Here is a 110,862-nt window from a genome sequence, read left to right as displayed (position 1 = left end):
GTCATGTGCCTCGGCGTCGCGCTGTTCGCGTACGCGTACCCGTACCACTGGGTCGGGGGCCCGCGCCCCGAACTGACGGACCTCACGCTGCCGACGGCCGGCCTGTACTTCCTCGGCGCGGCGACGACGATGTGGAGCGTGTTCGTCGGCGTCGCCAACTTCAAGACCCGGAACGACCCCGGCGGGACCGTCACGATGGAGGTGACACACAAGGGCGAAACGAAGGTGATCGAGGTCGGACGCGAGCAGATAGACGGCATGGGCGGCGTCGGTCTCCTCGGTGGAACCCCCGACGGAAACGTCGAGACGCAGACCAACCGACCGGACGAGACGGGCGACTCCGGCGGCAACCGGGCGTCTGGGGGCCAACAGAGGAGATCCGGCGGTCAACCGAGCGGCGCTCCCGGCGGCGTCTCCGGAACCGGCACGAATCCCGGCTCTGCGGGAGTCAGCGACGGAGGGAGCAGTCCGACCGAGATCAGATCGCCGCTCGACGACGCGGCGACGACGAGACCTGGCGCGCCCGACTCCGCGTCGCGGCCGAGCGCGTCTGGCGAGGCCTCCCCTCGCGACGGCCCCGGCGACACCTACTGCGGGAACTGCGCGCAGTTCGACTACGTCCGCACGGATCAGGGTATGCAGCCGTACTGTGGCCACCACGACGAGCTGATGGACGACATGGACGCGTGCGACGAGTGGACCCCTCGGTAGCGGGCCGGAGCGGTCACACGGAGCGATCGGCGGTCGAATCGGATCCGCTTCTCAGGTCGGCTCGGCCGAGGGCAGCTGCGACTCGGCGACCGCGAACGCGAGCGTGCTCAACACCGCCGTGAGCGTGCCAGCCGCGAGCGCCATCGCGAGGTCGGACAGCGTGAGCGCGGTCACGCCCGGCGCGGCCGGGAGGAAGAACCCGGAGACGGCGTACAACACGACCGCGATAGACAGCACGTAGAAGGGCGCGTTGAGGTAGCGCCACCGGAAGCGACCGGCGAGGTACTCGTCCGTGATCTGGCCGAGACTGGAGGTGACGCCGGCGACCGCGAGCCACTGCACGAAGCCGTGGACGAACGCGGCCAGATCGATACCGGCGGTCGTCTCGCCGCCGCGAGCGGCCGCGACCGTGTCGATCGTCTCGAACCCCTGAACGCCGCCGACGACGATCAACGCGAGCGCGACGACGTAGGTAACGAGCGTCACCCGACCGGTGTAGAGGACGTTTCGAACGGTCGAGGCGGTCCGGTCGACGGTGTCTTCGAGGCCGAGCCCGCGGAACAGCGAGTAGAGGCCGACGACGCCCGAGAGTATTCCGAGCACCGCCGCCCCGGCGATGTCGAACAGGTTCGCGACGACGACGAGCGGGTAGATGAGGAGGAGGACGCCGAGCGGGACCAAGATCGTGCCTCGGGTCTCGGGGTCGGCGAGGACCTGTTTTATGGTGTAGTAGAGCGACTCGAGGTCCTGGGCCTGCCGGACGACCACGCGGCGCATCCCGTCGATCGGCATCCGCGAGCGGATCACGGGGAGCACGGACTCGTCCTGTGCGCCGTCCGTGATGACCACCGCGGACACCTCCTCGCCGGTCGATAGCTCCGCGAGCACGCGGTCGACCTCTTTCCCCACCGCGCGGTTGGCTTTCACGTCGGAGCCGTCGACGCCGGTCACGGCGGCGACCTCGACGGTTTCGCCCTCGCTGGCGAGTTCGTCGTAGACGTTAACGCCCTGAAACAGCACGTTCACGTCGGAGTCCTCCGGGTCGGCGGTCGCGAGCGCGACCGCGCCCTCCGTGACCTCGTCGACGCCGACGACCGGGGTGGGGATCCCGGTCTTGCGGCCGAGGTCGTCGTCGAGGTCGACACAGAGGACGAGCAGCATCGATCGGGGCTACGCGAGGGCCCGCCATATGCTTTCGGCTCTCGCCGGTGCCGTCACCCCGCGGTTTCGTCGGCGGTCGGTGCCCCCGGACGCGGGTTCGTTCCGCTATGCCGACTCGTGTTCGATCCCGTTCATCATCCGGCGGACGTTCTCGCCGTCGCCGAACGAGGCCGGGTAGCTGGCGAGTGGGAGGACGAAGTCGTCGCCGGCTTCGACCGGATCCCCTACGTGGATCTCCAGTTCGGTGCTTACCCCCGTCCCCTCGACCTCACCGTCGGCCGTGTACACGCCGACGCTCGTCTCGGTGTCGAGCACCGTCGTCGCGTACTCCGAGCCGCGTTCGAGGTCGCCGACGCCCTCGTATCGGCTCAAGATCAGCTCGGCGCGCTCTCGCGAATCGAGGTCGTCGATCGGGTTGAACGCCTGTCCGAGCACCCGGACCTGCGGCGTCGCCACCGCGGCGAAGACGGCGGCCTGGTAGCGCTCGCCGAGCACCTCGACGGCCTTGTCGTACTCGGCGATGGTGTTCGTCACCCGGACTTCACGGGTCGTTCCGGCCGCCTCGACCTCCCGGGTGATCGTCTCCTCTGACACCTCGTTGAGATCGTACCCGCTTTCGTCGAGCGTCGCGTCGGCGACCGTCGCGGTCCCCGCCGCGAACTCGGCCGGTCCGCCGGTGGCGACATCGAGCGCGGTGCAGCCGGCGAGGCTCGCGAGCCCCACAGCGCCGCCGGCCGCGAGCGCCCGCCGCCGGGTGAACGCGCTGGTCGCGTCTCGCTCGGCGTCCGGCTCGTCGAGCGTTTCCTCGTCGCCGGCTGCGTCGTCGACAGTCAGTTTTCGGGCCATGCGCACCCGTCTCGCCGTCGGGGGTACATACTTTGTGTTCGAATGGAGTGCGACCGCGACACGCCGCAAGCCACTGACCCGCCCGCGGAGACGCCTCCGTGACAACCGCTCTCGCCCGAACGCGGAGTTCGGACGCTTTTTGAGGCCGCGGCCGGTACGGTAAGACAGATGATCTCCAAGGGCTGTGAACAGTGCGCCAAAGGCGGCAAGATGGTGCTGTTCGTCTACGGCTACTGCGACCAGCGGGACTGTTTTTACTGCCCCCTCGGAGAGAACCGGAAGAACGTCACCGACGTGTACGCCAACGAGCGGAAAGTCGAGTCCGACGAAGACGTGATCGAGGAGGCCAAGCGCATGAGCGCGCTCGGCACTTCCATCACCGGCGGCGAACCCCAGGAGGCGATGGCGAAGACCACGCGGTACCTCGAACTGCTCAAAGACGAGTTCGGCGAGGACCACCACACGCACCTGTACACGGGAATCACGGGCGGCCGCGAGAACATGCGCCGGCTGAGCGAGGCCGGCCTCGACGAGATCCGCTTCCACCCGCCCGTCGAGCTGTGGGGCGACATGCACGGCACCGAGTGGGAGGAAATCCTGTACATCGCCCGCGAGGAGGGTCTCACGCCCGCCTTCGAGATCCCGGGTATCCGCGCGGAGCCGGAGTTCCTAGAGTTCTTGGACGAGGGTGCCGCCGAGTTCTGTAACATCAACGAGTTCGAGATGAGCGACGGGAACTACCGGCGGATGCAAGAGGAGGGCTTCGAACTGCAGGAGGGCCACATGTCCGCCGTCGAGGGATCGAAAGACGACGCCATCCTCGAAGAGATGGCGAGCCACGAGAAGGTGTACTTCTGTACGTCCGTGTTCAAGGATGCGGCCCAACACCGTAACCGCCTGAAGCGGATGGCAAAGAACATTCGCCGTGAGTTCGACGAGGTGACCGACGACGGCACGCTCGTCTACGGGAAGGCGTTCGCCGACGCCGACCGCTTCGAGGCGCTCGGCGTTCCCGAGGAGTTCTACACCGTCAAATCCGACCACGTCGAGGTCGCGTGGTGGCTCTTAGAAGAGATGGTCGAGGACGGCGACTTGGCGGAGGGCGAAATCGTCGAGCAGTACCCGACCGTCGACGGCACCGTCGTCGAGCGCACGCCGGTCGCCTGAGTCGGGACGGTTCCGCCGGTTCCGCGTCGATGTGAGTCCCCACGGCTTCCATGCGTCGAGTTCACGTACCACACTTATCAGGGAGCGGTGCGTATCTCCCGCACATGGCCTCCGAAGAACCCGTATTCGCCGACGTGAGTATCGGACAGTCCGTCTACGACGAGGATGGCGACCAGCTCGGGACGGTCCGCGGGGTCGACGACGACGGCTTCTACGTCTCGTCGCCGTCGGGGTCGGAGCCGCTGACGCTCACTGACGCCCGCGACGTGTTCGGCACCGCCTACGTGATGTGGCGCTGCTGGGAGTGCGGCGAGATGGGCGAGATCGGGAACGAACTCCCCTCGAACTGCCCGAACTGCGACGCGCCCCGGGAGGATCTGTACTACTGGGCCGAGGACTGAGTGGGAAACGGCTCGTGAACCGTTGCGGCGGATATGACCGCTGCGGTGGATGTGTACGGGCGATCAGCGGCGCGGTGACCGCCGCCGAAGCACCGGCCGCGTCACACCTCACGAACTCACACATCCTCGTCGCGGTCGCGCTCGTCCGGCTCGCCCTCCACCTTCTCGCGGAGCCGTTCGACCTCCGCCTCCAGCTCCGCGATCCGATCGGCGTCAGACTCGTCGGCCGCGTCGGCGTCGTCGGCCGATCGGAGCTTGAGTACGAGCAGAACGATCACGGCGACCGCGATCGCCGGAACGACGAATATGACGAGGATCAGCAGGATGATCAACAGCTCTGGACCGGCCGGAATGCCGCCAAACGCGGGGACCGTTGGGACCATGTTCGTCGCGACTCGTCGCCGGAAAAAAAGCGTGGCGGGAGTCCAGTCGACGATCTGGCGTAGCTTCCGTCACTCCGCGCCGACGAAGTCGCCGAGATTCGCTTGGAGCCCGGCAGCCATCGTCGACTTCCGCCGGAGGCGACCGATCGACACCGGGAGGTGCTCGGCCACGCCGCGGACCGCCTCGCCGAACGTCTCTGCGGTCCCGAACTCACCGTCGAAGGCGTTTCGCACGGCCTCGCGCACCTGCCAGACGCCGACGGGGCCCCAGTAGTCGTCGGAGACGTGTCGCAACACGAGCGCCTTCGCCTGTCGCCCGCGCTCGTTGAGGTGCTCTGTGACGCCCAACCGGGCCGCGTAGTAGGCTCCGGACGTCTCCTCGACGTACCCCGTGCGGCCATCTCGCCCCTCGCTCGCGGCCGCGAGGTAAACGCCCGCCTCGGGGTCGGGGTTCCAGATCGACCCGGGCGATTTCATCTCGACGAGTTCGTACTCCCACCGCCCGGGGACCAGTATCACCCAGAAGGCGTTGCCGAGGTACTCGTTACGGTGGACTTCGATCCGGTCGACGGTCGGATTGTCACGAATCGATCCCCGGAGGTACTGCCCAATAGTGTCGTCGACGGCGGTGATCGACCACCGCGTCGGCACCAGCCGCCGGTCCTCGCCGCGGCCGAGCGCGCCCGCAGAGAGGATCGTGTTGATATCGTACACGTCGAACCCGCGGCGGTAGAGGTACGTCATCGCCCCCTCGGCGCGCCAGTCATCGTCTTCGAGTGTCTTTTTCACCGGACGGGGGACGTGCGGGTTCTCGCCGAGTTCGGCTTCGCGGGCGGCCGCACGCGGTCCCGTCGGGGTCTTGATGTCCGCTGGCCCGACGTCGAAATCGAGGTCCGGCGTGCCGTCTAACCCGATTTCGACGTCGACGGGACGGTCGGCGATCGCGACCTCGCGTTGAACGCCGAGCCACCCGTCCCACGCGTCGTGGACGCTCTCGGCCGGGTCGTCTCCGGTGACCGTCGCGACGCCGCCGGTCGCGCCCGCGCTCGCGACGTCGACGCCGCGCGCCGAGTTGAGCAGGCTCGTCCGCCGGTCGAACACGTCCGAGATAGAGACGCCCTCGTCGTACCACGACGCGGAGGTCTCGAACGCCTCCGCGCGCTCCTCGCGGCCGACGGGCGAGAGCAGTCCGGTCGAGACGTTCGGGTAGTCGGCGCGGCCGACGAAGATGGAGGGAGAGACGCTGCCGACCACCGCGTCGTCGGAGACGTGCTCCTCGAAGCGCCGCTCGAAGGAGTCGAGGTGGTCGAGGACCGCGTAGTCCTTCTCGCTTGCGAGGCGGCGTCGCTCGGCGCGCTCGTTCGCCTCGAACTCGATGAACTCGTCGAGCCGCATTCGGATCGGCGTTGGGGCCGCGGCCGCTTGAACGTTGCTCGCGGCCGCGTGGGGAACACTGCGACCGGTGCCGACGCGGCCCTCCTCTTCGCTAGTTGTGGATCCCCATCGCTTCGATCTGCTCTTGGTACCGGTTGCGGATGGTGACCTCGGTCACCTGCGCGACGTCGGCGACCTCGCGCTGGGTCTTCTTCTCGTTACAGAGCAGCGACGCGGCGTAGATGGCGGCGGCGGCGAAGCCCGTGGGCGACTTCCCCGAGAGCAGCCCCTGTTCGGCGGTGGTCTCGATGATCTCGTTGGCCTTCGACTGGACCTCCTCGCTCAGTTCCAGCTCCGAGGAGAACCGGGGGACGTATTTCTTCGGATCGACCGGGCGCATCTCCAAGCCGAGTTCTTGGGAGATGTACCGGTAGGTCCGCCCGATCTCCTTGCGGTCGACTCGGGAGACGTCGGAGATCTCTTCGAGCGACCGGGGAATTCCCTCCTTGCGACAGGCGGCGTAGAGTGCGGCGGTGGAGACGCCTTCGATGGAGCGGCCGCGGATGAGGTCCTCGTTGAGCGCGCGGCGATAGATGACCGAGGCGACCTCGCGGACCGAGCGCGGGACGCCGAGCGCGCTCGCCATCCGGTCGATCTCAGAGAGCGCAAACTGGAGGTTCCGCTCGCCAGCGTCCTTCGTCCGGATCCGCTCTTGCCACTTCCGGAGCCGATGCATCTGCGACCGCTTTTTCGAGGAGATAGAGCGGCCGTACGCGTCCTTGTCCTTCCAGTCGATCGTCGTCGTCAGCCCCTTGTCGTGCATCGTCTTCGTCGTGGGGGCACCGACGCGAGATTTCTCCTGCCGTTCCGAGTGGTTGAACGCCCGCCACTCCGGCCCGGGGTCTATCTGTTCTTCCTCGACGATGAGTCCGGTCTCTTCGTGTATCAGTTCGCCGTCCGCCGTCCGAGTGAGGTCCTCGGGGTCGAAGTCTTCGGGGTCTAGATCTTCGGGGTCCACCTCCTCTGGATCGGTCTCGCTCTCGTCGACGTCCTCGTCCCGCACGCGCTGCCGGTCGTGATCCCGTTGCCGGGTGGGCCGTGTCATCGCATTTATATAGTATCCCGGCGGATTAACTTAAACATTCGTGACGATCGGGGAGTTTGACACGTGCCATTGGCGGCCGCGTCCGGACGTTCACGTCCGGCCGCGATCCGCGACCGCCGAGACCGTCGCGTGCGCGTCACCGATGTACCGCCGCCACCGGGACCGGTCACCCGCCCCCGGCGACGAGGCGTTTCCCCCGCCGGCGACGGTTCACACCTGATCCAGACGGACAGCCATATGTCCCGCAGCCACAGACCGGGAGTACATGCCGACGATCGACTGCGATCCGGCGACCGCTCGCGATCGACTCACGGACGCGGGCGTCCGGATCGACGAGGGTAACACCCCCCACGAGCGGTGGCGCGCCGAGCGTGACGGAGCGGTCGCCGTCGCGTACGACGACAAGGTCGTGGTCCAGGGGAGCGACCCGACCCGACTGACGGCCCTGTTGCAGGAGGGCGGCGGCCGCGCGCACGTCTACTTCGACGGTGCCTCGCGCGGGAACCCCGGACCGGGCGCGGTCGGGTGGTGTCTCGTCACGTCGGACGGTATCGTCGCCGAGGGCGGCGAGCGAATCGGCCGCGTCACGAACAACCAGGCGGAGTACGCGGCGCTGATCCGGGCGCTGGAGGCGGCCGACGAGTACGGGTTCGATGAGATCGACGTGCGAGGTGACTCCGAACTGATCGTCAAGCAGGTCCGCGGCGAGTGGAACGCCAACGACCCCGAACTACGTGAGAGGCGGGTACGGGCCCGGGAGCTGTTGGACCGGTTCGATCGGTGGTCTATCGGGCACGTTCCGCGAGAGATAAACGCGCGCGCCGACGATCTGGCCAACGAGGCACTCGATGACCGACACTGACGACGAGCCCCCAGAGTGGGCGCGAGAACGGGCCCGAGAGCTGATGGAGACCGCCGACGGCGAGGGCGACGCCGCGACTGACGCCGCGACTGACGCCGATCGCGACGCGGCCGCCGATCGCGTCCCCGACGTCCCGGTTGACGTCGTCGATGAGGCGGAGCGGCTCACCCGGCTCGCGCGGCAAACGGACGACGACGCGGCGGCCGCGTTCTACCGCGATAGACGCGACGAACTCGTCGCGGACTACGACTACGTTCCGCGGCTTCGGGAGGACGACGACACCCTCGTGTTGTATCCCGACGAGTGGATGGCCGACGGGACCGTCCAGCTCGACCGGATCGAGACCACCGATCGCGCGGTCGAGGTGTCGCTGTCGGGATCGGGCGATGCCGACCGCTTCCAAGAGATCGCGGCGTACAACGACGCCGTCGCGGCCGCGGTCGCCGAGCGCGAGGCCGACGTGCACGCCGACACCGCCCGGACGTTCGCGGCGTTCATGAGCAACCACTACGTCCGCCCGGTCGACGACGCCACGCCCGACGTGAGAGCGGAGTTCCGAGAGGAGTACCTCGTCCGCAACGGCTGGCCGACCGACGAGCAGCTGGCCGTCGTCGAGGAGTCCCTGTCGGTGATCGACGCGGTCGCGGCCGATGTCGACGACCCCGCCGACCGATAGCCGTCGGGGCCGCGTCCGGACGGAGAGTTCGACGACGCCGCCGCTTCCGGTGTGATAACGCGGCTTTCACCGCGCTCGTGTGCCAAAACGAGGATTCGATGGTCGTCGCCCGGTTCCGAACTCGGAGACGCCGGTTGTGCGCCGCGCGTCAGCGCGCGGTGAACCCGACAGTCACTCTCCGAGGAGCGCGCGAACCTCGTCGCCGCGCGTCTCGTCGGTGACGAAGCGGTCGAGCACCCACTCCAACTGACCGAGGACGACATCGTGTCCCGCCTCGGTCAGCTCGTACTGGTTCGTCCGCTTGTCGAGTTCGCTCTTCTCGACGAGCCCGTCGTCGACGAGATCGTCCAGATTCGGATAGAGCCGTCCGTGATTGACCTCCGAGCCGTAGTACGATTCGAGTTCGCGTTTGATCGCGAGCCCGTACATGGGCTCTTCTGCGAGGATCGTGAGGATGTTCTGTTGGAAAGCGGTAAGATCCGACGCCGATCGCTGTACATCTCCATCAGCGACTGATTGTGCCTCTGACATGGGTATGTGAAGGGTAGCCGAACTTATAACCTTTCTCAAGCTTCATCAGTGTGTGAATACATTACCCGTGATGTGAGTAAAAAATGGCGTGAAACGCGGTCTGTAGGCTGGTGATCGCCGTTTCGCGCGACCGGATGTCGTCGACTGATCGACCACCGATCGAGACGATTCGCGAGAATCCCTCGGGAAGATCCGGACGTTCGGTCCAGATGCGTCACCCGAACTCGCAGCCAGCGTTGCCGATATCGGGGACGCGGCGGGCGTGACGACAGCGTCGCCGGCGGAACCCGAAAGGACTTTGCGGGCCTTGGACTCACTACCGCCCACATGGTCAACCTCTGGGAAGATCTCGAGACGGGACCGAACGCGCCGGACGAGATCTACGCCGTCGTTGAGTGTCTCAAGGGCGAGCGGAACAAATACGAGTACGACAAGGACATCCCCGGCGTCGTCTTAGACCGCGTGCTCCACTCGAACGTCCACTACCCGTACGACTACGGCTTCATCCCGCAGTCGTACTACGACGACGAGGACCCCTTTGACGTGATGGTCCTCGTGGAAGATCAGACGTTCCCCGGCTGCGTCGTCGAGGCTCGTCCGGTCGCGCTGATGAAGATGGACGACGATGGTGAACAGGACGACAAGGTCATCGCGGTGCCGACCGAGGACCCCCGTTTCGACCACATCGAGAACCTCGAAGACATCCCCCAGCAGACCCGCGACGAGATTGACGAGTTCTTCTCGACGTACAAGAACCTCGAAGCCGGAAAGGAAGTCGAGACGCTCGGCTGGGAGGACAAGGCGGCCGCCAAAGACGCGATCGAACACGCACAGGACCTCTACGCCGAAGAATTCCAGTGACGGTCTAGCCGCTCGGGAACCGGAGCGATAACCGCAACGCATCGCTTGCACCTCCCCGATGCGTTATGCCCATGGGTAATTTTTAGACGTGCGAGGGTGTACACACGCGTAGAGCCATGAGCGCGACATCCCCATCCGTCGGTATCGACCACCCCACGGTCGTCCCCGCGAACTTCGACCCCGAGGACCGGTCGGACGACGTCGACGCGGACCGGCGCGGCTGATGACGGCCGCGACCGGCACCGACTGTGACCGACGGGGTACGCGGACGAAGCTAGGCGCCTTCGAGGACGACGGATAGCGGCCGGGCGTCGTCCAGAAGCGAATCGAACCGGTCGTCTGCCCATTCTGCGATCGCCCTGTCCCGCGATTCAAGCACGCACCGGGGGTTGTTCCGTCGGTCGTACGCGGTCACGCAGGTGAGGTCGTCGTATCGAAACAGCCCGTACTCGATCCGGTTCGACGAGACGTACACCGTGGCGTCGTCGTTGTCGAGCGCCCGATCCGTCGCGGATTCGAACGAGTCGACCGACGTTTCGACCACGTCTCGGTCGATAACAAGCGTTATCTCGGCACCGGCGTCGAGCGCCTCCGTGGCCGCCTCGTTGAACTGTTGGATGACGACCGGTGAGACCGCGCGGATCTCGGCACCGCCGCCCTCGCGGAGCAGTTCTGTGATCCGGTCGACCGCCGCCAACGGATTCCGATCCGGTGCGACCGTCAGGTCGCCGGCGTCGAGCGCCGCCGCCGGGACGTCCGCGCCGACGCGTTCGAGGTCGGCCGCGAACTGCCCGAACCGCTCCGCGCGTTCGACCTCGTCGAGCAACTCCTCGTACGCGTCGTGGACGCGCGTTCCGGTCGGAGTCACGTGATACGCGGCCTCGCGCTTGACGACCCAGTCGCGTTCTCGGAAGCCGGCGAGGATCCGCTGGACCGTCGTGCGCGTCGCGTCGACCGCCGCCGTCAGGTCCGCGGGCCGCCGCGGCTCACGGCGCAGTGCCCGGAGGATCTCGATCCGAACCGGAGACCCGGCGAGGTACGCCGCGCCGTCGTGTCCGTCGTCGTCCGTCATCGTGAGATCCGTGGGTACGACCACCGGTGGGTTAACGGTATCGCGCCGCAGCGATCGGCCGACGCGAGGCTCCCGGGAACGATCACGGCCGGTGGCGGAACGAGACGACGGTTCCGATGGTGTCCTCGCCGTCGATCGCCTCCGTGGTCACCGTCACGGCGGCCACCGCGTCGGCACCGAGCGCCTCTTCGATCACGGCCCGAAGCGCGTCGGGGTCCGCACCCTTCTGAAGGACCGGTACCCGCACTTGCCGTCGGTTGACGGCCACGTCGCCGAGGTCGTACTCGGTGTGTTCGAACGCGTCGCGGATCGCGTCGTGAACATCAGTCATGTGATCACGTGGGCCGGGTGAGGTGAAAAAACGGCGGGATGCCCGGTACGAGGCCTCGCGTCGAGCGGGCGGTGGCCGTGCGGCGGTTGGACGGTCTACAGACGGTATCCGGACGGTGGTCGGGCGCGGCAGGGGACGACCTGACGGCGGTCGAAGGACACAGCGATGGCGGCGGATCGCCGCGGACCGAACGGATAAAGGGGCCGCCGACCCACGGTCTGGTAATGATCTCACTCGGAACGGCCCGCGCTCCGCCGGGCGAGACGGACACGGGCCGTCTCGAGGTGGGCGAGACCCGCGACGGGAGTCCGGTCCGTCTGCCGGTCGCGGTGATCAACGGTTCCGCGGACGGGCAGACGCTGTACCTGCAGGCGGTCAGCGACGGCGACGAGCTCAACGGGCTCGGCGTCGTCAACCGCGTCGTTCCCCGGATCGATCCGACGGAGCTGTCAGGGTGCGTGCTCGTCGTCGGCGTCGTCAACTACTTCGCGTTCCAGGTGGCCGAACACCGGAACCCGATAGACGATCGGAAGATGAACCGCGGGTACCCGGGCGACGAGAGCGGGACAACGAGCGAGCGAATCGCCCACGCGACGTTTCAGGCCGCAACGCGCGCCGACCTCATCTTGGACCTCCATCAAGGGTCGACGAGTCGGATGATAAACGAGACGCGGGTTCGCTGCGGGATCCGTCACCACCTCCACGGAGACTGTTTAGAACTCGCGAAGGTGTTCGGCTGCGGACACGTCCTCGACATCAAGGGTCCCGACGGCCAACTCGCCCGTGCCGGCCCCGAACACGGCATCCCCACGATCGACCCCGAACTCGGCGGCTGCGTCGGCTGGGACGAGGAGTCGATTCAGTACGGCGTCGAGGGCGTGTTCAACGTGCTCCGCCACTACGGATTTCTCGACGGCGACGTCGACCTCGACCGACAGGTCCGAGCACGCGGGTTCGACCAGTACGGGTCGCCCGCCGGCGGACTCGTCCGGTTCGAGCGCGACCTCGGCGAGCGCGTCTCGGCCGGGGACGTCCTCTTCGAAGTTACAGACGTGTTCGGCGGGCTGGAAGCCCGCGTGACCGCCGACGACGACGGGATTTTCTGGCGCACGCGGCGGCTCCCGCAGGTGGCCGCGGGCGAGTACGTCTGTTCCGTCGGTACCAACGTCGACCGGTACTGATGTCGCTGCGACGACTCGCGTGTCCCGACTGCGGCGCGACGTACCGCGATCGATGGCGCTGTACGTGCGGCGCGCCGCTGTCGTTCGCCGAACCACCGGTGCCGTCCGGGACCGCGCCGGAGCCGCCGGGGATCGACGCCCGCGGCGGACTGTGGGCGTTCGAGGACCTCATGGCGGTCGGCGACGACCCCGCGGACCGCGTGACGCTCGGCGAGGGGATGACGCCGCTCGTCGACGCCGACGGCGCAGAAGCGTCCCCCACTGACTCGGAGGCGTCCGCCACCGACGCGGAGCCGTGGAACGCCGCGTTCAAGCTGGAGTACGTCTTCCCGACGGGGTCGTTCAAAGACCGGGGCGCGACCGCGACGCTCACCCGCGCCGGGGAGCTCGGCGTCGACCGCGTCGTCGAGGACTCCTCCGGGAACGCCGGCGCGGCGGTCGCGACGTACGCCGCGCGGGCCGGCATCGACGCCGCGATCTACGTCCCCGCGGACGTCAAGGACGCCAAGCTCCGCGCGATCCGGCGGGCGGGGGCCGAGCCGATTCGCGTCGCGGGCGGTCGCGCCGACGTGACCGAGGCGTGTCTCGCCGCGCTCGGTGACGCCGGCGGCGACCGGAACGCGTGGTACGCCAGCCACGCGTGGAACCCGGCCTTCTTCGAGGGGACCGCGACGATCGCCTACGAGATCGCCGCACAGCGCGACTGGGACGCGCCGGACGCGGTCGTGACCCCGCTCGGCCACGGCACCCTGTTTCTGGGCGCGTATCGGGGGTTCCGTCGACTCGAACGCGCGGGGTGGATCGACGAGTCCCCGCGGCTCTACGGGGTGCAGGCGGCCGGCGTCGCGCCGATCGTCCGCGAGCGTCACGGGCCGGACGCCGCGGACCCCGACGGTCGCGTCAACGCGGCGGCCGACGGGATCCAGATCGCGGAGCCGGTTCGGAGAGCGGAGATCCACGCCGCGATCGACGAGACGGGCGGTGACGCGCTCGCCGTCACCGAGTCCGACGCGACGCGCGAACTCGACCGGCTCCACGCCGCCGGATTCTACACGGAGCCGACCTGTGCGGTCGCGCCCGCGGCGCTTCGCTCGCTCCGAGCGAGCGGCGAGATCGCGACCGACGACGACGTGGTCGTCCCGCTCACGGGTAGCGGCCTGAAAGGCTAAGTCCGGTTCGCCCCGCCGATCACCGCCCGCGGTTCCACCGCCACCCATTTTTCACCTCGGGGCGTGGGGTCGCGTATGGAGATCCTCGTCTACGGCGCGGGCGCGCTCGGCAGCCTCGCGGGCGGGCTGTTGGCGCGCGCACACGACGTCACCCTCGTCGGACGGGACCCGCACATGCGCCGGATCCGCGAGGACGGCCTCCGGATCGACGGCGCGGTCGACGCCCGCGTGCGCCCTCGTGCACTCACCGACGGCACCCACCGCTCGGCGGACCTCGCGCTGGTCACGACGAAGGCGTACGACACGGACGCGGCCGCGCGGGCGCTCGCGACCGGCGAGTACGACGCGGTGTGCTCGCTCCAGAACGGACTCACGGAGGAACGACTCGTCGCCGCGCTCGACGCGACCGTCCTGTCGGGAACCGCGAGCTACGGCGCGCGCTTCGTCGAGCCGGGGAGGGTGACGTGCACCGGCCTCGGTGAGGTCGTCGTCGGGGCGCTCTCGGGCGGTCCCGACCCACTCGCGGACCGCGTCGGTGTCGCGTTCGACGCGGCGGGGATCGAGGCGACCGTCGCGGCGGACATGCCGCGCCGTCGGTACGAGAAGCTCGCGGTCAACGCGGGGATCAACGGCCCGTCGGCGCTCGCCCGGATCCCGAACGGTGCGACGCTCGACGGCCCGGCCGCGGAGGTCGCTCGCGAGGCGGCTCGCGAGACGGCCCGCGTCGCCCGCGCCGACGGCGTCGACCTCGCGGACGACGAGGCGATCGACGCCCTCGAACGGGTCGCCGGCGACACCGCCGCGAACCGCTCGTCGATGTGCGAAGACGTCGCGGCCGGCCGGCGAACCGAGGTCGACGCCATCTACGGCGCGGTGACCGACCGCGCCGCGCAGTTCGACGCGGCCGCGCCGACCTGTCGGACGCTCTCGTCGCTACTCCGGGCGTGGGAACGAGAGGAAGGGCTGCGCGGTGAACACGCCTGACCGAGATCGAGTCTCGCGACCGGTCACCACACCGTTCGACGTCTCAACACCACTCTTCGAGGATCGTCGCGTCCGTCTCGTCGACAGCGACCCACGCGTTCTCCCGCGAGACGTCCGCGATCACGAACTCCGGTCGCGACGCCGACGAATCGACAGAGGCCATGATATCCGGCGAGTCTCCGGCGTCGAGGGCCGGATCCGTCGGCAGCGCCGTCGGACGGTGATCGGGGTCCGGGTCGTCCCATGGAGTGGAACTCCGTGACATGATTGTGAATAGTTCACAGTACGTATAAGGGTTCCGGACTGGATCGGATTGCTGTCGGTGGATCTGCGATACCGGTCGTGGATCCACGCCTCTCGGCGGTACTCTCCGTGAAACGGACGGTGAACGCGGCCGCGCGGCGTCGATCCGTCGAACGGGAGCACTCGACGGCCGTCACTGCGAACGTGTCACCGTTCTCGTTCCGACCACCTTCGCAGTATACAAGAGGTGCGACGCTGAACAACGGTGCATGAACGTATCTGACGCCATGACGCCGCGAGCGGATCTCGTTGTCGTCGAGATCCCCGGAAGCCGGAACGACGTTCTGGAGTACATCCAGGAGCACGGCTTCTCGTCGGTCCCCGTCGTCAAGGATGTCGACGGCGACGAGGTGTACCGCGGTCTCGTCTCTCGCGACGACCTCATCGACCAGCCGGACGAGGACCAGCTCGCACTGCTGATGCGCGAGGTGCCCACGGTCGCGGCCGACGACGATATCATCAACGCCGCAGAGACGATGGTCGCCGAGGAGTCCCGCCGACTCCCGGTCGTCGACGACGACGCGCTCGTCGGTATTCTCACCGTCACCGACGTGGTGCGAGCGATCGCGCGCGGCGAGATCGACGGCGACACCGCGGTCGACGGGCTCGCGACTCGCGCGGTCAACGCGACCCACACCGAGACGCCGCTGCCGGTCGCCGAACGCGAGATCGGGCTCGCGAACGTCCCCTACGCCGTGGTGCTCGACGACGACGCCGAAATCGCCGGTATCCTCACCGAGGTCGACATCTTGGCGGTCGCCCGCGTCGTGGAGGGCGAAGCGAGCACGGGCGACTCGATCGCAGAGCAGGACTCCGAGTGGTCTTGGGAGGGGATCAAAGCGACCGGCGCGCGCTACCTGCCGACTCGGAACGTCGAACTGCCCGTCGGCGCGACGCGCCACTTCATGAGTGCGGACCTCGTCACGGTCAGCGGCACGCGGACGGCCAAGGAGGTCGCACAGGAACTCATCAGCAACGACATCGAGCAGGTTCCCCTTCTCAACGGCACCGACCTCGACGGGATCGTGCGCGATGTCGACCTGCTGGAGGGGCTGTAGATGGCCGCGGGCGACCTCGTCGAGCTGGCGAAGCGCCGCGGCTTCTTCTTCGGCTCCAACGGCGCGTACGGCGGAACCGCCGGGTTCTACACCTTCGGACCGCAGGGCGCGGCGCTGAAGCGGAACGTCGAGGACGCGTGGCGCGACCGGTTCACCATCCGCGAGGGGAACCGCGAGATCGAAGCCCCGACGATCATGCCTGAAGCCGTCTTCGAGGCCTCCGGCCACCTGGAGGGGTTCGACGACATGCTCGTCGAGTGCCCCGAGTGCGGCGAGTCCCACCGGGCCGACCACCTCGTCGAGGACGCGACCGCGATCGAGGACGCGGAGGCGCTCCCCGGCGCGGAGGTCGAGGAACTGATCGCCGACAGCGACATCGCGTGCCCGTCGTGTGGCACCCCCCTCGCCGGCGAGCCGGTCGAGGCGTTCAACCTCATGTTCGCGACGGACATCGGTCCGGGCGACGCCCAGCCCGGCTACCTCCGACCGGAGACGGCCCAGGGGATCTTCGTCGAGTTCCCGCGACTGAAGGAGTACGCCCGCGGGAACCTCCCGTTCGGGATCACCCAGATCGGTCCCGCCTACCGCAACGAGATCTCCCCGCGCGGCGGACTCCTCCGGCTCCGTGAGTTCACGCAGGCCGAACTGGAGCAGTTCATCGACCCCGAGGCTGACGACCCGCCACTCGACCGCGTCCGCGACGTCGAGGTCCGGCTGTACCCCGCCACGGCGCAGAAGGCCGACGACGGCGAGTACCTCGACACGACGATCGGCGAGGCCGTCGACGACGGCGTCATCGGCTCCCCGTGGGTCGGCTACTACCTCGGCGTCGCCCAGGAGTGGTACGAGCGCGTCGGCGTGGATACGGACAGATTCCGCTTCCGCCAGCACCTCGCGGGCGAGCGCGCCCACTACGCCGCCGACTGCTGGGACGCGGAGAGCGAGGTCGACGGCGACTGGATCGAGATCGCTGGCTTCGCGTACCGCGGCGACTACGACCTCTCGAAACACGACGAGCACGGCGACGACGCGTTCACGGTGTTCAAGCGATACGACGAGCCGAAGACCGTCGAGCGCGCCACGGTGGACCCCGACATGTCCGTCCTCGGTCCCGAGTTCGGCGGCGACGCCGCCGCGGTCGCGGAGGCGCTCGAAACCCTCGCCGAGCGCGACCCCGACGCCTTCGACGCCGAGACGGTCTCGGTGACCGTGGGCGACGGCGACGACGCCGAGACTCGCGAGGTCGACGCCGCGGTTGCGAACTTCGCCGTCGAGGAGGTGACGGAGAGCGGAGAGCACATCACGCCGCACGTCGTCGAGCCCTCGTTCGGCGTCGGCCGGACGGTCCAGACGCTGCTCGCGCACGCTTACGAGGTGGACGCGGTCGACGGCGAAGAGCGGACGTACCTCTCTTTAGAGCCCGAAATCGCGCCGCAGGATGCCGCGGTGTTCCCGCTCGTCACCAACGACGACCGACTGACGGCGCTCGCCGACGAGATCGCGGCCGACCTGCGCGCCGCCGGGCTCGCGGTGGCGTACGACGACTCCGGCTCGATCGGCCGGCGCTACCGTCGACAGGACGAGGTCGGAACGCCGTTCTGCGTCACCGTCGACCGCGACGGGGTCGAAGGCGACGGCCTCGATACCGTCACGGTCCGCGAGCGCGACTCCGCCGCGCAGGTCCGGGTACCGTCAGACGAACTGGCCGCGGAACTGGCCGCGCTCCGGGCGGGCGGCGAGTTCGACGCGCTGGTTGACCGGTACGAATCCGTCGAGACTGACGTCGAGACGTCAGAGACGTAAGCCAGTGTCTCTCCCGTCGACGGCGTGGCGCGAGCGCGTGGAGTTCGAGCGGCGGCTGGTCCACGCGGGCGGAACGCTGTACCCTGTCCCGTACCTGTTGGGCTGGCTCACGTGGGGAGAGACGCGAGTCTTCCTCGGGGTCGCGCTCGCGGTCGTCTTCGCGTTGGAGTTCCTCCGGCTCGTCGTCGGGCTCGACCACGCCGTCTACCGGATGTTGACCCGCGAGTACGAGGAGGACGCGCTGGCGGGCTACGCGCTGTATCAGGTGAGCATGACCGGGGCCGTCCTCCTCCTCGACCCCACGCTCGCGATCCCCGCGATGTGGATGCTGTCGGTCGGTGACCCGGTCAGCGGGGCGCTCGCGGACAACGACGCCACGGAGGCGAAGCGACCGGCCGCGTGGATCGCGATGTTCCTCGTCTGCTTCGGGCTCGCGGTCCCCTTCACGATCCCCGCGTTCGGCCCCGACGCCGGAATCGTCGTCGCGATGGCCGGCGCGGCCCCCGCCGCGGTGGCCGACGGTATCCCACCGATGATACGGGGGGTCCCCGTCGACGATAACCTCACGATTCCACCGGCTGCCGCCGGCGGGATGCTCCTCGCGCTCGCGGTGGTCGGGTAGCGCGGAGGCGATCGGCGACGCGTGCGGTGTCAGTCCCAGAACGACTGCGTCCGTGCGTACTCTCGCTCCTGTCGGAGCACGTCGCGGTAGAACTCGTCTTCGTCCTCGCGAAGCTTGTTGATGATCCGCGCCGCGTTGTGCGGGCCGACGCCGCGCGCTGCAAGCGCGATCACCGCGCGTTTCCCGTGGGTCTGCACGAGGCTCGCGGCGCGGTGGGCGCGCTCGGTCCGACGTTCCTGCTCGTCGTCTTTCTCGGTCGCCCGCACCGCGGCGACCGTCTCCTCGTCCCACGGGTTCAGCGCCGCGACCCGAGTCGACCCGCACTCGGGACACTTGGGCTGGTCGCGGACGCGGCGCACCTTCGTCGTCTGCGTCCAGTCGGTGCAGTGGAGGCAAAACTGGATCACCCGGTCGTTCCGAATCCGCTCGCGCACCGTCTCGATCACGTCGGCGTCGGCGTTCTCGGGCACGAGGAACTCGGTTCCCGACGACCGCCCGGCGGTTCCGAGCGGCGTGCGCTCGCGAGCGGTGTCGAGGTCGACCGACCCCGACTGCACCGCCGCGAGCAACTCGGCGGTCTCGTCGACCGCGAGGTCGGCGTGGAACACCTCACGTAGCGCCTCCTCGTAGACGGGCGTCCCCTCCAACGCGGCGAGCAGGCGGTCGCCGCCGAACTTCCCCCTGCCCTCCTTGTAGCGTTTCACTGCGCCGAACTTCGCGGCGACCTGTGCGAGCGTGAACTTCAGCGCGTCGGAGTTCTTCAAGGCGAGTTCGAGATACGCCGTCAGCGTCTCCGGATCGATCGTCTCCAGCACCTCGCGGAAGTCGCCGGCGTCGACGCCGCCGGGGACCTCGAACTCGATCCGATAGGGATCCACGTCCATCCCGACGGACGACCCGGCGCGCTGGCCGACGAGCGCCGCGAGCAGCCGCGCGAGCGTCTCGTTGACCTCGTGGCCGAACGCGGCGTTGACCGCGATCGTCCGGCCGTACCCCTCGATCACGATCCGCTCGTCCGTCGGTACCGGGTGACCCGCCTCGACGTGATCGACGACCGGTCGGAGGGCAGTCGCGATCGTCTCCGCGTCCGCGGGGTACCGCTCGGCGAGGTCGTCCGCGACGGCCGCGGGCGTCGCTCCCGCCTCCAGTGCCGCCGCGACCTCCCTCCTCATCTGCCCGACCTCGGCCGCGACGGGCTTCGGTACCGGGATCTCTTGGCCGACCCACGAGGGCACCTCGCCGGCGGGGTCGGGGATCGGCGTGACGTTCACGCATTCTTCGTCCTCGTCGACCTCCGTGATCCGCCACATCTCGCCGCGCTGGACGAACGTCTCGCCCGGCCCGGCGAAGTTGACGACGAACCGCTCGTCTAAGGTGCCGATCTGCCGCCGCGAGGACATGTCGTACACCTCGTAGGTGGACTCGTCGGGGATCATAGAGAGGTTCGCGTAGAAGTACTGCCACGTCCCGCCCGACTTTTCGAGGGTGTCCGACTCCTCGTCGAGCCACAGCAGGCGGTTCCCGTCCAGTTCGCGGACGATCTCTTGGAACTGCGGCTCCGAGAGGTCCCTGAACGGGTACGCGTTCGTGACGGTCTCGTAGGCCTCTCTCGCGTGGATCTCCCCGTCGTCCATCACCAGCCCGACGATCTGGTTCGCGACCGTGTCTAAGCTTCCGTGGTGGATCGCCGCCGGTTCCACGAGCTCCGCGTCGGCGCGTCGGGCGATCGCCAGCGCTTCGAGGGTGTCGTCACCGCCCCGCGTCACCACGGTTCCCTCCGACACCAGTTCCCGACGGTGTCCCGCGCGTCCCACGCGCTGGAGCAGACGGGCGACTTCGCGGGGGCTCCCGTACTGGACCACGTGGTCGACGCGCCCCACGTCGATGCCGAGTTCCATCGAAGAGGTGCAGACCAGCCCGTCGATGTCTCCCGATTTGAACCGGTCTTCGACGTCGATCCGCACGTCTTTCGAGAGCGAGCCGTGGTGGACCTCGATATCGACGGACTCGGTAGCGGTACCCGCCGCCGCGTCGCTGTCCCCGTTCTCCCGTTCGCGCTCTGTGAGTGCCTTGAACCGCGATCCGAGCGCCTCCGCGGTCTGTCTCGTGTTGACGAAGATCAGCGTCGAGTCGTGCTCGTCGACGATCTCGCGGATCGTTCGGACGTGACTCGCGGTCGTCTCGTCGGTCGCCAGCTCGCCGGCGAGCGTCGCGTCGCGGTCGGTTATCTCTGGGTCGAGCACTCGCACGTCGGTGCGGGAGCCGACCGCGACCTCGACTGTCTCGAACGCGCGGTCGCCCTCCCGATCGGGGTCGCGGCTCCCCGACCCGACAAGGAACCGCCCGACCTCCTCGGGGTCGCCGACCGTCGCCGAGAGGCCGATCCGCTGGAACGCCCCCGACACCCGACGGAGCCGTTCGAGTCCGACGGTCAGCTGTGCGCCACGTTTCGCGGCCGCAAGCTCGTGGACCTCGTCGATCACGACGTGCGCGACGTCTTCGAGGGCCGCCCGCATCTTCGAGCCCGTCAGGATCGCCTGAAGGCTCTCGGGCGTCGTGATCAACACGTCTGGCGGGTCGTCGGCCTGTTTGCTGCGCTCGTACCGGGTGGTGTCGCCGTGGCGGACCGCGACCTCCACACCGAGCCGGTCGCCCCACCACTCCAGTCTGTCCATCATGTCGCGGTTGAGCGCGCGGAGCGGGGTGATGTAGAGCGCAGATATCCCCTCGCGGGGCTGCTCACCCGGCGCGTCGCGGGCCGCGACGATCGCGTCGAAGACGGGCAACATCGCAGTCTCCGTCTTGCCCGTCCCCGTCGGAGCGAGGACGAGCGCGTTCTTTCCGGCCGCGAGCGGCGGGATCGCCTCGCGTTGCGGCTCCGTCGGCGTCGAGAAACCCTGCTCTGAGAGCGCGTCGCGGAGTTCGCTCCCGAGGCGTGCGAACGCGTCCATCCCCGCCTGTTCCGACATCACTCCGAATTGGGCGCTCGGCGGATTAAGCCCGTCGCCGGGAGAGGTCGGACGGGACTCAGATTTGGAATTCGGTCTGGTAGTCGGTCGCGTCGAGGCGGTCCTCGCGGAGCGGCCAGAAGGCGAGCAGCGTGGCGGGCTCGTCTGCGACGGCGCGAGACGCGTGCGGCACGTCCGGCGGGATCTCGACGGCGTCGTACGTCGACAGCGAGATCCGCTCGTCGTCGACGATGAAGTCCACTTCGCCCTCTACGACGAGGTTCATCTGCTCCCACGGGTGCGAGTGCGGCGGTTTGTCCTCCCGCTCCGGTCCGATCGTGGTCATCCCGATCATCTGGTCGACGCCGCGGAAAACGACCTGCTCGAACCCTTTGCCCTCCTTGGCGAGAGGCGCGTCTTTGAGGTTGTACACGGACGGAATCTCGGACGGATCGTAGGAACGTACCATACGCCGTCGAGTACCGACGCCGTAGTAAAAATAGGCGGTGTGAACGCGCGGTGTCACCGAGCGCCGGACAGATGCGGGTGCCGCCGTCGGAACCACCGGCGCGGACCCGCTACTCTGGCGGCGGCGTCTCCGACAGGAGCTCGTCGAACAGGGCGACCACGCGGTCGTCGATCTCGTCGCGGATCTCGCGAACCGCCTCGATTGGCCGCCCGTCGGGGTCGTCGAGTCCCCAGTCACGGTTCTCCCCGTTCCACGTCGCCGGGCAGACGTCGGACGCCGAACAGCCCATCGTGACGACCATATCGACCGTCTGCAGCTCCTCCGGCGTCACTTCTCGCGGGGTTCGGCCACTCAGATCGATGTCCACCTCGGTCATCGCCTCGACGACGACCTCATGAACGCGGTCGGCGGGCCGCGTCCCGCCCGTCACGACCTCGATCCGATCGGCCGCGTCGCGACGGTCGCGCTCGCGCTCGGCGAACGCGGCCGCCATCTGGCTCCGTCCGGCGTTCTGGACGCAGACGAACGCGATCCGGTGAGTCGGTTGCTCGTTCTGTCGGGTCACGGTTCGACGTGCGGGCGGTGTCACCATAGTCGTTGCTTCGGACCTCTCCCGAGCCCTATAGAGCGCTATATCGACTCTCGCCTCGTGTAGCCGATCTCTGTGAGCGCTACGCCCACCACCCGCGATCGCCGATCGCCACGTGTACGTGGGAGATGAGCCCCAACAGGGGAAGCTCCAGCAGCGGGCCGATCACGAGCGCCAGCGGAATCAGCGGCTCGTTCGGGAACGCGACGACGGCGATCGCGAGCGCGGTCGGCGAGTTCCGCGACAAGATCGTGTTGTTGAAACACACGAGTTCCGCGTACGAGAAGTCGAGCGCGCGGCCGACGACGAACCCCACGCCGAGGTTGATCGCGTAGAAGGCGATCACGGGAACCGCCATCAGCCCGAGCAACCGCGGATTCCCGACGACGACCTCTCCCTGCGAGGCGAACATCGCGCCGATCGCGAGGCTCAACGAGACGACCTGAAGCGGACTCAGCGTCGGGAGAAACCGCCGGTCGAACCATCGCCGGCTCCGCCACCGGATCAGTCCCCACCGAGCCGCGCCCCCGAACGCGAGCGGGACGACCAACACGAGCAGGACGCTCTCCACCAGCAGCCTCACCGGCAACTCGACGAGCGTCCCCGCGAAGGTGTACAGGTACACGGGCAACAAGAGGAGCTGTAACACGAGGTTATACGGCAGAAGCGAGGTCGCGAGGGGCACGTCGCCGCCGGCGATATCGGTGAAGATCAGGTACCAGTCGGTACACGGCGTGACCATCAGCATGACGAGCCCGACCCACAGCGCGGGCTGTTGACGGAGGAAGACGGCACCCAGTCCGACGGCCAAAAGCGGGCTCCAGAGGAAGTTGACGAGGAGGCTCGATCCGAGGACGCGTCGGTTCCCGAACGCGTCGCGAAGCCGCGACAGCGGGACCCCCGTGAACGACGCGAACAGCATGACCATCAGAAACGGCAAGAGGAGCGCGTCCGCGACCGGCGGGACACCGGACACCTGACCGAGCGTCAGGCCGCCGAGGACAGCGGCGAACACGAGTGCGCTCTGGTACTTCTCGACGGCCCCCATTCGTCTGCGTCTGGATCCGACGCCGTGGTAAGTGTGCGGGGTCCGTCACCGGTGATCGGAGCCCGCTCCCCTCCCCGCGCCGACGCGCGGGACGGTCTCCACGTCTCCGACTACTCGACGATGTCGATCGCGGGGCGACCCGGCTCCGCTTTCCGGACGACGCTCTCGTCGGCGTCGTCTGCGCGCGCAACGCGCACCGGTGCGTCGAACTCGCGCTCGATCAGCCACGCGGCCGCCCGGAGCGCGTCGTACTCGTCCTCGCCTCCGAGCGTCTCCCGAAGCGCCTCCCGGTTCGCCTGCAAGTCCTGACCGTAGCCGGCCGCGGCGTCGCCCTGCTCGCGGATGTGCGACTCCTGCATGAGTTCGGAGATGAGGTTGTCGGCGTCGCTGTCGATGGCGATCTCCAGCGCGTCGTACTTCCAGTCGGGCGCGACGACGACGTCGATCCGCTCCGGGTCCTCGATCCCGGCGACGTCGACGATGTCGCGCACGTCCTCGCGGGTGTTCGCCACCAGCCGCCGGCGGCGCTCGACCGTCTCGCGGTCCGCGGTCGCGGTCGGCCAGTCGGCGTCGACGACGAGCCCCTCGCGGTCGAGCGTCTCCCACAACTCCTCAGCGAGGTGCGGGGCGACGGGCGCGAGCAGCCGGACGGCGGCGTCGAGCCCTCGCTCGTAGACCGCGGGATGCGGCTCGGCGTGCTCGCGGTAGCTCCGGAGCGTCCCCACTAGGTCCTGGGCCTCCCGCAGCGCGACGTTGAACGTCAGATCGTCGTACTCGGTGCCCGAGATGGCGACGGCGGCGTCGGTCTCGCTCGCGACGTAGTCGTCGACCGTCTCGCGGTCGGGTACCGAGCCGCTGGCGTCGGCGTCGTCGACCGTTTCGACGTCGCCCGCGGCGTACTCCTCGACGAGGTCGGACAGCCGAGCCAGGAATCGGTACGTCGATTTGACGCCCTCCTCGCTCCAGTCGAAATCGCGCTCGGGCTGGGCCGCCTGCATCATGAACAGCCGGGCCGTGTCCGCGCCGTACTCCTCGACGATGCGCTGGGGCGAGACCGTGTTCCCCTTCGATTTGGACATCTTCTCGCCGTCCAGCTGTACCATCCCCTGTGCGAGCAGGTTCGTGAACGGCTCGCGGTGGTCAAGTCCCTCCTCGTCGCCGAGCACCTTGGTGAAAAACCGCGAGTACAGCAGGTGCATCACGGCGTGTTCGATGCCGCCGACGTACTGGTCCACCGGCATCCAGTCGTTCGCGCGGTCGAGATCGAAGGGAGCGTCGTCTAGGTCCGGCGAGACGTATCGCAGGAAGTACCACGAGGAGTCGACGAACGTGTCCATCGTGTCCGTCTCTCGCGTCGCGGGCTCGCCGCAGTCGGGACAGGACGTCCGCTTCCACTCCTCGGCCGCGTCGAGGGGGTTCCCGGTCGTGTTGATGAACTCCGGCAGTTCGACCGGCAGGTCCTCGTCGGGCACCAACACGGGTCCGCAGTCGACGCAGTGAACGACCGGGATCGGCGTCCCCCAGTAGCGCTGGCGGGAGATCCCCCAGTCGCGGAGCTGGTACTGGGTGCTCTCCGCGGCGCTCTCGATCTCTGCGGTCAGCCGCTCGCGGGCCGTCCCGCTATCGAGGCCGCTGTACTCGCCGGAGTTGACGAGCACCCCGTCGTCGGTGAACGGCTCGTCGCTCACGTCGGGCGCGTCGGGGACCGTCTCGCCGTCCCAGTCGTCGGGCTCCGGCGCGATCACGGGCTCGATGTCGACGCCCATCTTCGTCGCGAAGGCGTGGTCGCGCTCGTCGTGGCCGGGAACGGCCATCAGCGCGCCCGTCCCGACGTCCGAGAGGACGAAGTCGGCGACGAAGACTGGGATCTCCTCGCCCGTGACGGGGTTCGTGGCGGTGAGCCCCGTCTCGACTCCGTTCGGCTCGTCCCCGTCGGGGTCGGCCTCCTCCTCGATGAAGCGACGGACCGCGTCGTCCTCGGCGGCCAGTTCCTCGCTGATCGGGTGGTCGGGCGCGAGCGCGAAGAACGTCGCGCCGAAGATCGTGTCCACGCGCGTCGTGAACGCCTCGACGGCGCCGTATTCTCGCGGCTCGCCCCCCTCGCCGCGTCCGTTCGAAGCGCTTCGCGCCTCGCTCACGTCGAACTCGAGCCTCGTCCCGTGCTGGCGACCGATCCAGTTGCGCTGCATCTGGCGCACGGAGTTCGGCCACCCCTCCAGGTCGTCGATGGACTCCAGCAGCTCGTCGGCGTACTCGGTTATCTTCAGGAACCACTGGTCCAGCTCGCGCGCCTCGACCGGCGTGTCGCACCGCCAGCACAGCTCGTCGTCGCCCTCGACCTGCTCGTCCGCGAGGACGGTCTCACAGGAGGGACACCAGTTCACCTCGGCGTCGCGGCGTTCGACGAGGTCGGCGTCGGAAAAGCGCGAGAACAGCCACTGGTTCCACTCGTAGTACTCGGGAACGCAGGTGGTTATCTCCCGGTCCCAGTCGTAGCCGAACCCCATCGACCGCATCTGATCGCGCATCGTGTCGATGCAGTCGAACGTCCAGTCGCGGGGGTTGGTGTCCCGCTCCTTGGCGGCGTTCTCGGCCGGGAGGCCGAACGCGTCCCACCCCATCGGGTGGAGCACGTCGTCGCCGCGCATCCGTCGGTACCGGGCGTACGCGTCCGTGATCGTGTAGTTGCGGACGTGGCCCATGTGGAGCTTCCCGGACGGGTACGGGTACATCCCCAACACGTAGGTCGGGTCGTCCACCTCGTCCGGCGTTCGGTACGCGTCGGCGTCCGCCCAGGCCGCCTGCCACCGTTCTTCGACCGCGGTGTGGTCGTAACCCTCGTGAGACATCTGCTTATATACCCGTGGTCGGGTCGGCGTCGTATAGCTTTCCATCCGGACGGACCTTCTCGAAAGCGCGAACCGTCACCAGACCGAGGAGTCGAATCTCCACTCGAAAACGAGGGGTCCGAATCTCCACTCGAAGTCAACACATCGAGTTCTCCACTCGAAATCGACACGCCGAGTTCTCCACTCGAAACAGACGAATTCGACGAAACGCCCGGCCGATCCCGTCCGGTCACGCGCGGTCGGCGGCGTATCGGGCGTCGGCGAGGCTCAGTCGTCCGCGGGTGCCGCGTCGGCCGACCCGGACTGTGCGGCTCCCGACGCGGGTCCGGTCACCGCCTCGGCGACCTTCTCGATCGGGTGCGGCGGGTTCTCGGCGTCGGCGTCGCGGTCGCCGAGCTGCGACCGACAGGACGCGCCCGGCGCGGTCACGGTCTCGCCCGAGCTCTCGTCGACCTGATCGAAGAGGATCCGACCGATCGCCTTCGAGATGTCGTAGTGTTCAGACTCGTAGCCGAAGGATCCGGCCATCCCGCAACACGAGGAGTCGAGCGGGTCGACGTCGTAGCCGGAGCGGCGGAGCACGCCGACCGCGTGGTGGTCCTTGTTCGTCGCCTTCTGGTTGCAGTGCCCGTGGTAGGTGAGCGACTCCGCGGGCGCGTCGAACGCCAACTGCTCGTCGACGCGGCCGACATCGAGGTACTCCAACACGCCGTAGGCGGCGGCCGAGACGGCCTCGACGTCCTCGCCGTCGAGCAGGTCGAGGTACTCGTCTTGGAACATCACCGCGTCCGAGGGCTCGACGAAGACGACGGACTGTCCCTCGCGGACCCGCGGCGCGAGCTTCTCGACGTTGGTCTCGGCCCGCTCGCGGGCGTCGTCGAGGAAGCCGGTCGAGAACGCCGCGCGGCCGGAGGGCGCGAGGTCGTCGGGAACCTCGACGCGAACGCCGGCCGACTCCAGTACCTCGACGGCCGCCTTCCCGGCCGCCGGATAGCTGTAGTTGGTGTACGTGTCCGGGAACAACGCGACGGTGTCCGTCGCCTCCGCGGGGTCGATCGTCGACCCGCCACGCGATTCGAACCACTCCTCGAAGCTCTCGGAGCGGAACGTCGGCAGTTCGCGGTCGGGCGCGATCCCGACGACGGCGTCCATCACCGCGCGAGCGCCCGGGATCTTCGCCGCCGCGTTCGAGATCGGCGCGAGCGTGCTCCCGAGCGCCGAGAACCGGTCGATGTCGCGGAAGATCCGCTCGCGGAGCCCCGACCCCTCCTCCTCGTGGTGTTCGTGTTTCACCTCGGCTTTCAGCTTCGCGAGGTCGACGCCGGTCGGACAGTCGCTCTTACAGCCCTTACAGCCGACACAGAGGCCGAGAACCTCCTCTTGGAACCGATCGGAGTGGATCTCGTCGTCGTCGAGTTCGCCGCTGATGGCGGCCCGGAGCATGTTGGCGCGCCCGCGAGTCGCCTGGATCTCTTCCTCGGAGGCGCGGTAGGTCGGACACATCACGTCGGAGTCCGTCTCCCGACAAGTGCCACACCCGTTACACAGCTCGACGAGGTGTGAGAATCCTCCCTCCTCGGAGAAGTCCAGGGTCGTCTGCGGCTCGATCGACTGGTACTCCGGTCCGTACCGGAGGTTCTCGCGCATGTCGGTGTCGGCGGCGGTGTCGGGATAGCCTCGCTCGGCGGCGGTGTCGCCGTCGACGTAGACGACCTTGCCCGGGTTCATCCGCCACTCGGGGTCGAACGTCGACTTGAGTTCCTGGAACGCACCCCACAGGTCCTCGCCGTACATCTTCGGGTTGAACTCGGTGCGTGCGAGGCCGTCGCCGTGCTCGCCGGAGAACGAGCCGTGGTGCTCCAACACGAGGTCGGTGACGTCCTCGGAGATGGAGTGCATCTTCTCGACGCCCTCTTCCTCCTTCAGCGAGAGGATCGGGCGGATGTGGAGCGTCCCGCTCCCGGCGTGCGCGAAGTAGGCCGCGGAGGTGTCGTGATCGTTCAGCACCTCCTCGAACTGGCCGACGTACTCGGCTAGCTCTTCCGGCGGTACCGTCGCGTCCTCGATGAACGGGTACGGTTTGGGGTCGCCTTTCATACCCATCAGAAGCGGGATCGCCGCCTTCCGGAGCTTCCAGATGTCCGCCTGGTCCTCCTCGGTGTATGCCTCGATCACGTCGAAGGCGTCACCCTCCTCGACGAAGTGGGCGTTCGTATCCGTGATCGCCGACTCGAAGTCGTCGACGAGTTCGGAGTCCCACTCCAGCATGAGCGCCGCGGCGGCCCGGTCGGGGATCGGCTCGGCGTACTGCGCGAACTCCTGTGAGCTGGCCGCGAGCGAGAACACCTCGTCGTCCATCAGTTCCACCGCGCTCACCGGGAACTCGAGCGCCTCCGGGACGGCCTTCATCGCGTCGACGAGCGAGTCGAAGGTGTACAGCGCGAGCGCCGTCTCCTCGGGGCGGGTGACGAGCGACACCTCGGCCTCGACGATGGTGCCGAGCGTGCCCTCCGCGCCGACGAACAGCTTCGAGAGGTTGATGACCTCCTCGCCGTCGTCGTTCTCGTAGATCACCTTGTGGAGGTTGTACCCCGACACAGAGCGCTTGAGGCTCGGGTACTTGTCGTCGATCTCCTCCCGGTTGTCCTCGACGAGCTGGCGAGTCGTCTCGTAGAGCGCGGCCTCCTGTCCGTCGCCGGAGACGATCTCCTCGTACTCCGGCGAGTCGAGTACGACCTCGCGGGTGTGGATGAGCGAGCCGTCCGCGAGCACGACCTTCAGCTCCTCGGTGTACGCGTCGGTGATCCCGTAGCGGACCGAGTGCGCGCCCGTGGAGTTGTTGCCGATGCCGCCGACGACCGTCGCGCGCGCCGACGAGGCCGGGTCGGGCGCGAACTTCAGTCCCTGTTCCGCGAGCCGGTCGTCGAGGTGGTCCTGGACCACACCGGGCTGGACCACCGCGCGGCGGTCGTCGGGCCGGACCTCGACTATCTCGTCCATGTTCGGGGTAAAATCGAGCACGACACAGCCCGGCCCGACGGTCTGTCCGCCGAGCGAGGAGCCCGCGCCTCGCGGGATGACGGGGACGCCGTGGTCGGCGGCGACCTGCATCGTCTCTTGGACGTCCTCGACCGACCGCGGCGTCACGACGCCGGCCGGCCGCGCCTGATAGATGCTGCCGTCAGTCGCGTACAGGATCTGCGCATACTCGTCGAATTGGACGTCGCCGTCGACGCGCGCCCGGAGGTCGGACGCCAGTTCTCGGAAGGCGGCTACGTCCGGCCGGTCGTGACCGAGCGCGGCAGACGACGTGTCGAGGTCCGTAATGTCACTCCCCCGCGTGGGCTCAGTTGCCATGTTACTACTGGACGGCGAGGAGCGAATAAATCCTTTGTTAAAAATGAATATGGTACCGAGTTCCCGTTCCCGTCGCAGTCGGTCGATGAACAGGCCGTCACCGCCGGGCCGTGCGACGCCGGTTGATCGCCGTGAGACGGCAGGGGGTCGGCCCTGATCCGGACCGGGGGCGCCTCTCGGTCTCCCGTCTGTGCGGCGCGGTTCGTCGGGATTTATTGTCTTCCCTGCGAGATGGCGACTCATGGAGATACTCCACACGTGTCTCAACGTCGAAGACGCGGACCGAACGGCTGACTGGTACGTCGAACAGCTCGGGTTCGAGCACTCGTGGGAGTTCACGACCGAGGACGGCGACACGCGCAACGTGTACGTCGCCGACGACGCGGGCGTGGAGTTCCAGCTGTCCGACACCGACGGCGAGACGCCGAGCGACGACGGCGACCGCTACGACCACGTCGCCGTCGGCGTCGACGACGTCGACGCGACCTTCGAGGAGATCGACCACCACGGCGTCGTGAAGGAGCCGGGCGACCAGCCGGCCGCCGGCGCGCGGACGGCGTTCGTGAAAGACCCCGACGGACACGCCGTCGAACTGATCGAGCCGCTGTAGTCGGACGCGTCTCCCGGCCGCTTTTTTCACCGCCCCGATACGAGCGCGGATTCGTCTCGCCGAGATCCGAAACACCGACGAGACGCGTCTCTCGCGACCGACGTCGGCGTCGACGGCGACACCCTGCTGGTCGTCTGGCTACAGCGACCCCGCCGCCTGCGCCTGATCGACTCGGCGCGTCGCCTGTGCCATCCGGTTCCCGGTCGCGGCCGCGAGCCCGGGCGGCAGCCCGTCGCGGGCCGCCGCCAGCCGCTCTTCGATCCGAGCGATCCGGTCGGCGACCGCCTCCAACTGTTGGCTCACGCCCGGCGCGTCTCCCTCGCGGGCCCGCGCCTCGGCGCGCTCGGCGGCGTCGACCGCGGCCGCGAGCGCGCGTTCGAGGCCGGTGATGGCGTTCGACGGCCCGCCGCTCGCGCTTCCGCCGTCACCGCCGTCCGTGTCGTCATCGTCGCCGTCGTCCGTGTCGCTGTCGTCGCCGTCCGTGTCGTCGTCGTCGCCGTCGTCTCCCCCCGCCGCGACCGCGGCCACCTCGGCGCGGGTCTCCTCGGCGATGTCGGCGACGAACCCGGCCAGGGAGGCCGCGCCCGTCTCGGGACTCTCGATCCGGATCGGCGGACCGGTCTCCGCCCCCGCGTCGTCGACCGACGGGGTGACCCGGTACGCGCCGATCTCTTCGGCCGCGTCGCGCACCTCGGCCGTGTACGCGCCGCCGGCGTGGACGTACACCGCGTCGGAGCCGTCGACCGCGGAGTCGTATATCCGGCCCGCGAAGTCGTCTTCGAGCCCGGCGCGCGCCAGTTCGGCCTCGCCCGCGGCCTCGCCGATCTCGACTCTGGTCGCGTCCTCGCGGGCGACGAGCGGGATATCGCCGTCGACGCCGGCGACCGTGACTTCGTCGGCAGCGACGCGCAGCCGCTCGCTGTGCGGCGTCCGTCCCGCACCGTTGACCGTGAGGCGGTGGTCGCCCTCTGAGACGCCGCTTGCGACGGCGACACCGCCGAACGTCGGGACCATTTCGGGGTCGCTTTCGATCAGCACGACCGACTCGACGGCCGCCTCGGTCACGGTCAGCCCCTCACCGTCCGGGGCCTCCTCGCTCTCGATCGCCTCCGTGACGCGGGCGACGACGCCGTCGAACGCGTCGGCGGCCGCGTCTCCGATCCCCGCGCCGTCGGCGACGGCCTCGTACCGGTCCGCGAGTTCCGCGCGGTGATTGCCGGCGCTGACGTCGACCGCCGGGTTCTCGTACCGGGGCTGTTCCCACGGCACGCCGGTCGTCGTGATGTGGCTCGCGACCGCGTCCTCGACGGCCTCCGGGACCGCGAACTCGAAGCTGAGCTGCGGCCCCGAAAACGACGTGATGTCCTCCAGGTCGCTCGTCTCGACGAGTTCGTACGCGACGACCGACTCGGCGACGTCGGCCGCCTCCGGATCGTCTCGGTCCCGGTGACGGAACGCCACTCCGGTCTCCCGAAGCGGGAGGTCAGTCGGCGGCGCAGTGAGGGCGTCGAGCGACCGGACCGTGAGCGCCTCGTCGACCAGCGAGTCGACGGTCACCGACGGGAGGTCGGGATGGTCGTACACCGGCTCGCCCTCGTACTCGGGGACGACGAACGGGAGTCGCATCCCCTCGTCGCGGGGGAGCCCGTACGCGATCGGGACGCCGAGGAGGTCCTCGACCGTGTCGATCGTCGCGTTCGTGATGTCCGCGAGCAGGCCGTCGCCGCCGACGCGCTGGAACCCGTCAGGGATCTCGTTGACCGACAGCGTGCTGGAGTGCGAGCCGAGCTCGGTGAGGATCCGCGGCACGCGATCGGGGTCGGGATCGAGGAACTCGTTGTTCGGGACGCTCCGAGAATGCGAACTGGCGACGTACAGCTGCGGGTCTCCCGTATCGAGGTCCACGAACACGTGGAGCACCTCCCAGTCGTGCCAGTGGAAGTTCGCGGTGAACTGGTCGAACGCGGAGTACATCCAGAACTGGACGACCGCGAGCGGCGAGTCCTCGTACCGGACCCCGTGATAAAAGACGGTCGGGTCCGGCGGCGCGCCGGCCTCGTCGTAGCGCTCGTGGTAGCCGTCGAACGCGTCGAACCCGTCGACCGCGGTCTCGCCGCCCTCCTCGACGGTGTACGGACGCGGATCGGTCGGGAACCACGGCTCCGCGGCGTCGAAATACAGCGTCGGAGCGAACCGCGCGGCGAGTTCGTCGAGGGTATCGGAGTCCAATCCGACCGTCTCCGACTCGGTCGGCTCACCCGCCGATCCGCTCGACTCGTCCCTCTCCGTTCCCTCGGTCGGGTCGCCAGCGCAGCCGGAGACGACGACGGTCCCCGCACCGGCGAGCGAGCCGAGGACGGACCGTCGCGCGACGCCGTCGGTGCGGTCGGTCATTGCATCGTCCACGACCGCAGCGGCGAATAAGTCTTCTGACGGACGCGTGCGAGACGATTGTACCCGTTAGCACACGAGCCAACCGCTCCGCGGCCGACAGCTAGAACCGGTCGCGAAGCTCGCCGCGGAGGTCCTCGAGATCGAGGTCCTTCATCGCGAGCAACACCAGCAAGTGGTAGACGAGGTCGGCGCTCTCGTAGGTGAGTTCGTCGAGATCGTCGTCTTTCGCCGCCAGAATGGTCTCCGTCGACTCCTCGCCGATCTTCTCTAACACCGCGTTCTCGCCCTTCTCGTGGGTGAACAGTGAGGCGGTGTACGACCCCTCGGGAAGCTCTGCCTTCCGCGACTCGATCGTGGCGAACAGCTCGTCGAGGACGGCCTCGTCGGGGAGGCGGTCGGCGTCGGGCGCGTCCGTACCGCCGTCAGTAGCGATCCCGGTGCCGTCGTCGGTCGGCCCGTCGCCACCGGCGGGATCGCTCACGCCACCACCTCCCGCTGCGGGAAGAAGGCGAGGTCGTGGATCCGCGGATCGTCGGTGAGTTCCGGGTGAAACGCGGTGGCGAGGACGGGGCCGTCCCGCACGGCGACCGGCCGGCCGTCGACGGCGGCGAGGGTCTCGACGCTCGGACCGACGTCGTCGATGAGCGGCGCGCGGATGAACACGGCGTGGAAGGGCTCTGAGAGCCCGCCTACCGACAGCCCCGCTTCGAACGAGTCCTTCTGCCTGCCGAACGCGTTCCGATCGACGGAGACGTCGACGAGCCCGAGCGGGTCGACGCGGTCGTCTTTCGCGTCGCGCGCGCAGACGATGAGTCCGGCGCAGGTCGCGAGGACGGGCTTGCCTGCCGCGACGTGGTCACGGATCTCGGCGGCGATACCCTCGCGGTGGAGCAGCCGCGAGATCGTCGTTGACTCGCCGCCCGGCACGAGGAGGACGTCGCAGTCGGGCACGAACCCCGCCTCGCTGATCTCGACGACCGTCACGGGCTCGTCGTGAGCGGCCGCGGCGTTCCGGACGGCCGCGGCGTGTTCGGCCACGTCGCCCTGCACGGCGATGACGCCTGCTTGCATAGCCGTCGATCCGTCGGGGACGGGCAAAAAGGACGCGCTACGCGGACGAACGTCTATCTATCGGCGTCCCTGGCGAACGACTTATGCGACCGTCAGGGAGAGGATCTGGACGAACACGCCGAAGAGGACGCAAAAGGCGAGGACGGTTTTCGGGTTCATCGTGATCGCGTCTCGGCCCTGGTTGTCGAAGTAGCGGACCAGTCCCGCACTCGACATCAGGCCGCCGGAGTTGGAGCCACTGCTCATACGCTCTCGTGCGTCTCTCCGCGTTCTAAACGTTTCGTTCGTGTTCGGGTGACTCGGCGCCGCGCCGGAACGGAGCCTCGCCTCCACGCGTCGGAGCGGCCGCGCCGTCGCCGGTCGCCACACGATCGCTGTCGAGTCGGCGTATCTCGGTCGCGGTGTCGGCGGTCCTGTGCTCGAATACGCACGAGTGGGAAACCCTTATGCGCGGTGCGACGGTAGGTTGCGGCGGATAATGACTGTTCGACTGCTGGATTTTCATGCAGACTGGTGTGGCCCGTGTAAGACGCAGGACCCGATCCTCGAGGAGATTCAGGAGGACCTCGGTGATGCCTTCGAACTGCAGAAGGTGAACGTCGACGAGGAACAGGACGTCGCCAACCAGTACCAAGTGCGTTCGCTCCCGACGCTGATCATCGAGAACGACGACGGCGTCGTCGACCGGTTCGTCGGCGTCACACAGCGCGAGGACATCGAAGCAGCGCTTTCCGAGGCGGGCGCGTAAGCCGGACAGTCGGACCGACGCCCACGAGCGGCGCGTCTCGCAAGCTTTTACAGCGTCGCCACGACAGTAGTCGTATGGCCAGTTTCGACGCCGCGGAACGCCGCAACCTCGACCGACACGTCTGCATGCGCTGTAACGCCCGCAACTCCCCCGACGCCGACCGCTGCCGCAAGTGCGGCTACACGAACCTCCGTCCGAAGGCGAAAGAACGCCGCGCCGCCTAGAGCAGCCGGTCTGTCCGGTCTGGTGGTTCCACTCCACCGTTCCCTATCCTATTCAATCGTCCGCGAGCGACGCGACATCGAGTTCGGCGGCGTCCTCTCTCCGCACCGTCGACCGGTTCGATCGGGGGTCCTTCTCGACGGTGACGAGTTCGTCTGCGGCCCCCACCAGTTCGTCGTCGTGGCTGACGATGAGGATCTGTCGCACGCCGAACCCGCGCATCTCCTCGACGAGGCGAACGAGTCGGGAGACGTGGCCGGAATCGAGAAAGACCGTCGGCTCGTCGAGGATGAGCGGTGGCGTCGGCGCGGCACCCTCGATCCCTTCTGAGAGCAGCCGGTAGATCGCACACCGCAGCGAGAGATTGAACAGCGCGCGCTCGCCGCCGGAGAGCTGTTCCGGGTCCAGCGTCTCGCCGTCCTTCTGATACACCGTGAGGACGTACTCGCCGTCGAGTTCGATGTGGGAGTAGGCGTCGTTGCCGTAGACGAGTTCGAACGTTTCGTTGAGGGTCCGCTCCAGCTCGGCGACGTTTCGCTGACGCAGCTCCGCACGCAGGTCACCGTACATCGCCTCCAGGTCGCTCGTCTCTTCGTAGAGTCCGTCGAGCGCCTCGACGGTGGCGGCCAGCTCGTCGCGCTCTTCGCGGAGCCGCTCCAACTGCGTGATCTCGCCTTCCACGCTGCCGATCGCGTTCTCCAGTTCACTCCGACGCTGCTCCAGCGTCTCCAGTTCGTCGGCGACCTCTTCGAGGTACTCCTCTGCCCGCCGCTTGGCCGTTTTCGCCTCCGCGACGGCGTCCGCGTCGACCGCATCCGCGAGTTCGTCGCGACGCTCCCGCTTGTCCGCGAGGCGGTCGCGACGCTCGTCGTTCACCTCCGCGAGGCTCTCGCGTTTCTCGCGGTGTCGCTCGATCTCATCTCTCGCGTCCGCGACCGCCTCCAGCCGCGATTCGATCTCGTCGAGCGCCTCCCGCGTGTCCGCGAGCGCGTCGAGTTCGGTCTCCAGTTCGCTCACTCGCTCTTCGGTCTCCGCGGCCTCCTCTCTCTTCTCCGATGCGACCCCGCGGGCCTCGTCGGCCCGCTCGCGGAGATCGCTCGCCTCCTCGCGCTTCTCGGCGGCGGCCTCTCGCTTCCGCTCTGCGGTCTCGCGCGTCTCCTCGACACGCTCGCCGAGCGTTTCGATCCGGTCGTCGATCGCGTCGAGCCGCTCGGCCGCCTCGACGAGCGAGCGGAGCGTGTCGACCCGCCCGTCGAGTTCGTCTTCGCGCTCACGGGCGGCCGAGAGCGTCGATTCGAGCTCTGTGACCCGCTCGCGGTCCTCCTCGATACCCGTCGCGTGCGGGGAGTCGTCGACGGGCTGACCGCACTCGGGACACTTGCCCGCCGCGAGCAGCTCTTCGGCCTCCGTGACGCGCTCGCGAGCGCTGTCCAGTTCGGCCGACAGCTCCGCGATCCGCTCGCGCGTCTCCGCGCGCTCCTCCCTGACCGCCTCCAGTCGATCGGCCGCGTCCTCCCGGTCGACGTCGGCGTCGGCGAACCGCTCGCGAAGGGTTTCGGCCTCCTCGCGGCGCTCAGCGATCGCGTCGGCGTGCTCGTCGGCGGTCGCCGCCGCGTCCTCGGCCTCCCCGTCGAGCGACTCGGCCTCCCGTTCCGCCTCTGCAGCGCGCTCGTCGAACTCGTCGGCCTTCGCCGCGAGGTTCGTCGCCTGGTTGCGGAACCCCTCGGCGTCCACCCGCCGCTCGTCGAGCGCGTCTCGGATCTCGGTCTCCCGCTCGTCGAGCGCCTCGCGTCGGTCCGCGATCGCCGCGTCCGTCGCGGCGTCGAGCCCGGTGGAATCGAGCCGCTCGCCAACTCTCGACTCTATCTCGTCGATCCGCTCGCGTGCCTCCGAGATCTCCTCACGGCGCTCGTCGCGCTTCCGCTCCGCCTCGCGGATCGCGGTCTCGATCTCGTCGATCTCCGCGTTCACCGACTCCAGCTCCGACCGCTTCTCCTCGTGGGTGGCGAGCGTCTCTTCGGCCTCCTCTCGGGTGTTCTTCGCCTGCTCTCGCTGGTTCTCGTAGCGCTCGATCTCGTCTGTCACCTCGGCGCGTTTCCCTTCGAGGGCGTTGAGCCGGTCGTGGAGGTCTTTCTCCGCTTTCTCGTCGATCTGCGCCTCCTTGTCTTCGAGCACCGCGCGCTTCGCGTTTCGAACGTCCTCGACGCCGAGGCGGGCGTCTCCGGCACGCTCGCGGTACTCCTCCAGCTTGCCGAGCTGGAGCAGGTCGTCGATCGTGTCTTGCCGCTCGCGCGGACTGGCGTTGATCAGTTCGTTCACCTCGCCCTGTCGGACGTACGCGCAGTTGACGAACGCCTCGGCGTCCATCCGGAGTAGTTCGGTGACGAACTCCCGTACCGACCGGGAGCCGTCACGGGTCACGTCGCTCCCGTCCGTCGCCTCGAGCGTGCACTGGTGGTCGATCCGCCCGTCGTACGCCCTGAGTCGCCGCTCGATGTGGTAGGACGCGCCGTCGTGGGTGAACCACAGTTCCACTTCCGTCTCTTCCTCGCCGTTCGTGATCACGTCGTCGAGCGTGCCGTCGAGCGCCGTCGAGCCGTACAGTGCGAAGAAGCACGCCTCCAGCAGCGACGACTTGCCGCTCCCGTTGAGCCCGTGGATGACGGTGACGCCCTCCGTCAGTCGGAGGTCGGCGTCGCCGTACGGCTTAAAATTCGAGAGGCGAACGCGGTCGAAGTTCACAGGTAGTCCTCCATGGACACTTGGCCGTCAGTGCCGACCTCGTCCGACGCGTCGGAATCGTCACCGTCAGCGGCCGGGGCCTCGCTCTCGGCGTCCCTCGCCGTCGGATCGAATCCGTCGAGGTCGTCGAGCCGCTCCTCGACCCGGCGTTTCACCGTCTCCCTGACGTTGCTATCGGGGACCGTATCCGATCGGACCGCCTCCTCGACGTCGAGCGCGGTCGACGAAAGCGACATCTCGTCGAGCCGCTCGCGGACCGCGTCCTCTGGATCGGCGAAGCTCACGTCGACGTCGGTGTCCGTCTCGATCTCCCGACGGTCGGTCACGCGGGCGATGAGCGCGCCCGCGTCGGTCGCGAACTCCTCGACCGCGGCCGGCGTGACCGGATCGCCCTCGCCGGTCACGTCGACGAGGACGACCGCGTCGTCGAGGTCGTGCTGGCGAACCTGTTCGCGCACGCGCGCCTCGCCCTCGCCTTCGCGGAGGTCGACCTCGACGAAGACGAACGGGCGGGTGTCGAGCGCGCGCCGCCGGATCTCCACGCGGTCGTCGCCCCCCGCCGCGTCGGCGTCGAAGGTCACGAGGTTGTAACCCCTCCCCTCCTTTTCGCTCGCGCTCGCGCGCTCGGTCGAGCCCGGATAGGTGACCCAGGTGTCTGCGACCTCGGCGACATCCGGCGTGTGGTTGTCTCCCAAGAGCATCGCGTCGAACGCGACCGCGCTCTCGGCGAGCACTTCCTCCGTGTCCCAGTCGGCGTAGCCGAACGGCTCGAAGAGGCCGTGTGCGACGAGGGCGGCGTACTCCGCGTCGTGGTCGGCGAACGCGTAGTCGAGGTCGTCGCGGCGGGAGACGGGAACGTGGTCGAGCCCGTAGAAGGCGGTGTCGCCGACGACGGTCGGTTCGTCCCCGAGCCGGGTCGCGAGCCCGAGCCGCTCGAACAGGTCGAGCCACTGGCCGCCACGCGTCGACTCGTGGTTTCCGACCACCGCGAGGAAGGGAATCCCGGCGTCGTCGAGCCGCCGGAGGACGGAGATAGTTCCCATCAGATCGGGGAGTTCCGGCCGTCGGTCGTGGAAGAGGTCGCCCGCGTGGACGACGGCGTCGACGTTGCCGTCGACCGCGTCGTCGATCACGGCCGCGAAGACGTCGAGGAAGTCCTGGCGTCGGACCGGCGAGTGGTACTGCGCGTACCCCACGTGGGTGTCGCCGGTGTGGATCACCCGTGTCATCTGTCCGCGTCTTGGCCGGTATCGGGTTTAGGGGTTCCGGGGGCGTTCGTCCCGGTCGACGCAGTCGGTGGCGGCGGCCGTCACCCGGCGGCGGCAGCCCGAAACCGGCGATACGCGTCGAGCGCCTCGCGGCCGCGCTCGGCCGCCGCGTCGTCGCCGTCGCGTTCGGCGGCCGCGATCGCGTCGCTCAGCCGGCCGAGCCCGCCGGCGTCGACGAACCCGGCGGCCCGCCGGAGGTCGGTGCGCGCGGCGTCCGCCTCGTCTATCACGGCGACGGCGGGACACGTCGCGGTGTCGGTGCGTGTCGCGAGCGCGGCGAGCGCGCGTTTGACTGCGGTAGTGGAGACCACGGGTCCCCTGCGTCGCCATCGGTGTTAACACCGGGGGAGAGTATACGGGTGTGACCGTACCTTACACTCCGAGCGTGTACAGCCGCTTTCGCGCGTCGGTGAACGAAAACCGGGCGTCCACGACGCCCTCGTCCTCTAGCCGCGAGAGTGCGTACCTGACCGTCCGCGGCGGGAGCAGCGTCTCCTCGGCGAGTTCGCTCTGCGTCAGGGTGTCGTTGTAATCGAGCACCTTCGCGACGAGTTTCGCGCTCGGCGGGAGGTCTCGGACGTCGCTCCAGCGGTCTGTTGCGCTCTCCTCGGTCACAACGGTATCGGTGGTACTCATGCGTATCGCTCTCTTTCTCATGCTGTATGATAATATTTACTATCCATTTTGATTATCCATAGTTATATCTCACTCGGCTCGACCGGAAGATCGTCCCCCACCCGAAACCTCTTACGCGCGAGACGCTTTATTATGCCCAATGACAGACACCGTCGACGACGTCGAGATGCCCTACGAGGGATCGGCGTCGAGACAGGAGAAGATCGAGTCGCTCCAAGAGGAGCTCGACGTGCTGGAGTCGCAAAACGAGGAGATGCGCGACAAGCTCCTCGACGCGAACGCCGAGAACAACAAGTACCAGCAGAAGCTCGAACGGCTCACCCACGAGAACAAGAAGCTGAAACAGTCCCCGCTGTTCGTGGCGACGGTGCAGGAGATCACACCGGACGGGGCGGTGATCAAACAGCACGGCAACAACCAGGAGGCGCTCACCGAGATCACAGACGAGATGCGCGAACGGCTCGATCCGGACGACCGCGTCGCCGTCAACAACTCGCTGTCGGTCGTGAAGAAGTTGGAGAAAGAGACCGACGTCAGAGCGCGCGTGATGCAAGTCGAACACTCGCCAGATGTCACCTACGCGGACATCGGCGGGCTCGACGACCAGATGCAGGAAGTCCGCGAGACCGTCGAGATGCCCCTAGAGCACCCCGACATGTTCGAAGACGTCGGGATCACGCCGCCGAGCGGCGTGCTACTGTACGGACCGCCCGGAACGGGGAAGACGATGCTGGCGAAGGCAGTCGCCAACGAGACGGACGCCACGTTCATCAAGATGGCCGGCTCCGAGCTCGTCCACAAGTTCATCGGCGAGGGCGCGAAGCTGGTCCGCGACCTCTTCGAGGTCGCGCGCGAGAACCAGCCCGCCGTCCTCTTCATCGACGAGATCGACGCGATCGCCTCGAAGCGGACGGACTCGAAGACCTCCGGTGACGCCGAGGTCCAGCGGACGATGATGCAGCTACTCAGTGAGATGGACGGCTTCGACGAGCGCGGGGAAGTGCGGATCATCGCCGCGACAAACCGGTTCGACATGCTCGATCCCGCCATCCTCCGTCCGGGCCGCTTCGACCGGCTCATCGAGGTCCCCAAACCGGAGACCGAGGGCCGCGAGATCATATTCCAGATCCACACCAGAAAGATGAACCTCGCGAGCGATATCGACTTCACGGAACTCGCCGAGATGACGCCCGACGCCTCCGGTGCCGACATCAAAGCGATCTGCACCGAGGCCGGGATGTTCGCGATCCGCGATGACCGCACGGAGGTCACGCTCGGCGACTTCCTCGACGCACACGAGAAGCTGCGGCAGGACGACGAGAACGGGGCGGACGACTCCCTGGCGTTCGCCTGACCGCGCCAGCCGCTCTCGGCTTCGAGTCGCGGTCGACCGCGATAGAGCTGTCTGTTCGTTCCGGAAGGACTCACGCTCCGGCGACGATCAGGTACGGACCCGCGAACACGAGCACGAATACCAGCCCGACCGCGACGGCGTACCCCAGTCCGACGCCCGCGAGCGCGCGCCACGCATCGCCGATCGGCCGATCGGTGTCCATGATCACATGTCCCCCGCCATCGCGCGGAACAGTGCGTCGGTCAACTCGTCGCGGTTCACCGTCGTTCCCTCCTCGTCGCCGGTCGGATCGACTGTCGGGGTGATCGTCCCGCCGCCCATCCGCGAGTGGCCGCCGCCGTCGCCGTTTTCGACGTCTGCGAGCACCGATTGGATCGCGTTGCCCATGTGGACACGGTCGTCCCGCGACCGCCCCGAGAGGTGGACGGTCCCGTCGCGCTCGCCGATGATGACGACGGCGCTCACGCCCTCCAGTTGGATCAGTTCGTCCGCGGCCTGCGGAATGGCGTCGACGTTGTTCACCCCACCGATGTCCGCGACCGCGAACGATCCCTCGATCCGCCGACCCGCGATCGCCCGCGCTTTCACCTCCAGCACCTCCGCGTCGACCGCCGGGTTGGCGATCCGGTCGAGCCGGTCCTGATCGACGCCCGGATACAGGTAGGCGGCGGCCGCGAAGTCCCGTTCGCTCGCACCGACCGTGAGATGTTTCGTGTCGGCCAGGATCCCGTACAACAACCCGGTCGCCGTGTCCGTGGACAGCGTCAGATCGCTTTCGGTCTCGCTCGCGTGCTTGTCTGGCGGGACCGGCGTCGCGCCGTTCTCCTCGAAGTACTCGGCGACGATCGACGCCGTCGCGCCGTAGTCGGTCCGCACGTCGGTGAACGCCTCGCCGGATCCGTCGCCCGGGTGGTGATCGACCACCGCCGTCGGAAGCACTCCGTCGGCCCCCGCGAACCCTCGCGGTTCGTTGTGATCGACCAAGACCACCGACTCGGCGGCGAGATCGCTCACGTGCTTGATGGGGTCCAGATCGAGATTGAGCACGGTTCGAAACGCCCGATTCTCTTGATGTCGGATCTGTCCGGGATACTGGACGGTCGCGTCGACACCGACCTGATTCGCGAGTGAGGCAACGCCGAGTGCGGCGGACATCGCGTCGGGGTCCGGGTTCGGGTGCATCAACACCGCGATCTCGTCCTGTTCGGCGAGCAGCCGACGGAATTTGACGCCGGCTGGACGACGGGCGCGGAACAACGCGTACGCGACGACGACACCGACACCGACGGCGAGGAGGACTGCCGCGGTCAGTTCCGGGTTCTCACGCGCGAGTTCGGTCGCTCGCGAGATCCGCTCGTCGGTCACGCTCCGTACCCACATGTCTGTCCGCGACTCGCTCCCGCCACATGAAGGTTGGTTACCGATCTGACTCACCGGGATCGGAGCGGTCGCTCCGTCACGAGTGCCGCTCGTTTCGAGTGCGAACCGTCCGTATCGCACTCCGGTATCCCTCGCGGAACGTCGGGTACGAGAACGCGTATCCGAGTTCGCGAAGCCGAGCGTTCGAGCAGCGCTTGCTCGTGCGGACCCGTCGTTCGGCAGTCGCCGAGAGGTCTCCATCGGCGATCCGCTCCGCCTTCGATCGCTTGACCGGACGGGGAACGCCGCACGCATCTGCGAGCCAGTCCGCGAACGCGTGTTTGTCCACCGGTTCGTCGTCGACGACGAGTACGGGCTCGCCGCGGGTCGCGTCGGCGTCGAGGACGAACCGGACCGCTCCGGCGGCGTCGTCTCGGTGAACCATGTTCAGATACCCCGCCGTAACCGGCCCGTCGAGGTAGCGGTCGATCCGGTACCGGTCCGGCCCGTACAGTCCCGCGAAGCGCGCGACCGTCCCGTCGATGCCGACCTCGTCGGAACCCTCGATCGCGACGCGTTCCGCCTCCGCGAGCACGCGGGTCTTCTCCGTCGTGGGATCGATCGGCGTCTCCTCGTCGACCCACGCGCCGCCGTGGTCGCCGTACACGCCGGTCGAGGAGGTGTACACGAGTCGGTCCGGCGTCGTCGCCCGCGAACCGTACTCGTCGATGACGTTCCGGAGCCCGTCGACGTACACCGATCGGGCGGCTTCGGCCCCGCGACCGCCGGAACTCGCGGCGAACACGACCGCGTCGGCGTCGGGGAGCGATTCGAGCGACGACGGAACCGTCGCGTCCGCACGGACCGCCGAGACCCTCCCGTCCGTTTCGCCGCCGCGGTCGTCGAGTTCCCGTATCGCGTCGAGCCCGTCGGCGGACCGCCGCACGCCGGAGACGTCGTGTCCGCCCTCGGCGAGCTGTCGGGCGAGTTCCATGCCGACGTATCCGCACCCGACGACGACGACCCTCATCGCTTCCGCCGCTCGATGAGCGCGGCTATCTCCGCAAGTTCGCCGACCGTCATCGCGGCGCGCCCCTCCAGCGCCTGCTGGACCTCCTGTCCGGTCAGGTCCGCGTCGATTCCGGCGGCGATCGTGTCGACGTCGAGGACCGCCGTCGTCATGCCCATCAGGAGGTGATCCCTGAGTTCGGCCACGACGACGTCGGCGTCGCGGTCGTCGGACAGCGCAAGCACCGCCGCACCGTCAGCCACTGTCACCTCGTCGACATCGCCGTCGAGGGCAGCGTCGGCGCTCTCGGCGTCCAAGCCGGCCTCCTCTTGCAGCCTCGTCCGTCCGGCGTCTGCCGCCGTCTCGCTCAGCGCCGTCCCGAAGGCCGAGCGAAGCGAAGCCGCGGTCACGTCCGCGGTCTCACCGTCCTCCGTCGCCGCCTCTCCGCTTTCTCTCGCCGCGTCGTCGACGACCTCGTGAAACATGGTCCCACTCGGCGGGCGGATCGCAAAACGTCTGTGGTCGCCCGGTTCGGCGCGGTGACCGACGAGCGTCGAGCAGCCGTCGACGGTCAGACGGCCCGTACTCACGACGCCGTGCAGTCGTCGTCCGCGGCCGACGTGGTCGCCATCGGTCCGGGACACGGCCACCCGCTCGACGTTTCATCGCGGACGCCGTCGACGTCGCCGACGCCAGGCGGACCGGCCGGTACGGCGACCACGACGACGGTCGACGTCTCGAAGCGCACCGGTTCCGTCTTTCCGATAGAGACCGATGTGCCGCCGACATCGACCGCGACCGTCCCCTCCTCACGGACGTACTCGAAGCGGCTGCCCGGTGTTCCGACGTCGGCCCGCAGTGCGAACCGCGGGTACTCGCCGCGGATCTGGACCCGCCACGCGTTCACCGTCGCCACCCAGTAGCCGGGGACGGGAGCGACCGGCAGCCCCGCGCCCACGCGCCGTACCGGCTTCGGCTCCCACTTCTCGACCGCCTCCTCGCCGTACTCCTCGACGGCCTTCTCTCTCACCGCCTCCGCGGCGCGATCACCCGCCGCCGCCATCTCGGCCTCGATGGACTTCTCCATCCGGTCCCGGAGCAACAGCCGCGCGCCGTCGGTCGGCCCCTCGACGAACCGCGCCGGGATTCGGACCGCGTCGCGGCCGGCTGCCGTCCGCGTCTCGACTCGAAGCCGCGCCGCGAGCCCCGTCTCGGCCGCTTCCGACAGCGACCCAATCGCCGCGGCCTCGGTTGCGACCCGATCCGGGTACGTCCCGTCGCCCACCGCGACGGCCCGATCCCCGACCGAATCGTATCGGTCAGACACGCGCGCGAGCACGCCACGCCGCTGTGCCGCCGTCAACGACGTCTGCGTGCGAAGTGCCGCCGCGAGTTCGAGATCGATAGCCCGGAGCGATTCGTCGACTCTGCCGGCGAGAACGTCTCTGTCCGCCCGAAGATCCGGATCGTCGCCCTCGGCGAGCACGTCGTCAGCCAACCGCAGCGCCCGCCCGGCGGTCTCGATCCGAACCGTGTCGCCGGTCCCGATCAGCCGGTCGACGATACCGGCCGACACGTCCCCGTACGGGACGGTGACGTAGTTGATGTTCCGGACGGCGAGCGGCCGTGTCGTCGTGCCGTTCAGCCCCGGGACGTCTGCCCCGTCGACTGCTGTCCGAGGCAGGTACCCCGGACTGCCGGTCGGTGCGAACGTCACCGGGCCGCCCGGGCCGCCCTCCGCGACGACGTGCGTCCCCGGGTCTCGTGCGGCCTCACGGCTCGCGATCACGTCACCGACCGGCGGGCCGTCGAACGCGCCGTTCACGCGGTCGAAAAAGCCCGTCGTCGCGGCTTCTCGATCGGCGGCGGCCGACTCCAGTTCTTCGACGACGGCGTCGACGAACGCGGCCCGCGCGGCTGTCCGAGCGCGATCGACGGACCCGTCGTAGGTCTCGGGAGCGTCGATCAGATCGCCGCGGCGGTCGCGGACAGCGTCTGCGAGGTCGGCGTACGGTTCCGCCTCGCCGACGGCGGCCGCCTCCATCGAGGCCGACGTTTCGATGTCTCGCACTCTCTCCGACAGCGCCGAGACGTCGTTTGCGATCAGCGCGCGATCAGCGTCGGATCGGTCGCCGTGGACGGTCGTGGATCGCCTGACGCTCCCGTCTTCGACTGCGGCGCGTGCGACTCGATCGACGCCGCCGTCGGTGTCGACGTCGAGGTCGGAGCGGGCGGCTCCCGGCGCGTCGCGGAGATCTGGGCCGTCCGTTCGCCCGCCAGATCCGAACGTCGCCGCGGGTCGATCGGGGGCCCCGTCTGTCGGCGCGTGGCGTCCCGTGACGTCGACGCGGACGCGGTATCGGTCCGTCGTTCGATCGTACGTCGTCGTCTTGCGCGTGCTGACTCCCGTTATGGTCCCGTCGGCCCCCTCGTGAACGACGGTCCGTTCCCACCGGGCCTTCGCTGTCCGATCGACCGACACGGCTCGCGTCGCGCGTCCGAACGACCTCGACTCTCCCGGTTCGGTCGTTCCAGTGGGCGTCCCGCGGGGAACGCTGCTGCCGGAGACGACCGGTGTCCGTTCGTCGTGGTCGATCTCGTCGAGGACCCAGTCTTCGCCGAAGTCCGGACGGGGTGGGTCGAGACGCCCGCCGTCGACCGTCTGCGTCGTCGACGTGCGAAGCGCCGCAGTCACGCGATAGGTTCGGTCGGCGATCGCCCCGACGTCGTCGTGAACGGTGACGGCACCGACGTCCGCGGCGTGACCGACGGTGACCGACGTCCGTTCGGCTTCGGAGTCACGCTCCGGGTCGTACACCGCCCGCTCGCTCTCCGACGTTCGATCGGTCTCCGGAGTGGGTGCGGAGAGCACGCTGTCGGTCCACGCCGACTCGTCAACGCCGGTCGGTTCGAGCAGGTCCACGACCCCCGTTCGCGCGGTCGCGCGAGCGACCCCGCCGCGCGCCGCCGGATCGCTCGCGCCGAAGACGTCTCGTTGTACCCGAACGATACCCGCGTTTGTCGACAGTTCGACGTGTCTGTTCGCGAGGACGTTCTCGATCGGCGCGCCGCCGTACTGGCCGTATCCGCGGGCCCACGTCGTCGCGTAGAGACTCGCAGTGACCTGTCGCCCGAGTCCCGGCCCCTCGACCGGCCCGCGATCGAGCCGCGCTTCGAACCGCTCCGTGCGCTCGTGTGCCGCGAGGGTCGGCACCGCCACCACGACGGTCCGGTCCGTGGTCTCCTCGACGACGGTGCGTCCGTTCCGGTTCGCCGTCGTCGTCACCGCCTCGAACGTCACGCGCACCGCAGTCCCGTTCGCCACCGGAGCGATCCGGACGCGCTCGCGCGCGGAGATGAGATCGTTCACCTCGTCGACCGGCGGAAGCGATGCGTTCGCGGTGACGGCTCCGACATCCGCCGTGACGTTCGAGAGCGCCGCATCCCCGGCTATCGCGAGCCGGATTCGGAACGCGTCTTCGAACGCCGATCCGTCCCGTACCGCCGCCCCAGCACCTCCGTCGGCATCCGACGGCGCGGTCACGGGCTCCGCGGCCACGGCGTGTGCCGTCTCCCGCGCAGCGGTCCGGAGCGCCGCGGTCGCGTCGGTCTCCGCGCGCTCGACGGCTCGTTCGACGCTTCGGTCCTCGGCGATCAGTCCCTGATCCGCGACGCCCGCGGCGTACGCCGAACTGGACACCAGCAACAGAACGCCGATCAGCGCGAACGGCACGCGGGCGCGCTCGTCGACGACGAACGCCCGACGCCGTCGGTCGATCAGTGAACACCGGCCGGACTCGTCCGCGTCGCCTCGATTTCGCACGGTCACCACCTCCTGACCACGATCCGGACGTGGCCGCCCGACGCGTCGGCGGCGTCCGGAACGGGTTGGGTGATCACCGCGGCCGTGGTGTCGACGCCCCGCGGCGGTGCGCTCCCGACGGTGACGGGCGCGGGGGGTCCCGCCGCGCTCGGCGTCGTGGAATCGTTGGTTTCGCCGGGTTCCGTAGACGGGTGACCGACGGCGACCGCCCGAGCGGTCGGATCGACCGAGCGAACCGCTCGAACGCGAGCGTCGATCCGCGTCCGGTCGTCGAGCCCCGCCGCGACCACCGCCAGCGTCCGTCGCTCGAAGGCGTCTACAGACCGGTCCTCGTCGGTTGCCGTTCCGACGTCCGCGTCTCCCGTCCCGTTCGCGGTGAGTAGCGCCAGAAGCTCCGCACGTGTCGCGTGGACGGTCCGACTCCCGTCAGGGGCGCTCCGATCCGCGTAGGTCACCGTCACCGTCTCCGTCGAGAGGCGGTCCGCGACCTCGCCCGCGGTCGGTGTCTCCCCTCCGTTCGGGAGTCCACCGGACGAGAGCGCGACGACGCTCGCCGAGACGCAGAGGAGCATCACCGTCACGTCGAGCACGGTACTCGTCATCGCCGCACCGCCGCCCGCAGCGTGCCGCGTACGTTCCGTCCCGGTGCGACCCGCACGGTCACGGTTCGGCGTGCGACCGCGATCCGATCGGACGCGAACGGATCGTCCAGTGCCGGCGCGTTCGCCCCCGAGTCGATGCGCCACGTCTCGCCGCCGGCGCGGACTTCGACCGTGGTCGCGTATCGCAGGCGCGTCACGCCGGCCAGCCGCTCCGGGTCCACGACGCCGCCGACCGTCACTCCCGGCTCGATCCGGTCGAGCGTCGCCTCTGCGACCGGCCGGTCGTGCTCCGGCATCGCGTCGTCGATCGCGGCGACGTACAGGCCCAGCGCCGCACCGACGGCCAGCACCGCGACGAGCGCGGCGACCGGTTCGACCGCGGCGCGGTCCGTGCGGCTCACCGTACCACCTCCCGCGGTCGCGTGACCGGTATTCCCGCGGGTTCTCGACTCCAGACCGATACGAACCGAATCACCCGACCAGCGTGACATGGACACTCCCGTAGTGGACTCGCCGCACGGCGAGTCGGTCCGGTGCCGGTTTCCACTCCGCGTCGGCGTCGCGCGCTCGATCGGCGGCGGCCGCGAAGGCGGTCGGATCGTCGAAGGCCGCCGAGGGCGGAACGCCGTCGAGCACGCGCCGAAGCCCGCCGCTTCCGTCGGTTCGATTCCGCTCCGTCTGTCTCGCGAGGACGGGAGTTATCTTCGGACCGTGTAACGACGCCGTTCCGGTTCCCCCGTCGCTCCGTAACGCGACCGACCGCTCCGTGAGTCGTATCCGGCTCGCCGCGAGTCCGTGTTCGGCCCGCGACGGATGGGGGCCATCGGCGACCGAATCGATCGTGTGTGCCACACCGCTCACATCCGGCGGCGGAGACGCCGGAAGCGTCGCCGCGACGCCCGCCGTCGCGACGCTCACCAGTGCGAGTCCGAGCCACGCGTACGTGGCGTCGACGTTCGTCTCGAACATGAGGCGGTTGGCCGCGGCTCGATATATAAGCTGTCGCGCCCGTCGGTTCTCCGTCGGACAACCGAGCGGACACAGCACGCGGCCGCTGTGCTACAGCAAGAGCCCGGCTCCGAGAAAGGAGACGAGGTACGTCGCCGTCGCGGTCGGCAACGCGATCCCGATCCGATACGCGACGAGCGTTCGGTCGAAGCCGCGCTCCAGTCCCGTCGCGAGCGCGGTGAGAAGCCCCGCGAGTATCAACACGTACGCGCCGACGATCTGTCCGAGCACCGGCACCGCGAGCACCGCCGTCGCGCTCGGCGCGGACCCGTCCCTCCCGGACGCTCCGGCGGTGTCTGCGGGGTATCCGCCGGCTCCGAGCGCGTCCGCGCCCGCGGTGGCTCCGGTTCCGACCGCCGCGACGTCGACCGTGTCGATCCCGGTCGCGAGCGCGATCGTCGCCCCGCCTACGAGCGGAGCGAACACGGCCGCGGTGTTCCTCAGAGTCCCCGTCACGGTCGCGAGCTGTCGGCGTGCGTCGGCTTCGAGCGCGCGGAGTTCCTCCAGTTGATCGGCGAGTTCGAGAAGCACGTCACCGGCGGGACGACCCTCCCGCGCGGCGACGGCGAGCAGCGCGATCGCTCCGTTGACGCGCGGAGACGGGACCGCGACGGCAGGCCCGCCGCGACCGAGGAACGCCTCCCGCACGCCGACGCGAAGCGCGTCGCTCCGCCGGCCGGCCCGCTCGAACAGTTCGCCCGTCGCGTCGTCGATCCGTTCGCCCGCGTTCGCGATCGCGGCCTCGACCGCGACGCCCTCGGCCACGTCGCCGCCGATCACGGTCATCGCGTCCGGGAGGCTCCGCTCGACCGCCCGCACGTCCGCGAGCACCGACCGGCGAGGTCGGACGGCGACGAGCAGCGCGACGCCGACGCCGACTCCGATCCCCGCCACGGGTGCCGCCCACCGTGCGACTCCCCACGCGGCCGTCGCGGCCGCGACGGCTCCGGACCCGCTCCCGGACACGGCCGCATGCGGTCCGCGGTCCGGAACGTCTCGGTGGTCGCTCCCTATCGCCGGCGGCGCGAACGCGACCGGTCGGCGCGAGAGAAGCCACCCGGACGCGACGAGCAGGCCGGTCGGAAGTCCGACGAGATACAGTCCCGCGACGACCCCGGGACCGATCGGCACGCCGGACGCCGCGGCCGCGGGTAACAGCGCTATCATCGCCAGCGGGAGGAGGACGCCGAACGCGTACAGCGCGGAGACGGGTCCGCGAACCTCTCCGACGAAGGCGGCGAGCCGGTCCGTCGTTCCGGCGATCGTCGCGTCGAGGGCTCGATCGAGACATCTTCCCCGCCTCTCCGCCGGTGCCGACGCCGCCGTCCGGACGAGTGCGGCGGCCCGATCGACGGCCGGGAACCAGGGCTGCCACTCGCGGGCGAACGCCCGAAGCCCGCTCGTCGGGACGTCGGCGCTCCTGCGTTCGTGGCGGGCCAGCGCGTCGGCCAACGGCCCGCTCCCCGTCCGGGCGGCGAACCGGACCGCGCGCTCCGTCGAGGGGTCGAGCCGCATTCGCAACACGAGCCGTCCGACGAGTCCGGGTGCGGCACCGAGCGCCCGAGTTCGGCGGAGCGCGCCGACCCACACCGGACCGCGGTGTACGAGGTGTGTCGCTCCGAGGCCGGCGACGAGTCCGGCGGGCACTCCCGCAGTCGGACCGACGACCAGCGCGGCGACGACGGCGACGCCGAGTCCGACGACGACGCCCGCTCGGTTCCCGATCTCGATCACGGCTTCGGGCGAGCGGTCCCAGCCGAGAAACGAAAGCGACCGACGCAGTTCCGGAGATCCGACCCCGTCACGTTCCTCTCGCGTCCGGTTCGAACCACCTGCTACGCCGTCTGGTGCGGTCATCTGACCGCACCGCCGGCGTTAGCGTCGCACTCGATCGCATCAGCCTCGACGTATCGATCCGGTGTCACTCGTCGCGTGCGAACCGCCGTTCGGACGCGTTCCGCTCGTCGACCGATGACGGCTCTGACATCGGCGTACGACTCGGACGGGCCGGCGAGTCCGTCGACCAGTCGGCTCTCGCCGCGGTCGATCCGTCCGGTCGCCGCCAGCCCAGCGCCCGTCCGCTCGTACAGCGGCTCGAACTGAGCGTCGCCGTCGCGGTCGACGACCTCGGCGATCACGTCGACCTCGTGGTCGTCGAGAAGCACGACGAGGTCGGTCGCCGCGAACGACGATTCCGGGACGCCGAGGTCGGTGACGACGCGCTCTCTGACGGCGGAGGGACTCTCTCCGTGGATTGTTCCGAGTACCGTCTCCCCGGTCGCACCGACGCGCATCGCCTCGTACAGCGCCCGCGCCTCCTCGCCGCGAACCTCGCCGACGACGATCGCGCCGCCCCCGAGCCGCAGCGCGGTCCGAACCGCCTCGCTCGGTGAGGGCTCGGCACCGTCGCCGACGCGGAGCCGCTGGGCGTCGCGACCGGCGGCGGCCAGGGCGGCCGCCGGAAGTTCCGGCGTGTCCTCGATGAGGACCGACCGCGTCTCCGCGGGAAGCTCCCAGAGGAGCGACCCGAGCGCGGTCGTCTTCCCGGCACCGCGACCGCCCGCGACGAGACCGGTCACCCCCCTCTCGACGGCGACGGAGACGAGTCCCGCGGCGTCGGCCGTGATCGTCTCGACGTCGACGAGCCGAGCGAGCGTCCACGCGTCGGGGTCGCCCCGGCGAAACGCGAACGACAGCCCGTCGCTCGCCGGCGCGGTCGTCGCGGCGACCCGGACGTTCCCCGCTTCCGTCTCCACGGTCGCATCGAGCGTCGGGCTGGCGCGGGAGAACCCTCGCCCGCTCGTCCGTCGGAGCCGAGACGCCAGCGTGGCGGCGCCTTCCGGCGGCAGCCGAACGTTCGTCCGACAGCGCTCTCCGTCGACGACCACGCGAAGCGGGTTCTCGGTGACGGGTGCCGTCAGGGTCGCGTCGCTCACGCGGTCGTCCGCAAAAACGTGCTCGAACACGCCGTATCCCCGAGTGTGTCGTCTGAGCACGTCGACGAGCGCGGGGACCGGATCGCCCTCTGTCGCGATCGCTCGGACGGCCCGTCCGGGTGCCCTGTCCCCGCCGACCGAGTCGTCGAGGAGCCTGTCCTTCGCTGCGGCGAGCCGCTCGATCGCCCCGTCGTCGAGGTCGGACGAGGGCGGCGTGAGGTGGTACGTTCGCAGGGTCTCCCCGCCCTCGTACAGCCGTACCGTCGCGCCGGTGTCGAGTTCCCACCGGTCGACGAGGGAGGCCCGCGGCGGCGGCTCCGACGCGACGCGGGTGGCCGCGATCCGCGGCCCGGCGTGTGCGCGGAGCACGTCTGCGGTCGCGTCTGCGCCCGCGGTGACCTCGGACAGTCCGGTCTCGGCGGCGATCCGCCGCGGCGCACCCGCGCGACCGTCGGCCTCGCGGGCGGCCCCGACCGGGTCCCGACGCACCCGATCCGCCAGTCGCGTCTCGTGGAATCCGACCTGTTCGCGGAACCGGCCGGCGGCGATCAGACACGCGGCGGCGCGACCCGCGTACGTCCGCTCTCTCCCGCCGTGGTGCGTTCTGACCACGTCGGCGTCGCGGTCTGTCAACTCCGTGACCACGGTCGAGAGGCAGTCGGCACTGGCGGCGAGGTCGCCGCGACCGGGACACTCGGTGGCGTCGACCGCGAGCACGACGCGGTCGTCGACACCGGTTCCGATGGGTTCTCTGAACGTCGGTTCGCACCGACAGCCGGACGGGTCGCTCTCGGTCCACGGAAGCGATCGGAGCGAACCGCCGCCGAGACGCGAGAGCGCGGAACGGTCGAAGGTCATGGCGACCGTGGCTGCGGCATCGCGTATAAACGTCACCCGACGCGAGTGATTCGAACCGTCGGCCCGTCGTCGTCGACGTACCGGAGTTCGAGTCGGCTCTCACCGCCGGGCCGGAGGTCGATCCGTCCGGTGACGAGTTCGACCGACGCCGGAACCGCCGCAACTCGGAGGGGGAGGAACCGGTCGTGTCCGCCGACGGTCCGGTAGCGCAACGCGACGGTAGCGCCCGCTCCCGGTCCGTCGACCTCGGCGAGCGCGATTCGACCGACCGGGGCCGCCGTGATCCCGGTCGGGACGCGGACGGTCGTGCTCGTGCGTGCGGCGAGCGACGGGTCCGCGACCGCGACCGACCCGGAGACGACGCGCGCGGTCGCCCGTTCGATTCGATCGACCTCCGAGTCGAGCCGCTCCGCCGTCGTGGTGACGCGGGCCGTTTCCAGAGCCGGAATCGACGCGGCGAGAAGCGCCACGGCGACGGCGACGGTGAGGACGACGCGGATCACGACGACCGCTCCAACCGGTCCTGTCGCGACAGGCCGCAGTGCGCCCGCGGGACGCTACACTGAGTCACGGAGGCGGTCCAGCGCGTTGCGGCCCCACGATCTCCCACCGTCGCACCCACTGATCGTCTCGGATCCATCAGTCGTACCGCTTCCGTCTGTGTCCCCGCGTTCTGTGCCCTCACCGAACCGAGTGCCACGCTCTCCGCCGCCGGAATCGGAGGGCACGGCGGCGTCGAGCGCCGACGCCGTCGGGACCTCGCCCGCTCCATCGGATCTCGGCTCCGTATCGCCTTCGAGGTCAGCGTCTACCGGGTCCATCGGGTCTACCGTATCCGCCGCGTCGCGAACCTGCTCGCGGCTCGTCCGGGCGAGCGCGAGGTCCGCCCGACGCTCGACCTCGGCGTTGACAGCGCGGACCGCGCCGACGTACCCGCGCAGCGCCTGCGTCGCCGCCTCCAGTTCCTCGACGCGCGTTTCGAGATCGGACAGTCGCGATCCGATCTCCCGTCGCTCGGCTGTCGCCTCCGCGCCGTCGGCGATGTCCGACACCGCGGCGTCGGAACCGGTAAGCGCGCGTTCGACGGCGCGAAGCCGCTCGTCGAGCCGACGCCCGCGGGACGCCGCCGCTCGATCGGTCGCGGTTCCGTCACCGACGTCCTCGTCGCCGACCCTTCTGTCGTCGGACCGGGTGGTCTCCGTCATGCGGGGGCTGGCCTCGGCTCGGTACATAAGCGCTCGGGGAACGCTCCTCTGATCGAACGCGCTCTCGCCGCGAGGCAGGTTCCGCACCTTTTTGGTTCCGCCCGGAGGACTCGTGTCCGATGAGCAATCCGTGGGACGACTGGGATCACGTGCTGAAAGTCGATCCCGACAAGGAGCTTCGGGACGGCGAGACCTTCGAGGACGTCTGCCGGACCGGAACCGACGCGATCGAGATCGGCGGGACTCTCGACGTCACCGCGGAGAAGATGACGCGGGTCGTCGACGCCGCGGCCGAGTACGACGTACCGCTGTATCAGGAACCGTCGAACCCGGGCGTCGTCATCGACTCGCCCGCCCTCGACGGCTACCTGATCCCGACGGTGTTCAACGCCGGCGGTCCGTTCTGGATCACCGGCGCGCACAAGGAGTGGGTCCGCATCGACGACCTCGACTGGAGCCGCACGCACACCGAGGCGTACATCGTGTTGAACCCGGAGGCCTCGGTCGCACAGCTGACGGAGGCCAACTGCGATCTCGCGGCCGACGACGTGGCCGCCTACGCGAAGGTCGCGGAGCGGATGTTCGGCCAAGAGATCGTCTACGTGGAGTACTCGGGTATGTTCGGGGACCCCGAGAAAGTCGCCGCCGCTCACGACGCGCTCGACGACGCCACCCTCTTTTACGGCGGCGGAATCCACGACTACGAGTCGGCGAACGAGATGGCCGCACACAGCGACGTGATCGTCGTCGGCGACCTGCTTCACGACGAGGGCGTCGACGCGGTCCGCGAGACGGTGAAGGGCGCGAAGGACGCGTAGACGGCGCTTCCGGAGAGTCAGTACCCGTCGACCATGTTCTCGACGTACTTCGCGATCACGTCGACCTCCAGGTGAACCGGGTCGCCGACGGCCTTCTCCGAGAGCGTGGTCAGGGCGTAGGTCGTCGGAATGATCGCGACGTCGAACTCGTCGGTCCGCTTTTCCGCGACGGTCAGCGAGATACCGTCGAGCGTCACCGAGCCCTTGTCGACGAGGTGATCGGCGTGTCCCTCCGGAATCGCGAACGTGAACCGCCGGTCCTCGCCGACGCGCTCGACCGCCGTCACCTCGGCCACCGTGTCGACGTGACCCTGTACCACGTGACCGTCGAAGCGCCCGTCGGCGGGCATCGCGCGCTCGACGTTGACGGCGTCGCCCTCACGGAGTTCTCCGAGGTACGTCTTCGCGACCGTCTCGCTCGCGAGGAACACCTCGAACCAGTCGCCGGCCGGAGCGGTTCCCTCTGCGTCGCCGTCATCGCCCCTCGATCCGTACTCTTCGACGGTCAGGCAGACGCCGCTGACGCTTATCGACTGGCCGTGATGGAGGTCGTCGAAGCCGTCGACGCCGATCTGCAGCCGGAGCCCGTCCCCCGTCTCGGTCCGTCCGCGGACGGTGCCGGTGTCCTCGACGATGCCGGTGAACATACCCGATGTGAGCGCGCGCGACACATATCGGTTCGGCCTTCGATCGGGCGGCGAACGGTCTGGCCGGTCGGACGACTCCCGTTCCGCGACGAGCCACTTTTGTCCTCCCGGAATCAACCGAACCGCGATGAGACTCGGCGTAATGGACATGATCGGGCTGGCGGCGTCGCTCGTCTTCGCGTTGCCGCTCGCGAACTACGCCGTCGTCCGGCTTCTCGCCGGCGAGCTCGCGCTCGGGGTCGGACTGCTCGCCGTCGCCGCCGCGATGGTCGTCCTCCCGCAGTACTTCCTCGATCCGGGCCGCATCGTCCGCGGACTCCTCGCCGGCCTCCTTCCCCGACAGCTCCGGAGCGCGCCGCCCGACGGCTCCCCGGAGTCGTCCGGAGACGATTCCACGGTCGAGGATCAGACGGTCCGCCCGCCAGAGGAGTAGCGGTCTGCAACCGTCGCGGTCTACCGCGTCTCGGGCGTGATCCCGAGCGGGTGCCCGGCGAGGAGTTCGCAGCCGTCGTCTGAGACGGCGACGAGGTCGCCCAGACACACGCGGCCGACCGTCGGATCGCGGACGCCCGTTTCGACGGCGATCACGTGGCCCGCTCGCAGGTCCGTCCCGCTCGACGGGGCCTCGTACCGGCTCATCCCGACGCCGTGGACCGTCTCGCCGGTGGCTCCAGCCCCGTCCGGTCCGGCGTTCGGGTCGAACCCGTACGCCGCGAGTTCCGCGGCCGCTTCGCCGCCGACGGTCGCGATCGGCACGCCCGGCTCTACCTCTCCGAGCGCAACCTCGCGCGCGGCCTCGACCGCGACGGACGCCCGCCGCTCCCAGCCGCCGTCGCCGTCGACGACGAACGTGCGAGTCAGGTCGCCGCGATACCCGTCCGGTCCGCGGGGCGAGACGCCGACGACGACGGTCTCGCCCGGTCTGAGCGTGGTGGTTCCGACGTGGCTGTGATCGGTCGGGGAGCGACCGGCGTCGATCGTCGTGTCGCCGGCGTCGCCGACGCCCTCGGCCGCGAGCGCGGCGTTCACCGCCCTCCGCAGGCGCTCGGCAGTCAGCACGGCTCCGTCCCAGCGGAGAGCGGGGCGTCGATCCGAGCCGTCACCCCCGACGGCGGCCGCGTCGGCGACCTCGCTTTCGGCCAGCACCGCCTCGGCGCGTGCGACGCCCGCGGCGGCCGCGCGCTGGACCCGACGAAGTCGGTCGAGTTCGGCGTTCGTTTTCCGGGATCTGGCGGTCGCGACCGCGTCGGTCGACGCGAGTTCGTTGCCGGCGCGTTCGAGGTACACCGCCGCGTCGTGCGGGATCGACGCGGGGACGAGGAGGGTCCGATCGCCGCCGTCTCCGCCACACAGGTCCCGAACGACCGCGGCAGCGCGCTCGCCCGCGTGGTCGCCGGCGCGGTCGGTCCGCACCTCGCGAGCGACGCCGTCGCGGAACGGCCGGCCGGTGTCCCCGGTGCGGTCGCCGTCGCCCCCCTCGGTCGCTTCGCTCTGGCGCGAACCCGAGACGAACTCCCGTTCGGCCCGCTCGCGGATCTCCGGCGAGACACAGCAGACGGCGCGTCCCGCGGCGTCGTCGGCCGGAGCAACCACCAGCGCGTACGTCCGCTCCGAGCCGGCGACGCGCGTGAGGTACCGGAGGTCGTCGTCGAACCGGTCGCCGACCGCGACGAAGGCGTCGGCGTCCGCGGCCGCGATCGACTCGGTTATCTGGGAGAGGTCAGTGCGGAGCGGGGGACGGCTGCGCGATCCGATGATGTCGCCGTCCGAACCCGTGGCCGCGTTGCCATCCGAACCGACGCTCGCGTCGCCGTTCGTGTCGCCACCTGCGTTGCCGTCCGCGTCGCTACCCGCGTTGCCGTTCGCGTCGCCGTTCACGGCTCGGGTTCGGGGACCGCCAACTCCGCCTGTACCTCCTCGATGAGATCCTGTGCCGGCTCGTCGCGGAGTTCGTTGAACAGCAGGACGCTGATCGGGAGAGTCGGCGCGCCGCTGACGAGGCTCTCCATGATAACGAGCCGCTCGCGAGCACGCGACATTCCGACGTAGAAGACGCGGCGCTCGTTGTCGGTGAGGACGGGGACCGGGCTCGTCGTCTTGGTGAACTCCTCGACGCCGTCGATGTCGGTGGGATCGTCGATGGAGGCCGCCATCTGCTCGACGACCTTCTCCGTGAGGTCGGTCGCGACGAACACGTGGTCGGCCTCGCGGCCCTTCGCGGAGTGGATGGTGCCGACGCGGACGCGAGTCGGGTCCATCCCCGCGTAGTCGCCGTCGAAGTACGCGCCCATCGACTTCCGCTGGAAGCTCGTCACCTTCCGCACCATGTCGTCGGCACTCGCCGCGTCGGGCATGAAGGGGATGTAGTCGTCGAGTTCGTCTGCCTTCACCTCGATCTGGGCGACGTCGTCGGCGTCGGCCGCCTCCTCGCGGTCGTCGAGGAAGTCGTAGAACTCATCGCGGTCGTGGGTCCCGAACGCGGAGTCCTGCAGCATGTCTGCGAGCCGGCGGGCCTCAAGCCCGTTCACGGGGTCGCCCGCGTCCGATTTCTCGATGGCGCTGACGTAGTCTTGCACGCGGTCGGTCCACATCCGCCCGTCGGTCAACATCGTGAAGGGGATCCCGTGGTCGATGAACTCGTCGATGAAGTCGAACATCTGGTAGCGCGCGCGGAACAGACACATCACGCTGCCCTCGTCGTCGTCGACCGTGTACCGGACGTTCCGGACGAGTTCGAGCATCGACGGCGACTCGATCGCCTCGACGGTACCGCCCTCCTTGCGGGGGTGAAGATCCTTCTCCTGTCGCTTGTCGATGTGGCGGATCTCCGCGTTGACGACGTTGAGAATCTCCGAGGGGAGCCGGTAGGAGTTCGGGAGGACCACGTCCTCGTCCACGTCGGTGTCCAAGAGGAGATCGGGGTCTGCGCCCTGCCACGCGTAGACGACCTGGTCGTCGTCGCCGGCGATGAGCACTTTCCGCATGTGCGGTCGCCACTCCTCGAAGACGTTGTACTGCAGCGTCGTGATATCCTGGAACTCGTCGATGATCAGGTAGTCGACGTTCGGCACCAGCGAGCGCTGGGCGACGCGTTCGAGCATGTCCGCGAAGCCGACGAGGTCGTTGTCGCCTTTGTACGCCCGCCACGCCCGGATCGTCTCGGGGATGTCGATCCGGTCGTCGTCTGAGGGCCACGTCGGCGTGTACTTGTTCCCCTGCTGAGCGTTGGGGTCCTCTTCCGGCGGGAGGCGAACCTCCTCGACGTTCCACTGGAAGGGCACGTCATACCAGTCGGAGACGTCTCGTTCGGTGCGCTGGAGCCACTGCGACGTCGCGATGATCTTGTTGCCGATTGTCGTCGACCGGGCGGTCCGGCGGCCGGCACCGCCGTGTTGGTCCTCGAACTCGATGCCGTACTCCTCACAGAACGTCTCCTTGTCGTCTTCACCGACCACGTCACCCCGGGACAGGTCGAGCAGCTCGTACGCCTTCGCGTGCATGGTGCTGACGTTCCCCTGGAGGCTGCGCGGTGAGACGTCGAGCCGCTCTGCGAGCCGCTCGCGGATCTCGGCCGCGGCAGCGCGCGTGTACGAGACGACGAGCACGTCGCGGACGTCTGCCCCCTCGCCGTCGAGGATCTCCTCGACGCGGTCCAGAAGCGCCGTGGTCTTCCCGCTGCCCGGACCGCCGAAGAGTCGCGTCGCCGTGGGATCGGTCATTGTATACCCCAGATGCCGGCTCTCCTTAAACGCCATGGCTCGGGAACACGGGAGGGAAATCGCCTGAGAAGCGGATAACGGGTCATCGACGGACGACCGGTATCAGTTGCCTCGGGTCGCGCGGGCCTCGCGGACGTCCGCCCCGTCGCGCACGAGATTCTCGCAGGCCGGACAGACGCGCGGGCGGTCGACCTCGTTCGGGGTGAACACCCGGACGTAGTCGGCCGTGACGAACGAGCCGCAGTTCTGGCAGGTCGGCATGGTCGTGACTCACGATTGATACTATATAATACTACCGCCGATCGCGTTCGAAAGAAAGCCGCTCGCCGATTGTGTGCCGGTCGGACGGTCAGGTCGGTCGCCAGTCGCAGACGCCACACCGAGCCGTCCCTTCGGGGTGCAGTGCACCGCACTCCGGACACTGGAGTTTGTTATAGGACCGCTCCCAGCGTACGATCTCTGTCTCATGGCCGCGATCGGACAGGAACTCGTCGAACACATCGTCGTCCGAGCTGGGTGCACTACTAGACATGCATGCTAGTTAATGCCACGCGAGTATATATATCTTATCGTGGTTCTCACAGAACCGTATAGGCGAGAAGCCGGACACGAATCGCAAACGACTCCGGACACTCCGAGAACCGTCGATTTTCAACGCCGCGGCCGCGATGACCGGTGTCTCCAGGCCTAGCGATCCGCGCAGTACTCGACGAAGTTCCGCAGGATCTGTAGTCCCGTCTCTCCGCTCTTTTCGGGGTGGAACTGGGTGCCGAACACGTTGCCGGCCTCGTTGGCGACGACCGCCGGGAAGTCGATCCCGTAGTCGGCCGTGGCGATCACGGCGTCCGAGTCGTCTGGCTCGGCGTAGTAGGAGTGGACGAAGTAGGCGTATCTCCCGTCGACCCCGTCGACGATGGGATGATCTCGCTCGACAGACAGTTCGTTCCACCCCATGTGCGGCACCTTGCGGTCCACGTCGAACCGGACGTTGGTTCCGGGAACGAGATCGAGCCCGGTCACTTCCCCTTCCCCCTCGTGGTCGGCCTCCTCGCTCGACGTGAGGAGCATCTGCATGCCGAGACAGATGCCGAAGAGGGGGCGGCCGGCGTCGGCGTGGTCCGTCAGCGCCTCGCGCAGCGGCCCGGCGTTCTCCATCCCCTCGCGGAACGCGCCGACGCCCGGGAGGACGACGCCGTCGGCGGCCGCGAACGCCGCGGGATCGTCGGTGATCTCGACCGACGCGCCCGCGCGTTCGAGTCCGCGGGTGGCGGACCGGAGGTTCCCGAGGCCGTAGTCGACCAACACGACGTCCGCCAGCGTCTCCGCCGGCGGCTCGAAGGTGCTCATACGCCCACTCGGAGGGGCACGGAAAAGTCGGTTTCCCTTGCGACAGTCGTCCCGGCAGCCTCGGCAGTCGGGTCCCACAGGGGCGACGAGGGCGGTCAGAACTCGCCGAGACGCGACTGACCGTCCTCGCCGGCCGCCGTTGCGCCGTCGACACCGGCCACCGCCGCGGCCAGCGCGATCCCCTCGAAGAACCCGTCGCGCTGGCTCCGGTCGTACAGCGTCGCCGCCGGGTGGACGGAGAGGAGCACCCGACGAGACGCGTCCGCGATCCGGGCGTCGACGACCTCGCCCGCCTCCGACGTGATCGCGACCGACCGGTCGAGCAGGTGCTCGCTCGGGACCTTCCCGAGAGTCACGATCAGGTCGGGGTCCAGTCGGTCGACTTCGGCGTCGAGGTAGCCGCGGCAGTTCGCCAACTCGTCGCTCGTCGGATCGCGGTTGTCCGGGGGTCGACACCGGACGCAGTTCGTGATCCGCACGTCGCTCCGAGCGAGTCCGGCGTCCCGGAGCGCCTCGTCGAGCACGTCTCCGGACCGCCCGACGAAGGGCGCTCCCCGCTCGTCCTCGTTCGCGCCCGGTCCCTCGCCCACGAACAGCAGGTCGGCGTCGGTCGGGCCGACGCCGTCGACGATCTGACTCCGCGACTCGACGAGCGCCGGGCAGCGCTCGCAGGACGGCACGCGGAGGTCGTCGTCGAGTCCGCCGGCGCGGTCGCCCCCGGGTCCACCGTCGCACGCCCGTCCGTGACCGCCGTCGATATCCCGCCCTCCGTCGGTCGTCGCGTTCGCCTGACTCGTCCCGCGTTCGCTCATGCGACCGGATCGGTACGGCCGCGATATAAGTTGCCCCCGTTCACCGTCTCGTCACGCCGGGTCGTCCGGATCGCCGGCGTCGGTCTCGACCGCCTCGCGATGCGCGCTCGCCGCCACGCCGGCCAGTCGAAGCGGCTCCGGTCGCCGAAATCCTTCTCGGACGAGCCCGCGAGCCGCCGTCGCCGCGGCGTCGCCGTCGAGACCGACCCCGCGGACGAACAGCGGATCCGCCTCGTTCGCCCCGTCAGTCTCGACCCGAGTTCGTGGCGGGAGCGACCGATACGCCGCGAGGCGGCTCGCGAGCGCGTCCCCGTCGAACGCCTCGCGTAGTGCCGGTTTGAGACCGGGACTCGGCTCGTAGCTCACCGAGTACACCGGAACGTCGAGCGTCTCGCGGAGCCGCCGGAGGTCGAGGAAGTTGAACCAGGCTGGGGCGATCCCGTCGCAGGCGACGTGGCGCACGTCGTCGCGGTCGAGCGCGTCGACGAGATCGATCACGGCGTCGGTCGCGTCGGTGCCGCCGACGGTACAGCGCTCGAATCCGAGCCCGTCGAGCGTCCCGTCGGATCTGACCACGGCACCGGCTACGCGGCTGATTCGGTCGCCGTCGGAAAACGCGATCCCGAGCGTCCGGCTCGGCGGTCTCACCGATCCTCGGATTTGATATCCTGGAGGCGGTCGAGCAACTCGTCGTTCGACGCGCCGGGCTCGTAGTCGACCGACCCCTCGTGGACCGCCTCGGCCGCGCTAACTCCGTTGTCGTCGTCGAAATCCGCGTCCAGGTCTTGGTTCTCCTGTTCGGATTCGTCGTAGCTCCCGAAGCCCATGTGTAACCGATATTAACGGTCCGTGACAGATAAAACCCCTGTCGGTAGCGGGTCTCCATGCCGGGACGCCCCGGACCGCGAACTGCACGTTTTTACTCGCCCCGCGCCGTCGTGTGCGCATGGAGCCGATCACCGTCACCGCAGACGCGGAGGAGTTCACTTGCAACGCGTACCTCGTGCCCGGCGAGGCGACGACCCTCGTCGACGCCGGGACGATGCCGGGCGTCACGGACGTGATCGCCGACGCGCTCGCCGACGCCGGTGTCGACGGGCTCGATCGCGTCGTGTTGACCCACCAGCATCACGATCACGTCGGCGAACTCGACGCGGTGCTCGACCGCTTCGACGCGACCCTCTACGCCAATGCCTCCCACCCGCGAAGAGACGTGGCGATCGGCGACGGAGACGACATCCTCGTCGGCGACGAGGCGTGCGAGGTCGTGTTCACGCCCGGACACGCCGACGACCACGTCTCGCTCGTCGGCGACGACCGACTCTACTCCGGCGACGTGGTCGTGTACAACGACGGTGCCTTCGACGACGGCTCCTTCGGCCGCACCGACATGGCGGGACAGTCCCGCGAGCGCCTGATCGAGAGTCTCCACACGCTCCTCGACCGGGTTCCGGACACGGTCGGCGCGATGTTCCCCGGGCACGGCGACGTCTACCGCGCGAGCGACGGCCCCGACACGGTCCGTGCCGTTCTCGAGCGCGCGACCGAGCGCGCCGAGCGACGCGAGCCGAAGTATCCCGACGCGTAGACCGAGCGGTCCCCGTCAGCGTCCTCAGTCAGCGATCTCTGCCACCGATCGAGCGACGCTACGCTCCGCCGGACTCGTCGCTGCTCCCCTCTACCGCCGATTCATCCCGAATCAGCGCCATCCCCTCGGCGGCGACGGCGGTCGCCTCGTAGCCGCGCCGGCCGGCGACCTCGGTCTCGTCGATCAGTCCGCCTGCGCGGAGTTCCGAGACCGTCCCGTGGAGGTCGGACTCGCACATCTCGGCCGTATCGAGCAGGTCGATCACCGGAAGCGGACCGTCGTCGACGACGATCGCGAGGAGGCCGAGCGACCGGTCGTCGTGAACCGCCCGCAGAATCTGTCGGACCGGAGCCGGAACGCCGCCGGCCGCGGTCGCGAGCGGTGACTCGCCCGCCACGACCGACACCTCGTCGTTGTCGACGTATCGCTCCTCGCCGGTGGCCGGATCGCGCACCCGGCTCGACTCCGCGGAGCGTTTCACGAGGAGGTATGTCTGGCCGTCTGCGTCACGAACCGTTTGCATAGGTGTGAGAGAGCGGTCGCTCGACCATTACGTTTCCGGGGACGCGTCGTCTGCGTCCGTCTCGTCGCCCGCCGTGGCCGCGTCTCCGCTGTCCGCCGTCTCCGCCGCGTCGCGATCTCGCCGCCACGCCCGATACGTCTGGTACGTCCTGACGCCCGCGAGGAGCCCCGCGACGAACAGCCCGGCTCCTATCCGCGTCCACCCCTCGAAGTACCACACCATCGGCCCGAGAGAGGCGAGGAGCACCGCGGCGTTGGCGTAGATCACAGCTGCGACGAACGCCCGGAGCGTCCCCGAGTCCACGTCGCTCGCTCCCTCGAAATCCCCGCCGTCATCGAACGTCGTCACCGAGGGCGCTTTCGGAATCTCCGGCGTCATCTCGCGTTCGGCGTCGGACCGCTCGCCGAAGGAGACCTCGCCCTCGTCGTCCTCGTCGAAGGGGAACACGGCCACCGGTACGCCCGGGTGGGCCAAAGGGGTTCCGTCCGCAACGCGACCGCGTCTGCAGTGCGCTCCGGCCGCATCTGTAGTGCGCTCCGGCCGCATCTGCAGCGCGCTCCGGCCGAGCGGTCCCCGCCCGCGACGCGCTTTGCCCCGTGACGATCAGGTCACATCCGCGAGCCTGACCGTTCGGCTCGCCTCGACCCACGCGAGCGGGTTGGCGGCGTCGAAAAGCACCACGTTCCCGTCGTCCTCGTACACCTCCACCTCGGCGTCGTCCGCGTCGCGCTCGACCGCACGAGACCGCCCGGAATCCGAACGTGGGTTCGAAGACATAGACTTTGGTAAGACATGGCACGATATATGCCTTTCCGTGGCGGGAGTCTTCGCCGCACCCGAAAGCCGAGCTTTTTAGCCGGGTGCGACGAAGGGCGCGTATGACTCAGTCGGGGCTGTCGGACTTCTCGTCGTCCGGAGCGACGGACGACGAATCGGAAGGCGGCGCGGCGACCGAACGCGACGGCCTCGCCGCCGAAGAGGCGGCTGTCGTCGCCGGCGGCGGACGCGGTCACGTCAGCGACGTCGTCGACGTCGACGAGGCGAAGTTCCCGGATTCGACCGGAACCGTCGAGCTGATGATCACCCAGATCGACTACGCCGTCGAGGGATACGGAACCGACGAGTATCCCGTCGTTCACGTCTTCGGCCGACGGCCGGCGGAACACGTCGGCGAAGACGCCGAGAACGACGCCGTCGAACACGTCCGCGTGCTGGGCGTCGAGCCGTATTTTTACGTCCCCACGGCCGACCTCGACCGCGATCCAACCGAGCAGTACGACGTGGTGATCGGCACGCGCGAGGAGAACGTCGAGGGCGAACCATACGAGAGCATCCGCGGCGAGTCGCTCACTCGGATCGTCACCCGCACGCCCCGCGACGTGGGGAACATCCGCGACGACTTCGCGACGACGTTCGAGGCGGACATTCTCTTTCCGAACCGCTTTCTGATCGACAATGGGATCAACGGCGGGATCCGCGTCGAGGAGCGCCGGCTCGACGATGGAGAGGGGACGATCCAGGTCCACGAGGAACAGCTGGAGCCGGCCGAGGTCGACGCCGAGATGCGGGTGAACACCTTCGACATCGAGGTCGACGACCGGCGCGGCTTCCCCGAGGACGGCGAGGAGCCGATCATCTGTCTCACGAGCCACGACTCCTACGACGACGAGTACGTCGTCTGGCTGTACGACGCGCCCGAGGCCGAGATCCCGCCGCCCGAGAACCTCCCCGACTACGAGGGGATCGTCGGCGACGGCGGGGAACTCGACTTCCGGGTCCGCACCTTCGAGACGGAGGCCGCGATGCTCGACACGTTCGTCGAGTACATCGACGAGACGGACCCGGACCTGCTCACCGGGTGGAACTTCGAGGACTTTGACGCGCCGTACGTCCTCGATCGGATGGAGGTGCTTGACGACGGAAGTCAGTACGACCTCTCCGTCGACCGGCTCTCCCGGATCGGCGAGGTGTGGCGCTCCGGTTGGGGCGGCCCCGACATCAAGGGGCGGGTCGTCTTCGACCTGCTGTACGCCTACAAGCGGACGATGTTTACCGAGTTGGAGTCGTATCGGCTCGACGCGGTCGGCGAACGCGAACTCGGCGTCGGCAAGGAGCGCTACACGGGCGACATCGGCGACCTCTGGGAACAGGACCCCGAGCGCTTGCTAGAATACAGCATCCGCGACGTGGAGCTGTGCGTCGAGATTGACCGGAAACAGGACGTGATAGCCTTCTGGGACGAAGTGCGCACCTTCGTCGGCTGTAAGATCGAAGACGCGCCGACGCCCGGCGACACCGTCGACATGTACGTCCTCCACAAGGCGTTCGGGAAGTTCGCGCTCCCGACGAAGGGTCAACAGGAGTCGGAGGAGTTCGAAGGCGGAGCCGTCTTCGACCCGATCACCGGCGTCAAGGAGATGGTGACGGTCCAAGACTTGAAGAGCCTCTACCCGATGTGCATGGTGACGATAAACGCGGGACCGGAGACGAAAGTCGACCCCGCCGAGTACGACGGCGAGACGTACGTCGCGCCCAACGGGACCCACTTCCGCAAGGAGCCGGACGGGATCATGCGCGAGATGGTCGACGAACTGCTCTCCGAGCGCGAGGAGAAGAAGGCGCTCCGGAACGACCACGACCCAGGTACGGAGCCGTACGAGCAGTACGACCGCCAGCAGGCATCTGTCAAGGTCATTATGAATTCTTTATACGGCGTAACAGGCTGGGATCGATTCCGCCTCTACGACAAGGAGGGCGCAGCGGCCGTCACCGCGACCGGCCGCGAGGTCATCGACTTCACCGAGGAGGCCGCAGAAGAGCTTAATTATCAGGTTGCTTATGGTGACACCGACAGCGTTATGTTATCTTTATCTGATATGTCAAAGGAGGGGGCGATCGAGACCTCCTTCGAGATAGAAGACCACATCAACGAGCGCTACGACGACTTCGCGCTCGACGAGTTGAACGCCGACGACCACCGCTTCCAGATCGAGTTCGAGAAGCTCTACCGGCGCTTCTTCCAAGCGGGGAAGAAGAAGCGTTACGCCGGCCACATCATCTGGAAGGAGGGGAAAGACGTCGACGACATCGACATCACCGGCTTCGAGTACAAGCGCTCGGACATCGCCCAAATCACGAAGGAGGTCCAACAGAACGTCATCGAGACGATCGTGACGGGCGACGACATCGACGAGGACTTAGAGGAGGTGAAGGCGTACCTCGTTGATGTCATCGCGCGCGTGCTCGACGGCGACGTCGATGTAGAGGACATCGGGATCCCCGGCGGGATCGGAAAGAAGCTCGACGCCTACGAGACGCCGACCGCGCAGGTCCGCGGCGCGATGTACGCAAACCACATGCTCGGGACCAACTTCGGGAGCGGGTCGAAGCCGAAGCGGCTGTACATCGAGAAGGTCCACCCGGACTTCTGGGCGCGGATGGAGACTGAGAAGGGACTCGATCCACAGCGCGATCCGCTGTACGGCGAGTTCAAACGCGATCCGGACGTGATCTGCTTCGAGTACGCAGATCAGGTCCCAGCGGAGTTCGAAGTCGACTGGGAGAAGATGCTCGATAAGACGCTGAAAGGCCCGATAGAGCGCGTCATCGAGGCCCTCGGGATGTCGTGGGAGGAGGTCAAGACGGGGCAAGAACAGACCGGACTCGGCTCGTTCATGTAAAATCGAACGGAACTGTCGGAAATCAGTTTTCGATCAGCAGAAAATTTCTTACCGAATTCGAGAGTTTTGACGGGGAGATGCGTAACCATTAACCACCTAAGTCACCAGTGTCTACGTACGAGGTACCGAGACGATATATGGCAACTCTCGAAATCAACAATCTACACGCACGAGTGGCTGAAGAGGGCGGTGAACGGATTCTCCGCGGTGTCGATCTCACGGTCAACTCCGGTGAGATCCACGCCCTGATGGGGCCGAACGGGTCCGGGAAATCGACGACCGCGAAGGTCATCGCCGGACACCCCGCGTACGAAGTAACCGACGGAGAGATCCTCCTCCACCTCGACGACGAGGACGTCGCCGACGTCGACGCCGATCTCGCCGACGAGGACTATCACTGGGAACTCTTGGAGTTGGAACCCAACGAGCGCGCCGCGCTCGGGATCTTCCTCGGCTTCCAGTACCCCGCGGAGATCGAGGGCGTCACCATGACGAACTTCCTCCGACAGGCGCTCAACGCCAAGGCCGACGAGCGCGAGGAGCTGTTCGAAGGCGAGGAGGAAGAAGAAAGCGAGGCCGACGCGGACGACGAGGGCTACGACACCTCTCCGATGGAGGGTCCCGCGGACGACGGCGATATCGGCGTCGCCGAGTTCCAAGAGATCCTCTCCGAGAAGATGGAACTGCTCGACATGGACGAGAAGTTCATGCAGCGGTACCTCAACGCCGGCTTCTCCGGCGGCGAGAAGAAGCAGAACGAGGTGCTGCAGGCCGCGATGTTAGAGCCCTCCGTCGCCGTGCTCGACGAGATCGACTCCGGTCTCGACATCGACCGCCTCCAGGACGTCTCGAAGGGGATCAACGCGTTGCGCGACGAGCAGGGCACCGGAATCCTGCAGATCACTCACTACCAGCGCATCCTCGACTACGTCGAACCCGACCACGTCCACGTGATGTTGGACGGCGAGGTCGCCAAGAGCGGTGGCGCGGAACTCGCGGAGCAGCTCGAAGACGATGGCTACGACTGGGTCCGCGAGGAAGCGTTCGCCGACGCGTAATCACGCGTGATTACGCAACAACACTATACAACCAGAACGGTAACCAACTGACATGAGTTCACAAGATCACCTAAAAGAGACGAACACGGAGGAGCGCTTCGAGTTCAAGAAGGAGGAAAAGTCCGCCTTCAAGAGCGAAAAGGGGCTCACCGAGGAGACGGTTCGCGTCATCTCGGAGGACAAGGACGAACCGGAGTGGATGCTGGAGCGGCGCCTGCGCGCGCTCAAGCAGTTCCAAGAGATGCCGATGCCGACCGACTGGCCCGGCCAGCCGGACCTCTCGGAGGTCGACATCGACGAGATCGTTCCGTACATCCGTCCGGACATCGAGGCTCGCGGCGGTGCCGAAAGCTGGGAGGACCTTCCCGAAGAGATTCAGGACACGTTCGACAAGCTGGGAATTCCGGAAGCCGAGAAGAACGCGCTCTCGGGCGTCGGCGCGCAGTACGAGTCCGAGATCGTCTACCAGAACATGCAAGAGCAGTGGGAGGAGAAGGGCGTCATCTTCTGTGACATGGACAAGGCCGTCCAAGAGCACGAAGAGATCGTCAAAGAGCACTTCATGACGAAGTGCGTCCCTCCGAGCGACAACAAGTTCGCCGCGCTCCACGGCGCGATCTGGTCCGGCGGCTCGTTCGTGTACATCCCCGAGAACACGACCGTCGACATGCCGGTGCAGGCGTACTTCCGGATGAACTCCGAGGGGATGGGTCAGTTCGAACACACGCTCATCATCGCCGAGGAGGGTTCGGAGGTCCACTACATCGAGGGCTGTTCCGCGCCGAAGTACTCGGCGTTCAACCTCCACTCCGGCGGCGTCGAGGTGTTCGTCGGCGAGGACGCGCACGTCCAGTACTCCACGGTGCAGAACTGGTCGAAGAACACGTACAACCTGAACACGAAACGCGCCATCGCCGAGAAGGGCGGGCGCATGGAGTGGATCTCCGGTTCGATGGGGTCGAAGGCGACGATGCTGTATCCCTCGACGATCCTGAAGGGTCGCGGGTCGTCCGACAACCACATCACCATCGCCATGGCCGGCGAAGGACAGGACATCGACACCGGCGCGAAGGTGTATCACAACGCGCCGGACACCAAATCGACCGTCGAGTCGAAGTCGATCGCGAAAGACGGCGGCCGCACCAACTACCGCGGTCTCGTCCACATCGCGGACGGCGCGGAGAACTCCTCGACCGCGGTCGAGTGCGACGCGCTGATGTTCGACAACGAGTCGACCTCCGATACGATGCCGTACATGGAGATCAACGAGTCGAAGGTCGACGTCGCCCACGAGGCGACCGTCGGGAAGATCGGCGACGAGGACATCTTCTACCTGCAGTCGCGCGGCCTTGACGACGACGACGCGAAACAGATGATCGTTTCGGGCTTCATCGAGCCCATCACGGAAGAGCTGCCCATCGAGTACGCCGTCGAGCTGAACCGGCTCGTCGAGCTGGAGATGGAGGGCTCGCTCGGATAACATGAGCACGCAAGCAATCGAGAGCCTCTCTGAGGACACGGTACGACGCATCGCCGACGAACGCGACGAGCCCGAGTGGCTCTTGGAGACACGTCTCGACGCCCTTTCGGCCCTGGAGACGGCGGATCTTCCCGACGTCATCCAGACGCCCGGCCGCCGCTGGACCGATCTGGAGGCCCTCGACTTCGAGGCACTCGTCGATCCCCTGAACCAGTCGGACGCGACGGAGCGGGCGGCCGGCGACGACGAGGTCGTCGTCCTCCCGTTCACGGAGGCGTTCGACGAGTACGGCGACGTCATCGAGGCGAATTTCGGGAGCGTGCTCGACCCCGAGCACAACTACCTCACGGCGCTGTCGGTCGCGCTCTTCACCACCGGCACGTTCGTCTACGTCCCGGAGGGCGTCGACGTCGAGGACGTCACCGTCCGCGCGGAGATGAACTCGCAGTCGCTGTTCAGCCAGACGCTCGTCGTCGCCGAGGAGTCGTCGTCGGTGACGATCCTCGAAGCGATCGAGTCGGGAGACGAGAGCGCCGCGGCCGGAACCGCGGACGACCGGTACTTCTCGAATCTCGTGGAGATCGTCGCGGGCGAGAACTCGAACGTCCAGTTCGGCTCGCTGCAGAATCTCGATTCGGACACGTACACCTACTCGCTGAAACGCGCCGTGACGGACACGTACGCGACGGTCGACTGGATCGAGAGCAACTTCGGATCGAAGCTGACTCGATCGGACGTCGAGACCGAACTGAACGGCGACGGCTCCGAGAGCCAGATCGTCGGGACGTTCTTCGGCACCGACGACCAGCACTTCGACATCAACGCCCGCGTGTGGCATCAGGCCGAGCAGACGACGGCCGATCTCGTCACGCGCGGCGTGCTCGATGACGTCGCCCGCTCCGTCTACGAGGGCGTCCAAGACGTCGGCGAGGACGCGTGGAACACCTCCAGTTACCAGCGCGAGAACACGCTGATGCTGTCGGACGACGCCGAGGCAGACGCGTCGCCGAAGCTGATCATCCACAACCACGACACCGAGGCGTCTCACTCCGCCACGGTCGGACAGGTCGACGCGGAGGACCTGTTCTACCTTGAGAGCCGTTCGATCGACTCGCGCACGGCGCGGAACATGCTCGTCGAGGGCTTCTTCGTCCCCGTGTTAGAGGAGATCGCGGTCGACGAGTTCCGTGACGACGTTCAGGAACTCGTCATCCAGCGGTTGCAGTAATCCGGCGCTTCTGTTTTGTTTTTCGAACGGTAGCGGCGTCGCGCCCAGCGAGCGACGGGACGGCGTCCGCCGATCTGCGTGCCACGCGCTCTACCGAGAACGCCGCTCCGCGAGGGGAACCGCTTAAGTCGGACTACGGCCGAGGTGACGTGTATGCGAACGGGCGTATCGACTGAGGCCGGGTGGTCGCCGTGAGCGTGAGCCAGCGGATCGCCTCTGACGACCAGCTCGCCCGGTTATTACAGATCGGGATCGTGTTAGAAGAAGTCGTCGAGGCGCGGGCGCACCACCACTACCAGAGCCTCGACGCCGAACTCGACGAGGAGATCGAAGCGCTGCTCGCGGACGCCGCCGAGGAGTCGGCCGACCACCGAGAGCGTCTGGAGGGACTCATCGAGGGACTCGGCGTCGAGAGCGTGCCGTTCGACGAGATCGAATCGCTCGTCGACGCCCGGTACGGACGGACGCGGCCCGACGACTTCGACGGCGTGTTGTACGACCAACTGTGTAACGAAGAGACCGCCTACAAGTTCTACGACGACCTCATCGAGGCGATCGAGGCCTCGGACGCCGAGTTCTCGATCGACCGCGAGGAACTCATGGACACGCTCCGGACGATCCGCGCGGACGAGGCCGACGGCGTCAGCGAGGTGACGGAGGTCATGGAGCGACGATGAACCGAGCGACGAGCGCGACGACGGGCCGAGAGACCGGACCGGCGCGAACGACGATCACCGACGGAGGGATGCCGTGAATACCGCAGACCAGTACCTCAAGACGATATACGTCGTACAGAAGCAGGAAGACGGTCCCGCCTCGACGGGCTCTATCGCCGACGCGCTCGGGGTGAGCCCGGCGAGCGCCAACGAGATGATCGGCAAGCTGGAGTCGCGCGGGCTCGCCGAACACGAGAAGTACAAGGGCGTCCGACTCACCGACGACGGCATCGTACAGGCGCGAGACGCCCTACAGACGTACTGTATCATCGAGCGGTTCCTCGCGAACGTGCTCGCCGTCGACGAGTTCCGCGCGGAGGCGCGCGAGCTTGAAGCCGTGATCGACGACACCGTCGCCGACCGACTGGACACGATCATCGACCGCGAGCCGGAGTGTCCGGACTGTTTCGACCCCGAGACGGACGCCTGCGCGTGTCTGGAGGTCGCGGCGGTGCCGGTCGAATCAGAACAGTAGGGTCGCCTCGGATGTCCGACCTCAGACGCCCGTGGAGTAGCGGAGGATACCCGCGATCCCGCCGAACGCGTCGAGCAGCTGTTCGCCCTTCTCGAAGTCGGTCGAGATGAACTTCGTCTCCGTCCCGCGCTGCTCGGCGATGGTCATCAGGTGTTCGATGACGTCCTCGCGCTCCTCGACATCCGCCTCCTCTCCGCACTCGGCGCACTCGTGTGAGGGGGTCGAGTGTCGCACGTCGATGACCTCGTACTCTTCGTGTCCGTTCGGACACTCGTAGACGACCACGTCGGAGCGGAGGTCCTCGGAGATGAGTAGGCGGTCGACAGAGCCCATGATCAGGTTTCGTCGGGTCTGCTCGAAGCCGTAGGTCGCCTCCTCGCCGGTGTGGAGTTTCTCGAAGAACTCCTCCATGTTGCGTTTGTCCTCGACGATCTCCTGATCGGCGAGCGCCTCGCTGGCGTTGTCGACGAGGTCTTTGAGTCCGGACTCGTCCGTGTACGCCACGTCGAACTTGCCGAGCACCTTGTCCTGTAGCTCGTGGTGGAGGTAGTCGCCGTCGAGGAACTCGTCTTTCGTCGGCGAGGGACCGCCGACGAGGATGCCGTCGAGTTCGTGTCGTTTGTCCACGAACAGGTCGTTGGCCATCCCGGCGACCTCCTGATAGAAGTTGTCGATCGCCTCCAAGCGAAGTCGGGCGAACCGCTGTGCGGACTGACCGCCTTTCCGCTGTTTGCCGGGGACGAGCGAAGAGGCGGACTTGACTGGCTCGACGCGTTTCCCCTTCAGCCAGCCGACGTTCGCCTCGCGGCGGTCCAAGACGATGAGTCCGAACAGGCCGGAGTCCTCCAGCATGTGTTCGAGCGGTTCGGTGAGGAACTCGGAGTCGCAGTGGTACCGGAACGACTCCACCGGCTGGGGCGGGGATTCGAGCGTCCGGGTGACCATGTCGGTCTGGCCGCCGCCGGCGTCGATCGCGCCGGAGAAGATCACCATCCCTTTTTCGGGCGGAAAGGTATCGTAGTAGCGCAGCCGGTCTTTGATCGACGTGAGCGCGTCTTGGACGTTGGTCCGGGTCTGTTTGGACTTGATGTTTGACGCTTCGCTGTGCTCTTGGGTGACGTGTGCCACCACGTCGGAGACCTGCTTGTCCTCGGGGATGTAGATGGTGACGAGCTGTGTGCCGGAGCCCTCGTAGTCTTTGAGCTCCTCGATGACCTTCCGGAACTCGTACTTCCGGCGGTCCTCGTTCGCCTCCTGTGCGTCGCTACTCATTACCCCGAATACGGCGGCGTGCGTGTAAGTAAGCTTTGACCTGTCGGTTCTACCGCGATCGGCCGGTTCGAGGCCGGAATCGGCGGAGTCGCGACAGATCTTACATCGACTCCGGCGCTTCGACCCCGAGCACGTCGAGCGCGTTCGCCATCGTGTGTTTCGCGGCGGCGACGAGCGCGACGCGGGCCGCCCGCAGGTCGTCGTCCTCGGCGGTGACGACCGGACACTCCCGGTAGAAGGCGTTGTACGCGTCGGCGAACTCGCGGGTGAACGTGGCGATCGTGTGGGGCTCGAAGTCGTCCGCGGCGGACTCGATCGCGGCCGGGAACCTGGCGATCTCACGCAGCAGGTCCCGGGCCTCGTCCGTGGTGAGCGACGCGGCGTCGACGTCGATCGGCTCGCCCGGTTCGGGGACGGCCACTCCCTCACCTTCCGCCTCGTCGAGGATACCGCAACAGCGTGCGTGGACGTACTGGACGAACGGCGCCGACTGCCCCTCGAAATCGAGCGCGTCCTCCCACTCGAAGGTGATCGCCTTCGCGGGCTGTTTCGAGACGATGTCGTACCGGACCGCGCCGATCCCGACTTGGTGGGCGATCCGCTCGATGTCGTCGTCGGTCAGGTCGTCCTCGCGGATGCGGTCGTCCATCCGGTCTTCGACCGCCTCGCGGGCGCGGTCGATCGCCTCGTCGAGCAGGTCGTCGAGCATCACACCGGTCCCGCGCCGGGTCGACATCTTCCCCTCCGGGAGGTTCACGTACGAGTAGATGACGTGGCCGAGCCGGTCTGTGTCGTTGCCGAGAAGCTCTAGGGTCGCGTCGAGCTGGTCGGCCTGCAGCTTGTGGTCCTCGCCGAGCACGGTGACCGCGCGGTCGTAGTTCGCGAACTTCCACTCGTGGTGAGCCAGGTCGCGGGTGGTGTAGAGGCTGGTGTCGTCAGAGCGGAGGAAGACGAGGTTCTTGTCGATCCCCCGGTCGTCGAGTTCCAGCTGCCACGCGTCCTCCTCGTAGACGGCGTGGTCGGTCTCTTTGAGCCGCGCCGCGACGTCGTCGGTGGAGCCGTCTCGCATGAACCGCGTCTCCTTGACGAACTCGTCGAATTCAGCCGGCAGGCGCGCGAGACACGCCTTCATCCCGCCGAGCACAGTGTCGACGACTTCGCCCACGCGTTCGTAGGTCTCTTCGTCGCCGGCTTCGAGCCCCTGCAGGATCGACTGGATCTCGGCTTCCGCGGCCTCGACGTCGTCGGGATCGGCCTCCTCTAGGTACGCGTTCCCCTTGCGGTAGTATCGCACGAGGTCGTACTCGGCGCGGTCGCGCGCGGGCGGTTCGTCGAGGTCGGACTCGTCGAACCGCTCGTACGCCCACGTGAACACCGCCATCTGTCGACCGGCGTCGTTGACGTAGTAGTGGCGATCGACGTCGTAGCCGGCGTACTCCAGTAGATTCGCCACGGCGTCGCCGACGATCGGGTTGCGAGCGCGCCCGACGTGGACCGGGCCGGTCGGGTTCGCGCTGGTGTGCTCGACGACGACGGAGGTGTCCCGGTCGGGGAGCGCGCCGTAGCCGGCGTCGGGGGCGGCCGCGTCGAGGGTGTCGACGAGGTAGCGGTCGTTCGCGTGGAAGTTGACGTACGGCCCCGCGGTGTCGACGCTCGCGAGGTACGCGGCCCCGTCGGCGTCGACCGCCTCGGCGACCCGTGCCGCCACGTTCGGGGGGGCGTCGCCGACCTCGCCCGCGAGTCGGAAGGCGACGCTGGAGGCGAGCGTCGCGTCCATGTCGTCGGGCGGGCGTTCGATGCCGAGGTCGTCGGTCGGGAGGTCCAAGGCGTCGAGCGCGTCCGCGAGCGCGGCCTCGACCTCCGACCGGAACTGCCTGAACATACCGTCCGTTCGACCGGCGGGTTAAAAGGGCCTTCCGAAGCGGCTCGGCCGCGAACGCGTCGCTGCACGGCGGCGAACGCGACGCTCTGTCGGAGCTGTTCGGGCTCCGCCGTCCTTCCGTTAGGCCTTTGCGCGGCGGACTCCTTCGTGTACCAGATGGAGTACCTGCAGCGCCGGGTCGCGCTCGTCGAAGAGCGGCTCGAAGCCGTGATCGGTGAGGTGGAGCCCGACGAGCTGTCCGCGGAGGTCGGTCACGTCGTCCTCGCCGGCGGCAAGCGAGTCAGGCCCGCGGTGACGATCCTCGCGTGCGAGGCGTTCGACGGCGACCCCGCCGACGCCGTCGACTTCGCTGCCGGGATCGAGTTCGTCCACAACGCGTCGCTCGTGATCGACGACATCATCGACCGCTCCGAGGTCCGTCGGGGAACCCCCTCGGCGTGGGCGGAGTTCGGCTACGGCCCGGCGATCGTCGCTAGCGACGGACTGTTAGGCGAGGCGTTCGCGCTCTTCTCCGGCGAACCGCGGGCGATGCGGACCGTCGCCGAGGCGATGGTCGAACTCGGCGAGGGAGAGGCGACGGAGCTTGCTGCGCGCCCGACGAACGAGGAGGAGTACATGGAACTCGCCCGCCGAAAGACCGGCGCGCTGTTCCGCGCCGCCGCCGAGCTCGGCGCGGTCGCCGGCGGGGCCGACCCCGAGGCGATCGACTCGTTCGGCGAGTACGCCGAGCGCGTCGGCGTCGCCTTCCAGATGCGCGACGACGTGTTAGACGCCACCGCCGACGCCGACGCGCTCGGCAAGCCGACCGGGCAGGACGCGGAGATGGATCGCCCGTCCGTCGTGCAAGTCACGTCGCTCACGCCCGACGAGATCGACGAACGCGCACGCGAGCAGTCCGAACTCGCGCTGGCCGCGCTCGACCGCGCGGACCCGCCCGAGACGGAGGCGATCGAGTACCTCCGCGATCTGGCGGAGTTCGTCGTCGTCCGCGAGCGGTAGCGGCTTCCGAGTGATCGACCGGCGCTTCGCCCGTGATATCCACGGCCGTGGATTCGAACGGCCGTTCTCACCTGACGAGCACTTCGACGTATTCATACTTGTGCGATCACGATCATCGTCATGAACCGAGCAGAGAAGGCCGCCCTCCAGCTGCAGGCGGTCGCCGTGCTGCGCATGCTCAAGGAGACGCGAACGTACGAGGAGCTGTCGACGGTGACGGGGCTCCCGGCCGGCGACCTGAACCGGTACGTGAACGGCCACGTGCTGCCCGGTGCCGATCGCGCGAGCGAGGTCGTCGAGGCGGTCGGTCGCGACGCGCTCGCGGACGAACTGGTCGCCCGCGTCTCGTTCGACGAGGAGGGATACGTCGACAACAGCGGCGTCGTCTTCGACCAGTCGTTCCTCGATCTGGTCGCGCCGGTCGCCGCCGAGACGTTCTCCTTTGAGTCGCCGGACGTGATCCTCACCGCGGCGACCGACGGCATCACGCTCGGCGCGGCCATGGCGTCCTTTTTCGACGCGCGGCTCGCGTACGCCAAGAAGTCGAAGGAGACGGCCGTCGAGGAGTTCATCGAGTCACGCCAGCGGCTCGCCTCCGGGATCGAACTCACCTACTACCTGCCGGCGCGCGCCATCGACGCCGGCGACACGGTCCTCGTCGTCGACGACCTGATCCGGTCGGGCGAGACACAGGAGCTTCTCCTCGATATCGCCCTGCAGGCCGACGCCGACGTCACCGGCGTGTTCACGCTCATCGCCGTCGGCGACGAGGGGATGGAGCGCGCGCGAGCGATCACGGACGCGCCGGTCGGGGCGCTGACGACTTTCGAGTAACCGCAATCGGATCGAATGAGGGTCTTCGAGCAACTGCGAGCGCTACGTACGTCTGCGTGTTTTTCGAAGTGGATGATCCACAGTACCGGGCGAATATCTTCTAAAAGTGGATGTCCGACAGGTTCGTTTCAGCAACACTTATTAGCCGATCCGAGGGAACACACACCCGTTCAATGGGACTTTCAGACACGCTTTCGGCACGCTTCGACGTAGAAGAGCACGGTTCCGACATTCGCACGGAACTGATAGCGGGGCTCACGACGTTCCTCGCGATGTCGTACATCATCGTTGTGAACCCGTTCATTCTGGCCGAGGCGATCCAGATCCCCGGGTACGAGTTCTTCGAGGTCGTACAGATGATCGCCATCGCGACGGTGCTCTCGGCGGCCGTCGCGACGCTCGTTATGGCGGTCTACGCCAACCGTCCGTTCGGACTTGCACCGGGACTCGGGCTCAACGCCTTCTTCGCGTACACGGTCGTCTTGGGGCTCGGAATTCCGTGGCAGACGGCTCTCGCGGCCGTCTTCGTTGAGGGCGTACTGTTCATTATCTTGACGATCGTCGGTGCGCGCGAGTACGTCATCCGGCTGTTCCCGGAGCCGGTGAAGCGGTCAGTCGGTGCGGGTATCGGACTGTTCCTGCTTTTCATCGGGTTTCAGGAGCTGCAGATCGTCGTCCCCGACGAAACGACGCTCGTCACGCTCGGCGGAATATTCGGGAACCCGTGGGCGATCTTGGGCGTGCTCGGCCTCGTGTTAACGTTCGTGCTGTGGGCGCGCAACGTCACCGGCGCGATCGTTCTCGGCATCCTGACCACGTCACTGGCCGGCTGGGGACTCACGCTGGCCGGATTCTTCGAGCGCGGAACAGTCACTCCCGAGACGCTGCCATCGGCGCAGTACGACATCACGCCGCTCGCGGGCGCGTTCGTCGATGGGCTCGCCAACATCGACCCGCTCACGTTCGGGCTCGTCGTGTTCACGTTCTTTTTCGTGGACTTCTTCGACACTGCCGGGACGCTCATCGGTGTCTCACAGTTCGGCGACTTCCTCGACGATGACGGCGACCTCCCCGAGATGGACCGGCCGCTCATGGCCGACGCTATCGGAACCACCTTCGGTGCGATTGTCGGGACCTCCACGGTGACGACGTTCATCGAGTCGTCGACGGGCGTCGAAGAGGGCGGTCGGACGGGCCTCACCGCGCTCGTCGTCGCCGGCCTGTTCCTTGCGTCGCTTGCCGTGATACCCGTCGTGGCCGCGATCCCGGAATACGCCTCGTTCATCGCGCTGATCGTCGTCGGCGTGATGATGCTACAGGGTCTGGTCGAGGTCGATTGGAGCGACCCCGCGTGGGCGGTCTCCGCCGGGCTCACCGTCACCGTGATGCCGTTCGCCTACTCCATCGCCGACGGGCTGGCGGCCGGAATCGTCGCGTATCCGATCATCAAGGTCGCGACCGGCGAGGCGAGCGACGTCGACCTCGGTCAGTACGTCATCGCGGCTCTACTCGCCGCCTATTACGTCCTTCAGACCCGCGGCGTCATCCTCTAGCGAGGGACACACTCGGTCCCTTCGCGCTCGTCGCGCCCGTGTACGCGACGTGCACCGACCGCAGTACTTCTTTACGCGTCTGTCTCGTACGTGGTGTCGATGGCCGACCTGACGCTGTACGAACTGGAAGGGTGTCCGTACTGTGCGAAAGTGAAGACCAAACTCGCCGACCTCGGCTTGGAGTACGACTCCGTCATGGTGCCGCGCTCGCACGACGAGCGCACCGAAGTCGAGGCGGTCAGCGGGCAGACCGGCGTCCCCGTCCTCGTCGACGAACCCAACGGTGTCGAGGGGATGTCCGAGAGCGACGACATCGTCGAGTACCTCGAAGAGACGTACGGCGACGCGAGCTAACCGACGCCGACCCCGCGACGGCGGATCCCGCCCGATCGATCGCGAGGCTATTTATCCGACCGCGCTGACGTGGCGAGCGTGCGACTCGTCCACCGTCGCGGCTCGTCCGCCGAGCGGGCGACGACCGAAACCGTCCTCGCCAGCGACGTCGACGTGGCGCGGTCGACCCTCGAACAGGCCCGCGGCCTGATGTTCCGGCGCTCCGTCCCCGACGGCTACGCGCTCGTGTTTCCGTTCGGGAACGCGGACACTCAGTGGCTCCACATGCTGTTCGTCCCCTTCGCGATCGACGCGCTGTGGCTCGTCGACGGCGGGGTGACGGCCCGGAAGCGACTCGCCCCGTTCGTCGGGATCGGTCGCGGCCGCGCGGACATGGTCGTCGAACTCCCGGCCGGCGCGGCCGACGCGGTCGCGGTCGGCGACGAGGTCCGGCTCGTGGAGTGATCGGCTCGACGGTCTCCGACTGCCGTCGCCGGTCACGCGTTCTCGGCCGTCCTGAGTTCGATCTCGATCCGGCTTCCGCCGGTTCCGCTCTCGGTGATATCGAGACTTCCGCCGCTGGAGCCGACGATCCAACTGACGTACCAGAGGCCGAGACCGCTCGCGTGTTCCAGCGGCGTCTCCTCTCCGGTGAGGACCGCGCGCTCGGCGGGCGGGACACCGGGACCGTCGTCGACGACGACCACGGACGCCCACGACTCGCTCGGCAGTTCCGCGGCCGAAATCTCGACCCGTGGTCGGTCCGCGTCGTTGTGCCGGATCCCGTTGTCGACGAGCTCCGCGATCGCCTCGGCCAGGTAACCGATCGCGGAGACGGTGATTCCGACGGGCACGTCGACGTCGATATCGGCGCTTTCGCGTAGCTCTGCCGGCAGCGACGCGATCGCCTCGTCGACGGCCGCTCGAAGGTCGAGCGGTTGCGTGGTCGGACGGTCGGCGAGCAGCCGCTCGACCCGCCGCGACATCTCGCCGACCCGAAGCAGTCGCTCGGCGGTGTCGACGACCCGTTCGAGTTCCGCAGCGCGCTGCGGGTCGTCGATCGCCTCGATGGTCCGCTCCGTGAAGCCGGTCACCACGTTGAGGTCGTTTCGGAAGTTGTGCCGCAACACCCGCGTCAACACGGCGAGCCGCTCCTCGCGGAGCGACGTGGCCGTTCGGTCCTCGCCTACCCCCACCGCGCCGACGACCGCGTCGCCGTCGGTTATCGGCCCGAGCGTGAGCCGGTACGGGACGCGCTCACCGGGACGGGTGAGGAGCGTCACCTCGCTGGCGACGACGTCGCCGTCGCGGTACACCCGTCGGAGCATCTCGGAGACGCTCGCCTCGCCCGCGCCGTTCTCCCGATCGGGACCGGGCTCGACGAAAAGCGAGGTGAGGTCCGTCCCTGACAGCTCGCGTCCCTCGTAGGCGGTGTCGGCCGCGAACCGATCGTTCCACCGCGCGAGCGTGCCGTTCGCGGTGCACTCGAACAGCGCCCCCGGAAGCGTCGACGCGATCGCCTCCGTGACGCGCAGCTGTGACTCCAGGCGAGATTCGGCCCGGACGCGCTCTGTGACGTCGGTAAGCCCGACGAACAGCCACTCACTTCCGTCGATTGTCGCCGTCCGCGGCGTGAGTTCGAGCCGGTGTCTACGCTCGTCTCCGTCGACTCGTCCCGTCTCCACCGCGACAACGCCGGCGTCACCGTCGGCGATCCGGGCGCGGTCGATCGCCGGCCCGATCGCGTCGCCGCCGACCGCGGTTCCGCCGTCGACGAAGTCTGAGAGGCGACGCGATCGCAGCACCGACGGATCTCGGCCAAAGAGGTCGACAGCGGGGGCGTTCGCCGCGCGGATCGCGTGCGTCTCCGGGTCGCACGCGAGCGCCGGCGTCGGTATCGCGGACAGCACCGATCGGAGGACGGGCGAGGCGTCGCTGTCCCCGGTCGGGCGCTCTTCGCGTTCCGAGCCGTCGCCCCCGCCGCCGTTCATCTCTGCTCTCGTCGAGGCGTTCGTGACTTATGGCTTTACGGGTGGCAAGCGGCGGGCGGCTGCGCCGTCGTCTCAATCGGCTTTGGCCTGCCAGTCGCGGACCGTGTCGGGACCGACGCCGTCGACGTCGGCCGCGAGGTCGTCCGGATCGGCCGACTTGAGGTCCGAGACACCGTCGACGCCCGCCTCCTGCAGCTTCGCGGCCGTCTTCTCGCCTATCCCCTCGACGGCCTGTAGCTCGGAGCCGTCCTGTCGCGCCGTGAACTCCCGGTAGTTGCAGATCGGACAGCCGAGTTCCCACGGCTCGTCGCCGGAGTGGACGCGGAGGTGCGGGAGTTCGTGTTCCTCGCAGGTCTCGTCCGTGACCTCGATCCCGCCGCGGCGGGGAAGCGGCAGCGAGTAGTCGCAGTCGGGGTAGCGCGTGCAGCCGACGAGTCGGGAGCCGGAGCGGAGCCGCTTGATCGCGAGCTCCCCCCCGTGCTCGTCTCCGCAGTCCGGACAGGCGCCGATCACCTCGTCCTCCTGTTCGTCCGCCTCGTCGGCCTTACACTGGGGACAGCCGTGGACGAACGTCTTCCGGCCGGCGAGCATCTTCACGTGTCGGAGGTCGTGCTTCTCGCAGGTGTCGTCCAGGATGAGCGGCTTCCCCGTCGAGGGGAGCGGCAGAGTGTACTCGCAGTCGGGATAGCCGTCACAGCCGATGAAGTAGGAGCCCTGTCGAGACTTCCGGACGAGGAGATCCTCGCCGCATTCGGGACAGGGGCCGAGCGTCTTGTCGGCCTTCAGCGACTTTTGGAGGTGGTCGCCGACCGCTTCGCGCGACTCGGTGAGGTCGTCGAACACCCGTTCGAGCAGCTCGCGCGACTCTGCGGTCACCTCGTCGTACCCCTTCTCGCCCGCCGCGATCGCCTGCATGTCCTGTTCCAGTTGGGCGGTCATCTCCTCACTCACGACGTGTTCGGCGAACTCCTCTGCGGCCTCGACGACCGCCTCCGCGAGCCGGGTCGGCCGCGGCGGGTCGCTCTCGATGTAATTGCGGTCGTAGAGCTTCTCGAGAGTTCGGTGCCGGGTCGCCTTCGTGCCGACGCCGCGCTTTTCCATCTCCTCGATGAGCCGCGACTGGCCGTACCGACGGGGGGGCTGGGTCTCTTTGGCCTCGGTGCGCCGCTCGTCGAGCGCGAGCGTCTCGCCGACCTCGACGTCGGGGACGATCCGCTCGTCGCTGGAGCGGTACGGGTACACCTCATGATAGCCGGCCTCGAGCAGGCGCTTCCCGTTCGCCTTCAGCCGGAGGCCGCCGTCGGCGACCAGATCGGCCGGGCCGTCGGCCTCGTCGGGGTTCCGGAGCGCGGCGAGCCCGTCCGCGCGCTTGGCGATCGGCGTCGCCTCGCCGTTCGCGAGCGCGACGACGCGGAGCCGCTCCCACGTCGCGGGCTCGGCGCAGGTCGCGAGGAAGCGACGCACGACGAGTTCGTACACCTCCCACTCGTCCTCCGACAGATCCGACGCGGAGGGGATCTCGCCGGTCGGATGGATCGGCGGGTGGTCCGTCGTCTCCTCGTCGCCTTCGGTGGGCTCGATCGTTTCCTGCTCCAGCAGGCTCGCCGCGTCCTCGCCGAACGTCGAGGCGGCGGAGAGGTCGTCGATCAGCTCTCGCGGGTCGAGGTCCTCGGGGTACACCGTGTTGTCGGTCCGCGGGTACGTGAGGTAGCCGTCCGTGTACAGGTCCTCCGCGAGCGACATCGCGCGTTGCGCGGAGTAGCCGAGCGACCCCGCCGCGCGGATGAACGCGGTGGTGTTGAACGGCGTCGGCGGCTCGTCCGTCTGCGTCCGACGGGTCACGTCGTCGACGACGGCCGCCTCGGCCGCGTCGAGCGCCTCGGTGAGCACCTCCGCGACGTCGCCGTCCCAGACGCGCTCGGCCTCGTTGCCCTCGTCGTTCAGGTAGAAGTAGCGCGCCTCGAAGGGGTCGCCGCCGGACTTGGTCAGGTTCCCGTACAGCTCCCAGTACGCCTCGGGGTCGAACGCCTGGATCTCGCGCTCACGGTCGACGATCAGCTTGAGCGTCGGTCCCTGCACCCGGCCGACGGAGATGAAGTCGTCGCCGAGCTGGCGGGCGGACAGGGAGAGAAACCGGGTGAGCGCCGCTCCCCACGTGAGGTCGATCACCTGCCGGGCCTCGCCGGCGGCGGCCAGGTCGAAGTCCAGGTCGTCGGGGTTCGCGAACGCCTCTTGAACCTCGCGCTCGGTGATCGAGGAGAACCGGACGCGGTCGATCGGGGCGTCCTCGTTCACCTCGCGCACAAGCTCGTACGCCTCCTTACCGATGAGTTCGCCCTCGCGGTCGTAGTCGGTCGCGATCACGACGCGGGAGGCGTTGCGCGCGAGCGTGCGCAGGGCCGCGACGATCCCCTCTTGGGTCGGCTGTTTCGTCGTCGGGGCGTCGATGAGTTCCACCGGCTCCACGTCGCGCCAGTCGTTGTACTCCGGCGGGAAGTCGACGCCGACGACGTGCCCCGAGAGGCCGATACAGCGCTTGCCGCCCCACTTGTACACGTTCACGTCGTTCTGTCGCTCCGCCGTCGCGGACTCGCCGCTCAGGATGTCGGCGATGCGGCGCGCCGCGTTGTCCTTCTCCGTGATGATCAGTTCGGGGCCCCGACTCATTGCGCCGAGATAGGTCGGTCCCGCGTCTAAAGCTTTCGCGATCGGCGAGATCGCACGCATGCGCGGGTGTACGCGTGTGCTGTCTCCGTTTCGATCGATCGGCTATTCGACGCGGGCACTCGACCACACCAGACGGAACGGGCTTCGACTTGAGTGTCAACGGCAGATCGGCGACGCCCACGACTGGGGCGTTCCCCGTGGCGGAACTGCTACTCCTCGTCCGAGTCGGTCGGTACGCCGCCGAGGTTCCCCTCGTCGTCGAACAGATTCGCCCGCAAGAATCGGGCGCGGTACCGGTTCGCTCCCTCCTTCGTGTCCGCCTCGCGGATCTCGTCGATCCGGCCGTCGGCGACCGCGTCGACGATCTCTTCGACCTGCGTTTTCTCGCTCGGGGTCAGTTCGAACTCGTACGTGCGGGGCTGCTCGCTCTCTAGTCGCGTCCACTTGCGGGCGGCGCTCACGACGACCGAACAGGGCTCGCGGCAGGGGAAGACGCCGTCGCCGCCGTCGACGTCGAGTTCGGTGTCGGCGTCGTACTCCCACTCGCGTCGCTTGAGGCACTGCGAGTCGTCACAGCAGGCCTCCGCAACCCAGTTCACGTGCTCGTGTCCCTCGCCGCGGTCCCACGTCTTGATCACGCCGTAGATGCCGGACTGCCGGGCCATCGTCTCGCGCCAGTGGCTCACGTCGAGTTCGCCCTCGCGCTCGCGGTGCCAGTTGGCGACCGTCGCGGGGTAGATCGTCTCGACGACCTCGTAGGCGTCCCGCGGGCCGAGGTCGTGGAAGACCCACCCGTCGTCGAGCGACGGCGCGGTTTTGAGGGGGCGATAGCGCCCCTTCGGGTCGAACGTGACGATATCGCGGGCGTCGAGCGGGTCCGCGTGTACTTCGAGTTCGTCGACCGGGACGCCCACGTCCTCCTCGTGGCGCACGTCGTACCGGCGTTCGCCGCGGTCGGTGACCGTGACGGCGATCGCGAGCTGTCCCCACGCACGTTCGATCCCCTCCGCGAGCGCGGCGTACCGCGCCGCGACGGTCGCGCCGTCGGCGTCCTCGATCCACCGCAGGAACGCGCGCCGGGGTCCGAACTCCCCGACGACGCGCTCGAAGGCGTACCAGTCCGTGACCGCGGGGGCGCGCTCGTCGAGCGCCGCGTGAAGCTCCCGCTCGCTCAGTCCCGTTCGGGCATCCTCGCCGGCGGGATCGAGGACGAAACCACCGTCTCCGTCGGCGACCGAGACCGCGAACCCCTCGAACCGGATCGGGTCGGGCGTTCCGTCCGCGCCGCCGCGCTCGTCGAGGGCGTCGAGCACGGCGTCGAACGCGTCGCTCGGGAGGTCGATATCGGGGACTGCGGGCTCGTCGGCGGCCGGTTGGCTGTCGTCGTCCGCCATCTCGGGGACCGCGTCGGTCGTCGGGTCCGTCACGGTCAGTCCCCCGCGGCGACGCGAGTCGTTTCGCGCACGTCCTCGAGCGCGGTGCCGAGGTCTGCCCCGGCGTCGGCGGCGCGCTCTAAGATAACGTCGGCCATCAGCGGCTCCGTGCCGACCGCGCCCGCGTACCAGATCCGGGTGCCGTCGACTGCGGTCGGCACGTCGTACCCCTCCGCGTGGTCCTCACAGAGCCCGACGTCCTCCGGTATGTCCTCTTGTGTGTGGTAGCCGTCGGCGATGAAAAGCGGGACCAAGACGACGTCGTCGCTCTCGAAGAAGTTGGGGAGATCGTCGACCTCGGGCTCCTCGTCCATGTAGAGGGCGTGGACCTCGTCGAAGCGGTCGCGCTCGCGGATCCGGTCCGCGTGGTACTCGATCGCCTTCGCCGAGTTCTCGTTGCGCTCGGTGCCGTGGCCGACGACCGCCAGCCCGAACTCCCCGCCCACGTCGGGGTCGCCGGTGACCGACTCAGCGCGCCGGACGATCACGTCGGTCATCGCGCGGTGGGTCCCCACCGGGCCGCAGTAGTGGACCTCGCGGTCGATGTCCTCTGCGACGAGCGTGGCCTGATCGGCCGAGAGGCCGTCGGACTCCCACGCCGAGACGTCCCACCCGTCGAGCCGGAGTTCGCGGGGGATCACCTGTTCGGTGAAGTACCCCTCCGAGACAAAAAGCGGGACGACGTACACCTCGTCGCCCTCGACGGTGCGAAGCACCTCCCGGAAGTGCGGCTCCTCCTTCCAGAACCCGGTCTTCACCTCGTCGAACGCGCCGGTCGCGCGGATCGTGTCCGCGTGATCGTACGTCGGCGCGCTCGACTCCGGGTTCAGGTGCGAGCCGTGTGCGACGATGACGAGCGACTGCATACCCGTTCTGGGGGCGCGCCGCTCTTAGGGACTTCGGAGCGTGCGAGCGCGCGGGAATCCGGCGGTCGAACCGTGTCTCCTCGCGCGTCTGCGTCGGCGTCTCCCTCCGCTCCGTGTCGACACCCTCTTCCCGACCGAAACGGCCATGTCCGTCGGCGCGGAGCGACCACCATGTCACTCGCAGCAGACGCGCGCGAGGCGGTCCGGGCGCGTCCGTTCCTCCGCGACGCGCTCTGCGCCGGAGTGGTGAACCACAGCGCCGCCGCCGCGTGGCTCGTCGCCGACGCCGACCTCGACGGCGACGCCGACGCCGTCGCGACCGCGCTCCGTCGCTTCCGAGAGGACCTCCCCGCGTACGAGACCGACGAGTGCGAGGCCAGCGTCTCGATGCGGAGCGGCGTGAGCGTCGCCCGCGACCGGGACGCCGACGACCCACCGACTGACGTTCTCCTCCGCGTCGGCGACGCGGCTCTCGTGGACGGCGGCTCCGAAACCGCGATCCTCGCGACCGGCGAGGTCGACGCCGCGGCGCTCGCGGCCGTCCTCCGCCGACTCGCCGCTGTGGGCGTCGCGGTGTCGGCGGCCGCCGTCGTCGGCGAGGCCCTCGTCGTCGCCGTGGAGCGCCGAGACGGTCCGTCGGCGGTGCGAGTCGTGGAATCCGCGCTGGGGGCCGTCCCGACGGACGCGTGAATCGCCGGGCCTCGGGCCAGCGCACTTCCGACCGGTCCGCGACCGCCGACTGCCCGCGATTCGATCGGTTGCGACCAAGTCATATCATGACACGACACACAACTAATCAATGTATTAATGTATAGGATATAACGGGTGTTGATGGATACACGCCGGCGCCGGTGGGAAGACGGCGCAACCAGCCTCTATGAACAGGCCGTCAGAATTCCGCTCCAAAATATCGACGCCGAACGGACGCTTCGCGACCACGTCTCGAGATTTGCGGACGCCAGCGTTCGCCGGAGCGAACTGCTCGCCGACCCCGACCTCCCGCTCACCGAGGCGTACGGCGCCGAACTCGACGAGATGCACCGCGGCTTCGATCATCGCCTCCGACAGCTCACCGGTGAGGATTACCGCGAGGTCGCGGACGCGTACCTGCGTGGCGAACGCGACGACTGGATCGGCGCGCTCGCGGTGTACTACTTGGAGTGTTACTATCGGCTGCAAGAGCGGTTGACGCTCGACGACGAGATATTCCTCTTGGCAGTCCTCCGATATCCGGACTGTTTCACCGTGAATCTCGGCTTCGCCGTCGGCGAGATCGGCGGCGACGCCGTCCACTACGAATCACCCCGGCACGCGGACACGGACCTCACGACCGACCACCACGAGCGGTACTTCGCGGAGTGTCAATACTCCCAGCGGCAGGCGGCCGAGTACATCCGAGACCGGATCCATCACGTTCGCGACACCGTTCCGGACCCGGACGCGACGCCCTTCGACGAGCGGAAATACGGCGGATTCATCTACATCACCGGTCGGCGGGGGTCGGTGTTCTCGGAGTACCTCGGTCCACTGGAGCCGGACCCGAACCGCTTCGCCGACGACGCCACGGTGCCAGGGCTGGTTCCGGAGGGACCGGAGATCGAACGCATGAAACGAGAGTTTCTCGACGGCGCGGAGTTCGTCGCCTGACGCGGCGATCTCGCCGACGCGTCCGTCCGTCGTCACACACGCGCTCGCCGGCTCTTCCACCTCGTACGCGCCGGCTCTTCCACCTCGTACGCGCCGGCCCTCCACATCCCGCACGCTTTTCAGCGGCGGTCGTGTTGGTGCGGTCGATGAACGCCGTCACGCTCGGTCCCGCCGGCACGTACTCACACCGCGCGGCGCGGGCCGTCGCCACCGAGGTGTCGTTCCGCGAGTCCGTCACCGCCATCGTCGACGCGGTCGCGTCCGGCGAGTTCGAGCGGGGGGTCGTCCCCATCGAGAACAGCATCGAGGGATCCGTCACCGAGAGCCTCGACGCCCTCGCCGACCACGACGTCGCGGTCATCCGCGAGGTCGTCACGCCGATCCGTCACGCCCTCCTCGCGCAGGGTTCCGAGTTCGAGGTCGTCGCCAGCCACTCGCAGGCGCTCGCGCAGTGTCGCAACTGGCTCGAAGCGGAGTACCCCGACGTGAGCCTCGAAGCCGTCGCCTCGACCGCCCGCGGGGTCGAGCGCGCCCGCGAGGACGCCCGAGTCGCCGGGATCGGCCACCCGGACAACGCCGGCGACGACCTCACCATTCTCGCCGAGGACATCCAGGACCGCACCTCGAACGCCACGCGGTTCCTCGTCGTCGCGCCCGCGTCCGCCCGCTCCGACGCCGGCGGCAAGACCACCCTGATCGTCTATCCCAACGCGAACTACCCCGGGCTCCTGCTGGAACTCTTGGAGGCGTTCGCCGACCGCAACCTCAACCTCTCGCGGATCGAGTCGCGGCCGAGCGGCGAGCGCCTCGGCGACTACCTGTTCCACTTCGACGTGGACGCCGGACTCTACGAGGAACACATGCGGCTGGCCGTCGACGACATCGAGGCGATCGCCGAGAACGGGTGGGTTCGCGTCCTCGGGTCCTACGACACCGAACACGTTCTCGAGTAGTCTCACGTCTCTTCTCACCGCGTCGTCGGACGAGCGTCAGCCGCGTACCAAACGCTAAGTACGGCGGGGCCGAGGGTGTCGGTATGTGGCGAGCCCGGAGGAGCCGGGACCGGCGGACGGTGATCTGCATCGCGTGTGGGGACTCGGTGCTGCGCGAGGATGCACGCGAGTATGACAAGGAGGGTGACCGCTGGAGCCGGCGAGACAAGGAGTTCGAGTACCTCTGTACCGACTGTGACGACGAGATATGTCACCAGCCGCGCGACGGCCTCGAATCGTTGATCTGTTCGATCGAGTCCGACGGCCTCTCGCGGGAGGAGTTCCTCGGCCGGTACGCCGACGCCGTCGAATCGCGTGCGACGCGCGCGGACGGTTCGATGACCGACGCCGACACGTCCAACGGGGCGGACGCGCTCGACGACGCCGACACGTCCAACGGGGCGGACGCGCTCGACGACGCCGACACGTCCAACGGGGCGGACGCGCTCGACGACGCCGACACGTCCAACGGGGCGGACGCGCTCGACGACGCCGACCCGTCAGACGACGCGACCGAGCGATCGGACCGAGACCGCTGACGACGACTTCGGCGCGGTGGCTCCACCGGCACTCGTCCGGCGGTCCCCCCGACTCCCGTGGTCCCCCGACAGGCCTTTCTAACGCACGCGCGTTGGTCGCCGTATGACCGCTGACGAGCCGAAACCCGGGTCCGCAGAGGACCAAGGTCCCGTGACGATCACGCCGGCGCTGGCGGATCGCCTCGCCGAGAAGCGCGAGGAGCTGTTCGAGGAGTTCGAGATCCGCGACGCGTTCCCCAACGAGGTGCTCCGCGAGGCCGAGGCCCGGACCGAAGACGTGTACGAGGAGATCGAAGCCGAGATCGACGAGCGGGAGGATCTCCGCGACCTGACGACGTGGACCACCGACCCGGTCGACGCGCAGGACTTCGACGACGCCATCTCGATCGAGCGAGAGGAGGACGCCTACCGGCTGTGGGTCCACATCGCGGACGTCACCCACTACGTCACTCCCGACACCGCGATGTGGGAGGAGGCGGTCGAGCGGGCCAACACGGTGTACCTCCCCGATTACACGATCCACATGCTCCCGCCCGTGCTCGCGGAGACCGTCTGCTCGCTCGTTCCCAACGAGGACCGGCTCGCGCACACGGTGGAGATGGAGATCGACGAGGAGACGCTCTCGTTCGAGGACATCGACATCTACAAATCGGTGATCAACTCCGACGAACGGCTCACCTACAACGAGTGCGAGGAGCGGCTCGACGACCCCTCTCTCCCCCTCGGCGAGGAGAACGCGCTCGCGTTCGAACTGGCGGATCAGATGCACGAACAGCGCAAGGCGGACGGATCGCTCGTGTTGAACCCGAGTCGCGACCGCGCACACACCATCATCGAGGAGTCGATGCTGAAGGCGAACAAGGCGGTGACGCACACGCTGATGTGGGACCGCGGCGTAGAGGCGATGTACCGCGTCCACCCGCAGCCGACCCCCGACCAGTGGAACGAGGCGTTAAAAGAGATCCAGGAGCTCGACGGCGTCTCCATCCCCGGCGACGCGTGGGGTGACGACCCGAGGAAGGCCGTAAACGCCGCGTTGGAGACCTCACCCGGCCGTCAGCTCAACAAGATCCAGCGGGCGGTACTGAAGGTGATGCCCCGCGCGAAGTACATGAACGACCCGTTCGGCGGCCACCACGCACTCAACTTCGACATCTACGGCCACTTCACCTCGCCCATCCGCCGACTCTCGGACACGATCAACCACTGGATCGTCCACGAGAACGACGTGCCCGAGAACCTCATCGAGCTCTGTGACCACGCCAGCGACAAACAGAAAGACGGCGAGACCGCAGAGCGGCTCTACAAGCAGTTCCTCCAAGAGCAGGGGCTCGACCCACACGCGGTGAACAACCGCGGCGTCGAGGTCGTCGAGGACCCCGACGAGGCGAAACACACCGCCTGACTCCGTTCAGTCTAGGTCCTCCGGCTGCGTGCCGATTCCCTCGGGCCACCCCGTCGGCTGCGCCGCGCTCGGCTCGGCGTGCGACCGCTTCAACACCATCACCGTGCGTTCCAGCGAGAGCACGAGGTTTCCGTCCTGGTTGTACGCGCGCAGTCCGGTGGTGACGATGCCGACGTGGTCCCGCGAGGACGACTCCCGTTTGTCCAGTACCTCCGACTCCGCGAAGATGGTGTCCCCGTGGAAGACGGGCTCGTGGTGGCGGATGTCGTCGTAGCCGAGGTTCGCCGTCGCGTTCGCGCTCACGTCGATGACGCTCATGCCGACCGCCAGCGCGATGACGAAGGTGCCGTCGACGAGGCGCTCGCCGAACTCCGTCTCGGCGGCGTACGCCTCGTTGAAGTGCATCGGATTGAGGTTCATCGACAGGTTCGTGAACCAGACGTTGTCCGTCTCGGTCACCGTCCGCCCGTAGGGGTGCTTGTAGACGTCGCCGACCGCGAAGTCCTCGTAGTACCGGCCCTGCCAGCCGGCGACGAGCCGGCGGTCCGTGCCGCCGTCGGTCGCGGTCGTCGCGGTTCGTTCCGGCGGGGCTCGGTCGGACGCACCACGTTCGGACGCGGCGCGTTCGGGTCCGGCGTCGCCGACGGCCGCGTCCGCCGACTTCGACCCTTGCTCCGGCTCTCGACGATCATGCGTATCGTTCGCTCGAACCATACGCCCTGCGACGGCGAAGCGTCAAAAGAGGGTTGCGTTCGCGCGGTCGGCGGTTCGCCCGTGATAGCAGTGTCGTCGGTGTTTTCCTGAGGACAGTCCCGTCGGCTCGGAGTCAGTCCCGTCGCGTCGCGAGCCGCACGACCGCGGTCGCACAGAGCGCGCCGACGGTCGCGATCCCGGCCAGCACGACGAACAACTCGTTCGCTCCCGCTCTGGTCAGGACCGTGCCGGCGAGCGCCGCGCCGAGTGACCCGACTCCGAAGATGGCGAGGTAGGTGAAGCCGAAGGAGAGCCCGCGGGAGTCGGGCGGCGAGTACGCGGCGACCGTCGCCTGCGAGAGCGGCTGGACGGTGAACAGCGCGACCCCGAGCAACAGCGACACGGCGAGGAACGTCGACGTGGAGCCGCTCGCGGGAACGAAAAGCAGCGCGAGCACGGCCAGCGTGGCCATGAGACCGATCAGCGCGCGTTCCGGCCGGATCCGGTCGGCGATGCGGCCGCCGAGGTACTGGCCGAATACCCCGACGGTGAGGACGGCGACGTACAGGTACCGCGCGAGGTCGAACTCCTCGGCGTAGGGGCTCGTGGGGTCGATCAGTTGCACCTCAACGAGCCCGGAGAGCACGTCCCCGAGCAGGTCCGGCAGGAAGGTGAGGAACGTCCGGTAGTAGAGCCCGCTCGACACCGCGAACCCCAACACGAGCACGAACCCGCCGGCCATGAGCGCCCGCGTGTCGCCCGCGATGCTGTCGAGCGTCATCGCCGTCGTGTCGGCGCCCGCATCACCGTCGTCGCGGTCGTCCGCCGCCGACTCCTCGGCCGCCGACTCCTCGCCGACGTCGACGGTCGCCCCGTAGCCCGCGACGAGGAGCGCGGGAACCGTGAGCAGCGCGGCGACGACCTCCCAGTCGAAGGCCAAGAGCAGGAGCGCGGTCGCCAGCGGGCCGAGCGCGATCCCGAGGTTGCCGCCGATGCCGTGGTACCCCAGCGCGGTGCCGCGCCGGTCGACCGACCGCGAGATCAGCGCGAGCCCGGCCGGGTGGTAGACGCTCGCGGTGACTCCCCACAGCGCGATCGCGAGCGTGAGGACGGGGAGGGTCGGCGCGAGGCTCACGAGGATAAAGGACCCGGCCATGCCGCCGAGACACGCGAGGATGAGCGGCTTCGATCCGAACCGATCGACGAGGATCCCGCCCGGGAGCGCGCCGACGCCGAACAGCCCGTAGCCGACCGTGACGATCCCGCCCAGCGCCGCCGCGGTGGTCGAGAACTCAGCGATCCACACCGTGATCAGGATCGGTATCGAGAGCTCGTAGGTGTGCACGAGCCCGTGTGCGCCGGCCGTGAACGCGACGATCCGACGCTCGGCTGAATCCATCGATATCGACGTTCACGGTCGGTGCTGATAGGTACCGCGGTACCCGCCGCGGTTGCCGCGAGGCACCTGCGACTGCCGCGAGGCGATCCGACTACGCGTAGTTGAGGTACGTGTACACCAGCAGTCCGACGGAGATCACGGTCACGAGCACCAGCCACCCGATCATGATCGCACCCATCTGACGATGCGTGAGGTTCTGTCCCTCGAGTATCTCTGAGACGCTCATAGCCGCACCAATTCACTGAGAGTATATAATGGGTCTGTCTCGCGCAGCCTCTGAGGCACCGCGTCGCCGCTGCGATCAGCGGCGACGTATAGACGAACGGAGAGATCCTCGTTCGACGTGCAGCGTCAACCACCGAATCGTCCTCCGCTCGGTTGTGCGGCTCCGGCAGCTGATCGGGTATTACCCCGTCGATACCGTCAGTCACAACATTTCGACTTTCGAGATCGAGAAGGGTTTTAGGTCGTACGAAAAATTGTTTATTTATTGAAAAGTTTTAAGAGGATACGAGACCAATTAGGAGCCGTAATGAGCACACAGAAGTCCGTCCGACAGGAAGCCGGCACCGTCGGAGAGAACCCGGTCCGTCTCGACGAGGAGAAGGCCGCACAGATCATCGAGGCGCTGAACACGGATCTCGCGGACGCGTACGTCCTCTATCACCAGCTACACAAACACCACTGGAACGTCGAGGGCGCGGAGTTCCTCGAGGTACACGTGTTCTTACAGGAGGTCTACGAGGACGTCGAGGACGCGGCCGACGAAGTCGCGGAACGGCTTCAGGCACTCGGCGGCGTCCCGCACGCGAGCATGCCGACGCTCGTCGAGAACGCGACCGTCGAGGCCGAAGACGAGGACGTCTACGACATCCGCACGTCGCTGTCGAACGACCTCGACATGATGGGTGACATCATCGAGAGCTACCGCGAACACATCGAACTCGCCGCCGGTCTCGGCGACTACGCGACCGAGCAGATGCTGCGCGAACAGCTCGAGACCATCGAGGAACACGCCCACCACATCGAACACTACCTCGAAGACGACACGCTCGTTCTCGATTCGGCGACGAACTGAGGGGACGTCTCGCAGTGGCAGGGCGTCTCCGACGATGCCACGCCGCCCTCGTCGGCGTCTCGCCGTTCTGTCGGCCGCCTGTACTCTCGCTGCGGTCGACGGCTCACTCCACGTTCGGCGCGCTCTCGTCGGTCCGACCCGGTAACTCCAATTCGATCTCGAGTTCGGGCTCACCGACGCCCTCGAAGTCGATCGACAGCTCAACGGGCTCTCCGAACGAAAACGGTAGTTTCCACTCGTCGGTCGTGATCGTCAGATCGTCGGCGTCACGGAGCTGCTCGCCCACGTCGATCAGGAACGACCCGGCTTCGGCCGCGTCCAAGCGGTACTCCTGTTCGAAGTCCCGGCCGCTCCTGATGACCGTGCCCTCGTCTGTCTCGGCGTTGTTGTCGGTGTCGTCAGTCGTGTCGGCGTCAGCGGCGGAGTCCGAATCGACCATCGAAGCTACCGGGTCACGTCGGTGGTCACGTCGCTCGCGATCCACCCGTCCGTGTTCCCCGATTCGAGGAACACCGATGTCCCGGGACCGCTCTCACAGAGCGATATCTCGGGCCCGCGGTGTGACTCGGGATCCGACTCCTGTCCGGAATGAGACTGGGTACCAGCGGCCATTGCCAGCGTTTAGGCAAGCCTAAAGTAAAAAGGGTGCGATTCGCGTCCGGATCGTTCGCCGGAGACGGAGGTCGACACCTTCGCGACGACCTCTCTCCGAACGACGTCTCGCGGGTCGATCACGATCCGTTCGACTTCCGATCCGGCGTCTCGCGAGTCACCGACCGCGGTCTGGGCCTCCCTCGCGGGTGAACCCGACGGTGACGCCTGGACACGTCGAATCGGCGAGTCGGCGGGCGGCGGCCGCGGAGATCGTCACGCGGTCGTCGCTGACGCTCACGGGTTCGCCGGTCACGTCGGCCAACACGGCGCGGAGGTCGTCGAGATACGCTCGCGACCGATTCTCCTGAATGAGTTGCGTGTCCTTCGTCTCGTACGTGAGCGCACGATGGCCGACGTAGATACGAGCGAAGGACTCGCGGACCGGTCGCGGTACGTCCCACACGATCCGTGGGAACGAATCGAGCCCGGCCTTCTCTCCGATCGGAGCTTCGATCGCCACGAGGCACCGACCAAGTACCGAGGCGTCGGTGGCCGGAATCATCTCTGTAGCGCGGTTGTCGATGTCTGCGTTGCGGGTGACGATACCCACGGTGAGCGCCTCGAAGACCGAGCGAACCTCGTCGATCGCGGTCGAGTCGTCGACGGTGATCGCTGGAACGAACGCGTCGCTTATCGTTCCGCCGGCGAGGACGTGTGCGAGTAACTCGACGAACGCGGCGGCGGTCTCGTCGTCGGGATCGAGCCACCCGTGATCGGCCGCGGTCTGGATTCCGCGGACCGAGTCGGGCATTCCGTCGTTGAGCCACGTTCGCACGCGACTCGGCGGTAGGTCGAGGGCGTTTCCGACGCGGGTTCGTCCGTGTTCGGGGTGGTCTGTGGCGTATTCCCGAACGCGACGATAGTCGAGGACTTTCTGCCACGGATCGGGATACTCGCGGTCACTGTAGGTTCGAGCGAGGGCCTGCGCCGTGGGGGACATACTCACGAATCGGCGCAGATCCGACTTGAACGTAGCGAGACAGTTTTCAGCGCTGAGATTTGGGCCAACACGTACATATACTGAATCCGCCTCTGTTCAGGTAGCCAGCAACCCGACGGACGGGACCGCACGCAGGTCGTACTCGCGTCTTCGGCCGATGCTGGGTGCAAACCATGAAACTATTCAACCAAAACACATCGGACGACCGTGCCGTGAGCCCCGTTATAGGGGTTATACTAATGGTCGCGATAACTGTCATCCTCGCGGCCGTCATCGGGACCTTCGTGCTCGGACTGGGCGATCAGTTAGGTGATACTGCGCCGCAAGCGAGTTTCTCTACATCGTTAGAGGGCGGTGATGCTTCTAGCGGTCTTGACTTCGATATCGAAAAGACTGGTGGGGATGATATCGATCCCGCTGATCTACGTGTGACCGTTGGGGGTACCGAAACAAACGAAACAGTAGCTACTGCCTTAGGTGAAGATGTCTGGCAAACTGGCGATATTGCCTCGTGGACTGCCGAGCCAGATGGTGGATCTACTTTAACTGCTGACGAACGGGTCACGATTCGGATCGTTCACACACCGTCTGGTAATTCGGTCTACTCCACGACGGTCACTGTCCCAGCGTAGATAACTGAACTCTATCTCCACCGGTTTTATACCTGTGTCCGATACCGCAACCCAAGCACACCGGTGTTGAACTGCTGAATCGTCGCAGGATCTAACTCCTCGCGAGCGTCAAGAATATTTTTCAGACTGAATCAGGCGCGCGAACATAGCATCGACGACCACACTCATCGATGGATCGTCGTCAGGACCGCTCACTACGATCTCGCTCGCTCTTTCAGGCCGCGGCTCGTGACGTTGCTCGCGGCGCAAAAACATGGACTCGCGGGGGTCCCGTGAGTGGAACGAACGGGACCAAGCGAGGGAACGACTGAGCGAACGAAGTGAGCGAAGAAGTGGACTCGCGGGGATTTGAACCCCGGGCCTCTACGCGGCTCAGAGCAACCCTCGGCGTCTCTTAGGCCGCCTCGGCTTGCTTCGCCGCGTGCGCACGAAGGAACCTCGCGGGTTGCCAACCCCCGAGTACGAACACGCGCGACGGCGTTCAGTACGCGAGGTACGACAACCCATGAACGCCACACCGCCGCGCGACGCGATGAACCGCTACCTGAACGACAAGGCCAACGACGTGACCGACTCCACGCTCTCGAACTACGAGACTACCCTGCGGAAGTTCGTCGGCTGGCTCGAAGACGCGGGCGTCACGAACCTCAACAACCTCACCAGCGACGACATCCAGCAGTTCAAAGAGTGGCGGCAGGAGCAGGTCAAGACAATCACGCTCAAGACCGACATGACCTGTGTGAAGGACTTCGTCCGCTTCTGCGAACACATCAACGCCGTTCCGAAGGACCTTCGGATGATGGTCCGCATCCCCAAACCCGATGACGCCGAGGAGGTCGCCGACGCCGTCCTGACGAAGGAGGAAGCGACCCAAATCATCGAGTACCTCGACAAGCACGAGTACGCGACCCTCCGGCACGTCATCGTCCTGCTCCTCTGGAAGACCGGGATGCGTCGGAGTTCCCTGTACGCGCTCGACACGGACGACTTCGAGGATGGGAGCAGACCCTACCTCCGTGTACGTCACCGCCCCGAGACGGAGACTCCGCTCAAGAACAAGGGCAAAGGCGAGCGCGACGTTCGCATCAGCGACGAGGTCGCCGCGGTCCTCCGTGACTACCTCCGCTTCAACCACCCGGAGGGGGAAGACGAACACGGACGGACGCCCCTGCTGATGTCCAGCCACGGGAAGCGGTGCGAGCCGACGACGATTCAGCGGAACATCTACACCGCGACTCGCCCGTGCCACTACACCGGAGAGTGCCCGATGGGACGCGACCTACAGGAGTGCGAGGCGACCTCCTACAACACCGCGAGCAAGTGTCCGGCGTCGGTGAGTCCGCACGCGCTCCGGCGCGGCTACGTCACCGAGGCGCTGAACGCGGGTCAACCGAAGGACGTGACCGCCGACCGTGTGGACATGTCTCGTGAGGTAATGGACAAGCACTACGACAAGGCAACGAAGAACGAGCAGATGGAACGTCGGGAGGACTATCTCGTGGACATCTAATAATAGCCTTAGTTTTATTTCCATAACGTTTCTTAAGCAGAGTATGGCTAGTGTCCCCGACAACTACGAGAAACTTGCAGATGGAATAAAATCGGAATATGATGAGAACGGAGGCTTTGTTGACTGGATTTCCCGTAATGCTGGTTCCAAAATACCCTCATTAGACTACTACCAAGCCGGACAGATAGTTGCAGAGATGCCTGATGACATTTTTGCGCCGGCAACAGCGACTACTCTTGCAGACGATTTGATTTCTTCAGAGAAGCGTCATATTGTACAACAAATCGGGGATGCAGAAGACGATGGCATAATCGAAGTGAATTCGATGCCAGACTATTCGCATAGCGGATTAGTTGAGGGGTTTGGCGAGGTCCGAAACCCCTCCTTGCTGATTCTGCCGACTAAGAAAGGGAGACCAAAGAGGATACATGACCAATTGAATCGAGTGAATACCGTACCGTATGGGGCGAAAGACGTTGATGTTGAATTCCTTTCCTCGACCGAGTTTGATTTAGACATGCCTTGTTGAACGCAAGACAGCGTCGGGGTAGGGTCGGTAACTCACGGTTTCACGGCGTTAAAGCACGGTTCTTACACTCAGAAGATGTAGTAGCTGCCGCTGACGGTGTTGCTCGAAGAGTCAAAACTATGCCATCTTACTCCCTTGATCAGATGACGATGGCGATGCCTCTCCCAAATATGTCCGGAGAAGGGGGAGCAGGCGGCGAGCCCTAACTCGCCGCCTGCGTTAGGTTATGGATGATGCACTTCCGCGTGAGCTCCCGGAACTGGCCGTGCCAGCTCCGGGAGCGTAGCTTCTCGCCGTCGTCTTCCTTCAACTGCGAGAAGCCCGTTTCACTCATCCAGCGCTGGTTGTAATCCTCATTCATCCGGGCGTTGTGAGCCTTCTGTAGCGGTGTTTGCTCTCTGTGCTTGATCAGTGGTCGCGTTGAGTTGGAGCGACACTCCTCACGGAGATCGCTCCATGAGTAGTTTGCGTCGGCAGATAACACGCGCAGGTCTTCCGCGTTCCGGCGGAAGACCTGCATCCCAATATGACCGTCCCATGCCTTCTGCGTCGTGAAATGAACGTCCTTGATCGCTAGCGAATTCACGTCGATCAAAATCGTCGTCTTCATCGACTGAAACGAGAAGTCTGCGCGGTCGCGGTAGTGGTAGCTGGTTTGATCGCGTTGAAAGCCGCTTGCGTCAATTGCGGCTTCACCACTCCAGCCCGCCTGCTCCGCCGAAGCGCGGAGCAGGCGGCGGAGTTCACGCATTCGGTACTCCTTTTCCCACCGACAAAACGAGCTGTAGTGCGGTGCGTCGTCAAGATCAAACACGGCGAGGACGCCGGGCATTTCGTTGAGGTAGTCTTCGGTCTCACGGAGACTCTTCTCCAGTTCGACGCGGTACAGGATCAACGCGATCTGCACCCACTCGGCGTACCCGTCCGCGCCGTCCGGCGCGGCGGGTACGTCCGGATCATCAACATGCTGTTTGGCAAGGTCTCGACACATCCAAGCAAGCCGTCTGAGCGATGCCATATCGCCAGACGGCGTCCATTTCCGGGTTAATCTGGCGGAATATTACAGTAAGAGCGTCCCAGACCGTCGTCACTAGGCGGCAAAACAAGGCATGTTCTCCTCAAGCCCGCTCTGGTACGTCCAGTCGAAGGCCCCGCCGACTTCCTCGGCGTAGGCCATATGGTCCTTCACCGTGTCCAAGACGCCTTGGAGAGCCGCGAAGTATTCGCCGAAGTTGGTGACTCCCGTCTCCAACTGGATAGTGTCGAACAGCGGCATCCGCACACGGCGAACGAGGAACCCGTCCTCCGCCTCCGGGACTTCATTCTCATCTACTTCGACGGGGAGAGGAACGGGAATCCGAACGTCTTGCTCGTCCTCTGTCATCGCATCAAAGGTCATCTGCCGACTACCGGCCTCACCGATGTCCGCCCCGGTGAGTTCACGCTCGTTCCGGAGCGTGTCGGTGCGGTAGATGGGGAGGCGACGAATCGTGAAGCCCGGATTGGTCTCCTTTGCCTTCCGGTACGCAGGGAGGATTGCGACCACGAACCGAATTTGTGCCATCAGTACGGCGAAGGGGTGGATGTCGAGGCCGACAACACGCGGACGGGTACAGAGGTCCCGAAGGTGGTCCTCCCAGTCGGGGTTGTCCTCGTAGCGTTCCACATCGTCGATGTATCGCCGGACGGCCTCGACGAGGAACGTCCCAGAGCCGCACGCAGGGTCAATGAGCCGCTGGTTCGAGACGCCGCGCTCGTAGCCTACGCCGTCCATAATGTAGTCGATGACCGGCTGCGGCGTGTAGAACTCACCGAGCGCTTTTCGTGTATCCGGGTCGAAGTACTTCTGGTAGAGGTCGCCGAGAAGGTCGCCCTGAACGTCCGAGAAGTCGAACCGAAGGACGTTGAAGAAGACCTCGGCGACGGCGCGGCTGAATCGGTCCCGAGTGGCTTCGCTAATGCGCTCAACGGAACCCGTACCTTCGGCGACTTCTCTAAACTGGCTCGCCCCGGTTTCGTGCCCTCTGGCCAGTTGCTCCGCGTAGCCGTCGGTCCACCACACGAAGATGTCGTCTTGGAACAGGCCCTCGACCAACTGGTCCTGCATGTCGTCGATGAGATTGTCGGCGGCGACGGGGAAGGCGTCGAGGTTGATGCTGTCGCTGAAGCCCTGAAGACCGCGGAAGTAGTCGTCCATCCCGTCGTAGCCGGTGCCGGCGAAGAAGTCGTGGTCCTCGGTTGCCTTCGCCAGCAGGAGCCGGGCGAGGAGTGCGTGGCCGCTCTCCAGACAGAACATGAAGTCTTTGATAGACTGCTGTCCATCGATGAAGGACTCCCAAGAGGGAGGGATGTCGTCGTCGTCCGGGACTTCTGCGTAGGTCGCCTCCCAGAAGTCGTAGGCCCCCTTCACGAACTTGGCCTCTCGGTCGTCGCGCAGTTCGTGGAGCAGGTCCATCATCCCGATGACGAGGTCGGCAAACGGGCTATCTTCTTCGAGCCGGAAGGTGTCGAAGAAGTGTTCCTGCCCGAGTTCGGCCTGCTGGTCCAGCGGAACCGGGTCGAGGTCTCCAAGGAACCGATTAACGTCGTCGGGGTTCGTGAGGTCGAATTCACGTTTCTGGAGCGCGCTGAACAGGTCCCGAGCATCGCTTTCGGTGACCGAATCGACCGAGACGGCCACAATCGGACGGTCTTCACCCCGACGGTAGAGTCGGAGTTCGTTTCCGTTCGTTAGTACGCCGTACTCTGCCCGGAGATTGTCGATGTAGTGGAACAGTTGGTCTTCGTGACCGCCGAGGTCTCGTCCGGTGGTCTTGAACTCGTAGACCGCGGTGACGGCTTCATTCGTATCGAGGGTGATGTAATCCGGACGGCGGTTGTCGGGAAGGGTGAACTCACTACGGATGTCGGTTCCCGTTCCTTCGTAGCCGAGCGCATCGTAGAAGCCAGTTTCGAGGAACAGGTTCTCGACATCGCGCTCGCTCATGTCGTCATCGGTGCGCGAGCCGATGGCGTCGAGGGAATCGAAGAACGAAGATACCTCAGGCATGTCACTGACTCCTTACCGCCAACTCATAAACGTTGACGACGTGGAATTACTTCCACTACGGTTAGCGAGTTTTCAAGAGGGTTTGTTTCCCTTGTTGTCGTATGGACGAGATTAGTGAGTTAGAGCGAAGAGTAGACCGACTCGAAGACAGGCTGGAAACTCTGGAAGAATCGGTCCAGGGACGGACAGCTTTTGATGGGATAGAAAGGCGACTTGATGAACTCGAAAATAAAGTAGAGGGTCACAGAGGTATCGAAAATGAAGTCGAAGAACTCAAACGGGAACTAAAAGACCTGAAGCGTGATTTGACTGGGCGTTAGCCAGTTCTATCTACGAATTTGTGTACAAGCCGACGCGGACGAACGCGATGAGGCCGTCCGCGAACTCCACGACGTGCTTCGACGGAGCGGGTCGTTCCGCGGCCCGAAGGCCGTCCAGTTCGTGTTCGATGGCGACCTCGTGGACGACGACGTGTTCAGCGTGCGCATCGAACGCGGCGACTCTATCTATCTCCCCATCGGGACCCTATTCGTCGAGGAGACGAGAGTTCTCGAAGCAGGCCACGCCGTCGCACGAAAGTAGTGTCGCTCCAACTGCTAAATTCTTCGTGCAGTAGACGCAGAATCCGGACCGACAGGGATGGTGGCATCAGTATGACTTTCTGATTCTCTGTCAGTTCGCGAAACAGATTTATTCTCACAATACGTATGTATCAGTACGACCAGCCATCCTCTTGAATCCGTTTCGGTGAACACTCACCATCCCCGGCTGGCAACACCCAACCAATTTGCCTACTTCGACGGTAGCCGTGGCTCTACGTCGAGTGTTCATCGAGGTTCCACTATGCACGACTCTGAGCAACCGGAACGAAAGCCGAATCCAATTGACGCACCAGACACGAATAACGCTACTTACCTCGGCTGGTCTGACATCCCTCAATACGAGGAGTGGCCCGCAGACTACCATCCGCCGAATAAACGAGACTACTTCCAGTATCTTGACCGGCTGAATAGCGGTCTTCAGAACGGTCCGAAGTATCAGAATAAGCGCTACGAGACGTACTGTCTCAATCGGTGGCTCATCTTGTGTATGAGTAGCCATCTGAGGATGAGTGATAGGCTCCGGCAACTGGCGGTTGACCTATTCAATGGTCTCCCTCGTTCCAAGTTCGGAGTTCGAATACACGTCTCCGCACTCGTCACCTGCGGCTACGTAATCCATCAGCACGACCCGCGCCGGGAGTGTCATCCGCAGACGAGCGCCGAAGCGTTCGACCCCTTCGTTGAACAGGAACGGGTCAACCTACGTATCCCCCGAAAACAGTACGCGAGCCTCTATGGAAAAATCGAACATCGTGTCCGAACTGGCCAACTGACTCCCTCAAAACACGATGCCTACGAAGTAGACCCGGCAGGTCTCCAAGCGTGGCGAGAAATCAATGAGGAGTGGGACGACAGCTGGCTGTGAGGTAGGGGTATTTAAACCCATTTCTATTAATGAGGGTGAAGCCCGAAGAAGAAGCCGAACTGAAACCCATCGTAATCACCGGGCCTGATTCGGTTGTCGCGGTTCTGGACTTTCTCTCTCGTACCTCGTCTAAGTTCTGTTGTTAACCAAATCGAACGTGTCCGGAGGTTGCTGAAAAGGAGCATAATGTACTCTGCGGCCTCATCGGATTACGGCGCGTTGAGAACTACGCTTTCTCGTCACAGCGTCGTTGATAGAGCCGACCTCTAACAAGATGGCTGTTTCAGAAGGTTGTCGTCTTCGGTATCGTTCGGCTCTGTCCGAACGTATTTCGTCGCTCCATCCTTCACACCCTCCACCTCTGTTTCATCTCCATCGTGTTGTACGACTACCGTATGTCCATCATTTTCCACCCAATCATACACCTCGGCTGGTGTTCGAGTGGTGATACCGCCGTTCTTTGCGGGGAACCCTATACTCTCGATACATCGGCAGTCATCGTACTGTGAGCCGTCATCAACGTTTACGCACTCAACGACATAGGTTGCCATTACACACTCTATTAGAGACGGTCGGGGTAAAAGAGTCAGCCAACCAGAGTGAAAGTGGACCGTTCTACTCCCTTAGATACGGACGCTGGAGAAGTATTTTCGCTCGTTCATCATTAGTTTCCGAGTGGATGACAGCAGATAGGTAATCCACTTCGTCCTTCGAGAACACCGCGAACGCCTCCGGTTCATCGGCTTCCTGTTCGTCGACATCGCTATCCGGTGACTCCGCCGGACGGCTACTCACGACGCCGACGATGTTCTCGTTGTCGTCGAGTTCGACGACCGGGAAATCCTCCGGCTCGTGGACTTTCGAGGCGTTCGGTGGGTGATTCTTCCGCCCGGCGACCTGCCCGAGGTGAATCAGCACCCCGTGCTTCCCCCGGAACGGCACGCCACAGTACGGGCAGAGCCGGGCGACGCTCTCGACCTCGCGCTCCGCCGGGTAGTTCACCTCGACTTCCCGAGTGCCGACTTCTTCGAGGTCGTCGAGGGAAACCTCATCCGGAATTTCTCCCTGCTCACCGTGACCGTCGCCGACGCTTCGGAGGACATGGAGATACATCCCGCGGGCCAACTTCTCGGCGTCGCACCCCTCGACGGGGCACTTCACGACACGCTCCGCGTTCCGGCTCGGTTCGTCGCTCACGCGACCACCCCGCGGACGACGGCGTTCTGAATAGCGATGCGCTTTTGAGCGGCAGAGTTGTTGCTTCGCATGGCTTTCTGGTACCACGGAAGGCCACCGTCCGGTGTTCCAGCACCGGGCGTTTTCCAACGCCCCGAGGGGACGGTGTCCTCCTCGATGCTTCCTAAGACGGCAGTAACTAAATAGTTACCGCCTTTGACGGTACTGTTAATGTGGGAAGCCCCGAACGTGGAGGTATGAGTGACGGCTCGAAACCGGGACCGAAACCGAAGGTGAGCGACGAGGAGATACTTCGCTTGTTCCGCGAGAGCGCCGACCCCGTTCTTTCGACTGCGGAAGTGACCGAGGAGGTCCCGCTGAAGCGGCGCGCGACCTACGACCGGCTGGTCGCGCTCGACGAGCAGGGGAAACTCGACTCGAAACAGATTGGCGGGCGAAATACCGTCTGGTGGCTGACTGAGATGGACGAGGAATAGTCGGGCGAAGGCTCACCCCATTTTCCGCAGGGCTTCTCTGCGCGCTTCGATGGATGCCGAATCGTCGTCCGAGCGAGCCTCCTCCCGTTGCTCGGAGAGCCACTCCGCCTGATACTCGCCGACGGTCGCGTCGATGATTTCCCGCTCGATTTCTCGTTGCTTGTCTCGGGTAGTGGCGTACCCGTGTATCTCGATGAGTTTCGCAACGTGGTCCACGTCGAAGGGCGGGTCTGGTTCGGGCATACCGGTGTAACTCCCTACGAGCCGCAGAACTGTAAGTTTAAAGACAAAAGTCGCCGGGAGTCAATTCTTCGCGCGACAGCCCGCGCGGCGCTCATCGGGTTCCTGTACGCCGAGTTACTCCGTCATTATGCGAAATCGCCAGACGGTGCGGGCCGAGTGAGAAAACATCACCGACACGCGGTGCCGAGTGGGTTTCTGGCGCGCGGTATGAGACGCGAGTTGGTGAGCCGGTGAACGACTGTTCGTAGGGGTGGTCGCCGAGGCGTGCGAGCGGCTCAACTGGCGGGGTTGGTCGAGGTCGTCATTATAGAAAACTGCGGTACGTCGTCGGAGTAGTGAGATTAAATCATCAACACACTACCGGCAAGCGGTGCCGCACGACGGTACGAACACACCGGTTTCTGGCGGAGGTAGTTATTTAAAGAAGCAACGCCGTGTTGCGATTACTGAACGCGCGTAGCGCGTATGGACTCGCGGGGATTTGAACCCCGGGCCTCTTCCTTGCGAAGGAAGCGATCTGCCGCTGATCTACGAGCCCTCATCGTCGAACAATCGCCGTTCGTATTTGTACCTTACCTTTCGGCGACCTGCACGCGAGTCCTTCCCAGCCGGCGCACGACGCAGTCGCCGAGACCGACGGGATTAGGTGGCTGCCGCACTGACATCGGTGTACATAGCGGTGTGGGCGGTGTGTCCGCTCCGCCAGCATCATCGCGCTGTCTCCGGATCGCTCCGGCGTCGCGTCCGCCGCCGACATCACGATTTTGAGATGCTTCCCATATTCGTTACCCTTTTGCGTCCGCGGGATCCAAATAGGGGCATGGCAGAAGCGACGGCGACGACGGACCCCGACCCGGCCGCGATCGCGGCCCTGAAACACGTCGGGCTCGTCGGCGGCCTGACCGAGACGAAGGTGTCGTGTGCGGCGCTCGCCGACCGGCTCGACGCCTCGACGCAGACCGCCTCTCGGCGGCTCCAGACCCTCGAATCCGCGGGCTACGTCGAGCGCGACGTGGTCGGCGACGGCCAGTGGGTCCGGGTCACCGACGCGGGTGAGGCGGCGTTGCGCGCGGAGTACGCCGACTACCGCCGGCTCTTCGAGACGGACGTCGACCTCGTCCTCCGCGGCGCGGTCACCGGCGGGATGGGCGAAGGTCGCCACTACATCACGCTCCCCGGCTACGCGAAGCAGTTCCGCTCGCGGCTCGGCTACGAGCCCTTCCCCGGGACGCTCAACGTCGACCTCAGCGAGGAGAGCGTTCGCCGCCGCGGCGAACTGGCCGGGATCGACGCGGTCCCGATCGACGCGTGGGAGGACGACGACCGGACCTACGGCGCGGCCTCGTGTTACGGCGTCACCCTCGTCGCGGGCGACGAGCGCTACGAGGAGGCCCACGCGATCGTCCCCGACCGCACGCACCACGACGACGACCAACTGGAGCTCATCGCGCCGGATCGGCTCCGCGACGCGCTAGCGCTCGATGACGGGACCGAGGTCGAGATCCGCGTGGCGGCGACGGCTCGGGCCGACGACCCGGAGACCGACGCGGTCGAGACGGAGGTGGCCTGATGCGCGTCGACGCCGACGGGTCGAGCACAGCCCGTCCGACGTCCGATCGATCGCCGGTCGACCGCGCGCTCGGCGCGTTCCGCGCCGGCGAGCCGGTCTGCGTCCACGACTTCGCGGACCGCGAGGGAGAGACGGACATCGTCTACCCCGCGGGCGCGGTCGACGAGGCCGCGGTCGCGCATATGCGCAACGACGCCGGTGGGCTGATCTGCGTCGCGGTCAGCGACCCCGTCGCCGACGCGTTCGGACTTCCGTTCCTCGCCGACGCCCTCGATCACCCCGCCGTCGACGACGATCCGGCGTACGACGACCGGTCCTCGTTCTCGCTGCCCGTCAACCACCGCGAGACGTTCACAGGGATCACGGACGAGGACCGCGCCCGGACGATCGTCGAACTGGCGACCGCGGCCGCGGCCGTCGCCGCCGACCCTGCCGGGTACGGCCCCGACGACTTCGCGGCCGAATTCCGCGCGCCCGGACACGTCCACGTGCTCCGGGGCGCTCGCGACGGGCTCGCCGGCCGGACCGGCCACACCGAGCTCGGCCTCGCGATGGCCGAGGCGGTCGACGCCGCGCCGGCCGCCGTGGTCTGTGAGATGCTCGACGACGAGACGGGCACGGCGCTATCGCCCGCTGACGCCGCCGCATACGCCGAACGGCGAGACATCCCCTACGTCGAGGGGGCGGACCTCGTCGACGCGCTCACGGACTGACCTCCGCGCGGTCGGCGCGCGCCGACGAGCGGCCGCCAGCGGCGGCCGAGAGTCGCTCGCGCGAGGGAGGTGGCGGGTCGGCGCGGCTCGGCCCGCGCCGACCTGTCCGCCGAGGGTGGGGAGGCGTGAGGCTGCGGTGCCGTGCGAGACGGGGAGCGAACCACGCTCCGTCGAACCGGAAACCGGGGGCTCGTTTCTCATAAATTTAAGCCCGGAGGTCACGACCGCTCATTCATGGGATTCGACGAGATGGACGTCGACACGATCTGGAAGAACGGTGAGTTCCTCGACTGGGAGGACGCCACCACGCACGTTCTCACGCACGCGCTCCACTACGGGACGGGCGTGTTCGAGGGCGTCCGCTGTTACGACACCGAGGAGGGACCGGCGGTCTTCCGGTGGGAGGAACACCTCGACCGCTTGTTCGACTCCGCGAAGCTGTACGACCTGGACATCGGCCACTCGCGCGAGGAACTCACCGAGGCGACGCTCGAACTCCTCGACCGACAGGACCTGGAGTCCGCGTACATCCGACCCATCGCCTACTACGGCTACGACTCCCTCGGTGTCTCGCCGAAGGACTGTCCGACCGACCTCGTGCTCGCGGCGTGGCCGTGGGGCGCGTACCTCGGTGAGGAGGCCCTCGAAGAGGGGGTCGACGTGATGGTCTCCTCGTGGCGGAAACACGCCTCCTCGCAAGTCCCCACGAACGTGAAGACCACCGGCCTCTACGTCAACTCCATGCTCGCGGGCGAAGAGGCCCGTCGAAACGGCTATGTCGAGGCCATCGTGTTGAACAAGGAGGGGAACGTCGCCGAGGGCCCGGGCGAGAACATCTTCATGATCAACGACGGCGAGATATACACGACCGGGCCGGCTCAGTCCATCTTGGAAGGGATCACCCGAGACACCGTTATCACGCTCGCCGAAGAGCGGGGCTACGAGGTCCACGACGAGGCCGTCATCTCCCGCGGACAGCTGTACACCGCCGACGAGCTGTTCTTCACCGGCTCCGCGGCCGAGGTGACGCCGATCCGCTCGGTCGACGACACCGAGATCGGTGCGGGCACCCGCGGACCGATCACCGAGGAGCTACAGGACGCCTTCTTCGATCTGGTGGAGCGGCGAACCGACACGCACGACGACTGGTTCACGTACCTGTAGGACGCCGAATCCTCGTCGGTCGCCCCCGCTCGCGTCGCTCGCGGTTCGGTCTTCGTTCCGCTATAGACGAGCGAGGCGAGTGACTCGGGGTCACGTCCCGAGGCGGTTCGCCCTACTTGGTCCCCGTACCGACACCCTCTGCTCCGCCCCCGTCACCGCCCTCGCCTGCCGCGCCGTTCTCGTCGTACGCGCCCTGATCACGCCCTTCGGGACGGTCTCGCGCTCCCGGGTCTCCGGCGGTGGAGACGCCGCCGACCCCGCCCGGACGGCCGACGGCTCCGTCGGGTGCCGCCGCCTCCTCGACCGGGACTTGGTGGGCCGACTCCGCGAACCCGGCCGAGAGGACGCGCGTCATCCCCTCCTCGACGGTCTCGCCGGTCTCTTCGATCTTCTCCGGTTCGACCTCGATGACGAACCCGGTCGTGATGTTCGGCGCGGTCGGCATGAACAGGACGACCTTCCCGTCCCGCGTCTTCTTGCCGGTGCGGAACGCCGTCATCCGAATTCCCGGCCACGTCTCCAAGTACACCGGGCTCTGGAGTTCGTCCGTGCCGGAGACGGCCGTCTCGATCGCGAGTTTCGAGGCGTTGTACACCACCCGCAGCGCCGGGATGCGGTTTATCGCGCCGTCGACGGCCGACTCCGCGACCCGCCCGAGCGTCGTCCGCATGAAGTAGCCGACTGCGAGCACGACGGTCGCGAACACGGCGAGCGCGATGACCACCCGCGAGACTGGTTCGAGCGGTCCGGGGATCATCGTCGGCTGGAGGTCGTCGATCAGTGGGATCGAGGCGATGTACTGGTAGATCCACTGGATGACGAGGAGGAGCACCAACAGGGGCGCCAGCACGATGAGGCCGCTGGCGAAGTCGCGTTTCCACGTGGACATCTATCGGATCGGTATGCGGCGGCGAGGGTTAAGAGGGCTTCTACGCGATGGCTCCGTCACCGGCGCGTTGCTGGGCGCTGGTCGGCGTCATCTCGCTGTCTCCGCCTCCGGATCCGGTCCACTCACCGACCGAGGACCGCCCGAACGGCGAACGTCAGGTTCTCTCGACGCTCGCGGACGCGCCGGATGAAGTACGAGAACCACGCGTCGCCGTACGGAGCGTACTGAGCCACGTCGACGCCCTGCACCGCGAGATCGCGCTGGGCGTCCTCTCGTACCCCCATCAGCATCTGTACCTCGTAGTCGGTCCCGAACTCCCGGGCGAGCCGGTCGGCGAGTGCGATCATCTCGGGGTCGTGACTCCCGACTGCGACGCCGCGGTCGCGCTGTTCGAAGAGGTACCGCAGGTCCTCGCGGTACGCTTCGTTCACGGCCGCCTTGTCAGTGTACGCGATCGACTCGGGCTCGTCGTACGCGCCCTTCACGAGCCGGACCGCGCCGGGCACGTCGACGAGGCGTTCGAGGTCCTCGCGGGTGCGACGGAGGTTCGACTGGACGCACTGGCCGACGCGCCACGGGTGGTCTGCGGCGATCGACGCGAAGGCGTCGAGGGTCGCGTCGGTGGTGTCCGAGTCCTCCATGTCACACCAGACGAACGCTCCAACGTCGTCGGCGTGAGAGACGATCTCGCGGTAGTGCGTCTCGAACAGCTCGGCGGAGACGTCGAGACCGAGTTGGGAAGGCTTCACCGAGAGGCACGCGTCGAGTCCGCTGTCGGTGATGTCATCCAGCAGCGCGAGATACGCGTCGACGTCGGCGCGGACGTCGGCGGGATCGTCGTAGTGCTCGCCGAGTAGATTCAAGATGACCGCGATGCCGTTCTCGTTGCACGCCCGCGCGTGTTCGAGGGCCTCCGGCGCGGTCTCCCCGGCGACGAACCGGCGGGCGATCGGCGGGATCATACCCGATCTCGGTTCGGTAGCGACTTCACCGTTCCGCGCGTCCGATCCGCGGTTTATATACTTTCGCCGAGCGACGCTCGGGTATGATCGGCTCGCTCGTCGCGACGGCGTTCTGGGCGATGGTGCCCGCGTACGTACCGAACAACGCCGCGGTGCTCGCGGGCGGCGGTCGCCCCATCGACGGCGGTCGCGAATGGCACGGCGCGCGGCTGCTCGGCGACGGGAAGACTTGGCGCGGCACGCTCGTCGGCACGCTCGTCGGCGTCGTCCTCGCGATCGCGCTCAACGCGCTCAACGATCCCGCGAGCGCCGCGCTCGGCGTCGACCTCCCCCGCTTCGACTACCCCGCCGCCTTCGCGCTCGCGTTCGGTGCGATGTGCGGCGATATCGGGGCCTCCTTTCTCAAGCGTCGATCCGGCCGCGAACGCGGCGCGGCGTTCCCGGGCGTCGACCAGCTCGACTTCGTCGTCGGCGCGCTCGCGCTCGCCTTCCTCGTCGATCCGGGCTGGGCGACGGACGTGTTCACGCTCCCGGTGCTCGCGGCCGTCGTCGTGATGACGCCCGTGCTCCACGTCGCGACCAACGTCGGCGCATACGCGCTCGGACTGAAGAACGAGCCGTGGTGAGCCGAGACGCGAACCGCGGACATCGTCGCCTCGCGGAGGCGGTCGGCCGAGGGACGGCGACAGCTACGTCGCGGAGAAGTCGTCCTCGTCGGCGGGGGACGTACACACCGGGCAGCCGGTCGCGAGGATCGTCTCCCGCATCTCCTCGTTCACCTCGATGGTCTGTTCACAGTCCGAGCAGGTGAATTCGACAGTCGTCAACACGGGCCCTCTCGTCTCTCCGAGAGGGTGCCAGACGATATAAATGGCCGCCTTCCAAGGCGCCGGACGAGCGTCAGTCGGTCTGCGGGACCGCGTACGCGCCGACCGCGAGGAAGCCGACAGCGAGCGCCGTGAGCACCGCCAGATCCCCCGCCCACGCGCCGCCGTCGAAGGTGATAGCGCGCGTGCCGCGAGCGAAGTACGTCAGCGGCGAGGCCGCGACGGCCGGGAGGAACCAGTCCGGCAACAGCGCGGGGGGGACGAACGTCTCCGAGAGGAAAAGCAGGGGAAGCGCGACGGTGTTGCTCGCGGCGATCACGCCGTCCTGTGAGTCCGAGAGTGCGCCGAGGACCGCGCCCAGCCCGCAGAACAGCGCGACGGCGACGGCGACGAACGCGGGGAGAGCCGCGAGCGCCGGTGAGACCGCGAGCGTCGCGTCGGTCACCGCGAGCACGAGCGCCAATATCAGGAGGCTCGCCGCGCCGATGATCCCCACGTTGACGAGCGTGTGCGCGAGCAGCCACTCGCCGCGCGAGAGCGGCGTCGTCGCCAGCTTCTCGAACCGCCCGCCGTCGCGGTGGCGAGCGATCTCGGAGCCGACCCGCGAGAGCGGCGTGAAGAGGACGACCACCGCGAGGTACCCCGGGATGTAGTACCCGG

At 67.2% G+C, this 110,862-nt stretch carries 113 protein-coding genes, 1 tRNA gene and 3 pseudogenes (2 of these 117 running past the window's edge); 47 read left to right on the top strand and 70 right to left on the bottom strand.

Annotated elements, in window-relative coordinates; genetic code table 11:
- Positions 1–711: the 3' portion of a cell division protein CdpA domain-containing protein gene (locus tag ACZ45C_RS14675; RefSeq protein WP_460561536.1), read on the top strand. Its footprint begins 282 nt before the window's first position; the window shows 711 of its 993 coding nt (coding positions 283–993); its start codon lies beyond the left edge, outside the window; the stop codon is at positions 709–711.
- A 51-nt stretch (positions 712–762) separates the two neighbouring features.
- On the opposite strand, the gene ACZ45C_RS14670 is transcribed toward ACZ45C_RS14675, so the two are convergent.
- The gene (locus ACZ45C_RS14670) at positions 763–1,872 is read right to left on the bottom strand and encodes a DUF373 family protein (protein ID WP_460561534.1); all 1,110 of its coding nucleotides are present in this window, start codon (positions 1,870–1,872) and stop codon (positions 763–765) included.
- Between the two features lie 105 nt (positions 1,873–1,977).
- The gene (locus ACZ45C_RS14665; protein ID WP_460561532.1) at positions 1,978–2,718 is read right to left on the bottom strand and encodes a DUF6517 family protein; all 741 of its coding nucleotides are present in this window, start codon (positions 2,716–2,718) and stop codon (positions 1,978–1,980) included.
- Between the two features lie 168 nt (positions 2,719–2,886).
- Between ACZ45C_RS14665 and ACZ45C_RS14660 the strand changes: the two genes are divergently transcribed.
- Both ACZ45C_RS14660 and ACZ45C_RS14655 read left to right on the top strand, forming a co-directional pair.
- Positions 2,887–3,885 carry a radical SAM protein gene (locus tag ACZ45C_RS14660; protein WP_460561530.1) on the top strand — a complete coding sequence of 333 codons (999 nt, stop codon included), beginning with the start codon at positions 2,887–2,889 and terminating at the stop codon, positions 3,883–3,885.
- Positions 3,886–3,989: 104 nt separating this feature from the next.
- Positions 3,990–4,286: a DUF7130 family rubredoxin-like protein gene (locus ACZ45C_RS14655; protein WP_460561528.1), complete on the top strand. Its 297-nt coding sequence runs from the start codon at positions 3,990–3,992 to the stop codon at positions 4,284–4,286.
- A 116-nt stretch (positions 4,287–4,402) separates the two neighbouring features.
- Here the strand turns inward: ACZ45C_RS14655 and ACZ45C_RS14650 are convergent, their stop codons facing one another.
- The 3 genes from ACZ45C_RS14650 to ACZ45C_RS14640 all read right to left on the bottom strand — a co-directional run bounded on the left by ACZ45C_RS14650 (position 4,403) and on the right by ACZ45C_RS14640 (position 7,148).
- On the bottom strand, positions 4,403–4,669 hold the full coding sequence (locus ACZ45C_RS14650) for a preprotein translocase subunit TatA (RefSeq protein ID WP_460561526.1): 267 nt from the start codon (positions 4,667–4,669) through the stop codon (positions 4,403–4,405).
- A gap of 69 nt (positions 4,670–4,738) precedes the next feature.
- A complete protein-coding gene (gene nreA / locus ACZ45C_RS14645) occupies positions 4,739–6,064 on the bottom strand; it encodes a DNA repair protein NreA (protein ID WP_460561524.1) in 1,326 nt (441 codons plus the stop codon).
- 91 nt (positions 6,065–6,155) lie between these two features.
- Positions 6,156–7,148 (bottom strand): transcription initiation factor IIB, encoded by a 993-nt coding sequence (locus tag ACZ45C_RS14640; protein WP_460561522.1) that lies wholly within the window; start codon positions 7,146–7,148, stop codon positions 6,156–6,158.
- Between the two features lie 265 nt (positions 7,149–7,413).
- Between ACZ45C_RS14640 and rnhA the strand changes: the two genes are divergently transcribed.
- Complete coding sequence (rnhA, locus tag ACZ45C_RS14635; RefSeq protein WP_460561520.1) at positions 7,414–8,010, top strand: ribonuclease HI; 597 nt, start codon at positions 7,414–7,416, stop codon at positions 8,008–8,010.
- Entirely contained in the window at positions 7,997–8,686 is a 690-nt protein-coding gene (locus ACZ45C_RS14630) for a DUF7108 domain-containing protein (protein ID WP_460561518.1), read from the top strand. The genes rnhA and ACZ45C_RS14630 overlap by 14 nt, the downstream gene beginning before the upstream one ends.
- A gap of 171 nt (positions 8,687–8,857) precedes the next feature.
- On the opposite strand, the gene ACZ45C_RS14625 is transcribed toward ACZ45C_RS14630, so the two are convergent.
- Positions 8,858–9,217 carry a PadR family transcriptional regulator gene (locus ACZ45C_RS14625; RefSeq protein ID WP_460561516.1) on the bottom strand — a complete coding sequence of 120 codons (360 nt, stop codon included), beginning with the start codon at positions 9,215–9,217 and terminating at the stop codon, positions 8,858–8,860.
- 327 nt (positions 9,218–9,544) lie between these two features.
- Between ACZ45C_RS14625 and ACZ45C_RS14620 the strand changes: the two genes are divergently transcribed.
- A complete protein-coding gene (locus ACZ45C_RS14620) occupies positions 9,545–10,078 on the top strand; it encodes an inorganic diphosphatase (protein ID WP_460561515.1) in 534 nt (177 codons plus the stop codon).
- 274 nt (positions 10,079–10,352) lie between these two features.
- Here ACZ45C_RS14620 and ACZ45C_RS14615 read toward each other — a convergent pair whose 3' ends face one another.
- Together ACZ45C_RS14615 and ACZ45C_RS14610 are read right to left on the bottom strand one after the other, a co-directional pair.
- Entirely contained in the window at positions 10,353–11,150 is a 798-nt protein-coding gene (locus tag ACZ45C_RS14615) for a helix-turn-helix transcriptional regulator (RefSeq protein WP_460561513.1), read from the bottom strand.
- Positions 11,151–11,232: 82 nt separating this feature from the next.
- Positions 11,233–11,481 carry a hypothetical protein gene (locus ACZ45C_RS14610; RefSeq protein ID WP_460561511.1) on the bottom strand — a complete coding sequence of 83 codons (249 nt, stop codon included), beginning with the start codon at positions 11,479–11,481 and terminating at the stop codon, positions 11,233–11,235.
- 224 nt (positions 11,482–11,705) lie between these two features.
- Here ACZ45C_RS14610 and ACZ45C_RS14605 point away from each other — a divergent pair, with 224 nt between their 5' ends.
- The 3 genes from ACZ45C_RS14605 (at position 11,706) to ACZ45C_RS14595 (ending at position 14,815) form a co-directional block, all read left to right on the top strand.
- Positions 11,706–12,662 (top strand): succinylglutamate desuccinylase/aspartoacylase family protein, encoded by a 957-nt coding sequence (locus tag ACZ45C_RS14605; protein WP_460561509.1) that lies wholly within the window; start codon positions 11,706–11,708, stop codon positions 12,660–12,662.
- On the top strand, positions 12,662–13,831 hold the full coding sequence (locus ACZ45C_RS14600) for a pyridoxal-phosphate dependent enzyme (RefSeq protein ID WP_460561507.1): 1,170 nt from the start codon (positions 12,662–12,664) through the stop codon (positions 13,829–13,831). Before ACZ45C_RS14605 ends, ACZ45C_RS14600 begins: the two co-directional genes overlap by 1 nt.
- A 75-nt stretch (positions 13,832–13,906) precedes the next feature.
- Complete coding sequence (locus tag ACZ45C_RS14595; RefSeq protein ID WP_460561505.1) at positions 13,907–14,815, top strand: ketopantoate reductase family protein; 909 nt, start codon at positions 13,907–13,909, stop codon at positions 14,813–14,815.
- A 43-nt stretch (positions 14,816–14,858) separates the two neighbouring features.
- Here ACZ45C_RS14595 and ACZ45C_RS14590 read toward each other — a convergent pair whose 3' ends face one another.
- The gene (locus ACZ45C_RS14590; RefSeq protein WP_460561503.1) at positions 14,859–15,080 is read right to left on the bottom strand and encodes a DUF7556 family protein; all 222 of its coding nucleotides are present in this window, start codon (positions 15,078–15,080) and stop codon (positions 14,859–14,861) included.
- 247 nt (positions 15,081–15,327) lie between these two features.
- Here ACZ45C_RS14590 and ACZ45C_RS14585 point away from each other — a divergent pair, with 247 nt between their 5' ends.
- Genes ACZ45C_RS14585 through ACZ45C_RS14575 form a run of 3 tightly spaced genes read left to right on the top strand, consistent with a single transcriptional unit; the run spans position 15,328 to position 18,601 of the window.
- Complete coding sequence (locus ACZ45C_RS14585; RefSeq protein ID WP_460561501.1) at positions 15,328–16,176, top strand: CBS domain-containing protein; 849 nt, start codon at positions 15,328–15,330, stop codon at positions 16,174–16,176.
- Positions 16,177–17,979, top strand: coding sequence for a glycine--tRNA ligase (gene glyS, locus ACZ45C_RS14580; protein WP_460561499.1), 1,803 nt, complete (start codon positions 16,177–16,179; stop codon positions 17,977–17,979). It begins immediately after the preceding gene.
- Between the two features lie 4 nt (positions 17,980–17,983).
- Positions 17,984–18,601 (top strand): dolichol kinase, encoded by a 618-nt coding sequence (locus ACZ45C_RS14575; protein WP_460561496.1) that lies wholly within the window; start codon positions 17,984–17,986, stop codon positions 18,599–18,601.
- Positions 18,602–18,630: 29 nt separating this feature from the next.
- Here the strand turns inward: ACZ45C_RS14575 and ACZ45C_RS14570 are convergent, their stop codons facing one another.
- The 6 genes from ACZ45C_RS14570 to ACZ45C_RS14545 form a co-directional block, all read right to left on the bottom strand.
- A complete protein-coding gene (locus ACZ45C_RS14570) occupies positions 18,631–21,570 on the bottom strand; it encodes a DEAD/DEAH box helicase (RefSeq protein ID WP_460561494.1) in 2,940 nt (979 codons plus the stop codon).
- Between the two features lie 58 nt (positions 21,571–21,628).
- Positions 21,629–22,018 (bottom strand): cupin domain-containing protein, encoded by a 390-nt coding sequence (locus tag ACZ45C_RS14565; protein ID WP_460561492.1) that lies wholly within the window; start codon positions 22,016–22,018, stop codon positions 21,629–21,631.
- A 109-nt stretch (positions 22,019–22,127) separates the two neighbouring features.
- Positions 22,128–22,583 (bottom strand): arsenate reductase ArsC, encoded by a 456-nt coding sequence (locus ACZ45C_RS14560; RefSeq protein WP_460561490.1) that lies wholly within the window; start codon positions 22,581–22,583, stop codon positions 22,128–22,130.
- Between the two features lie 106 nt (positions 22,584–22,689).
- The gene (locus ACZ45C_RS14555) at positions 22,690–23,655 is read right to left on the bottom strand and encodes an arsenic resistance protein (RefSeq protein ID WP_460561488.1); all 966 of its coding nucleotides are present in this window, start codon (positions 23,653–23,655) and stop codon (positions 22,690–22,692) included.
- 110 nt (positions 23,656–23,765) lie between these two features.
- On the bottom strand, positions 23,766–26,504 hold the full coding sequence (gene leuS, locus ACZ45C_RS14550) for a leucine--tRNA ligase (protein ID WP_460561486.1): 2,739 nt from the start codon (positions 26,502–26,504) through the stop codon (positions 23,766–23,768).
- Between the two features lie 267 nt (positions 26,505–26,771).
- Positions 26,772–29,861 (bottom strand): FAD-binding and (Fe-S)-binding domain-containing protein, encoded by a 3,090-nt coding sequence (locus ACZ45C_RS14545; protein ID WP_460561484.1) that lies wholly within the window; start codon positions 29,859–29,861, stop codon positions 26,772–26,774.
- 241 nt (positions 29,862–30,102) lie between these two features.
- Here ACZ45C_RS14545 and ACZ45C_RS14540 point away from each other — a divergent pair, with 241 nt between their 5' ends.
- The gene (locus ACZ45C_RS14540) at positions 30,103–30,471 is read left to right on the top strand and encodes a VOC family protein (protein ID WP_460561482.1); all 369 of its coding nucleotides are present in this window, start codon (positions 30,103–30,105) and stop codon (positions 30,469–30,471) included.
- A gap of 138 nt (positions 30,472–30,609) precedes the next feature.
- Here ACZ45C_RS14540 and ACZ45C_RS14535 read toward each other — a convergent pair whose 3' ends face one another.
- From ACZ45C_RS14535 to ACZ45C_RS14520, 4 genes are all read right to left on the bottom strand, one after another.
- Positions 30,610–32,865 (bottom strand): hypothetical protein, encoded by a 2,256-nt coding sequence (locus tag ACZ45C_RS14535; RefSeq protein WP_460561480.1) that lies wholly within the window; start codon positions 32,863–32,865, stop codon positions 30,610–30,612.
- A gap of 100 nt (positions 32,866–32,965) precedes the next feature.
- Positions 32,966–33,298, bottom strand: coding sequence for a phosphoribosyl-ATP diphosphatase (hisE, locus tag ACZ45C_RS14530; RefSeq protein WP_460561808.1), 333 nt, complete (start codon positions 33,296–33,298; stop codon positions 32,966–32,968).
- 44 nt (positions 33,299–33,342) lie between these two features.
- Positions 33,343–33,936 carry a pyridoxal 5'-phosphate synthase glutaminase subunit PdxT gene (gene pdxT, locus ACZ45C_RS14525; protein ID WP_460561478.1) on the bottom strand — a complete coding sequence of 198 codons (594 nt, stop codon included), beginning with the start codon at positions 33,934–33,936 and terminating at the stop codon, positions 33,343–33,345.
- Between the two features lie 81 nt (positions 33,937–34,017).
- Positions 34,018–34,182 (bottom strand): preprotein translocase subunit Sec61beta, encoded by a 165-nt coding sequence (locus ACZ45C_RS14520; RefSeq protein WP_049984357.1) that lies wholly within the window; start codon positions 34,180–34,182, stop codon positions 34,018–34,020.
- Between the two features lie 232 nt (positions 34,183–34,414).
- Here ACZ45C_RS14520 and ACZ45C_RS14515 point away from each other — a divergent pair, with 232 nt between their 5' ends.
- Both ACZ45C_RS14515 and ACZ45C_RS14510 read left to right on the top strand, forming a co-directional pair.
- On the top strand, positions 34,415–34,684 hold the full coding sequence (locus tag ACZ45C_RS14515) for a thioredoxin family protein (RefSeq protein WP_008002506.1): 270 nt from the start codon (positions 34,415–34,417) through the stop codon (positions 34,682–34,684).
- 74 nt (positions 34,685–34,758) lie between these two features.
- Positions 34,759–34,908: a 50S ribosomal protein L40e gene (locus ACZ45C_RS14510; RefSeq protein ID WP_460561476.1), complete on the top strand. Its 150-nt coding sequence runs from the start codon at positions 34,759–34,761 to the stop codon at positions 34,906–34,908.
- 52 nt (positions 34,909–34,960) lie between these two features.
- Here ACZ45C_RS14510 and rad50 read toward each other — a convergent pair whose 3' ends face one another.
- The 4 genes from rad50 to ACZ45C_RS14490 all read right to left on the bottom strand — a co-directional run bounded on the left by rad50 (position 34,961) and on the right by ACZ45C_RS14490 (position 39,552).
- On the bottom strand, positions 34,961–37,648 hold the full coding sequence (rad50, locus tag ACZ45C_RS14505) for a DNA double-strand break repair ATPase Rad50 (RefSeq protein ID WP_460561474.1): 2,688 nt from the start codon (positions 37,646–37,648) through the stop codon (positions 34,961–34,963).
- Positions 37,645–38,877 carry a DNA double-strand break repair protein Mre11 gene (gene mre11, locus ACZ45C_RS14500; protein WP_460561472.1) on the bottom strand — a complete coding sequence of 411 codons (1,233 nt, stop codon included), beginning with the start codon at positions 38,875–38,877 and terminating at the stop codon, positions 37,645–37,647. The genes rad50 and mre11 overlap by 4 nt, the downstream gene beginning before the upstream one ends.
- Before the next feature lie 80 nt (positions 38,878–38,957).
- On the bottom strand, positions 38,958–39,227 hold the full coding sequence (locus ACZ45C_RS14495) for a hypothetical protein (protein WP_460561470.1): 270 nt from the start codon (positions 39,225–39,227) through the stop codon (positions 38,958–38,960).
- Between the two features lie 61 nt (positions 39,228–39,288).
- A complete protein-coding gene (locus ACZ45C_RS14490; RefSeq protein ID WP_460561468.1) occupies positions 39,289–39,552 on the bottom strand; it encodes a winged helix-turn-helix domain-containing protein in 264 nt (87 codons plus the stop codon).
- A gap of 139 nt (positions 39,553–39,691) precedes the next feature.
- On the opposite strand from ACZ45C_RS14490, the gene pan1 reads away from it, so the two are divergent.
- Positions 39,692–40,906: a proteasome-activating nucleotidase Pan1 gene (gene pan1 / locus ACZ45C_RS14485; protein WP_460561466.1), complete on the top strand. Its 1,215-nt coding sequence runs from the start codon at positions 39,692–39,694 to the stop codon at positions 40,904–40,906.
- A 70-nt stretch (positions 40,907–40,976) separates the two neighbouring features.
- Here the strand turns inward: pan1 and ACZ45C_RS14480 are convergent, their stop codons facing one another.
- From ACZ45C_RS14480 to ACZ45C_RS14425, 12 genes are all read right to left on the bottom strand, one after another.
- Positions 40,977–41,108 (bottom strand): hypothetical protein, encoded by a 132-nt coding sequence (locus tag ACZ45C_RS14480; protein ID WP_460561464.1) that lies wholly within the window; start codon positions 41,106–41,108, stop codon positions 40,977–40,979.
- 2 nt (positions 41,109–41,110) lie between these two features.
- Positions 41,111–42,286 (bottom strand): DHH family phosphoesterase, encoded by a 1,176-nt coding sequence (locus tag ACZ45C_RS14475; protein ID WP_460561462.1) that lies wholly within the window; start codon positions 42,284–42,286, stop codon positions 41,111–41,113.
- 76 nt (positions 42,287–42,362) lie between these two features.
- Positions 42,363–43,295 carry an NAD-dependent epimerase/dehydratase family protein gene (locus ACZ45C_RS14470; protein WP_460561461.1) on the bottom strand — a complete coding sequence of 311 codons (933 nt, stop codon included), beginning with the start codon at positions 43,293–43,295 and terminating at the stop codon, positions 42,363–42,365.
- On the bottom strand, positions 43,292–43,759 hold the full coding sequence (locus tag ACZ45C_RS14465; protein ID WP_460561806.1) for a DUF5791 family protein: 468 nt from the start codon (positions 43,757–43,759) through the stop codon (positions 43,292–43,294). Before ACZ45C_RS14465 ends, ACZ45C_RS14470 begins: the two co-directional genes overlap by 4 nt.
- 101 nt (positions 43,760–43,860) lie before the next feature.
- On the bottom strand, positions 43,861–47,106 hold the full coding sequence (locus ACZ45C_RS14460) for a DUF7286 family protein (protein ID WP_460561459.1): 3,246 nt from the start codon (positions 47,104–47,106) through the stop codon (positions 43,861–43,863).
- Positions 47,100–47,699, bottom strand: coding sequence for a DUF7284 family protein (locus ACZ45C_RS14455; protein WP_460561457.1), 600 nt, complete (start codon positions 47,697–47,699; stop codon positions 47,100–47,102). Before ACZ45C_RS14455 ends, ACZ45C_RS14460 begins: the two co-directional genes overlap by 7 nt.
- On the bottom strand, positions 47,696–48,190 hold the full coding sequence (locus ACZ45C_RS14450) for a DUF7285 family protein (RefSeq protein WP_460561455.1): 495 nt from the start codon (positions 48,188–48,190) through the stop codon (positions 47,696–47,698). Before ACZ45C_RS14450 ends, ACZ45C_RS14455 begins: the two co-directional genes overlap by 4 nt.
- A complete protein-coding gene (locus tag ACZ45C_RS14445; RefSeq protein WP_460561453.1) occupies positions 48,171–48,668 on the bottom strand; it encodes a DUF7283 family protein in 498 nt (165 codons plus the stop codon). Before ACZ45C_RS14445 ends, ACZ45C_RS14450 begins: the two co-directional genes overlap by 20 nt.
- A gap of 90 nt (positions 48,669–48,758) precedes the next feature.
- A complete protein-coding gene (locus tag ACZ45C_RS14440; RefSeq protein ID WP_460561451.1) occupies positions 48,759–50,564 on the bottom strand; it encodes a type II secretion system protein in 1,806 nt (601 codons plus the stop codon).
- Positions 50,561–52,501, bottom strand: coding sequence for an ATPase, T2SS/T4P/T4SS family (locus ACZ45C_RS14435; RefSeq protein WP_460561450.1), 1,941 nt, complete (start codon positions 52,499–52,501; stop codon positions 50,561–50,563). Before ACZ45C_RS14435 ends, ACZ45C_RS14440 begins: the two co-directional genes overlap by 4 nt.
- A gap of 32 nt (positions 52,502–52,533) precedes the next feature.
- A complete protein-coding gene (locus ACZ45C_RS14430; protein ID WP_460561448.1) occupies positions 52,534–53,004 on the bottom strand; it encodes a DUF7311 family protein in 471 nt (156 codons plus the stop codon).
- A gap of 54 nt (positions 53,005–53,058) precedes the next feature.
- Positions 53,059–53,706: a DUF7310 family coiled-coil domain-containing protein gene (locus ACZ45C_RS14425; RefSeq protein ID WP_460561446.1), complete on the bottom strand. Its 648-nt coding sequence runs from the start codon at positions 53,704–53,706 to the stop codon at positions 53,059–53,061.
- 119 nt (positions 53,707–53,825) lie between these two features.
- Here ACZ45C_RS14425 and ACZ45C_RS14420 point away from each other — a divergent pair, with 119 nt between their 5' ends.
- Positions 53,826–54,524 (top strand): phosphoglycerol geranylgeranyltransferase, encoded by a 699-nt coding sequence (locus tag ACZ45C_RS14420; protein ID WP_460561444.1) that lies wholly within the window; start codon positions 53,826–53,828, stop codon positions 54,522–54,524.
- A 17-nt stretch (positions 54,525–54,541) separates the two neighbouring features.
- On the opposite strand, the gene ACZ45C_RS14415 is transcribed toward ACZ45C_RS14420, so the two are convergent.
- The gene (locus ACZ45C_RS14415; RefSeq protein ID WP_460561442.1) at positions 54,542–55,171 is read right to left on the bottom strand and encodes a riboflavin synthase; all 630 of its coding nucleotides are present in this window, start codon (positions 55,169–55,171) and stop codon (positions 54,542–54,544) included.
- Positions 55,172–55,298: 127 nt separating this feature from the next.
- On the opposite strand from ACZ45C_RS14415, the gene ACZ45C_RS14410 reads away from it, so the two are divergent.
- Positions 55,299–55,604, top strand: coding sequence for a DUF7533 family protein (locus ACZ45C_RS14410; protein WP_460561440.1), 306 nt, complete (start codon positions 55,299–55,301; stop codon positions 55,602–55,604).
- A 20-nt stretch (positions 55,605–55,624) separates the two neighbouring features.
- Here the strand turns inward: ACZ45C_RS14410 and ACZ45C_RS14405 are convergent, their stop codons facing one another.
- The 8 genes from ACZ45C_RS14405 to ACZ45C_RS14370 all read right to left on the bottom strand — a co-directional run bounded on the left by ACZ45C_RS14405 (position 55,625) and on the right by ACZ45C_RS14370 (position 61,876).
- Positions 55,625–56,929, bottom strand: coding sequence for a M24 family metallopeptidase (locus ACZ45C_RS14405; protein ID WP_460561804.1), 1,305 nt, complete (start codon positions 56,927–56,929; stop codon positions 55,625–55,627).
- A 116-nt stretch (positions 56,930–57,045) separates the two neighbouring features.
- Complete coding sequence (locus ACZ45C_RS14400; RefSeq protein ID WP_460561438.1) at positions 57,046–58,890, bottom strand: UvrD-helicase domain-containing protein; 1,845 nt, start codon at positions 58,888–58,890, stop codon at positions 57,046–57,048.
- A 102-nt stretch (positions 58,891–58,992) separates the two neighbouring features.
- A complete protein-coding gene (locus tag ACZ45C_RS14395) occupies positions 58,993–59,151 on the bottom strand; it encodes a DUF7563 family protein (protein WP_460561436.1) in 159 nt (52 codons plus the stop codon).
- 88 nt (positions 59,152–59,239) lie between these two features.
- A complete protein-coding gene (locus tag ACZ45C_RS14390; RefSeq protein ID WP_049984376.1) occupies positions 59,240–59,422 on the bottom strand; it encodes an HVO_0416 family zinc finger protein in 183 nt (60 codons plus the stop codon).
- A gap of 155 nt (positions 59,423–59,577) precedes the next feature.
- Entirely contained in the window at positions 59,578–60,237 is a 660-nt protein-coding gene (gene hisH, locus ACZ45C_RS14385) for an imidazole glycerol phosphate synthase subunit HisH (RefSeq protein WP_460561433.1), read from the bottom strand.
- A gap of 95 nt (positions 60,238–60,332) precedes the next feature.
- Positions 60,333–61,049: a uracil-DNA glycosylase gene (locus ACZ45C_RS14380; RefSeq protein ID WP_460561431.1), complete on the bottom strand. Its 717-nt coding sequence runs from the start codon at positions 61,047–61,049 to the stop codon at positions 60,333–60,335.
- Between the two features lie 51 nt (positions 61,050–61,100).
- Positions 61,101–61,697: an endonuclease dU gene (locus ACZ45C_RS14375; RefSeq protein ID WP_460561429.1), complete on the bottom strand. Its 597-nt coding sequence runs from the start codon at positions 61,695–61,697 to the stop codon at positions 61,101–61,103.
- Positions 61,694–61,876 carry a DUF5786 family protein gene (locus tag ACZ45C_RS14370; RefSeq protein WP_460561428.1) on the bottom strand — a complete coding sequence of 61 codons (183 nt, stop codon included), beginning with the start codon at positions 61,874–61,876 and terminating at the stop codon, positions 61,694–61,696. Before ACZ45C_RS14370 ends, ACZ45C_RS14375 begins: the two co-directional genes overlap by 4 nt.
- Positions 61,877–61,995: 119 nt before the next feature.
- Between ACZ45C_RS14370 and ACZ45C_RS14365 the strand changes: the two genes are divergently transcribed.
- Positions 61,996–62,637, top strand: coding sequence for an MBL fold metallo-hydrolase (locus ACZ45C_RS14365; RefSeq protein WP_460561426.1), 642 nt, complete (start codon positions 61,996–61,998; stop codon positions 62,635–62,637).
- 58 nt (positions 62,638–62,695) lie between these two features.
- Here ACZ45C_RS14365 and ACZ45C_RS14360 read toward each other — a convergent pair whose 3' ends face one another.
- The 3 genes from ACZ45C_RS14360 to ACZ45C_RS14350 all read right to left on the bottom strand — a co-directional run bounded on the left by ACZ45C_RS14360 (position 62,696) and on the right by ACZ45C_RS14350 (position 63,937).
- The gene (locus tag ACZ45C_RS14360; RefSeq protein WP_460561424.1) at positions 62,696–63,160 is read right to left on the bottom strand and encodes a DUF7346 family protein; all 465 of its coding nucleotides are present in this window, start codon (positions 63,158–63,160) and stop codon (positions 62,696–62,698) included.
- Positions 63,161–63,187: 27 nt separating this feature from the next.
- Positions 63,188–63,607, bottom strand: a complete 420-nt coding sequence (locus ACZ45C_RS14355) for a DUF7322 domain-containing protein (RefSeq protein WP_460561422.1) — start codon at positions 63,605–63,607, stop codon at positions 63,188–63,190.
- A 156-nt stretch (positions 63,608–63,763) separates the two neighbouring features.
- Entirely contained in the window at positions 63,764–63,937 is a 174-nt protein-coding gene (locus tag ACZ45C_RS14350) for a DUF7331 family protein (protein WP_460561420.1), read from the bottom strand.
- A 101-nt stretch (positions 63,938–64,038) separates the two neighbouring features.
- On the opposite strand from ACZ45C_RS14350, the gene ACZ45C_RS14345 reads away from it, so the two are divergent.
- From ACZ45C_RS14345 to ACZ45C_RS14320, 6 genes are all read left to right on the top strand, one after another.
- Positions 64,039–66,840, top strand: coding sequence for a DNA-directed DNA polymerase (locus ACZ45C_RS14345; RefSeq protein WP_460561418.1), 2,802 nt, complete (start codon positions 64,039–64,041; stop codon positions 66,838–66,840).
- A 137-nt stretch (positions 66,841–66,977) separates the two neighbouring features.
- Entirely contained in the window at positions 66,978–67,898 is a 921-nt protein-coding gene (locus ACZ45C_RS14340) for an ABC transporter ATP-binding protein (protein ID WP_460561416.1), read from the top strand.
- Between the two features lie 52 nt (positions 67,899–67,950).
- Positions 67,951–69,378, top strand: coding sequence for a Fe-S cluster assembly protein SufB (gene sufB, locus ACZ45C_RS14335; protein ID WP_460561414.1), 1,428 nt, complete (start codon positions 67,951–67,953; stop codon positions 69,376–69,378).
- 1 nt (position 69,379) lies between these two features.
- On the top strand, positions 69,380–70,606 hold the full coding sequence (gene sufD, locus ACZ45C_RS14330) for a Fe-S cluster assembly protein SufD (protein ID WP_460561412.1): 1,227 nt from the start codon (positions 69,380–69,382) through the stop codon (positions 70,604–70,606).
- A gap of 191 nt (positions 70,607–70,797) precedes the next feature.
- Complete coding sequence (locus tag ACZ45C_RS14325; protein ID WP_460561410.1) at positions 70,798–71,283, top strand: ferritin-like domain-containing protein; 486 nt, start codon at positions 70,798–70,800, stop codon at positions 71,281–71,283.
- Positions 71,284–71,356: 73 nt separating this feature from the next.
- On the top strand, positions 71,357–71,797 hold the full coding sequence (locus ACZ45C_RS14320; RefSeq protein ID WP_460561408.1) for a metal-dependent transcriptional regulator: 441 nt from the start codon (positions 71,357–71,359) through the stop codon (positions 71,795–71,797).
- 21 nt (positions 71,798–71,818) lie between these two features.
- Here ACZ45C_RS14320 and prf1 read toward each other — a convergent pair whose 3' ends face one another.
- The gene (prf1, locus tag ACZ45C_RS14315; RefSeq protein ID WP_460561406.1) at positions 71,819–73,069 is read right to left on the bottom strand and encodes a peptide chain release factor aRF-1; all 1,251 of its coding nucleotides are present in this window, start codon (positions 73,067–73,069) and stop codon (positions 71,819–71,821) included.
- 100 nt (positions 73,070–73,169) lie between these two features.
- Positions 73,170–74,951: an arginine--tRNA ligase gene (gene argS, locus ACZ45C_RS14310; RefSeq protein ID WP_460561404.1), complete on the bottom strand. Its 1,782-nt coding sequence runs from the start codon at positions 74,949–74,951 to the stop codon at positions 73,170–73,172.
- 156 nt (positions 74,952–75,107) lie between these two features.
- Between argS and ACZ45C_RS14305 the strand changes: the two genes are divergently transcribed.
- From ACZ45C_RS14305 to ACZ45C_RS14285, 5 genes are all read left to right on the top strand, one after another.
- The gene (locus tag ACZ45C_RS14305; protein ID WP_460561402.1) at positions 75,108–75,950 is read left to right on the top strand and encodes a polyprenyl synthetase family protein; all 843 of its coding nucleotides are present in this window, start codon (positions 75,108–75,110) and stop codon (positions 75,948–75,950) included.
- 120 nt (positions 75,951–76,070) lie between these two features.
- The gene (locus ACZ45C_RS14300; protein ID WP_460561400.1) at positions 76,071–76,784 is read left to right on the top strand and encodes a phosphoribosyltransferase family protein; all 714 of its coding nucleotides are present in this window, start codon (positions 76,071–76,073) and stop codon (positions 76,782–76,784) included.
- Between the two features lie 173 nt (positions 76,785–76,957).
- Complete coding sequence (locus ACZ45C_RS14295) at positions 76,958–78,337, top strand: NCS2 family permease (RefSeq protein WP_460561398.1); 1,380 nt, start codon at positions 76,958–76,960, stop codon at positions 78,335–78,337.
- A 99-nt stretch (positions 78,338–78,436) separates the two neighbouring features.
- Positions 78,437–78,691, top strand: a complete 255-nt coding sequence (locus ACZ45C_RS14290; RefSeq protein WP_460561396.1) for a glutathione S-transferase N-terminal domain-containing protein — start codon at positions 78,437–78,439, stop codon at positions 78,689–78,691.
- A gap of 69 nt (positions 78,692–78,760) precedes the next feature.
- Positions 78,761–79,135, top strand: coding sequence for a DUF192 domain-containing protein (locus tag ACZ45C_RS14285; RefSeq protein WP_460561394.1), 375 nt, complete (start codon positions 78,761–78,763; stop codon positions 79,133–79,135).
- A 32-nt stretch (positions 79,136–79,167) separates the two neighbouring features.
- On the opposite strand, the gene ACZ45C_RS14280 is transcribed toward ACZ45C_RS14285, so the two are convergent.
- The 4 genes from ACZ45C_RS14280 to ACZ45C_RS14265 form a co-directional block, all read right to left on the bottom strand.
- Positions 79,168–80,661, bottom strand: coding sequence for a PAS domain-containing protein (locus ACZ45C_RS14280; RefSeq protein ID WP_460561392.1), 1,494 nt, complete (start codon positions 80,659–80,661; stop codon positions 79,168–79,170).
- A 72-nt stretch (positions 80,662–80,733) separates the two neighbouring features.
- Positions 80,734–83,328 carry a DNA topoisomerase I gene (locus ACZ45C_RS14275; protein WP_460561390.1) on the bottom strand — a complete coding sequence of 865 codons (2,595 nt, stop codon included), beginning with the start codon at positions 83,326–83,328 and terminating at the stop codon, positions 80,734–80,736.
- 209 nt (positions 83,329–83,537) lie between these two features.
- Entirely contained in the window at positions 83,538–84,722 is a 1,185-nt protein-coding gene (locus tag ACZ45C_RS14270; RefSeq protein ID WP_460561802.1) for a DR2241 family protein, read from the bottom strand.
- Positions 84,723–84,757: 35 nt separating this feature from the next.
- The gene (locus ACZ45C_RS14265; protein ID WP_460561388.1) at positions 84,758–85,627 is read right to left on the bottom strand and encodes a CbiX/SirB N-terminal domain-containing protein; all 870 of its coding nucleotides are present in this window, start codon (positions 85,625–85,627) and stop codon (positions 84,758–84,760) included.
- A 171-nt stretch (positions 85,628–85,798) separates the two neighbouring features.
- On the opposite strand from ACZ45C_RS14265, the gene ACZ45C_RS14260 reads away from it, so the two are divergent.
- From ACZ45C_RS14260 to ACZ45C_RS14240, 5 genes and pseudogenes are all read left to right on the top strand, one after another.
- Positions 85,799–86,317 carry a DUF7523 family protein gene (locus ACZ45C_RS14260; RefSeq protein WP_460561386.1) on the top strand — a complete coding sequence of 173 codons (519 nt, stop codon included), beginning with the start codon at positions 85,799–85,801 and terminating at the stop codon, positions 86,315–86,317.
- Positions 86,318–86,458: 141 nt separating this feature from the next.
- A complete protein-coding gene (locus tag ACZ45C_RS14255) occupies positions 86,459–87,274 on the top strand; it encodes a hypothetical protein (protein WP_460561384.1) in 816 nt (271 codons plus the stop codon).
- A gap of 146 nt (positions 87,275–87,420) precedes the next feature.
- Entirely contained in the window at positions 87,421–88,227 is an 807-nt protein-coding gene (gene pheA, locus ACZ45C_RS14250; RefSeq protein WP_460561382.1) for a prephenate dehydratase, read from the top strand.
- Between the two features lie 119 nt (positions 88,228–88,346).
- Positions 88,347–88,601: pseudogene (locus ACZ45C_RS14245) on the top strand (DUF7562 family protein); the annotation flags it as partial.
- A gap of 307 nt (positions 88,602–88,908) precedes the next feature.
- Entirely contained in the window at positions 88,909–90,210 is a 1,302-nt protein-coding gene (locus ACZ45C_RS14240; RefSeq protein ID WP_460561378.1) for a ribonuclease catalytic domain-containing protein, read from the top strand.
- 6 nt (positions 90,211–90,216) lie between these two features.
- Here the strand turns inward: ACZ45C_RS14240 and ACZ45C_RS14235 are convergent, their stop codons facing one another.
- The 3 genes from ACZ45C_RS14235 to ACZ45C_RS14225 form a co-directional block, all read right to left on the bottom strand.
- Complete coding sequence (locus ACZ45C_RS14235; RefSeq protein ID WP_460561376.1) at positions 90,217–90,924, bottom strand: MaoC family dehydratase; 708 nt, start codon at positions 90,922–90,924, stop codon at positions 90,217–90,219.
- 112 nt (positions 90,925–91,036) lie between these two features.
- On the bottom strand, positions 91,037–92,302 hold the full coding sequence (locus tag ACZ45C_RS14230) for an MFS transporter (RefSeq protein WP_460561374.1): 1,266 nt from the start codon (positions 92,300–92,302) through the stop codon (positions 91,037–91,039).
- A 91-nt stretch (positions 92,303–92,393) separates the two neighbouring features.
- Positions 92,394–92,528 (bottom strand): hypothetical protein, encoded by a 135-nt coding sequence (locus ACZ45C_RS14225; RefSeq protein WP_460561372.1) that lies wholly within the window; start codon positions 92,526–92,528, stop codon positions 92,394–92,396.
- Positions 92,529–92,834: 306 nt separating this feature from the next.
- Here ACZ45C_RS14225 and dpsA point away from each other — a divergent pair, with 306 nt between their 5' ends.
- Positions 92,835–93,380: a DNA starvation/stationary phase protection protein DpsA gene (dpsA, locus tag ACZ45C_RS14220; protein ID WP_460561370.1), complete on the top strand. Its 546-nt coding sequence runs from the start codon at positions 92,835–92,837 to the stop codon at positions 93,378–93,380.
- 103 nt (positions 93,381–93,483) lie between these two features.
- On the opposite strand, the gene ACZ45C_RS14215 is transcribed toward dpsA, so the two are convergent.
- From ACZ45C_RS14215 to ACZ45C_RS14205, 3 genes are all read right to left on the bottom strand, one after another.
- The gene (locus ACZ45C_RS14215) at positions 93,484–93,819 is read right to left on the bottom strand and encodes an amphi-Trp domain-containing protein (protein WP_460561368.1); all 336 of its coding nucleotides are present in this window, start codon (positions 93,817–93,819) and stop codon (positions 93,484–93,486) included.
- 5 nt (positions 93,820–93,824) lie between these two features.
- Positions 93,825–93,992, bottom strand: coding sequence for a hypothetical protein (locus tag ACZ45C_RS14210; protein WP_460561366.1), 168 nt, complete (start codon positions 93,990–93,992; stop codon positions 93,825–93,827).
- 157 nt (positions 93,993–94,149) lie between these two features.
- Positions 94,150–94,974 (bottom strand): hypothetical protein, encoded by an 825-nt coding sequence (locus ACZ45C_RS14205; RefSeq protein ID WP_460561364.1) that lies wholly within the window; start codon positions 94,972–94,974, stop codon positions 94,150–94,152.
- 173 nt (positions 94,975–95,147) lie between these two features.
- On the opposite strand from ACZ45C_RS14205, the gene ACZ45C_RS14200 reads away from it, so the two are divergent.
- The gene (locus ACZ45C_RS14200) at positions 95,148–95,606 is read left to right on the top strand and encodes a type IV pilin domain-containing protein (protein ID WP_460561362.1); all 459 of its coding nucleotides are present in this window, start codon (positions 95,148–95,150) and stop codon (positions 95,604–95,606) included.
- A 26-nt stretch (positions 95,607–95,632) separates the two neighbouring features.
- Here the strand turns inward: ACZ45C_RS14200 and ACZ45C_RS14195 are convergent.
- Positions 95,633–95,861 (bottom strand): annotated as a pseudogene (locus ACZ45C_RS14195) (DUF7386 family protein).
- A gap of 250 nt (positions 95,862–96,111) precedes the next feature.
- Here ACZ45C_RS14195 and ACZ45C_RS14190 point away from each other — a divergent pair.
- Both ACZ45C_RS14190 and ACZ45C_RS14185 read left to right on the top strand, forming a co-directional pair.
- Positions 96,112–97,116 carry a tyrosine-type recombinase/integrase gene (locus ACZ45C_RS14190; protein WP_460561360.1) on the top strand — a complete coding sequence of 335 codons (1,005 nt, stop codon included), beginning with the start codon at positions 96,112–96,114 and terminating at the stop codon, positions 97,114–97,116.
- Between the two features lie 43 nt (positions 97,117–97,159).
- Positions 97,160–97,645 carry a hypothetical protein gene (locus tag ACZ45C_RS14185; protein WP_460561358.1) on the top strand — a complete coding sequence of 162 codons (486 nt, stop codon included), beginning with the start codon at positions 97,160–97,162 and terminating at the stop codon, positions 97,643–97,645.
- Positions 97,646–97,847: 202 nt separating this feature from the next.
- Here the strand turns inward: ACZ45C_RS14185 and ACZ45C_RS14180 are convergent, their stop codons facing one another.
- The gene (locus ACZ45C_RS14180) at positions 97,848–98,663 is read right to left on the bottom strand and encodes an IS5 family transposase (RefSeq protein WP_464374304.1); all 816 of its coding nucleotides are present in this window, start codon (positions 98,661–98,663) and stop codon (positions 97,848–97,850) included.
- A 90-nt stretch (positions 98,664–98,753) separates the two neighbouring features.
- A pseudogene (locus ACZ45C_RS14175) lies at positions 98,754–100,694 on the bottom strand (N-6 DNA methylase); the annotation flags it as partial.
- Between the two features lie 101 nt (positions 100,695–100,795).
- Here ACZ45C_RS14175 and ACZ45C_RS14170 point away from each other — a divergent pair.
- From ACZ45C_RS14170 to ACZ45C_RS14160, 3 genes are all read left to right on the top strand, one after another.
- Positions 100,796–101,014, top strand: a complete 219-nt coding sequence (locus ACZ45C_RS14170) for a hypothetical protein (RefSeq protein WP_460560838.1) — start codon at positions 100,796–100,798, stop codon at positions 101,012–101,014.
- Positions 101,004–101,276 carry a hypothetical protein gene (locus ACZ45C_RS14165; RefSeq protein ID WP_464374343.1) on the top strand — a complete coding sequence of 91 codons (273 nt, stop codon included), beginning with the start codon at positions 101,004–101,006 and terminating at the stop codon, positions 101,274–101,276. Before ACZ45C_RS14170 ends, ACZ45C_RS14165 begins: the two co-directional genes overlap by 11 nt.
- A gap of 261 nt (positions 101,277–101,537) precedes the next feature.
- Positions 101,538–102,161: a hypothetical protein gene (locus ACZ45C_RS14160; protein WP_460560842.1), complete on the top strand. Its 624-nt coding sequence runs from the start codon at positions 101,538–101,540 to the stop codon at positions 102,159–102,161.
- A gap of 266 nt (positions 102,162–102,427) precedes the next feature.
- Here the strand turns inward: ACZ45C_RS14160 and ACZ45C_RS14155 are convergent, their stop codons facing one another.
- Both ACZ45C_RS14155 and ACZ45C_RS14150 read right to left on the bottom strand, forming a co-directional pair.
- On the bottom strand, positions 102,428–102,712 hold the full coding sequence (locus ACZ45C_RS14155) for a DUF3892 domain-containing protein (RefSeq protein ID WP_080508485.1): 285 nt from the start codon (positions 102,710–102,712) through the stop codon (positions 102,428–102,430).
- Positions 102,713–102,776: 64 nt separating this feature from the next.
- A complete protein-coding gene (locus ACZ45C_RS14150) occupies positions 102,777–103,358 on the bottom strand; it encodes a C2H2-type zinc finger protein (RefSeq protein ID WP_460560844.1) in 582 nt (193 codons plus the stop codon).
- Between the two features lie 236 nt (positions 103,359–103,594).
- Between ACZ45C_RS14150 and ACZ45C_RS14145 the strand changes: the two genes are divergently transcribed.
- Positions 103,595–103,834 (top strand): hypothetical protein, encoded by a 240-nt coding sequence (locus tag ACZ45C_RS14145; RefSeq protein ID WP_058367401.1) that lies wholly within the window; start codon positions 103,595–103,597, stop codon positions 103,832–103,834.
- Positions 103,835–103,846: 12 nt separating this feature from the next.
- Here ACZ45C_RS14145 and ACZ45C_RS14140 read toward each other — a convergent pair whose 3' ends face one another.
- Together ACZ45C_RS14140 and ACZ45C_RS14135 are read right to left on the bottom strand one after the other, a co-directional pair.
- On the bottom strand, positions 103,847–104,077 hold the full coding sequence (locus tag ACZ45C_RS14140; RefSeq protein WP_058367402.1) for a hypothetical protein: 231 nt from the start codon (positions 104,075–104,077) through the stop codon (positions 103,847–103,849).
- A gap of 466 nt (positions 104,078–104,543) precedes the next feature.
- Positions 104,544–104,615 (bottom strand) — tRNA-Ala (locus tag ACZ45C_RS14135).
- Positions 104,616–104,897: 282 nt separating this feature from the next.
- Between ACZ45C_RS14135 and ACZ45C_RS14130 the strand changes: the two genes are divergently transcribed.
- The 3 genes from ACZ45C_RS14130 (at position 104,898) to ACZ45C_RS14120 (ending at position 107,524) form a co-directional block, all read left to right on the top strand.
- The gene (locus tag ACZ45C_RS14130; protein ID WP_460560846.1) at positions 104,898–105,647 is read left to right on the top strand and encodes a DUF120 domain-containing protein; all 750 of its coding nucleotides are present in this window, start codon (positions 104,898–104,900) and stop codon (positions 105,645–105,647) included.
- Complete coding sequence (gene ribB, locus ACZ45C_RS14125) at positions 105,647–106,360, top strand: 3,4-dihydroxy-2-butanone-4-phosphate synthase (RefSeq protein WP_460560848.1); 714 nt, start codon at positions 105,647–105,649, stop codon at positions 106,358–106,360. The genes ACZ45C_RS14130 and ribB overlap by 1 nt, the downstream gene beginning before the upstream one ends.
- 234 nt (positions 106,361–106,594) lie before the next feature.
- Positions 106,595–107,524 carry a branched-chain amino acid transaminase gene (locus ACZ45C_RS14120; protein WP_460560850.1) on the top strand — a complete coding sequence of 310 codons (930 nt, stop codon included), beginning with the start codon at positions 106,595–106,597 and terminating at the stop codon, positions 107,522–107,524.
- Between the two features lie 112 nt (positions 107,525–107,636).
- On the opposite strand, the gene ACZ45C_RS14115 is transcribed toward ACZ45C_RS14120, so the two are convergent.
- Entirely contained in the window at positions 107,637–108,413 is a 777-nt protein-coding gene (locus ACZ45C_RS14115; RefSeq protein ID WP_460560852.1) for a DUF502 domain-containing protein, read from the bottom strand.
- Positions 108,414–108,535: 122 nt separating this feature from the next.
- Positions 108,536–109,375, bottom strand: coding sequence for a proline dehydrogenase family protein (locus tag ACZ45C_RS14110; RefSeq protein ID WP_460560854.1), 840 nt, complete (start codon positions 109,373–109,375; stop codon positions 108,536–108,538).
- An 83-nt stretch (positions 109,376–109,458) separates the two neighbouring features.
- On the opposite strand from ACZ45C_RS14110, the gene ACZ45C_RS14105 reads away from it, so the two are divergent.
- Positions 109,459–110,001, top strand: coding sequence for a CDP-2,3-bis-(O-geranylgeranyl)-sn-glycerol synthase (locus tag ACZ45C_RS14105; RefSeq protein ID WP_460560856.1), 543 nt, complete (start codon positions 109,459–109,461; stop codon positions 109,999–110,001).
- A gap of 63 nt (positions 110,002–110,064) precedes the next feature.
- Here ACZ45C_RS14105 and ACZ45C_RS14100 read toward each other — a convergent pair whose 3' ends face one another.
- Both ACZ45C_RS14100 and ACZ45C_RS14095 read right to left on the bottom strand, forming a co-directional pair.
- The gene (locus tag ACZ45C_RS14100; RefSeq protein WP_460560858.1) at positions 110,065–110,202 is read right to left on the bottom strand and encodes a DUF7560 family zinc ribbon protein; all 138 of its coding nucleotides are present in this window, start codon (positions 110,200–110,202) and stop codon (positions 110,065–110,067) included.
- A 73-nt stretch (positions 110,203–110,275) separates the two neighbouring features.
- Positions 110,276–110,862 carry the 3' portion of an ABC transporter permease gene (locus tag ACZ45C_RS14095; protein ID WP_460560860.1) on the bottom strand. The gene runs 169 nt beyond the window's last position, so only the last 587 of its 756 coding nucleotides appear in the window; its start codon lies off the right edge, out of view; it ends in the stop codon at positions 110,276–110,278.

The organism is Halorubrum pallidum (assembly GCF_055380345.1).
This window is presented reverse-complemented; position numbering and strand designations above follow the sequence as displayed.

Bases quoted from the DNA above. Each gene is read 5' to 3' on its own strand.
- ACZ45C_RS14180 (WP_464374304.1), bottom strand. From the start codon at position 98,663: ATGGCATCGCTCAGACGGCTTGCTTGGATGTGTCGAGACCTTGCCAAA.
- ACZ45C_RS14475 (WP_460561462.1), bottom strand. From the start codon at position 42,286: ATGTGGGTACGGAGCGTGACCGACGAGCGGATCTCGCGAGCGACCGAA.
- ACZ45C_RS14340 (WP_460561416.1), top strand. From the start codon at position 66,978: ATGGCAACTCTCGAAATCAACAATCTACACGCACGAGTGGCTGAAGAG.
- ACZ45C_RS14410 (WP_460561440.1), top strand. From the start codon at position 55,299: ATGAGACTCGGCGTAATGGACATGATCGGGCTGGCGGCGTCGCTCGTC.
- ACZ45C_RS14190 (WP_460561360.1), top strand. From the start codon at position 96,112: ATGAACGCCACACCGCCGCGCGACGCGATGAACCGCTACCTGAACGAC.
- prf1 (WP_460561406.1), bottom strand. From the start codon at position 73,069: ATGAGTAGCGACGCACAGGAGGCGAACGAGGACCGCCGGAAGTACGAG.
- ACZ45C_RS14200 (WP_460561362.1), top strand. From the start codon at position 95,148: ATGAAACTATTCAACCAAAACACATCGGACGACCGTGCCGTGAGCCCC.
- ACZ45C_RS14455 (WP_460561457.1), bottom strand. From the start codon at position 47,699: ATGACGAGTACCGTGCTCGACGTGACGGTGATGCTCCTCTGCGTCTCG.
- ACZ45C_RS14520 (WP_049984357.1), bottom strand. From the start codon at position 34,182: ATGAGCAGTGGCTCCAACTCCGGCGGCCTGATGTCGAGTGCGGGACTG.
- ACZ45C_RS14490 (WP_460561468.1), bottom strand. From the start codon at position 39,552: ATGAGTACCACCGATACCGTTGTGACCGAGGAGAGCGCAACAGACCGC.
- ACZ45C_RS14215 (WP_460561368.1), bottom strand. From the start codon at position 93,819: ATGGTCGATTCGGACTCCGCCGCTGACGCCGACACGACTGACGACACC.
- ACZ45C_RS14515 (WP_008002506.1), top strand. From the start codon at position 34,415: ATGACTGTTCGACTGCTGGATTTTCATGCAGACTGGTGTGGCCCGTGT.
- ACZ45C_RS14660 (WP_460561530.1), top strand. From the start codon at position 2,887: ATGATCTCCAAGGGCTGTGAACAGTGCGCCAAAGGCGGCAAGATGGTG.
- ACZ45C_RS14615 (WP_460561513.1), bottom strand. From the start codon at position 11,150: ATGACGGACGACGACGGACACGACGGCGCGGCGTACCTCGCCGGGTCT.
- ACZ45C_RS14110 (WP_460560854.1), bottom strand. From the start codon at position 109,375: ATGATCCCGCCGATCGCCCGCCGGTTCGTCGCCGGGGAGACCGCGCCG.
- ACZ45C_RS14570 (WP_460561494.1), bottom strand. From the start codon at position 21,570: ATGTCGGAACAGGCGGGGATGGACGCGTTCGCACGCCTCGGGAGCGAA.
- ACZ45C_RS14145 (WP_058367401.1), top strand. From the start codon at position 103,595: ATGAGTGACGGCTCGAAACCGGGACCGAAACCGAAGGTGAGCGACGAG.
- ACZ45C_RS14260 (WP_460561386.1), top strand. From the start codon at position 85,799: ATGTCACTCGCAGCAGACGCGCGCGAGGCGGTCCGGGCGCGTCCGTTC.
- ACZ45C_RS14155 (WP_080508485.1), bottom strand. From the start codon at position 102,712: ATGGCAACCTATGTCGTTGAGTGCGTAAACGTTGATGACGGCTCACAG.
- ACZ45C_RS14120 (WP_460560850.1), top strand. From the start codon at position 106,595: ATGGGATTCGACGAGATGGACGTCGACACGATCTGGAAGAACGGTGAG.
- ACZ45C_RS14605 (WP_460561509.1), top strand. From the start codon at position 11,706: ATGATCTCACTCGGAACGGCCCGCGCTCCGCCGGGCGAGACGGACACG.
- hisH (WP_460561433.1), bottom strand. From the start codon at position 60,237: ATGAGCACCTTCGAGCCGCCGGCGGAGACGCTGGCGGACGTCGTGTTG.
- ACZ45C_RS14420 (WP_460561444.1), top strand. From the start codon at position 53,826: ATGAGCAATCCGTGGGACGACTGGGATCACGTGCTGAAAGTCGATCCC.
- ACZ45C_RS14115 (WP_460560852.1), bottom strand. From the start codon at position 108,413: ATGTCCACGTGGAAACGCGACTTCGCCAGCGGCCTCATCGTGCTGGCG.
- leuS (WP_460561486.1), bottom strand. From the start codon at position 26,504: ATGTCTCACGAGGGTTACGACCACACCGCGGTCGAAGAACGGTGGCAG.
- pan1 (WP_460561466.1), top strand. From the start codon at position 39,692: ATGACAGACACCGTCGACGACGTCGAGATGCCCTACGAGGGATCGGCG.
- ACZ45C_RS14465 (WP_460561806.1), bottom strand. From the start codon at position 43,759: ATGTTTCACGAGGTCGTCGACGACGCGGCGAGAGAAAGCGGAGAGGCG.
- ACZ45C_RS14425 (WP_460561446.1), bottom strand. From the start codon at position 53,706: ATGACGGAGACCACCCGGTCCGACGACAGAAGGGTCGGCGACGAGGAC.
- ACZ45C_RS14480 (WP_460561464.1), bottom strand. From the start codon at position 41,108: ATGGACACCGATCGGCCGATCGGCGATGCGTGGCGCGCGCTCGCGGGC.
- ACZ45C_RS14160 (WP_460560842.1), top strand. From the start codon at position 101,538: ATGCACGACTCTGAGCAACCGGAACGAAAGCCGAATCCAATTGACGCA.
- ACZ45C_RS14235 (WP_460561376.1), bottom strand. From the start codon at position 90,924: ATGGTTCGAGCGAACGATACGCATGATCGTCGAGAGCCGGAGCAAGGG.
- ACZ45C_RS14275 (WP_460561390.1), bottom strand. From the start codon at position 83,328: ATGAGTCGGGGCCCCGAACTGATCATCACGGAGAAGGACAACGCGGCG.
- ACZ45C_RS14350 (WP_460561420.1), bottom strand. From the start codon at position 63,937: ATGTCTTCGAACCCACGTTCGGATTCCGGGCGGTCTCGTGCGGTCGAG.
- ACZ45C_RS14380 (WP_460561431.1), bottom strand. From the start codon at position 61,049: ATGAGCGAACGCGGGACGAGTCAGGCGAACGCGACGACCGACGGAGGG.
- ACZ45C_RS14655 (WP_460561528.1), top strand. From the start codon at position 3,990: ATGGCCTCCGAAGAACCCGTATTCGCCGACGTGAGTATCGGACAGTCC.
- ACZ45C_RS14365 (WP_460561426.1), top strand. From the start codon at position 61,996: ATGGAGCCGATCACCGTCACCGCAGACGCGGAGGAGTTCACTTGCAAC.
- ACZ45C_RS14105 (WP_460560856.1), top strand. From the start codon at position 109,459: ATGATCGGCTCGCTCGTCGCGACGGCGTTCTGGGCGATGGTGCCCGCG.
- sufD (WP_460561412.1), top strand. From the start codon at position 69,380: ATGAGCACGCAAGCAATCGAGAGCCTCTCTGAGGACACGGTACGACGC.
- ACZ45C_RS14290 (WP_460561396.1), top strand. From the start codon at position 78,437: ATGGCCGACCTGACGCTGTACGAACTGGAAGGGTGTCCGTACTGTGCG.
- ACZ45C_RS14225 (WP_460561372.1), bottom strand. From the start codon at position 92,528: ATGAGCGTCTCAGAGATACTCGAGGGACAGAACCTCACGCATCGTCAG.
- ACZ45C_RS14620 (WP_460561515.1), top strand. From the start codon at position 9,545: ATGGTCAACCTCTGGGAAGATCTCGAGACGGGACCGAACGCGCCGGAC.
- dpsA (WP_460561370.1), top strand. From the start codon at position 92,835: ATGAGCACACAGAAGTCCGTCCGACAGGAAGCCGGCACCGTCGGAGAG.
- ribB (WP_460560848.1), top strand. From the start codon at position 105,647: ATGCGCGTCGACGCCGACGGGTCGAGCACAGCCCGTCCGACGTCCGAT.
- ACZ45C_RS14140 (WP_058367402.1), bottom strand. From the start codon at position 104,077: ATGCCCGAACCAGACCCGCCCTTCGACGTGGACCACGTTGCGAAACTC.
- ACZ45C_RS14400 (WP_460561438.1), bottom strand. From the start codon at position 58,890: ATGACCGATCCCACGGCGACGCGACTCTTCGGCGGTCCGGGCAGCGGG.
- ACZ45C_RS14510 (WP_460561476.1), top strand. From the start codon at position 34,759: ATGGCCAGTTTCGACGCCGCGGAACGCCGCAACCTCGACCGACACGTC.
- glyS (WP_460561499.1), top strand. From the start codon at position 16,177: ATGGCCGCGGGCGACCTCGTCGAGCTGGCGAAGCGCCGCGGCTTCTTC.
- ACZ45C_RS14590 (WP_460561503.1), bottom strand. From the start codon at position 15,080: ATGTCACGGAGTTCCACTCCATGGGACGACCCGGACCCCGATCACCGT.
- rnhA (WP_460561520.1), top strand. From the start codon at position 7,414: ATGCCGACGATCGACTGCGATCCGGCGACCGCTCGCGATCGACTCACG.
- ACZ45C_RS14665 (WP_460561532.1), bottom strand. From the start codon at position 2,718: ATGGCCCGAAAACTGACTGTCGACGACGCAGCCGGCGACGAGGAAACG.
- nreA (WP_460561524.1), bottom strand. From the start codon at position 6,064: ATGCGGCTCGACGAGTTCATCGAGTTCGAGGCGAACGAGCGCGCCGAG.
- ACZ45C_RS14390 (WP_049984376.1), bottom strand. From the start codon at position 59,422: ATGTCTAGTAGTGCACCCAGCTCGGACGACGATGTGTTCGACGAGTTC.
- ACZ45C_RS14280 (WP_460561392.1), bottom strand. From the start codon at position 80,661: ATGAACGGCGGCGGGGGCGACGGCTCGGAACGCGAAGAGCGCCCGACC.
- ACZ45C_RS14545 (WP_460561484.1), bottom strand. From the start codon at position 29,861: ATGGCAACTGAGCCCACGCGGGGGAGTGACATTACGGACCTCGACACG.
- ACZ45C_RS14600 (WP_460561507.1), top strand. From the start codon at position 12,662: ATGTCGCTGCGACGACTCGCGTGTCCCGACTGCGGCGCGACGTACCGC.
- ACZ45C_RS14305 (WP_460561402.1), top strand. From the start codon at position 75,108: ATGGAGTACCTGCAGCGCCGGGTCGCGCTCGTCGAAGAGCGGCTCGAA.
- ACZ45C_RS14230 (WP_460561374.1), bottom strand. From the start codon at position 92,302: ATGGATTCAGCCGAGCGTCGGATCGTCGCGTTCACGGCCGGCGCACAC.
- ACZ45C_RS14585 (WP_460561501.1), top strand. From the start codon at position 15,328: ATGAACGTATCTGACGCCATGACGCCGCGAGCGGATCTCGTTGTCGTC.
- ACZ45C_RS14445 (WP_460561453.1), bottom strand. From the start codon at position 48,668: ATGTTCGAGACGAACGTCGACGCCACGTACGCGTGGCTCGGACTCGCA.
- ACZ45C_RS14535 (WP_460561480.1), bottom strand. From the start codon at position 32,865: ATGACCGACCGCACCGACGGCGTCGCGCGACGGTCCGTCCTCGGCTCG.
- ACZ45C_RS14415 (WP_460561442.1), bottom strand. From the start codon at position 55,171: ATGTTCACCGGCATCGTCGAGGACACCGGCACCGTCCGCGGACGGACC.
- ACZ45C_RS14595 (WP_460561505.1), top strand. From the start codon at position 13,907: ATGGAGATCCTCGTCTACGGCGCGGGCGCGCTCGGCAGCCTCGCGGGC.
- ACZ45C_RS14255 (WP_460561384.1), top strand. From the start codon at position 86,459: ATGGATACACGCCGGCGCCGGTGGGAAGACGGCGCAACCAGCCTCTAT.
- ACZ45C_RS14295 (WP_460561398.1), top strand. From the start codon at position 76,958: ATGGGACTTTCAGACACGCTTTCGGCACGCTTCGACGTAGAAGAGCAC.
- ACZ45C_RS14265 (WP_460561388.1), bottom strand. From the start codon at position 85,627: ATGCAGTCGCTCGTCATCGTCGCACACGGCTCGCACCTGAACCCGGAG.
- ACZ45C_RS14650 (WP_460561526.1), bottom strand. From the start codon at position 4,669: ATGGTCCCAACGGTCCCCGCGTTTGGCGGCATTCCGGCCGGTCCAGAG.
- ACZ45C_RS14565 (WP_460561492.1), bottom strand. From the start codon at position 22,018: ATGGTACGTTCCTACGATCCGTCCGAGATTCCGTCCGTGTACAACCTC.
- ACZ45C_RS14555 (WP_460561488.1), bottom strand. From the start codon at position 23,655: ATGGGGGCCGTCGAGAAGTACCAGAGCGCACTCGTGTTCGCCGCTGTC.
- ACZ45C_RS14170 (WP_460560838.1), top strand. From the start codon at position 100,796: ATGGACGAGATTAGTGAGTTAGAGCGAAGAGTAGACCGACTCGAAGAC.
- pheA (WP_460561382.1), top strand. From the start codon at position 87,421: ATGAACGCCGTCACGCTCGGTCCCGCCGGCACGTACTCACACCGCGCG.
- ACZ45C_RS14360 (WP_460561424.1), bottom strand. From the start codon at position 63,160: ATGCAAACGGTTCGTGACGCAGACGGCCAGACATACCTCCTCGTGAAA.
- ACZ45C_RS14470 (WP_460561461.1), bottom strand. From the start codon at position 43,295: ATGAGGGTCGTCGTCGTCGGGTGCGGATACGTCGGCATGGAACTCGCC.
- ACZ45C_RS14670 (WP_460561534.1), bottom strand. From the start codon at position 1,872: ATGCTGCTCGTCCTCTGTGTCGACCTCGACGACGACCTCGGCCGCAAG.
- ACZ45C_RS14300 (WP_460561400.1), top strand. From the start codon at position 76,071: ATGAACCGAGCAGAGAAGGCCGCCCTCCAGCTGCAGGCGGTCGCCGTG.
- ACZ45C_RS14205 (WP_460561364.1), bottom strand. From the start codon at position 94,974: ATGTCCCCCACGGCGCAGGCCCTCGCTCGAACCTACAGTGACCGCGAG.
- argS (WP_460561404.1), bottom strand. From the start codon at position 74,951: ATGTTCAGGCAGTTCCGGTCGGAGGTCGAGGCCGCGCTCGCGGACGCG.
- ACZ45C_RS14450 (WP_460561455.1), bottom strand. From the start codon at position 48,190: ATGTCACGCTGGTCGGGTGATTCGGTTCGTATCGGTCTGGAGTCGAGA.
- ACZ45C_RS14185 (WP_460561358.1), top strand. From the start codon at position 97,160: ATGGCTAGTGTCCCCGACAACTACGAGAAACTTGCAGATGGAATAAAA.
- ACZ45C_RS14130 (WP_460560846.1), top strand. From the start codon at position 104,898: ATGGCAGAAGCGACGGCGACGACGGACCCCGACCCGGCCGCGATCGCG.
- ACZ45C_RS14270 (WP_460561802.1), bottom strand. From the start codon at position 84,722: ATGGCGGACGACGACAGCCAACCGGCCGCCGACGAGCCCGCAGTCCCC.
- ACZ45C_RS14625 (WP_460561516.1), bottom strand. From the start codon at position 9,217: ATGTCAGAGGCACAATCAGTCGCTGATGGAGATGTACAGCGATCGGCG.
- ACZ45C_RS14240 (WP_460561378.1), top strand. From the start codon at position 88,909: ATGACCGCTGACGAGCCGAAACCCGGGTCCGCAGAGGACCAAGGTCCC.
- ACZ45C_RS14440 (WP_460561451.1), bottom strand. From the start codon at position 50,564: ATGACCGCACCAGACGGCGTAGCAGGTGGTTCGAACCGGACGCGAGAG.
- sufB (WP_460561414.1), top strand. From the start codon at position 67,951: ATGAGTTCACAAGATCACCTAAAAGAGACGAACACGGAGGAGCGCTTC.
- ACZ45C_RS14610 (WP_460561511.1), bottom strand. From the start codon at position 11,481: ATGACTGATGTTCACGACGCGATCCGCGACGCGTTCGAACACACCGAG.
- ACZ45C_RS14640 (WP_460561522.1), bottom strand. From the start codon at position 7,148: ATGACACGGCCCACCCGGCAACGGGATCACGACCGGCAGCGCGTGCGG.
- ACZ45C_RS14435 (WP_460561450.1), bottom strand. From the start codon at position 52,501: ATGACCTTCGACCGTTCCGCGCTCTCGCGTCTCGGCGGCGGTTCGCTC.
- ACZ45C_RS14210 (WP_460561366.1), bottom strand. From the start codon at position 93,992: ATGGCCGCTGGTACCCAGTCTCATTCCGGACAGGAGTCGGATCCCGAG.
- ACZ45C_RS14540 (WP_460561482.1), top strand. From the start codon at position 30,103: ATGGAGATACTCCACACGTGTCTCAACGTCGAAGACGCGGACCGAACG.
- ACZ45C_RS14345 (WP_460561418.1), top strand. From the start codon at position 64,039: ATGACTCAGTCGGGGCTGTCGGACTTCTCGTCGTCCGGAGCGACGGAC.
- mre11 (WP_460561472.1), bottom strand. From the start codon at position 38,877: ATGACACGGGTGATCCACACCGGCGACACCCACGTGGGGTACGCGCAG.
- ACZ45C_RS14395 (WP_460561436.1), bottom strand. From the start codon at position 59,151: ATGCCGACCTGCCAGAACTGCGGCTCGTTCGTCACGGCCGACTACGTC.
- pdxT (WP_460561478.1), bottom strand. From the start codon at position 33,936: ATGCAAGCAGGCGTCATCGCCGTGCAGGGCGACGTGGCCGAACACGCC.
- ACZ45C_RS14370 (WP_460561428.1), bottom strand. From the start codon at position 61,876: ATGGGCTTCGGGAGCTACGACGAATCCGAACAGGAGAACCAAGACCTG.
- ACZ45C_RS14630 (WP_460561518.1), top strand. From the start codon at position 7,997: ATGACCGACACTGACGACGAGCCCCCAGAGTGGGCGCGAGAACGGGCC.